This is a genomic window from Brotocaccenecus cirricatena, from assembly GCF_020687045.1.
Lineage (GTDB): Bacteria > Bacillota > Clostridia > Oscillospirales > Oscillospiraceae > Vescimonas > Vescimonas cirricatena.
This window is the reverse complement of the sequence record NZ_JAJEPW010000004.1, coordinates 1-109,462: the sequence shown is the minus strand read 5'-3', so window position 1 is coordinate 109,462 and position 109,462 is coordinate 1. Positions and strand designations below refer to the sequence as shown.

Here is a 109,462-nt window from a genome sequence, read left to right as displayed (position 1 = left end):
GATTAGAGATACGGAAGAGCTTACAGTACGCGATAATGTAGTATTTGAGTTAGGATTGTTCATCGGAATAATTGGCAGCAGGCGGCGGCTGTCCGCCGGGGTATCCATGGCAGTGCTGGCGTTTTATATGCTGGTGGTGGGCCTGTCGCCGTCGGTGGTGCGGGCGTGCATCATGCAGGCCTTCGTGCTGGCGGCGCCCCTGTTCAAGCGGGACAGCGACGGCCTTACCAGCCTGGGAGCGGCGCTGCTGGTGATTTTGCTGGCCAACCCCTTCGCCGCCGGAAGCATCAGCCTGCAGCTGAGTTTTGCGGCCACCCTGGGACTGGTGTGGCTGTCGCCGAAGCTGTACCGGAATCTGTCCCGGTTCTACACCGGGACAAGCCGGGCCGTCCGATGGGCGGTGAACTTCCTGTGCGCCAACGTGTCGGCCTCCGTCTCGGCCTTGGTTTTCACCATCCCACTGACGGCCATCTACTTCAACATCCTGACCCTTACCGCCCCCATCAGCAACCTGCTGGCCGTTCCGGCGGCGGGATGGAACTTCATGGCGGGCTTTGTGACGGTGCTGGTGGGCTTTGTATGGCTGCCGGCGGCCCGGGTGCTGGGCTGGGTGTGCTTCGGCCTGGTGCGGTATGTGCTGTGGGTCGCCGGGGTGCTAGCCTCGGCTCCGGGGCACGCGGTGTATTTTTCCAACGGCTTTCTGAAATACTGGCTGCTGTATGTATACGCCATGTTCGGCGGGTGCCTGCTGACCCGGGACCGGCGGCGGAAGTACGCCGTGGCCGGAGTCCTGGCGGCGGCGACGCTGGCGCTGGCGGTGGGCCTGAACACCGGACTGCACCAATATGGGGACCTGTCCGTGATGGCCCTGGACGTGGGCCAGGGGGAAAGCGTGGCCCTGTATACCCGGGAGAAGGCGGTGCTGGTGGACTGCGGATCCAGCAACAGCTATATCAGCGCCGGGGCCCGGGCGGCGGACCAGCTGGAGAGTATGGGCATCCACCGCCTGTCGGCGGTGGCGGTGACCCACTATCACGCGGACCACACCAACGGACTGGAGGAGCTGCTGGCCCGGATGCCGGTGGAACGTCTGCTGCTGCCGGAGATCCAGGATGAATACGGCGTCCGGGACCGGCTGCTGGCCCTGGCCCGGGAGCTGGACATCCCCGTGACTATGGTGACGGACACCTATCAGTTCCCCATGGGCCAGGCCATGCTGACCATCTATCCCCCGGTGGGAGCCGGGGATCTGAACGAGCAGGGGCTGACCTTCCTGTGCTCGGCGGGAGATTTCGACGCCCTGATCACCGGCGACATGGCCGGAAACACGGAAAAGAAGCTGGTGGAGCGGTTCGACCTGCCGGATATCGAGGTGCTGGTGGTGGGGCACCACGGCTCCCGGTACAGCAGCACCGACGCATTTTTGCAGCAGGTGCGGCCGGAAACGGCTATCATCAGCGTGGGAGACAACAGCTACGGCCACCCCACCCAGGAGGCTATGGACCGGCTGTCCCGGAACGGGGCCACCGTGTATCGCACCGACCGGCAGGGGAACGTCCTGGTCACAGTGAACGGAGGAACGTAAATGGCGGCAAAGGCTATGAAAAAAAGCGGCGCAGCCTTGGAAAAGCTGCGGGCGGATATCAAAAGCGGCAGCCCGGAGAACGTGTACATCTTCTACGGAGAGGAGACGTATCTGCGGGACCGGTATCTGGAGGAGCTGAAGGCCCTGCTGGTGCCGGAGGGCTTTGAGGAGTTCAACTATCACCGGCTTTCCGGAAAGGGACTGACCGTCCAGGACCTGACGGAGGTGGTGGAGGCCATGCCCATGATGGCCCAGCACACCCTGACGGTGGTGACGGATATGGACCTGTTCCGGCTGGACGAGGGGCAGCGGGGGCTGCTGATCAATCTGCTGGGGGATTTCCCGGAATACGGAACGTTGGTGTTTGTATACGACGTGTTGCCCTATAAACGGGACGGCAAAATGAAGAAGCTGTGCGCCGCCATCGGGGACCACGCGCAGGAGGTGGAGTTCTGCCAGCAGGAGCGGGATCAGCTGCTGCGGTGGATGAAGCGGCGGTTCGCGGCGGAGGGCCACGACATCGACACGGCCACGGCGGACCATCTGCTGTTCACCTGCGGCACGCTGATGACGGACCTGGTGCCGGAGATCGGGAAGATCGCTGCCTATGCCAAGGGGGAGCGCATCACCGTGGCGGACATCAACGCCGTGGCAGACCCCATTCTGGACGCCCAGGTGTTCGACATGACCAACAGCATCACCGCCGGAAAATACGACGACGCGGCCCGGGTGCTGGGGGATCTGCTGCGGATGCAGACGGAGCCCATTGTGATCCTGGCGGCGGTGGGCAAGGAGCTGCGGCGGCTGTATACCGCCCGAATGGCCCTGGACGGCGGCAAGGACCGGCTCTGGCTGAAGCAGCTGTGGAACATGAGCAGCGATTACCCGGCCAAGCTGCTGATGCAGGCGGCCAGAAAGGTGGACCACGAGTGGTGCCGGACGGCGGTGCTGCGGTGCCAGCAGCTGGACCGGCGGATGAAGAGCATGAGTATGGCGGATAAGCAGAAGGAGGACGAATTGAAGCTGTTTCTGATGGAATTGGCGGGGCGCAGATGAAGCCCCGGGTAAAAGAGGTCATCGTGGTGGAGGGGCGGTATGACCGCAACGCCCTTTTGCAGGTGGTGGACGCCACGGTGGTGGAGACCGGCGGGTTCTCCGTGTTCAACGACCGGGAGAAGCTGGCGTTTTTGCGGCGGCTGGCGGAAAAGCGGGGGCTGATCCTGCTGACGGACCCGGACGGGGCGGGCTTTGTGATCCGGAACTATCTCAAGGGCGCCATTCCCCGGCAGCAGGTAAAGCAGGCCTATGTCCCGGATATTGCCGGGAAGGAGCGGCGCAAGCGCCATCCCGGCAAGGAGGGCAAGTTAGGGGTGGAGGGTATGCGGCCGGAGGTGCTGCTGGAGGCCCTGCGGCGCTGCGGCGCCACCCTGGAGGGGGAGGACGCCCCGGCCCCCGGCGGGGACCTGACCAAGGCGGACATGATGGACAAGGGCCTGGTGGGACCGAAATCCGCCGCCCGGCGGCAGCAGGTGCTGCGGGACCTGGGTCTGCCGGAGCACCTGACGGCCAACGGCCTGCTGGAGGCCCTGAATCTGCTGCTGACACGAGAGGAGTTTGAGAAGCTGTGACGGAGCCATTGGAGATCGAGCGGAAATTCCTGATCGAAATGCCGGACCAGACCCTGCTGGACCGGTGCCCGGTGCGGTGGGAGATGTGGCAGACCTATCTGCTGTCCCGGCCCGGCGTCAGCGCCCGGGTCCGCCGCCGGGTGGGGGAAACGGAGCAGTTTTTCCACACCGAAAAGCAGCGCCTGACGGACCGCACCTGCGTGGAGCGGGAGCGGGAGATCGACGCCCGGGAATATGAGGCCCTGCTGGCACAGCGGGACCCGGCGCGGGTGACCATCCACAAGGTGCGCTATTGCCTGCCGGAGGGCGGGCTGGTGTTCGAGATCGACGTGTATCCCTTCTGGCGGCGGCTGGCGGTGATGGAGGTGGAGCTGCAGCGGGAGGACCAGAGCTTCACCGCGCCCCGGGGGCTTCGGGTGCTGCGGGAGGTATCCGGCGACCGGCGGCTGAAAAACGCCGCCCTGGCGGGCCATGTGCCGCCGGAGGAAGAATTGTTGGCCGAAGCCGCCGGAAATGGAATAACTCCCTTGCATGGAAGTCCGGAATGTGGTAAAATAATCTGAAAATACCGGCGGGGGAACAACTGCCGGTGCATTTTCGTGGAAATCGTGCTGCGGCACGGATTCGATATCTATACGCATACATAGGAGGAACAAAAAATGTCTTTCATGATCGAAACGTCTGCCCGCCATATCCACCTGACCCAGGAGACGGTGGAGAAGCTGTTCGGCGAGGGCTATCAGCTGACCGTTCGCAAGCCCCTGTCCTATCCCGGCCAGTACGCCTGCAACGAGCGGCTGACCATCGTGGGGCCCAAGAAGGAGATGGCCAACGTGTCCATTCTGGGGCCTGTGCGTAAGGCCGACCAGGTGGAGGTCTCCGCCACCGACGCCCGCACCCTGGGCATCGACGCGCCCGTCCGGGAGAGCGGCCATGTGGAGGGCTCCGGCGCATGTAAGCTCATCGGGCCCAAGGGCGAGGTGGAGCTGAGCCAGGGCGTCATCATCGCCAAGCGGCATCTGCATGTCCGCCAGGAGGACGCCGAGAAGATGGGCGTCAAGGACAAGGAGATCATCAAGGTGGCCTGCGGCGGCGAGGGCCGCAAGCTGATCTTCGACGACGTGGTGGTCCGCGTCAACGTGGGCGGCGCCACCACCATGCACATCGACACCGACGAGGCGCAGGCCGCCGGCAACCCCACCGTGGGCGAGATCTATCGGTAAATCATCCGGAACCAATGGGGGTGCGCACCGCGCACCCCCAGCTTGTCAAAAAGCATTTTTGACAAGCTGGGGGCGGTTTTTCAGAACTTCAAAAAATTCTGAAAAACAAGTGATTGCAAACGAAAGACACCCCTGATGGGTTTCTTTCGTAACTATCTTCCTTTCCGATGGTGAAAGTCCCCCCTCTTTTGACAGTCTTGCAGGGTGCGCGATGCGCACCCTGCGCTTTAACGGGTTTTTACAGAAAAGGAGCGTGACCTATGGCGACCACTCTCATCCGCAATGCCCAGGCCATCGTCACCGTGGACCGGGAGGACCGGGTGCTGCGGGGCGAAAACATCCTGGTGCAGGACAACGTGATCCGATACATCGGGCCGGAGGAGCGTCCGGCGGACCGCGTCATCGACGCCTCCCACTGCTTTGTGTACCCCGGTCTGGTGAACACCCACCACCATCTGTACCAGACCTTCACACGGAACCTGCCGAAGGTGCAGAAAATGGAGCTGTTTCCGTGGCTGCGGACCCTGTACGAAATCTGGCGGGGCCTGGACGAGGACTGCATCTATTACAGCTCCCTGGTGGGGCTGGGCGAGCTGCTGAAATACGGCTGCACCACCTGCATGGACCACCACTATGTGTTCCCCAGGGTGGGATCGGAGCACTTCATCGACCAGCAGTTCCGGGCGGCGGACCTGCTGGGGGTCCGGTTCCACGCCACCCGGGGCAGTATGTCCCGGGGCAAAAGCGACGGCGGTCTGCCGCCGGACGATCTGGTGCAGGATGTGGACACCATCCTGCGGGACAGCCAGAGATTGGTGGAGAAATTCCACGATACATCCCGGTTTTCCATGCACCAGGTGGCCCTGGCCCCGTGCTCGCCCTTCAGCGTGACCACGGACCTGCTGAAGCAGTCGGCGGTCCTGGCCCGGTCCATGGGGGTGCGGCTGCACACCCATCTGTGCGAGACCAAGGACGAGGAGCGGTTCACCCTGGAGGCCGTGGGTATGCGGCCCCTGGCGTATATGGAGAGCTGCGGCTGGCTGGGAGAGGACGTGTGGTACGCCCACGGCATCCACTTCAATGATCAGGAGCTGCGCCTGCTGGCCCAAACGGGGACAGGCGTGGCCCATTGCCCGGTGTCCAACATGAAGCTGGCCTCCGGCGTGTGCCGGGTGCCGGATATACTGGCACTGGGAATGCCGGTGGGACTGGCCGTGGACGGTTCGGCGTCCAACGACTGCTCCAACCTGCTGGCGGAGATCCGGGCGGCGTACCTGCTGCACCGGCTGACCTACAGCGCCAAGGCCCCCACCGGGTATGACCTGCTGAAAATGGCCACCATGGGCAGCGCACGGCTTCTGGGCCGCCAGGACGAGATCGGCAGCCTGGAGGTGGGAAAGGCTGCGGACCTGTTTCTGCTGGACGTGGACCTGCTGGAGCTGGCCGGGGCCAAGCTGGACCCCGCCTGTATGCTGGGAACCGTTGGCTATGCCCGCCCGGCGGAGCTGGTGATGGTCAACGGCCGGGTGGTGGTGGAGCACGGCCGTGTGCTGGGTATGGACGAGGAACAAACCCGCGTCCGGGCCCAGCAGCTGGTGGACGGGATGCTGCAAAAAGCGGAATAAGCATGAAACAACCGGGTACGGCACGCCGTACCCGGTTGTTGGTTATATGTGTTCAATCAGGGCCACGGCGTGGGCGGACATGCCGGAGCCGTCGCCGGTGAAGCCCAGGTGCTCCTCGGTGGTGGCCTTGACGTTGACGCAGCCGGGGCCGATGGCCAGGGCGGCGGCCAGGTTCTCCTGCATCTGCCGGCGGTAGGGGCCGACCTTGGGGGCCTGGGCGATGAGGGTGGCGTCGATGTTCACCACCCGGTATCCGGCGTTTGCCAGAGCGTCCCGGACCCGGGACAGCAGCACCAGGCTGGAGATGTTCAGAAAGGCGTCGTCACTGTCCGGAAACAGGTGGCCGATGTCTCCCAGGGCGGCGGCACCCAGCAGCGCGTCCATCACCGCGTGGGTCAGCACGTCGGCGTCGGAGTGACCGTCCAGCCCCCGGTCATAGGGGACGTGGACGCCGCCCAGGATCAGAGGACGTCCGGCGGTGAGCCGGTGGACATCGTAGCCGTGGCCCATGCGCAGATTCGTCATCTGTCCCGCCCCCGGAGGATGGCCTCGGCGATCAGCAGGTCCAGGGGGGTGGTGATCTTGATATTTTCCCGGCTGCCCGTGGCCAGGTAGACTTCCTTGCCCAGACGCTCCACGGCGGAGCAGTCGTCGGTGATCTCGGCTCCGGCGTCGATGGCGGACTGGAGGGCGGCCTTCAGCAGGCTGGCCTCGATGACCTGGGGGGTGTATACGGCGAAAAGGGTGGAGCGGTCCGGCGTGGAGAGGACGCGGCCGTCGGTGGGGTCCGCGGCCTTGATGGTGTCGGTTACCGGAACGGCGGGGGCCGCGGCGTTGGTGCGGCAGGCCAGGCGGATGATCTCGTCAAACTCCGCCGGGTCCACCAGGGGACGGGCGGCGTCGTGAACGGCCAGAAGCCCCGCCTTGGGGTTGGCCTCCAAGGCGGCGGCCAGGACGGACTGGGCCCGGGTGGAGCCGCCGCGGACCACCTTGACGGGCTTGTGCAGGCCGCAGCGGCCGCACAGGTCCGCCACGGTGAGAAGCAGCTCCTCCCGGGTGGCGACGATGATCTCGTCCACCAGCTCGGTCCGGTCGATGGCGCACAGGGTGCGCATCAGCACCGGTGCGCCGCACAGGTCCGTCAGCAGCTTGTCCTGACCGCCCATGCGGGTGGAGGATCCGGCGGCGGGGATGATGGCCGTGCAGAAGGGGCGGGTCTTATCCTGGATCCGGCGGATTTTATCAAACAATTTTCCCATAGTTACGCTCCCAGCATCATGGCTTCGTTGATCCGCTGCTCCACAGCGGGGTAATCGTCCGTTCCCTCCACCAGCACCACCTCGGAGATGAGGATCTGCTTCGCGCTGTGGAGCATTTTGCGCTCGCCGTTGGACAGGCCCCGGCGGTGGTCCCGCCACATGAGGCCCTTGATGACCCAGGCCACCTCCAGCAGGTCGCCGCTTTTCAGCCGGGCCAGATTGTCCCGGTAGCGCTGGTTCCAGTTGGAGGACATCTGCACCTCCAGCGTGGGGATGGCGGAGAGCACCTGGCAGATGTGCTCCGCCGTGGACAGACACCGCAGGCCGATCTGACAGCAGGCGTCGATGGGGATCTTCAGCACCAGCCCCCCGGCGGGCATGCGGAACACATAGTAGCTGCTGACCCGGCTGCCCAGGCGCTCGTGGGTGATGCGCTCGATGATGCCGGCCCCGTGCATGGGGTGGACCACCTTATCGCCGATCAGAAACATGGCGGCGTCTCCTTTCCGGAATATAATTTTTCACAAATATATTATACCGGAACGGACCGGATTTGGCAAGAGGGAAAAAGACTATACGGAATCTTAGCAGGCGGGCGGATTGCATTCCCTACCGGAGGGGTGTATAATACCGGCGAGAAAAAATACCCGAAGGAAAGGGGTTTGAGGTACTATGCTGGAGTTTTTGGAGAAGGAACAGATCGACAAGGGGATCATTCAGGGGATCCGGGAATACCGGGAGAAGTATCCGGCGGCGCCGGAGCTGGCGGGGCGGGTGCCCCGGCCCCGGTATCACTATTACGGAAAGGACGTGTGGGAGGCGGCGGCTGCGGCCCTGCTGTGCGGCGAGAATCTGCTTTTGGCAGGCAGCAAGGCCACCGGCAAGAACGTGCTGGCGGAGAACCTGGCCATGGCCTTCGGCCGCCCGGCCTGGGACGTGTCGTTCCATGTGAACATGGACGCCGCCAGCCTCATCGGCATGGACACCTTCGTGGGGGGACAGGTTACCTTCCGGCCGGGACCGGTGTATCTGTGCGCAAAAAACGGGGGCGTCGGCATTCTGGACGAGATCAATATGGCCAAAAACGAGGCGCTGGCGGTGCTGCACGCCACGCTGGATTTCCGGCGGGCCATTGATGTGCCCGGGTATGACCGGGTGGAGGTGGATGAGGCGGCGCGGTTCATCGGCACCATGAACTATGGATATGCCGGGACCCGGGAGCTGAACGAGGCCCTGACCAGCCGGTTCGTGGTGATCCAGATGCCCACCATCGGGGAGGAGGGCCTGGAGCGTCTGCTGGAGGAGGAATTTCCCACTTTGGAGAAGAAATACCGCCAGCAGTTTGCCCAGCTGTTTCTGGATTTGCAGAAAAAGTGCGAAAGCGCGGAGATATCCTCCAAGGCCCTGGACCTGCGGGGCCTGCTGGACGCGCTGCGGCTGATCCGCCGGGGCGTCCGGGCGGGGATGGCCCTGGACATGGGCATCACCAACAAAGCCTTTGACAGCTATGAACAGGACCTGATCCGGGACGTGATCGCCGGGCGCATTCCGGCGAAGCTGGACCGGGCCCGGCTGTTTACGGACTGAGCGCCATGGGTGTGCAGACCTACAGCGCCCAGCAGCGGCGGGCGGTGAACCTGATCTGGGCAGCGGCGGGGGAATATGGGTTCGAGCCCAAGTTCCTGGCCATGAAAACCGACGGGACGCCGGATTTTTACATGAATTTTGTCATCGGCCTGGTATACAAGTGGTTTGGCCGGGATATGCTGGAGCGGCTGTTTGACTCGTGGCTGGGGGATGTGCGGCAGGCGGTGATGGACGACCTGGCGTGGCTGGCCCTGGAGAGCGCCGTGTATCAAAAGGAGCTGCCGGGACGTCCGGCACTGGAGGAGCTGCGGCAGGACCACGCCCGGGAGTTCTTTGCCATGGAATATCAGACCTCCCGGCAGGAGTGGATGGCCCGGAATCAGCTGGTATACTCCATGCAGGCGGCCCGGTGGAAAAACGTGCTGGGAAAGCCGGACCGGCTGGTGACCCCCTGGGACAAGGGCCTGTATCGGGCCCTGTGCTGCGGGGACGTCAGCGGGGAGGAACTGGAGCAGGCGCTGCGGGCGTGCTTCCGGAAGTACCTGGGCTTTGACGGAAAGGTGCGGACCAAGGCGGAGCTGCGGCTGCACTTCGACAACCGGCGGTGGATCGCCTTTATGACCAAAATGGCTCCCACGGAGCTGGTGCGCACCGACGATCTGGCCATCGGACGGGCGGCCCATGCCGGGCAGGCGGGGCTTGTCCGGGCGGCGGACGCCCTGCGGTCCATGCTGCGCTCCAACGAGCGGGCGGAGGCGGACCGGGCGTATATCCAGCGGTGCTTCGGGCGGAGTATGTACGCCCCCAAGCAGCTGAGCGCCATCGAGCAGCAGCGGTGCACCGGGAACCACCTGGGGTGCCGGCTGTGGTTCACCCGGGGGGACCCGGCGGCGGACGTGCCGCCCAGCAGTGACAGCCAGCAGCTGTATGAACAAGCGGCGGAGCAGGCCCGGCTGAACCGGGCGGCCTATGCCGAAAACAGTGAGCTGTATGAAAGCGCCCTGCTGCGGCTGACGGAACAAATCCGCAATTGTATGCTGGTGCACCAGCAGCCGGAGGCCGTGACGGCCCGGCAGGGCTGGGTGGACGGGGCCAGGGTATGGCGGGAGCCGGTGCTGGGGGACGACCGGGTGTTTCTGCGGCAGGATCAGGAGCCGAAGCCCGGCTTCAGCGTGGACCTGCTGCTGGACGGCTCGGCCTCCCGGCTGCACTGTCAGGAGACCATCGCGGCCCAGGGGTATATCCTGGCCAAGAGTCTGCTGAACTGCGGCATTCCCGTGCGGGTCACCAGCTTCTGCAGTCTGCGGGGCTATACGGTGCTGCGGGTGCTGAAGGAGTACGGCGACAAGCAGGGGGAGCGGCGGATATTCGACTATTTCGCCGCAGGGTGGAACCGGGACGGCCTGGCCCTGCGGGGGATGGAGGAGCTGATGCAGTCGGCTCCGGCGGAGAAGCATCTGCTGCTGATCCTGACCGATGCCAACCCCGACGACAGCCACCGGATCCCACCCAACGGAAAGAATCCCATCAGCCGGGAATATGACGGCAAGGCCGGGGTGGAGGACACCGCCGACGAGGTGCGGGACCTGCGCCGCCGGGGCATCCGGGTGGCGGCCATCTTCATGGGGGAGCAGGACAGCGTTCCGGCGGCGGACCGGATATACGGAAAGGACCTGGCCCGTATCCGGCGGATGGACCAGCTGGCCCAGGCCGCCGGGCGGCTGATCCAGGATCAGATCCGGGAGCTGGCCAATTAAAAAAGAAAATATTTTTGAAAAATGCGCTCTGTTGCCCTGTATACGGCAACAGGGCGTATATTTTTCCGGGGAAAGAGGGGGGATGCAGAACGACGAAAAAGGAGGGCGGTCAATGGAACAGAAGCAGGAACCCCAGAGGCCGAAAATCGGCACGGAGGAGGTGCGCCGGGCGGCGGATATCCTGAGACGGTACCACGCCGGGAAGCGGCAGCTGGAGCAGCGCATCATCGACAACGAGCAGTTCTGGAAGCTGCGGCACTGGCAGCAGATGGAGAAGGCGGGGCAGGGCGGCAATCCCGCGGACCCGCAGCCCACCAGCGGGTGGCTGGTGAACTGCATCCTGTCCAAGCATGCGGACGCCATGGACTGTTATCCGGAGCCCACGGTGCTGCCCCGGGAGCCCGGGGACCGGGAGGAGGCCCGGAAGCTGACGAGGATCCTGCCGGTGGTGCTGAAGAAGAACGGGTTCAAGCGGACGTATTCCAGCGCGTGGTGGTACAAGCTGAAATCCGGGTGCGCCGTGTACGGCGTGTTCTGGGACGCGGGGAAGCTCAACGGACTGGGAGACATCGCCATCCGGCGGATGGACCTGCTGAACCTGTTCTGGGAGCCGGGGGTGACGGATATTCAGGATTCGCCCCACTTTTTTTCCACGGAGCTGCAGGACCGGGAGGCCCTGGAGGAGCGGTATCCCTGGGCCAAGGGCAAGGCTGACCGGGGCGGCTGGAGCGTGAGCCGGTATCTGTATGACGATGCGGTGGACACCTCCGGAAAGGTGCTGGTGGTGGACTGGTACTATCACACCCGGGAGAACGGGCGGAAGGTGCTGCAGTACTGCAAGTTCGTGGGGGATACGGTGCTGTATGCCACGGAAAACGACCCGGATATGCGGGAGAAGGGCTGGTATGACCACGGAAAGTATCCCTTTGTGTTCGACGTGCTGTTTCCGGAGGAGGGGACCCCGGCGGGGTACGGATATGTGGACCTGTGCAAGTCCCCTCAGAAGCAGATCGACCTGATGAACCAGGCTATCCTCAAGAATACCCTGGCCTCGGCCACGCCCCGGTTCTTCGTACGCAGCGACGGGGCGGTGAACGAGAACGAATATGCCGACTGGACAAGGCCCTTTGTCCACACCAACGGAAATCTGGGCAGCGATTCCATCGCGCCCATCCAGACGGCGGGACTGGACAGCGTGTATGTGGCGATTTTGCAGAGCAAGATCGCGGAGATGAAGGAGATGGCGGGGAACCGTGACGTGGCCAACGGCGGCACCGCAGGCGGCGTTACCGCCGCCACGGCCATCGCCGCCCTGCAGGAGGCGGGGGGCAAGCTGTCACGGAACATGATCGACGACGGATACGAGGCGTTTTCCGACGTGGTGACCCTGTGCATCGAGCTGATCCGGCAGTTTTACAGCCTGCCCAGGCAGTTCCGGCTGCTGGGGGCCATGGGCCGGGAGGAGTTCGTCACCTATGACAGCCGGGGACTTCAGCCCCAGGCGGTGGACGACGGCGTGATCGCCGGGTACCGGGTGCCGGAGTTCGACCTGGAGGTGTCGGCCCAGGACGAGAATCCCTACAAGACCATGGAGTATAACCAGCTGGCCCTGCAGCTGTTCCAGATGGGGTTCTTCCGGGCGGATATGGCGGATCAGGCGCTGCGGTGCCTGGAGCTGATGGACTTCAAGAACAAGGACCAGCTGATGAGCAGCATCCTTCAGGGACAGGCGGCGGCCATGGAGCGGCAGCCGGTTCAGCCGGGCTCCGCCGCCGGGGCGGAGGTGCGGCCGGTCAGCGCCATGGACCAGATGCGCCGGCAGACCCAGGAGGCGGTGAGGCCCCGGTGATCTGCGCGGTGTTCGGGGAGAACCGGGTGACCCTGCGGGGTCATGCGGACTATGCGCCCAGAGGGGAGGACATCGTGTGCGCCGCAGCGTCGGCGCTGGTGTTTGCCCTGATCGGGGCGCTGGAGGAAAAGGAACAGCTGCGGGAGCTGGTGATCAAGCCGGGCCTGGTGATGGTGGCGGCGGAGGGAGACTGCCGGGCAGAGTGGCAACTGATCCGCTGCGGGCTGGGACAGCTGGCGGGAAAATATCCGGCGTGCGTTCGCCTGGAGGCGTGAGCATAGAGGGTCGTGGCCTACCACGGAAAGGAGCAGATATGCAGGAAGCATCGGAGCGGCTGGGGCAGCTGACCCGGCCGGAGGACCCGGCGCAGGCCGGAACACACACGGGCGGTACGGCTCCCGACGCCGGGGAGCGGCAGGAGGACTTTGAGGAGCTGATCCGGGGGCGGTATAAGTCGGACTTTGACGCCAGGGTGAAGAAAATTCTGGATGGGCGGCTGCGGGGCCTGCGGCAGGAGGTCACGGACCTGCGGCAGCGGGAGAAGCTGCGGCAGGTGCAGATCCAGTACTACCTGGACCGACTGCCGGAGCAGGAGAAGCAGGTCCGGATGGTGCACCCGGAGTTCCGGCTGCAGAAGGAGATGGAGAACCCCCGGTTTTTCCGGCTGGTGCAGGCGGGGGTGGAGCCCCGGGAGGCCTATGAGATGGTGCATCGGCGGGAGCTGACCGCCAAGGCCATGCACTTTGCCGCCCAGGCGGCGGCCCGGCAGGCGGTGCGGGTGGTGGAAAGCGGTGGGCGGCGCATCCCGGAAAATGCCGGGCGCAGCGCCAGCGTCAGCCGTCCGGACCCGGGAAAGCTCACAAGCCGGGAGCTGGCGGACATCCGGAGACGGGTGATGGACGGGGAGAAGATCAGCTTCTGAACCTCCGGACAGGAAAAATACGCGGAATGAAGAAAGGGGAAAACATATGATGAACGATCTGTATGACCTGCAGCTGTTTGCAGGCGAGGCCAATACCCAGACCACCGGTCACGGCGGTCTCAGCGCGGAGATGAAAACCTATTACGGCATGGAGCTTCTGGAAAACGCCAAGCCCCAGCTGGTGCACAACCAGTTCGCCGCCACCAAGCCCCTGCCCACCGGCGGCGGCAAGACCGTGGAATGGCGCAAGTTCGGCTCCTTCGAGAAGGCGCTGACGCCTCTGACCGAGGGCGTGACCCCCGACGGCAGCGGCATCTCTGTCAGCTATATCACCAAGGAGCTGGCCCAGTACGGCGACTATACCACCGTGTCCGATCTGCTGGATCTGACCGCCATCGACGACGTGGTGCTGGAGATCACCGACCGCCACGGCAGCAACATGGGCCTGACCCTGGACACCGTGACCCGCAACGAAATTCAGCAGGGCAGCCAGGTGATCTATGCCCCCAAGCTGGGGGCGGACGGCGGCCAGACCGCCGTGCTGCACCGCTATGACCTGACGGAGGGGTGCAAGCTCACCAGCGAGCTGGTGGCCAAGGCCGCCACCCAGCTGAAGAAGATGAACGCCCCCACCTTTGAGGGCAAGTACGTCTGCATTCTCCATCCCAGCGTGGCCTTTGACCTGCGGCAGGACCCCGCCTGGGTGGCGGCTCATCAGTACGCTGCCGCCACGGAGCTGTTTTCCGGCGAGATCGGCGAGCTGCACGGCGTGCGCTTCGTGGAGACCACCGAGGCCAAGATTTTCCGGGGCGATGACCTGGCCAAGAACAGCCGGACGCTGAGCGTCAACGGGAAGGTGGAAAACGCCGCCTCCGTGGGCTTTGACGGCGGCACCGTGGCCGCCAATGCCCTGAAGGGCCGGTATGTGCTGGTGGGCGGCAAGCGCTGCAAGGTGGTGGGCAATACCGCCAGCCAGCTGACCCTGGACACCGCCGTGACGGCGGCGGACAACGACGTGATCTATCCCGGCGAGGGCGGCAGCCAGGGCTGCGCCGTGTACGGCTGTCTGTTCCTGGGCAAGGGCGCTTATGGCGTGGTGGATCTGTCCGAGGGCACCGAGGTCATCGTGAAGCCCAGGGGCTCCTCCGGCACCGCCGATCCCCTGGATCAGCGCTCCAGCGTGGGCTGGAAGGGCATCCATGCCGCCGCCATCCTGTATGACGAGTATATCGTGCGGGTGGAGTGCGGTTCGTCCTATTCCGGCGAGGACAAGGCCAACTGACACAGGCCGGAGGCGGGCCGGGGCCCGCCTCCGGGGGATGAAAGGAGCGATTTGCTGTGAAGAAAACCGTTTTGCTGCATCGGGGCAGAAAGAACGAGGAGAATTTCCAGATCGTGTCCGTTAACGGGCGCAGCTGGAAGATCATGAAGGGCGTGGAGGTCCAGGTGCCGGACTATGTGGCGGAGGTGCTGGAAAACGCACAGATGATGGCCGACACCGCCCGGCGCTATGTGGACCGGATGGCCAACTGAGAGAGGAGGTGCGGCAATGGGGCAGATGACGGCAGGACAGGTGCTGGCCCAGGTGGACGACCTGCTGCCCAACAGCTATCCCGGGGAACAGAAGCGCCGGTGGCTGCGGCAGGCGGAGGGCTTCGTGCTGGAGGAGGTGGTCCGCGCCCACGAGGGCGGGGAGGCGGCAGAGCTTCCCGACGAGCTGGCGGACGCGGCGCCGCTGCTGGCACCGGCACCCTATGACGGCCTGTACCGCCACTATGTGGAGGCGCAGATCCACTATGCCAACGGGGAGCTGGAGCGGTATAACAACGCCATGGCTCTGTGGAACAACGGGCTGATGACCCTGCGGGACTATTGGTGCAGGGAGCATCTGCCCCGGCGGCAGGTCCAGGCCCTGCGCCTGTGCTGAAGGAGGGAGGAGCATGTATTTTCCGCAGCTGAGCATCCCACGGCAGAGCCGGGTGACGGTGAGCCGGTTTCTGGGAGTGGACCGACGGCCCCGGGGGCAGGAGGGCAGCTTCCGGGAGATGGAGAACCTGTGCGCCCAGGGGTATCCCACCCTGACGGTGCGCTGCCCCCGGGGGATAGCGGGAAGCGTCACCGCCCCCGGGGGCCTGACCGCCAAGGACGGGCTTATCTGGGTGGACGGGCACACCCTGTATATAAACGGCAGCGCGGCGGGGCTGGTGCTGTCGGAGGGAAAGAAGCAGCTGGTCAGCATGGGTGCGTGGCTGCTGATCTGGCCGGACAAGTTGTACATCAACACCAAGGACCTGACGGATTTCGGCAGCCTGGAAAATAAGCGCGTCACCGAGGGGGAGGTATCCTTCACCCTGTGTCGGCCCGACGGCACCGCGTACAGCGGGTATCTGGCGGCGGACACCGCCCCGGAGGAGCCGGAGAGCGGCAGCCTGTGGCTGGACACCGGCGGGGAGGAAACGGCCCTGCGGCAGTATGGCCAGGACGGCTGGACGGAGGTGGACGACGTGTGCGTGGGGCTTCACGCCGCCGGGATCGGCGTGGGCTTCCGGGCCGGGGACGGCGTATCCGTCAGCGGATGCCGGGAGGAGGCGCTGAACGGCAGCTTCCAGCTGCGGGCCGCAGAGGAGGACTGCCTGGTGGTGACGGCGCTGCCCGGCGGGCTGTCGTCCCAGACGGAGCCGGTGACGGTGGAGCGGTCCGTGCCGGACATGGACTATGTGGTGGAAAGCGGCAACCGGCTGTGGGGGTGCAAATACGGCATCGTGGACGGCCAGGCGGTGAACGCCGTCTATGCCAGCAAGCTGGGGGACTTCAAAAACTGGAACTGCTTCGCGGGACTGTCCACCGACAGCTACGCGGCCTCCCGGGGCTCCGACGGGGCCTTCACCGGAGCGGCGGATTATCTGGGAAATCCGTTGTTTTTCAAGGAAAACTGCGTGGAGCGGGTGTATCCCAGCGCCAACGGGGCCCATCAGATCGTGACGGTGCAGTGCCCGGGGGTGAAGGACGGCAGCGGCGGCAGTTTGCAGGTAGTGGATGGGAAGCTGTATTACCACAGTCAGGGCGGCGTGTGCGTGTTCGATGGCAGTATGCCGGTGCATGTATCTCAGGCACTGGGAGAGATGCGGTATCACAACGCCGTGGCGGGGGCTCTGGACGGGTCCTATTATCTCTCAGCTGCAGATGAAAACGGCGCGTGGCACCTGCTGGTGCTGGACACCCGGCAGGGCCTTTGGTACCGGGAGGACGGCGTGGAGGCCCTGGGCTTTGCTCCCTGGGGCGGCGACCTGTACTGCCTGACGGCAGAGGGGCAGCTGCTGGCCATGAAGGGCGCAGGGGAGACCCATGAAGGTCCCGTGCAATGGATGGCGGAGACCGGAGAGCTGGGGCTGGACGCGGCGGAAAGCCGGTATCTGGTGCGGCTGTCGCTGCGGCTTCTGCCGGAGGCAGGCAGCACCGTCCGGGCCTGGCTCAGCTATGACGAGGGCGGCAGCTGGCGGCCTGCCGGAAGCCTGGAGGGCGCGGGGCGGGTGCAGGCGTGTACCCTGCATATACGGCCCAGGCGGTGCCGCCAGCTGAGGCTGCGGCTGACCGGCCGGGGCGGGTGCAGGATCTACAGCCTGTCGGCGGTGTATGAGAAGGGAAGTGACGGCCCATGACCCTGACCATGCCTCCCGCCCCCAGCGGCAGTCCCCAGCAGATGGCCATGGCGCAGTATGCGTATCTGTTCCAGATGGCCCAGCAGCTGAACCTGGCCCTGGGGCAGCTGGAAACCGGCGGAGCCGGGACTTCTTCCTCCGGCGGCGGAACGGCCGGCGGAGGAGGGACCGGAAAGGACAGCCGGGGCTATCAGGAGCTGAAGTCCATGATCGTGAAAACCGCGGGGCTTGTGAAACGGCAGATGGACCAGCTGTCCGCCCGGCTGGAGGGCGAATATGTGGCGGTGTCGGATTTCGGGACCTATGTGGAGCGGCTGAGCGCCTATCTGGAGGCAAATCCGGAGGCGCTGACCCAGTATTACAGCTTCTGCTCGGACCTGCAGGCCAATATGGAGGCCGTAAGCGCCGCCTTCGGCCAGTACAGGACGGAGACGGAGGGCTATATCCGCACCGGCATCGTGGGCTATGACGGGGCCGTGCCTGTCTACGGCGTGGCCGTGGGCCAGGGGCTGACGGTGACGGACGTGGACGGAGAGACGGTGGTGGACCAGAACAACTTCCGGGCCACCTTCACCGCCCAGCGGCTGTCCTTCTGGCAGGACGCCAACGAGGTGGCGTATGTGTCCAACAACCGGCTGTACATCACCAACATCACGGTACTGGAGGGCGTGACCCTGGGCCAGTGGCAGATCACCACGGCTTCGGGGCTGGCCTTCCGGTGGATCGGAGGGTAAGATGGCGAGTATTTACGGGGCGGTGTCCGCCACCGGGTGGCGGCTGAGGCTGGATTATACCGTAAGCCAGGACGCGGCGGAAAACCGGTCTACCCTGGCCCTGGCGCTGTATATCTACGACGGGACGGGGGAGTCGTACAACCAGGCGGCCAACAGCTGCCGGTATGTTTTGCAGGGGAAAACCGTGTATCACCCGTACCGGTACGAGAAGAAGGGCTGGTACCAGCTGGGGAGCGGGTCGGTGACGGTGGATCACCGGGCGGACGGCAGCGGCAGCGCGGCCCTGTCCGCAGCGTGGTACAGCGGGTTTACCTCCCAATGGACGCCGGCGTCGCTGTCGGTAGCCCAAACCGTGGCGCTGCCGGTGATCCCACGGGCCTCCGGACTCCAGGCCGGGGACATGACCCTGGGGCAGAGCGGAACCATTACCGTGCAGCGGGCGGATGCGGGCTTTACCCACAAGATCGACTACCAGATAGGCAGTACCCATGGCGCGGTGTGCGGGAAAACCGGGGAGACAAGGGTGACATGGATGCCGCCCCTGTCCTTGGCGGAGGAAATCACCGATGCGGTGGCCGGGGACTGTGTGCTGACGGCCACCACCTATTCCGGCAGCAGCGTGGTGGGGACCAGCTCCTGCACAATAAAGCTGTATGTGCCGGAGGAGGTGAAGCCCACCGCCAGTCTGGCGGCCCAGGTGGTGAATGACAACGCCGTCATTGCCGGGTGGGGTGTGTGCGTCCGGGGATACAGCCGCCTGGGGTTCCAGGTGACGGCGGCAGGCGTCCGGGGCAGCAGCGTCCGGTCCTGCCGGATGCAGTTTGCCGGGCAGACCGTGGAGGGTCTGACCGGTGAGACGGGGATCATCCGGCAGGCGGGGACTTTCACGCCGGAGGTCCGGGTGACGGACTCCCGGGGGCGGTGGACCACGGCGGCGGGGCAGGCCGTGGAGGTGCTGCCGTATGCCAATCCCACGCTGACGGCCCGGCTGCTGGGCCGGTGCGATGCAGACGGAGTGCTGCAGGATGACGGCGACTGCGTGAAGGTGGCGTGCACCGGCGGGTGCGCGTCGGTGGGCGGACATAACGCCGTGACGGTGCGATACCGGCTGCGACCGGTGGGCGGCAGCTACGGCGGGTATACCGTCCTGGAAAACGGACAGGAGCAGGTGATCCAGGGGGTGCTGAAAACGGCGTCCTATGAGCTGGAGCTGTCGGCGGTGGACGCGCTGGGCTCCGTGCGGACCGTGGAATACGCCATCCCCACGGCGGCGGTGGCGGTGCATCTGGCCCAGGGGGGCACGGCAGTGGGCGTGGGCAAATATGCCGAGCACCAGAAGGCCGTGGAGTTGGCGCCGGATTGGGACATCTGGTTCCGGGGAAAGCGGCTGCTGGACGCCGTGTGGCCGGTAGGCAGCATATATCTGTCCGCATCAGAGATTAGTCCGGAGACGCTGTTCGGCGGCACCTGGCAGCGGGTGAAGGACCGGTTTCTGCTGGCGGCGGGAGACGTTTATGCGCCAGGGGAAACCGGAGGCGAGGCCCAACACACCCTGACCAAGGCGGAGATGCCCGCCCATACCCACGGATATGACTTCACGGGGCAGTCCGATGTCACCGGCGTGACGGCCATCCGGCTGTATGACGCGGACGGGCGCAGGAACGAGTATCAGGGCGCGTCCGCCTCGGCAGGCGGGGGAGCCGCCCACAACAATATGCCGCCGTACCTGGCCGTGTATGTCTGGCGCAGGACGGCGTGAGAAGAAAGGACGAACGATATGGCATCAAGCTATCCCATGTTACGGTACGGCTCCTCCGGACAGGAGGTGCGGCGGCTGCAGCAGGCCCTGAACCGGGCGGGCTATTCCCTGGAGGTGGACGGCGGCTTCGGTGAAAAGACCCGGGCCGCCCTGATGGACTATCAGCGCCGGGCGGGCATGACGCCGGACGGCGTGGCGGGCAGCAAGACCTGGGCCAGCCTGGGGCTGCAGTCTGCCCAGGACCGGCTGGCGGGCCTGGAGAAGGGGTATACCCCCTCCCGGGAGACCCAGGAGGCCCGGCGCAGCTGGGAGGAGCTGGCGGCCCGGCAGCCCGGGGACTACACCTCCCCTTACGCGGACCGGATGGAGGATCTGCTGCGGCAGATGGAGAGCCGGGAGGCCTTTTCCTATGACCCCAGCCGGGACGAGATGTTCCGGCGCTATGCCCGGCTGTATCAGCGGCAGGGGCAGACGGCCATGGAGGACACCCTGGGCCAGGCGGCGGGCCTGACCGGCGGCTATGACTCCTCCTATGCCCGGCAGGCGGGCCAGCAGGAGTATAACCGCTATATGCAGGAGCTGGCGGCGCTGGTGCCCCAGCTGCAGCAGGATGCCTGGGACCGGTATGAGACCCAGGGTCAGGCGCTGCTGGATCAGTATAAGCTGCTGCAGGGCCAGGATGAGGACGCCTATGGCCAGTGGCGGGACCGGGTGGAGGACTGGCAGGACGCCTCCCGGCAGGCCCGGGACCGGTACGAGTCCCTGGAAAAGCAGGACTACAGCAACTATCTGGCGCTGATGAAGTACTATGCCAGCCGGGCCAAGCAGGAACAGGACGCGGCCCTGGCCCAGCAGAAGCTGGAGGCCTCCGCCGCCAGGAGCGGCAGCGCCCGCTCCTCCTCCGGCGGCAGTAGGAAGGCGTCTTTGAGCTCCACCGCCAGCGAGAGCCTGGAGCGGACCATGAACACCTATCTCAGCCAGGGGGACACCGGCCGGGTGAAGCAGCTGTTTTTGCAGTACCGGGACCGGATGACGCCCCTGCAGAAGCGGCGATTTGAGAAGCTAATGGGGAAGTATAACATCCCCATGACGGAGTAAAAAAGACAGCGCCGGAAACGCCAGGTTTCCGGTGCTGTCTTTTATGTTGTATATCGCTGCTCCCGGCACAGGGCGTCCACGGCGGCCTGATATTCGGTGAGGCCCTTTGCCTTGCGCATACGCTTGAGATACGGCTCCGGCCGGGCGAATCCGGCGGACAGGTAGGCCCACAGCTCCCACATCCGGTGCATCACCGGCTGGTCGCCGGACAGCCGCTGGCGGTAGGCCTCCAGCAGGCGGTCGTGATAGGTCCGCAGCTCCTGCGCTGAGGCGGCGGGGCCGCCCCGCAGACGCCGCAGCAGGGCGGGGTCCCGCATCAGGCCCCGGCCCAGCATCACCGCGTTCGTTCCGGGGAAATCCCGGCACAGGGCGGCGGCGTCCTCCGGCGTGAAGATGTCTCCGTTATACACCGCCGGCCAGGGGCCGGATACGGCGGCCCAGGCGTCCCGGTGGGGGACGCCCTTGTAAAACTCCTTCTGGATCCGGGGGTGGACGATCAGCTCCGACAGGGGATACTTGCGATAGATCGCCAGCAGGCCCGGCCACTCGGCCGGGTCATTTTTCCCGATGCGGGTCTTGACGGACACGGACATCCCCCGGGGCAGTCCGGCGAAGATCTCCTCCAGGCAGTGGTCCAGCTCCTGGGGATAGGCCAGCAGGCCCGAGCCCTTGCGCTTGGCGGCCACGGTGCCCGCCGGGCAGCCCAGGTTGAAGTTGATCTCCCGATAGCCCCGGGCGTACAGCTCACCGGCGGCCCACAGGAAGTGCTCCGCCCGGTTGGTCAGCAGCTGGGGCACCACATACAGCCCGGCGTTGTGGGCTGGGTCGATCTCGTCCAGCTCCTTGCGCTGGAAGGTGCGGGTAGCGTTGGGGGAAAGAAAGGGCGTGAAGTATTTGTCCGCCGGGCCGAACAGGGCGGCGTGGACCTGCCGCCACAGGTAACCGGTAAGCCCCTCCATGGGGGCGGCGTAGAGCTTATTCATGAAATTCTCCCTCCAGACACATGGCGAGGGTCACGCCCGGCACCGGTTCGGCGGCGACGCCCGGCAGAAGGTCCGCCGCCGTTTCCGGCCGATGCAGAAGCGTCAGCTTCCCCTGCCGGGACAGCCGCTTCACGGCGTATTCCAGACGCAGGGCCTCTCCCCGGCCCTCCGTGCGCCAGACACCGGCCAGCTCCCGGGGCGGATGGGACCGGGTATACCGGGCGCAGGCGGCGCCGCCGTCCCGGTGCTGCCGCATCCGGCGGCACAGGTCCGCCGCCGTGCCGGTATACAGGGTGTCGTCCCGGCACCAGAGCATATAGACATAGTACATCCCCTCACCTCACTGCCCCCAGCATACCACGATCCGCCGCCGGGCGCAACGGTCACGCCGGGGGATCGTCGTGAAATTCAATGAATTTCAGGGCGTACAGGTCGCAGCCGGTGGAGAAATCCCCCTGCCGCAGCACCAGATAGTCCGTGCCCACGGCCTCCAGGATGCCCTCCTGCCGCACCAGGCGGTACGAGCCCACCAGGAAGCTGGCGGACGCGCGGCGGCCGATGTTCCGGCCCAGCAGGTCCCGCAGGGAGCCGCCGCCGGAGTCAGAGGCGTTATGTATGTTCATGGCGCACCTCACACATACAGATTCCCCGCCGTTTCTCCGGCGCGGGTACTCCATCCTATGCCGGGGCGGGTGAATGCGTTTCTGAATGCGCTGAATTACGATTTAAAGAGAATGGCGAATATCTAATAAAGCAGCCTGGTGCACCAGAGCGGCGACGCGGCGGTGAACTTCGGCAACACACCGCCGACGGCGGTGGGCGGCGTTACGTTGGTGGAGGAAAAGGTTGTGGTGACGCCGGTGTCCGGCCGCCACCGCAGCTTTAAGCTGGGAGAGTATTTTTCCGATACGCCGGGTGATACGCTGCATTATGTGATCGTATCGTCTCAGCTGGTCAGCGATACCGCGGCCATCGATGGGGATACCTTAAACGTGGAGACCAGCAAGAGCCGCAGCGGCGATCTGGTTATTGCTGCGGTGGACGCCCAGGGCGCACAGACACAGATCACCTTCCGGTTTAAGGTCACCAACCTGACGTTGGCCATTTTCATCACGCTGGCGGTGGCTGTGGTGGTGGGCATCATTGTGGCGGGTGTCACGATCTGGAGTGTAACGCACCCGCTGTGGAAGGGGGAACTGAAGGTGGTCAACCTAGATCGTTCCTGTGCCGGTATGTCGCGGAGCCATGCCAGCTTTCGGGGCAAGCTCAAGCTGAGCTATTTTATGGTCGGACCCTGCGGCCTGAATGCGGACCAGTGCTGGTTTGCCACCAAGCCCGGCAGACGGCTGAAGTTCTGCTCCAAGACTCCGTTTTACGTCAATGGAATGGCACTGAAGGAGACAGATGTCTATGCGGGAATGACGCTGATCTATGCAGACGAAAAGAATCGCACAGGTATCCGCATTGACGCGGCACCCGGACGCCGATAAGCAATTACTGAAAACCGAACGATATACGACATACAGCGACAATGAAGGAGTATGTTATGGCCTATCTGGCAGAGGTGCAGCTTCCTGCTGCCAGCAAGAACGCAGCGGATGGAAGCAGTACGCCGGCACCGGAATACGGCCTGACCATGCGGGGGCATCTGGCCAATGTGGGCAATGGTGTCGGTGGGCTGTGCCGCAAACATGGCGCCAATCTGTCCTATCATATTTTGGGAGCGGCAAGCGCGGAAATTCCCATGACCCAGATCTCCACCTATCTGGCGGCAGGCTTCATGCGCCGATTCAAGGAAGCGGTGGGAAAGGAACAGCTGCAATTGAAGCTGTCCAAGGCTGTTGTGGATGATTGGGTGGAAGACATTGGCCTGACTGCCCAGCAAGTGTACAACGACGTGACACACGGATGCCCGGACCTGATGCTGCCGGATATCAGCATAGGCGTCATGCCGCCCAAGGGAGGGGGGGCGGCTCCCTGGGACACGGCGGCCCGCAACTGGTGCTCCCGCTGTGAGGGGCAGCGCGGGAGAAACCGCGCTGCGCTGGAGGGAGAACTGCCCAAGAGCCTCCTGGACGAAGATGCAACGGATGACTCCCTGATTGGCAGAACCTTCCGGAAGCTGTGTGATATTGCAAAGAATCCGGAACTGGGCCCCTATTATGCGGCATTCCTGCTTAGCCGCAACGGCGATGACCTGAAGGCGGCTGTAGAAGGCACGATCCAGGAGATCCAGGGACAGAAACGGGACGAACAGTCGTATCTGGACAGTGCGGCGGACCGGATTGTCCAGGCCAGCACCAATTTCTGCGCGAATCGTTTCTTTGGCATCGGCGACAAGAGGGCCTATAACGACTACGTGGACAGCGTCAAAGAGTACTATAGGACCTATAACCATGTGCGGGAATGCACAGACGTGGAGAACACGCTGCGGAGATTCCGGGAGCAGCTGGAGAATCTGAACAGCGGGTACTTTGCCTTGCTGACGGAGGTGCTGGACAATCTGCTGGAGACCTTTGAGGAGGATGAGCAGTGGCTGGATTCCTCTGCGGCCAGTGCATCTTCCGGTTACACCAAGCGTATTTTGCAGCTGTCGGACATTAGACCGAAATTGGACGAGGCGATCGACGAATTGAACGCCACACAGCTGGTGCGGAACTTTACGGAGCATCTGATGAAGGATCCGAAGCAGTGGAAGAGTCGGGATGACGGGAAGATCGGCCTGTATATCAGCGAATTCATGGTGGATCTTTTCCGGGATCAGACGAATCGCTCCCTGGAGGATTACCTGTACGAGAAGTATCCGGAAACCGGGCACAATTCCGCGCAGCTGGCCCAGGCTGTCAGCAATGACATTCTGGACGGCGTCTATAACGATGCAAAGCCCATGTTTTGGTGCAGTCAGACTTTCCCGCTGGGACAAGGGAATAATACTGTGACCTTTGACAGCAGCAGTCTGTCGGTGCCTGCGAATGCTTCGGCTGTCTGCAGCGCTGCCCAGCAATTTGGGTCCTCTCATACGCAGTTTTATATCCGCAAGACCGGCCTGAAGAATCGCATTTTTGCTCTGCGCTTTTGCAGCGGTGTGCCGCTCTATCCAGCTGGACGCCGCAGGAAACATCATCAACGGATAAACCGCCGGGACGCCGCGCGGCAAATGAGGGAGAGAACATGACTTACGCAAGTGCAATCGAAGCATGCAGCCGTATGATTTCCGGCCGCGCGGCCAATTCCGGCGCAGCAAGGCGAATCAGCGCCCCGCTCCTGAACATTGTTTTGGGGGCGGGCGCTGAGGAGTGCCTGGAGACCGTCCGACGGAGCTATCAGGATTGCTGGTCCGCTGCGGCGGACCAGCTGTGCTGGCTGAAAACCGAGGACTGCATGGATGAGGCGGGGTTTGAAAACCGCGTGGGAGATGCCTTCTACACGATGCGCAGCAATCCGGGAGCCTTCGGAAGCAACAGCACGCTGAGAATGGCTTATTTCTGGGACGTGATGGATGACAGGTTCCCGGAGCTTTTCCAGGCGGTGCAGCATCAGCCTGATTTTGGCCAGGCTGTCACCGTGGCGGAATATTATTTTCTGTTTGTGCGGCAGGTATTCAATTCGGACCGGGAGAGGATCGGCCGGCTGCGGGCGGTTGTTGACTGGGCCGAAAGAAACGGGAAGCATCTGATCGTGCAGAGTGACCTGACAAACGGAAATGTCTCCGGCAGCGGCCCCGAGGGATATCAGGCGGCTGCCAACGTGATGGTGATCGTCAACTCGCAGGATGACAACCGGTTGGGCCAGGGGCTGGAGGCAGCTATTTGGGGGGCCGGTTCCTCCGCCGTGTGGAGCCTCAGCGCGGACAGAAAGGTCAAGGAGACGGATGAAATCGCCTGCGCGGCGATGGAACAGATCCTCACGGAGTGCCTGGAGCAGGCCGGTGCGGCCGGGGGACAGTCCAACATCCAGGAGACCCTCTGCGGAGCGCAGCAGGACTACGACAGCCTGTCCCGGGAGTACATAGACGAGAAGGAGCTGCTGCCGGATCTGCCCACATTTTTGCAGTATCTCCCGTACACCAAGGAGATGGAGGCGCTGGAGCAGAGCCTGTCCGACGCGCCGACCCGTGGATTCCTGGGAAGGCTCCGCGGCCGACCGTCGGATACGATCGACGGGGACAAGCTGATAAACGCGGTGGCGTCTGTCGGGGATATCTGGGGTCTCTGCGTGAACCAGTATTATGGACGGTGTGTGCAGGAGCTGAAGGAAAATGCGGAACGGGTGCAGGAGTATTTCAAGCAGCTTCTGTGCAGCCGCCTTTCTTACGGCGCGATGAACGCCACATTGCAGCAGGAGGCCGTCAATCTGGAGACCCGCACGGATTGGCACACGCCCATGAACATGAGAAGGGGAACGCTTGCAGAGCGTCTGCATCGCTATGCATGCAGCCAGGTTCTGCCAGAGGTGTACGGCTTCCTGGCGGGGCAGCTTTGCGCAGCTATGAAGGATGTATGCAGAAATGCGAGGGACTTCGGAAACACACTGACGGAGACCCGGAACGGGCTGCGGCAATCCCAGGGGAACGTTGATGAGACCATCAGAAGGGCCTATACACAGGAGATTGCCAATCTGGCAAATCAGCCGGAGTATCGGGACATGATGCGCCTGACGCCGTGCAGCACAGTGGAGAGCCTCTTGGATCAGTTGGTGAAGCGATTCCGGTTGATCGCGGATAAGGATGATAATTTCCGGCTTTCCTTGTTTGATGAGCTGCAATTCCGGGCGGGAATGGCCGGAGGCGGTGCGGCCTATGGGGTGGCAGTCCAGAGTCTGTTCGATTTGAATATGCAGACTGCGGGCCGGCTGATGGCCACGGTTCCCCCCAGCGGCGGACAGCTGTTCTGCATGCTGAGCCAGCCAACCCAGATCCAGAACGTGAACAATACCGGCGCGGCCTTCCGGATCCCGCAGCAGGACTATGTGGACAGGCTTTATGTCTATCCGGTGAATCCGGAAAATATTCTTTACAACGAAATTGCCGCAGCAAAGAAGGAGGAGTGAGCCGATGCCCATTACAAGGCCGAATGTGAACCTGTACAGCATCAACAATCTGACGTTGGACTATGATCCGGGCAGCGGGCGGTATGGATTAAGCCTGGAATGCCCCAGAGCGGACGCCTTTACCCTGTGCCTGGGAAAAATCTTCCGCTGGCCGATCCGGAGAAGCTGGGTCTGACAGAGGAGGAGCTTCGGCGCCTGCATAATGGCCACTCCATGGATAAAGGGGGCTATCGGCTCATCGGCGTTACGCAGGGGACCTTCTATGCCATGCCTGTGTTCCGGGGATTTGAGGCGGATCCACCCCAGACCATCCAGGTGTGGAGTATGATGGCGGTTCCGGGCGGGATCGTTCATCTTTATTACACACCCGGGCGTGAGGCCGTATGCTTTATTCCGCTGCGCTATTCCGCCGCGCTGCAGCGCAATGGCCTTCAGACTGTGCTGCAGGTGACTCTGAGCGATCAGTTTATCGGAAGCTATACAGATGGGGCATTAATGTATCGGGTGGGGGAGTCTGATCCCATTCCGCTGCCCAGCGGCTGGCTCAACCGGGAGATACCGCTTCGGGTGTCCGATGGTGAGGAGGTCCGGGTCCTGCCGGCACCGGGCTTTGAAAACAGCTTCTTCCGGGAAGGCGTATAGCAGAAAGGATGGATGCGGAATGGGTAAAATTAAATGCCCCTATTGTTTTGAGGAGTTTGAAAGCGACAAGGTTTTGTTTCGGGCCAACACCGGCTTCACCCAGGAGGAACTGGACAGGGAGGAATTCACCAGCGGCGATGTGGACGAACACAAACGGCTGTTTGTGAAATTTTCCCAGAGAAATCCGGACGAAAAGCTGGACCGATACTGGACGAGCCGCGGAGGAACCGCCGGCTATTCCAGTGCAGACCCTCGCTGGAATATGCCGCACATCGACCCCAATGATGCCGACCGGTTTTGGGAGATGCTGGACCCTGACGCCAACGGCGTGGGCGCGGATGGCCTTGTGCGGGATCAGGATGGCTTTGCCATCAGGGTGTATGACCGGTATTCCGATCGCGCCACGCTGGTGACGCGGCTGTGCCCCCACTGCCACAATCCCCTGCCCTTGCCGAATTATGGCAAATATCCCACCATTTTTATCAGTGTTGTGGGCATTACCACCTGCGGCAAAACGGTTTATCTGAACCAGCTGCTGACCCGGCTGGCCATGGCCATGCAGAATACCGGATACTATATCACGGAAAACAATCTGCCAGATTTCAAGGAAAACGTGGAGGCCAATATGCCGCTGCCCGGCAGTACGGATGACAGCGTCATGCGCCGTCCTCTGGCGGTGAACCTGGTTGACCAGAACGACCGCAGCAAGGCATTTACCATTGTTTTTTATGATATTGCCGGTGAGAACTGCGTCAAGTGGAACGATGATTACGCCAAGCTGGGCGACCAGGACAGCCGGAACAGCCGGGCCAAGGAGGGAATCGCCAGCTTTATTGCCCGGGCAGACGGCCTGATGTTCCTGGTGGATCCCAATCAGGTCCCCGGCTTTTCGGCCTATCCCGATGTGAGCGGTGTCAACAAGGTGGTCGGAGTGGTGAATCAGATCCGCGTCGCCCTGAATATGAGCCAGAACACCTGGGCGGATGTTCCAGTGGCGGTGGTTCTCACCAAAACGGATGAAATCCGGAATCAGTATCCCAAAGGAAACCAGAGTCCCATGTTCCGGCCTACGGCAGCTGTGTCCGGCGGCCTGAACCGGGAGGAGTATTTTGCTATCAGCCACGAGCTGGAGGACTATCTGAGCAACAATGCGGCCATGATCCTGGCGCAGCTGGGCCAGTTTGTCAGAAAAACCTTCTGCGGCGTGTCGGCCATCACCTGCGGCGTGGAACGGCGCTTTGTAAAATACAAAAACTGGTACATCCTGGACGATATCTGCGGCAGGAAGTATGACGAGCTTCGCGCGTGGATCAAGGGCTGGAATGAACGTTCACCTGAAGAGCGGAACTTTTATTATGCGTGCCCTGTTCAACGGATTACCTCGCTTGACCCGAAAACCCGTATGCCGGCGGTGGATCCGGTAACCCTGGAGCCGGAGCTGACCTCTATTGACATAGATATTAATGAGGATATCACAAAGGAAATTGCCTCCGGCATATGGACGGAGGTTTATGCCGACTGCGCCAGCGGACGGATCTATCTGAATATGTGGGAAATCTGGGAAGGGATCAATCTGGTTGGCTTCCCCAAGGGCGCACCGAATCCCCGCCGGGTGGAGGACCCGCTGAAATGGATCCTCTGGCGGCTGGGAAGGATCGGCCCCTATTTTCAGGCGGATCCTCAGCCGAAAAAGGCGCTGCTGGAGTCTGCAAGGAAATATCAGGGGCGGCTTGACGACTGGATGAACGAACAAAGGTGCAAACAAGAGCGGTTTTATAACGGGGAGGATCTCCAATGAAAATGGAGCAGGCATGCCGGTTCCGGACGGATGAAGCCGGATATATGGTCTGCGCCAGATCCCAGGGTCTGACGGCGGATAATGAGAACAACCTCGGCTATTTCAACAGTACCATGACGTCCTTGTTTGAAAAGGACGGATCCGGCCCGAGAATGGGTCAGTCTATCCTCAGCTACGCTGTCAGCGAGGAGAACGGCGGCAGGCGGGATTTCCTGATTGCCAAATCTACCATGCGCAGCGATATCAAGGGGCGGGCCTCGATCTTTACCCACGCATACTTTATGGGGTTGGATGAATATGCCCGCTGCATGGAGACCGATCCCTCCGCTATTTACGGGATCGACACCGGCGACATGATGACGGCGCAGAGCGGCAGCCAGCTGCCGCCCAAGGAGACGGTCCTGCGTGGCGGCTTTGAGCTGTCTGTCCTGCGGGAGAAGTACGGCCTGACGGACGAGCGATATGCGCTGCTGCTCTATAACGTGTATCAGGCGGTGGCAGGCGGCGGGTCCCTGGCCCTGCTTACGCAGCTGCCCCTGAGCCAGACCCAGGATATGGTGCGGGAGGTGGCCTATTGCGCGGCCATGGGCATGCTTCCCGGTCTGCGCTGGAGACTGACGTGCAGCAGCGCCGCGGATACCCGGGCGGCCATCTGTGTTTCCAGCAAGGCCGGCGGAGGCGGCATGGGGATCCCGCTGTGTACCTTTGATCTGGACGATGGCGGCAGGCGGCTGGAGGAGGACCCGTTTGTTGCGGAGCTTTTCCGGTATCTGGCATCTGCCGCCCCGGAGGAGCGCCGCCAGATGCTGCTGGATATGCAGTATATTTTGGGGGAGCTGGTGCCGCTGGAGTATGCGTCACTGGAGATGATCGCCACCGCATATCACATGCGGAAGATGAACGATGGAAACCGGCCGGAAAATGACGTGTATGACCGCGTGGTGGGGAATCTGCTGCTTTGCGGCAGGGTTCCGTCGGCAAACCAGGAGACGGTGAACAAGCTCCTGATCTGGATGCTGAAAAGGCAGAACGCTGCGCTGCCCAAGCGGATTATGGAGCTGTCTGTGGACCGCTGCGTCAAACAGGTGCAGGCGGATGCGGCAGGCGGGCGGGAGCTCTGCGACTGTGTTTGCCGTCTTTTGCAGTACAGCAGAAGCGCTGAGCAGCTGGAGCTGCTGCAGAAAACGGTGAAAACCTTCGATGTGCGCTATGCCGGGCTTGTGCATGCCCTGCTGCGCGGCATCTTTTCGGACCGGGCATGCAGCATTGACCCGCAGACGGCGTGCAGTCTGATCCCGGAGATGCTGCGCTCCGGCGATGAAATGCTGACCGGGGATTGCGTGGAGCTGACCACCTGCCTGGATGCAGGGCAGTGCCGGCAGCTGGCAGAGAGCATTCTGCGGCATGTGGGGCTCCGTCAGATGATGCTGATGGAGCAGAACGTTCTGGCCAATATCCTGGACGAGCTGAGCCGGTCCGGCGGTGTGCTGGGAAAAGAGAGCTGCGAGATCCTGGACCGCAATTCCTGCGTTTATAACGGCAGACTGCTGGATGCCTGCGTGGGCTATATGGTGCAGGTGCGGCTGCGGCAGGAGCTTCCCGTGGAAGAGCGCTGCGCGCTGCTGGCCGGGCTGGAACGGGAGTATCCGGCCCTGTATGATGACGTTGCGGCTGCGCTGAAGAGCGGCGGCAGCATCCTGTGGAAGAAATATCAGATTCACAAGCATCTGCAGAATTGCAGATGCTATGAGGACATTGTGGCTGCGCGCCGGAGCTATCAGGGGGCGTCCCCCATGGACGATTTTGAACAGGAGTGTGTTGCTCTTTGGATGCAGCTCCTGCGCAGGGATGTCTATCAGGGGATGCCGCTGAAAAACCTGGTGCCGCAGATGGGACGCGCAGTCGATGCGCTGCCCAGAGGCGTATTCTCGCTGGAGGCCGCTCATGAGCTGCAGCGGCGGCAGCGGGCCTATTTCTGGAGCTGCATGACCTATCGCACAATGATGGACTATGTGTTGGACGGCGCGCCCAGCAGCAATGTGCAGGCGCTGCTTCAGACCCGGGACAGCGGAGCGGATGGCAATAAGCTGCACTTTCTGGATGCCGTGTGGCAGCTGTACCGGGATCCGAGCCGGACTGAGCCGATGACAGAGCTGGTGCTGGACGGACACCTGCCTGCCAGGGACAGGGAGGAGATCTGCAATCAGCTGCTGCCGCTGGCGGCAAAGCTGAAAGCTGCCTCCAACCAGGCAATTTTCGCATGGGATCTGATGCTTCTGTCCTGCAGCCGGGTGGAAGCCGGACGGATCGTTTATGACTGCGGCAGTCTGATTAAGAAAATTGAGGGGATTCCGGCGCTGAAAATGGGAGTTTCCGGCAGCCAGTCTCTCCAACTGGAGCATTCCGTCATACTGCGGGACGAGAAGGTGCGCAGCGACCTGCGCAAGGCCGCCGGCCGCGGCGACAGTCTGCTCAGTGAGCAGCTGGAAAAGACGCTGAAGGCGTGGGGAAAGGCGCGCAGGCCCGACAATGGCCACGGGAAAAGACTGAGCTCTGATCCGCCGGCCGCGGAAAAGAAGGGGATATTCTCTATTTTCGACCGCAGCGACAGAGGCGGGCGGACGGAGAAGTCGGACCGGGGCTTTATTTTTGACGACTACGACGGCGACTCGGGAAAAAGAGGAAGGAATAGGAGAAGATGAGCGACAGCGTGATGTATCCGGAAGCCGGCCGCTGGGTCAACAGCTACCTGGTGGGCGCCAACGCCTACAGAATTATGTCGACCCCCGAGGAGGCACAGCAGCTGCTGCTGGACGATAGCGGGGACTTTCTGCAAACAGGGACGGAGCACCACTATATTCAGGTGCGATGCCGGAACGAGAATAAACCGCTGTGGCTGGTGCCGTTCCGGGTCAAGCGGGAGGAGTTGCTGCGGGTATCCGACGTGCTGGAGCAGATTCAGATGGGACGAATCCTGCGGGAGGGCTTTTTCTGGCCGTTCGATCTGGTCCGGAGCGATGAAATGCAGGGATATGTGCTGCATCCCTTCAGCATGGATGCGTATCCCTCTGTCCGCCGGTTTTTGCCCAGCTCTGACACGCCCAGGTGGACCATTGCCGTCCATCTGTTCCGCAGGATCGGGCAGCTGCACCGTGAGGGCCTGACGCTGAACGGCTTTGGCAGGGATCAGGTGCGCGTGGAGTATGGGACAAACCAGGTGTATCTGGTTCCGGGTGAAACAATTTCTCGGGTTTCGCAGCTCGGCGCGGCCTTTCGCGGCGACTTTCTGTCTGTGCCGCAGGTGGTGGAGCAGCAGCTGGAGAAAAATGGCATCGTGCTGGACGGGTGCGTGCGCGACATATTCTCGGCAGCGGTAATTGCCTTTTATCTGCTGTTCTATACCCATCCTTTCATCGGGGAGGAGTACAGCCACCTGATGCGGGAGCAATATCTGGAATATTTTCAGAGTCACCCGGTGTTTCTGTTTGACGCCGGAGGGCACAATGGAACGGGACATCATCAATTCGGCGCGGAGATAACGGCCCAATGGTGGAGAGCGCAGCCGGAGCTGCGGCAGCTGTTTTCAGATTTCTTTGCGGCGCTGTGTGCAGGACAGATCGATGAAAATGCCCCGTGGAATGACACGGAGAACTGGATCCGCTGCCTTCTGGAGGATGCAGCCGTGAACGATAACGATAAGAGCCGCACAAGCTACGAGCTGGAGCTGGAAAAATTCCATCTGGTCTGAGGGGTAAGGCATGAGAGAGATATTGAAAGAAGTAGTCAACGAGCAGGGATTACAGATTTTACAGACGCCCGCGATGCTGCGGGCAAAATTGGAAGAAAAAGGCGACGACCGCAGCGATGCGCTGCTGTGGGAGCTTATCCTGACGGCCTGCCCCAGCGTGGCGGATGTGGCCGTGCAGCCGGAGCTTTCCCGCGCGGAGGTCAACACGGTGATCGGCGCGGTGACCAAGACCACCATGCTGTCTGCCTCCCTGGTGAGAAGGATGGTCCAGCAGCTGCTGGATGCCGCGCAGGTGAAGCTTTCGCCGGTGCCGCGGTTTCTGATCCTCGCCAACGGCAGGCACGGCGGAGCGTGCTCGGTGGAGGATCAGCGGGAGGGCGAGGTCCTGCAGGCGGCTCTTGCGTCGCTGGAGACGGACACGGAAACGGCCCTCAGCGACCTGCAGACCCTGTCCCAGGCCGGGAACGCCTATGCCAGCTACCAGCTGGGCCTGTACTACAGCAGCCACGAGATGGAGGGGATGGATACCCAGCAGGTGGCGCAGAACTTCTTCAACTGCGCCGCGCAGCAGGGCTATGGCCCGGGTTATGGCGCCCTGGCGGATTATGCGCTGAACGGGCGGCGAAAGAATCTTCGCCGGGCGGCCCAGTATTTTGGGTATCCCACATCCCTGGCGGGCCGGGACGGCAGAAGGTGGAGCAAAAACGCCGCGGACCTGTTGGCCTATCGGGAGCAGAACGTCCGCAGCGGAAGACAGACCCTGCTGCTGGTGGTGGTCACGCTGGTGATAACGCTGCTGGCGGGTATTTGCAGTCCTCGCGAATTTGCGATGGCGGTTCCGGCGCTGGTGCTGGAGCTTGGCTGCGGGGTTCGCTGCGTGCTGGGGCTGGTTATGGACCCCTACGGCTCCTACCGCTTTGTGTATGCCGCCCTGGCTGCCTGCTGGCTGCTGAACATCCTATGCCTGGTTTGAGGGGAGGCACAGTATGAGTACATCTTATTTCATGAACATCGGCGCGTATGTGGCCACGGTGATTTTTGCGGCTGCGCGTCTGGCTGTGGGAGGAGTGCTGACCGAGCCCGGCGCGCTGATCCCGGCACTGCTGGTGCTGGGGATCCTGCTTATCCCCTTGGCGTCTAAGGGTGGATTTCAGAAGAGTACCTATCAGACCGGGCCAGCCTTTGGGCTGGCATGGGGCGTCCTTTATGCCCTGACCCCGGCACAGCTGTCATCCGACCGGATATCCGGCGTGCTGGAGGCCAGCCTGGAAGGCCTTTCTTTCAGCTTCAAGGATAACCTGGCGGTATTCTGCATCGGACTGCTGCTGCTTGTGGGACTGAGCGCCGTGCGCAAGTATTTCCCGAATGCGGCTTTGAACGTCCTGCGGTATGCGATCCTGACTCTGATGCAGCTGCTGGCATTTGAGGGAATGTTCCGATACCTGCTGGATGCGCAGTCGGCAAGACAGCTCTGGCTGTTTGTGCCGCCGGTGCTGTTCTCGGGGCTGTTCCTGGCCCGCGAGCTGCGGGACGGTGAGGAAAAGTCCCGGCTGCGCATCTGCGTGCTGGCTAGCGTCCTTTACGCCTTTCTGACACCTGTTGTCCTGGCTGCGGTATCCTCCGGATGGAGCGACCTTTGCTCCCGCGTGGGAAAGCTTACGCATCTGGGCTGGCCTATGGTGGCCGGGGCGGTGCTGCTGGCTGCGCTGACGCTGGAAAAAGGCGCGCAAAAGCAAAGTATATATCGGGCGGCCCGGCTTCTGGTATGGGCGGCCTACATCCTGCTGCTGAACTGGCGCGCCGGCGCCATGCGGCTGGACGCGGATGATTGCTGGCTGATCAGCGTGCTGGGCGTTCCGGTGGCGGGCGCGGTGTATGAGCTGCTGGAGCAGAAGGGTCAGGTCACTGCCAAATGGTATCATGCGCCGTTGGCGCTGCTGGCGCTGCTGACCGTTTCTATGGCGGCCCTGCAGGATATGCGTTTTATCCTGCTGCTGGTGGGCCTGGGCGTGCTTTGGTGGATCTGTGCGCGATTGGGCACGCTGGCCGGAAAGTACAAGGTGGTGATGCAGGGCTTCTGGGGCGCTGCGGCTATGCTGCTTCTGGCGGCTTCGCGGCAGCTGGGCACCCGGGAAGCGATCCCGGCCAACTGGCTTGTTGCGCTGGCGCTTCTGGGCGTTTCCTGGTGTGTGCTGACGGTATTCCTATCCGTGCGATACAGGGCGGCAAACGCAATGGAGATCTACCCGGAGGAGTACAGCACGGTTTACAGGCTCTGCAATGTGGTGCCGCTGCTGGCTGCGGTGCTTGCTGCGCTGTGCGTGGTATTCTGACATAAGGAGGAGAGAGATTTGAAGCTTGATATCAGGACCTTGAGCGCGTCTCTGGTGGCCGGATTTGTGAGCTGGTACCTGTGCGCGGGGATTTACAATAAGAACGCGGATTCCATGTGGACGCCGCTGCTGATGGCGCTGTTGTTTCTTGTGCTGGCGGCGATAACCTGCCTGGTGGTGCGCCTTACAACGGGGCGGCGCACGAGATTTATGCAATTCAAGGGTATCGGTCAGATCATGACCATGCTGGCTGTGGGCCTGGTGGCGCTGATGGTGCTGGCCGGTCTGTTTGAGCTGCTCTTTGAAATCGGCAGCAGGGGAGATTCTCTTCAGTCCACTGCGGCCTGGGATATGCTTCATTATCGCCCGGCTATGGGCTCCGGATGGTTTCTTGGCGTGGTGCGGGTCCTTTTCCTGACCTTGCTGGGCGCCCTGGTGACGGCGCTGCGGGCGGTTGCCGTGGGCGGTGAGGAAACCGTGCCGATGGTGATCCTGGGATTGGGGCAGTCGCTGGCGGGCGCGCTGGTGATGGAGATCGGCAGCCGGGTGCTGTTTGTGCCGGCAGGCCGGTGCTGGCTGATCCTGTGGGTACTGCTGGCAGCTACCCCGGCCTGGAAGCCTGCACCCCGCACAGGCAACTCTGCGGTTATGCGCGGGCATGAGCAGCCGAAGCAGAGCTCAGGCTCCGGCGGCGGATTCACGTTTCATTGATCATGGCGCTGGAATTCAGAGATCAGACAAGCGGGCAGCGGCCGTCTGGCCGGCGGAGTCCGCACAATGGCACTGGAATCCAACAGGGATACGGCGAAACCTGGCAGCCGGATGTCGGCTATGGATACCCGGGAGGCTCTGCACCGAAAAAAAGACGCGGAGTCGGAGCTGCCTGGATTGCCGTGCCGGTCCTGTGCGTGGCCGCAGTGGTGATACTGCTGCTCAGCGGCGTACTGGGCGGGACATCTGCGCCGTTACCCGAGACAAAACCGACGCCTGTTGAGACACCGGAACCAGGCAACGAGGAGAAACCCGCCGGGGAGCTGAGTGCCATCCGGGAGCAGGCGGAAAAAATCATTCCGGGCTATCGCTGCCGGCATCTGGTGCAGCAGCTGGATGACCGGATGCTGGAAGACTTCCTGGCTATATACCAGGCAGTGGCGAATTTCCAGACGGAGGTCGAGTTTCCAAGCAGCATCAGCGTGGACGAGATGGTGGCGCTGATGACGCTGATTTATGGGAACTGCCCGGAGCTGTTCCAGATAGATGGCAATGCGACCTATTACTACAACAGCGTTGATCGAGACGGAGAAAAGATGGTGACGGGGATCAGCGAACTTTCTTACCATATGGATGAGGATACCTATCGCCGGGCCTATCAGCAGTGCGACCGGATCGTTCAGGAGGTGGTAAGCGGGGCGGCGGGCCTTTCTGAGCGGGAGGCGGAGCTGCATGCCTATCGCTACGTCACCGGCCACTGCGTCTACGACCTGTCCACGCCGTATTGCGGGACGCCCTACGGCGCGCTGGTGGAAGGCCGGGCTAAGTGTGACGGAACCGGAAAAACCATGCAATGGATCCTGGAGCAGATGGGAATCGTTTGCCTGTCGATTTCCGGCGCGCCCTTGGACGGCGGGAACGGGCACCAGTGGAATGTGGCGGAAATTGACGGCATATTCTATGATCTGGATGCCACCGCTGACCTGGGAAACCAGGGGGACAAGCTGCTGTATGGCCGGTTCAATGTGGATAACCACCTGATTCGGGACCTCTATCCCATCGGAGACGGCTATCTGTCCTGCTTCACCATTCCGGGTACCGACAGCATGTCGGGCAGCTATCATGCCCGCAATCATACGCGGGTGGAAAGCGACGCCGACTGCGGGCCGATTTTGGCGCAGCAGTTTTCACAGGTGATACAGAAGAACGGCGGCAGCTTTGCCATCCAGCTTGCGCAGAGTGCACAGGTGGATGAGCTGAGCCGGATCTTCGGAAAATGGGAGGGCACCGAGCGCTTCCTGAAGGAGTATGGCGTATCGCTGCAGGGCTTCGGCTATTACTCGCTGACGCAGCCCGAGACAAACGTCTATCAGTTCACAGTGTACCGGGATTCGTGAGGACAAAAAGGACTCCTGCCAAGGCGGCAGGAGTCCTTTGAGTGTCCCCTAAAAGTGCTTTGACCTTTGGGGCTTTTTGACAAGAAACAGGGGCCCCGCAGTTCTGCGGGACCCCTGTTGGTTCTATTTGGATGATATCCTATCTTTCGGCTTAGAAGCAGCCCTGCTCCATCATAGCCTCAGCGACCTTCTTGAAGCCGGCGATGTTGGCGCCAGCCACCAGGTCATAGCCCAGGCCGTACTCGGCAGCAGCATCGGCGGATTCCTTGTGGATGGTCTTCATCATCTTGTGCAGCTGAGCATCGACTTCCTCGGCAGTCCAGACCAGACGCTCGGAGTTCTGAGCCATCTCCAGAGCGGAGACGCCCACGCCGCCGGCGTTAACAGCCTTGGAGGGAGCCACAATGATGCCCTTCTGCTGACGCAGGAAGTTCAGAGCGTCGTTGGTGGTGGGCATATTGGCCACTTCGATGTAGTACTTCACGCCGGAGGCAGCGATCTTCTCAGCGGACTCCATGCGGACGTCGTTCTGCATAGCGGCGGGCATATACACGTCAACATCCTTGACGCCCCAGCACTTTTCGCCGGCCACGAACTCGCAGCCGAACTTGTCGGCGTAGGGCTTGCAGTGCATGGGATCCTTGGCGCGCATTTCCAGGATGAAGTTCAGCTTCTCGTCGGTGATGACACCGTCGGGATCGTGAACGTAACCGTCGGGACCGGCAAAGTAGGTGACGGCGGCGCCCAGCTGAGCGGCCTTCTTCATGATGCCCCAGCCCACGTTGCCGTAGCCGGAGATGGCGATACGCTTGCCCTCGATGGTGTCGTTCTCGTGCTTGAGCACTTCCTGCAGATAGTAGATGGCGCCGTAGCCGGTGGCCTCGGGACGGATCAGGGAACCGCCGTAGCTCAGGCCCTTGCCGGTGAGCACGCCGTTCTCCCACACGCCCTTCAGGCGGCGGTACTGGCCATACAGGTAGCCGATCTCGCGGCCGCCCACGCCCATATCACCGGCGGGAACGTCGATGTCGGGCCCGATGTAGCGATACAGAGCCGTCATGAAGCTCTGGCAGAAACGCATGACCTCGGCGTCGGACTTGCCGGCGGGATCAAAGTCGGAACCGCCCTTGGCGCCGCCGATGGGGAGGCCGGTCAGGCTGTTCTTGAAGGTCTGCTCGAAGCCCAGGAACTTGATGATGCCCTCATACACGTTCTTCTGGAAGCGCAGGCCGCCCTTGTAGGGGCCGATGGCGCCGTTGAACTGGCAGCGCCAGCCGCGGTTGGTGTGCCACTGGCCGTTGTCGTCGCACCACACAACGCGGAAGGTGAACATACGCTCGGGCTCGACCATGCGGTTCAGCAGGTCGACCTTCTCATACTCGGGGTGCTTCTCGATGACAGGCTCCAGAGAGGACAGGACCTCCTCGACGGTCTGCACGAACTCGGGCTCGTTGCCATGCTTGGTTCTGACGTTCTCCAGAACGCTGGCCAGATAAGCATTCATAATAGTTGCCTCCTCAAAAATTGTTCCAAGATTGTTCAAAATCGAATGGGTAGATGAAATTTGCTCATACCCCCATCCGTTCTGATAATAACACCATTCCGGCAAATACTCAAGGGGGTTATTCCGAAAATCGTCCCTCGCGACCGTAAAATCTTCGCGGTGTTTTTTGTGCATTTTGTAAAAAATGCACATTCCCTCCTTTGCACCCGGCAGCCGCCGCAAATTGTGGATTCCGGCCTATTTGATGATTATTTCACAATTTCGCGATACAGACTCTTTCGCCCGCAAAATTACCGGTATCCCGACTTTGTAGATTTTTTTCATAGGGATTCCGGCCTGGCCCGGCTGGCTTTTTCGGAATCCTGCACATTTTTTGCCGCTGGAGCTAAAATTTCTGTTGCATTTTTATACCAAAGCGTGTAAAATATAGGCAACAATCCAAGATTGGTAGCTGTAAGGAAGTGCCTCGCGCACGGGCTGCAACTATCACTCGGCTGTTGCTTGAGTGTTTCAGATCTCCATCCGGAGGTTTGAAACATTTTTCTTTACCCGGAAGCATTGGAACAATTCAAAAGGAGGAACACACATGAATCTGGTCATCAACGGAAGACTCATCACCCGGGACGAGGGCGGCAAGGGCTATTATGAGCACGGGGCCGTGGCCTATGAGGGAACCATCATCACCGAGGTAGGCGAGGAGAACGTCCTGCGGGCCAAATACCCCCAGGCCAACCTCATCGACGCCAAGGGCGGCGTCATCATGCCCGCCTTCATCAATGCCCACACCCATATCTACTCCGCCCTGGCAAGGGGCCTGTCCATCGTGGGCAACAATCCCACCAATTTCTACGAGGTCCTGGACGGCACCTGGTGGGCCATCGACCGCAAGCTGACCCTGGCCGGCACCCGCGCCAGCGCCGACGCCCTGTATATGGACTGCATCAAGCAGGGCGTTACCACCATCTTCGATCACCACGCCTCCTATGCCGAGATCCCCGGCTCCCTGCACACCATTGCCGAGTCCGCCAAGAAGTTCGGCATCCGCTCCTGCCTGTGCTATGAGGTCTCCGACCGGGACGGCGAGGAGAAGTGCCTGCAGGCCATCCAGGAAAACGCCGACTTCATCACCGAGTGCCAGAAGAACCAGGATCCCATGCTGGCCGCCATGTTCGGCGGACACGCCCTGTTCACCATCAGCGACAAGACCTTCGACCGCATGGTGGCCGCCAACAACGGCCGCACCGGCTATCACATCCATGTGTCCGAGGGCATGAACGACGTGTACGACAGCCTGCAAAACTATGGCCGCCGCCCTGTCCAGCGCCTGCAGGACCACGGCATCCTGGGTCCCAAGACCATTCTGGGCCACTGCATCCATGTGAACACCGCTGAGATGGAGATCATCAAGGAGACCGGCACCATGGTGGTCAACAATCCCGAGAGCAACATGGGCAACGCCATCGGCATCTGCCCGGTGCTCCAGCTGCACAAGCGGGGCATCCTGCTGGGCATGGGCACCGACGCCTATACCAACGACATGCTGGAATCCCTGAAGGTGGCCCTGTGCTCCCAGCGGAGCCAGAACTGCCTGCCCAACGTGGGCTGGTGCGAGGTCACGGACATGCTGTTCCGCAACAACGCCAAAATCGGCGAGAAGTATTTCCCGGTGCAGCTGGGGGTGCTGAAGGCCGGCGCTGCGGCGGACATCATCGTTATGGACTACAAGCCCTTCACCCCCTTCTCCGACGAGAACATCGACGGCCACATGATCTTCGGCATGACCGGCCGCCAGTGCCAGACCACCATCGCGGGCGGCAAGCTCCTGATGCAGGACCGCCAGCTGGTGGGCATCGACGAGGAGGCCGAAAACGCCCACATCCTGGAGGCCGCCAAGAAGCTCTGGGGCAGCCTGAACAACCGGGTGTATTGATGCGCTGATTTTTTACGATTCAAAAAGGAGGAGCCCCCATGTCCGAGAAAATGTATCCCATTCCCTTCAAATCCCTGATGAATTGGGTAATCACCGAGTACGCCGGCTGCGGCGACGTGTTCGGCGTGCATAAGCAGTACCACGCCACCGGCAAGAGCCTGCCCATCTTCGGCGAGCGCATCGAGACCCCCTTCGGCCCCGCCGCCGGTCCCAACAGCCAGCTGGCCCAGAACATCATCGCCGCCTATGCGGCCGGCGCCCGGTTCTTCGAGGTGAAGACCGTCCAGAAGATGGACGGCGCTGATCTGGCCGCCTGTGTGCCCCGCCCCTGCATCCTGGCCAACGACGAGGGCTATAACCAGGAGTGGTCCACGGAGCTGACCGTTCCCCAGGCCATGGACGAGTATATCAAGGCCTGGTGCGCTCTGAAGGTCCTCAGCAAGGTCTACGGCTTCGGCGATCCCGACGGCTTCGTGTTCAACATGTCCGTGGGCTATGACCTGGAGGGCATCAAGGGCGAGAAGGTCAACACCTATATCGACGGTATGATGGACGCCGGCCGCACCGCCGTCTTCGGCGAGTGCAAGGAGGTGCTCAAGGAGCTGTTCCCCCAGGAGACCGCCTTCATCGACGCCATCTCCCCCCGGGTGTCCCGCAGCGTCACCGTGTCCACCCTCCACGGCTGTCCCCCCGATGAGATCGAGCGCATCGCCAGCTACCTGATCTCCGAAAAGCACCTGCACACCTTCGTCAAGTGCAACCCCACCATCCTGGGCTACCAGACCGCCCGCCGCACCCTGGACTCCATGGGCTATGACTACATCGTCTTCGATGAGCACCATTTCAACGAGGATCTGCAGTGGGCCGACGCCGTGCCCATGTTTGAGCGCCTGCAGGCCCTGGCCGACAGCTGCGGCCTGGAGTTTGGCCTGAAGCTGTCCAACACCTTCCCGGTGGACACCACCCGGGGCGAGCTGCCCAACAACGAGATGTACATGTCCGGCCGCAGCCTGTTCCCCCTGACCATCGAGATGTGCCACCGCATTTCCCGCCAGTTCAAGGGTAAGATGCGCATCTCCTTCGCCGGCGGCGCGGAGTATTTCAACTGCGACAAGCTGTTTGCCGCCGGGATCTGGCCCATCACCGTGGCCACCACCATCCTCAAGCCCGGCGGATACAACCGCCTGCACCAGATGGTGGAGAAGGTGGAGCCCATGGCATACCGTCCCTTCTCCGGCACGGACACCCAGGCCATCTGCCAGCTGTCCGCCGCCAGTCACACCGATGTTCACCACGTCAAGCCCATCAAGCCCCTGCCCAGCCGCAAGAGCGACAAGCAGGTGCCCTGGATGGACTGCTTCACCGCTCCCTGCCAGGGCGGCTGCCCTATCCACCAGGATATCCCCGAGTATATGGAGCTGTGCCGCAAGGGCCTGTATGCCCCGGCCCTGAAGCTCATCACCGAGAAGAACCCCCTGCCCTTCCTGACCGGCACCATCTGCGCCCACCGGTGTCAGACCAAGTGCTCCCGGAACTTCTATGACGAGTCCGTCCGCATCCGGGATACCAAGCTGCTGGCCGCCGAAAAGGGCTACAACGCCCTGATGGCCTCCATCCGGCCCACCGAGAAGGTCTCCGGCAAGAAGGCCGCCATCATCGGCGGCGGCCCCACCGGCATCGCCGCGGCCTATTTCCTGGCCCGGGCCGGTATCGAGACCACCATCTTCGAGCGGGAGAGCTGCCTGGGCGGCGTGCCCCGGCACGTGATCCCCTCCTTCCGCATCGCCAACGAGACCATCGAGAAGGACATCGCCCTGATGGAGAAGTACGGCGTGGACGTCCGCTGCGGCGCGCCTGCCCCCTCCGTCACCGAACTGAAGGCCATGGGCTATACTCACATTCTGTTCGCCGTGGGCGCCTGGAAGCCCGGCAAGCTGGAGATCGCCGGTGATGTGGCCGGGGCCATCCAGTGGATGAAGGGCGTCAAGGCCGGCAACATCGCCGTGGGCGGCAGCATTGCCGTCGTCGGCGGCGGCAACACCGCCATGGATGCCGCCCGTCTGGCCAAGCGCAGCGGTGCCAAGCAGGTAACTCTGGTATATCGCCGGACCCGCAAGTACATGCCCGCCGACGAGCATGAGCTGGCCCTGGCCCTTCAGGACGGCGTGACCTTCGCCGAGCTGGCCGCTCCCGTGAAGCAGGCCGACGGCGTGCTGACCTGCGAGAAGATGGTGCTGGGCGAGGCCGACGCCTCCGGCCGCCGCAGCCCCGTGGGCAGCGGCGAGTTCTTCGACATCCCCTGCGACCTGGTGATCTCCGCCGTGGGCGAGCAGGTGGACAGCGCCCTGATGGCCGCCAACGGCATCGAGGTGGACAAGAAGGGCCGCCCCGCCTTTCAGACCAACCTGCCCGGCGTGTATGCCGCCGGTGACGCCACTCGCGGCCCCGCCACCGTGGTGGAGGGCATTGCCGACGCCGCCCGCTTCGCCCAGGAGGTCATCGGCCAGGCCTACACCTATGACATTCCCCAGCAGGCCTATATCACCAAGACCGACGCTCAGGCCAAGAAGGGCATCCTGAACATGAGCGGCTGCGTGTGCCAGGAGGGCAGCCGCTGCCTGCAGTGCTCCACCGTGTGCGAAAACTGCGTGGATTCCTGCCCCAACCGTGCCAACGTGGCCATCGCCATGGCCGACGGCAGCCACCAGATCCTCCACGTGGACAAGATGTGCAACGAGTGCGGCAACTGCACCCAGTTCTGCCCCTATGCCTCCGAGCCCTGCCACGATAAGTTCACCCTGTTCCAGACCGCCGAGGATATGGAGGACTCCCACAACGCCGGCGTCCTGTTCCTGGAGGGCGGCAAGGTCCGGGTGCGGCTGGCCGGTGCGCCCCAGGAGTATAACCTGGACGAGGCCAACGACCTGCCCCGGGAGCTGGAGACCTTCATCCTCACCATCCGGGATCAGTACGGCTATCTGTTCGCCTGATTCGTTCGCCCATAATGACAAAGCCCAGGGGGCGCTGCTATGCAGCGCCCCCTGGGTTATTATAAGGTGATCCAGTGTTTCATGCATCATACCGTGCCAGTACCCGGCGGCAGTAGTCCGCAAAGTCCCGGCGGACGCCGGCAGGGGAGAGAAGCTCCGCCTTGTCCCCGAACTGGAACAGCCAGCCGTAGAAGGTGGGGCCGGCCTCCACCGGGGCGGTGAGGGCCACATGGTCCGGCCCGTCCGGCCGGATGTGGGCGTCGGAGCCGAAGCGGTCCATGGCGGGGTTGATCAGCGACCGGTGCAGCCGCAGCCGGACGGTGACGGAGGCCCCACCGTACATATCGAAGATCTTCCGGACATACCGGCCCAGGTCAAAGTCCCGGGGCAGGGGAGAGCGGGGCGAGTCCAGCACCGTCAAGTCCATCATCCGGTCCACCCGGTAGTGGCGGTAGTCCTGCCGCAGGGCGTCGTAGGCCACCAGGTAATAGTACCGGTCCACGCACAGGGCCACCGGGTCCGTGACGTAGGCAGCCCCATCCCGGCGGAAGGCCCGCTGCCCCTCCGCCGTCCAGTCGAAGTAACGGAAGGACACCTGTCGGTCCCGGCTGATGGCGGTGTGGATGCCATCCACGGCGTAGTACAGGGTCTCGTTGGTGGTCCGGGGACGGCCCAGGACGTACACCTGCCGCCGCAGCTGCCGGGCCATGGGGCGGCTGGTGAGCTGCTCCAGCTTGCCGATGAGCTCCATGCTCTTTTTCTGCGTCAGGAAGGGGGCCGCCTGAACGGCATCCACCAGCAGCTTCACCTCCGGCAGCTGGAAGGTCCGCTCCCCCAGGTAATAGCCGAACTGCCGCCCCTTGACGGTCTCTACGTCCATGCCGAAGGACTCCAGCAGCCGCAGGTCGTCATAGACGCTCTTGCGCTCGGCGGAGATTCCGTTGGCGGTCAGATAGGCCAGAAGCTCCGGCATCCCTGCCGGGTGCTCCTGGTCCGTCTCCTCCTCCAGGTATTTTGCCAGATACAGCAGTTTCAGCTTCTTGTCCCCCATGGTTCCGCCTTCCTTTCCGGTTTTGACAACAGTATACCAGCTGCGCCCGCCGCTGAACAGGTAATTTTCGGAATTTGTGAAAGTTTTTGTTGAAACGGCGGCACGGTTGGGGTATACTATAGGCAGTAAATTCAACAACGGAGGTATTTTACTATGATCGAGATCACCAAGGACACCATCATCGGTGATATCCTGGATGTCGCGCCCCAGACCGCTCCCATCTTCCTGTCCATCGGCATGCACTGCCTGGGCTGCCCCTCCTCCCGCGGCGAGACCGTGGAGGAAGCCTGCGCCGTTCACGGCATCGACGTGGACAAGCTGCTGGCCCTGGTCAACGAGGAGGCCAACAAGAGCGCCCAGTAACCGTCATATGCAAACAGGAACGCATACGGCCCGTCCGTATGCGTTTATCTGTGTTATCAGGAGAGCCTATGAAACACTTACAATTGCAGCCCCGGCTGCGGCTGCTGGCGGATATGGTCCCCCAGGGGGCCAGACTGGCGGATATCGGCACGGACCACGGATATCTTCCGGTGTGGCTGATGCAACAGGGGCGTATTGCCTCCGCCATCGCCGCCGACATCGGGCCGGAGCCTCTGGCCCACGCCCGCCGCACGGCGGAGGAATACGGCGCGGCCCTGGACCTGCGCCTGTGCGACGGTCTGCGGGGCATTGCCCCCCATGAGGCGGACACGGTGGTCATAGCCGGTATGGGCGGCGAGACGATCATACAGATCCTGACGGATAGCCCCTGGCCCCGGACCTCCGGCTGCACCCTGCTGCTGCAGCCCCAGACCAAGGTGGAGCTGCTGCGCCGCTGGATTTCGGAAAACGGCTATGTCTGCCGGGACGAGCGGCTGGTGTGGGACAAGGGCAAGCTCTATGTGGTGCTGCAAATGACGGCAGGGGAGCCCTTTACCCCGGATGAGGTCCGGCTGTACGGCGGCCTGCATCTGGAGGGGGACCCGCTGTACGGCGATTATCTGGAGGCACAGCTGCACCGTCTGCGCCGCCGGCTGGACGGCCTGGGGCACAGCAGGGAAGGGGCGGACTGCGGGACCCTGCCGCAGCTGATCGCCGCCCTGGAAAAGAAGAAGGAGACGCTGAAATGACCACGGTACGGGACATCGAAACCTTTCTGTATGCCTGGGCTCCCCGGGAAACGGCGGAGAGCTGGGACAATGTGGGCCTGCTGGTGGGCCGGGGGGACCGGGAGGTCCGCCGGGTGCTGGCAGCCCTGGACGTAACCCCCGCCGTGGCGGCGGAGGCGGCGGAGCTAGGGGCGGACCTGATCGTGGCACATCACCCGGTGATGAACGTCCGCTGGCATGAGCAGGAGATGCAGACTCTCCGGGATGACACCCGTCTGGGGGGGCTTCTGACGTACCTGGTGCGCCATGACCTGTCCGCCATCTGTATGCACACCAATCTGGACGCGGCGGAGGGCGGCGTCAACGATCAGCTGGCCAAGGCCCTGGGGCTGACGGACACGATTCCGCTGAATGAACAAAAAATTGGCCGCATCGGCACACTTTCTTGCGAAAAACCCCTTGAACAGTTCCTGCATGATGTGGTAAAATCATTAGGTTGCAGGGGCCTGCGATACCGCAGCGGCGGACGGCCCGTGCGCCGGGTGGCCGTGGGCGGCGGAGCCTGCGGCGAATATATCCCCCAGGCACTGGCCCAGGGGTGCGATACCTTTGTCACCAGCGACCTGCGGTATAACGACTTTTTGGACACCCAGGGCCTCAACCTCATCGACGCGGGGCACTTCCCCACGGAGGACGTGGTGTGCGCCGAGGTGGTGCGCCGCCTGCAAAAAGCGTTTCCCGATATCCGCGTCTTAAAATCGGCGGTCCATCACGACGCCGTGCAATACTACATGACCGAAGGAGAGTAATCACATGTCCGGACATTCCAAGTGGCACAATATTCAGAAAACCAAGGGCGCGGCCGATGCCAAGCGCTCCGCCACCTTCACCAAGATCGCCAAGGAGATCATCGTGGCCGTCAAGCAGGGCGGCAGCGGCGACCCCGCCAATAACTCCCGTCTGGCCACCGTGGTGGCCAAGGCCAAGGCGGCCAATATGCCCAACGACAACATCAAGCGCACCATCGACAAGGCGCTGGGCTCCGGCAACACCGATAACTACGAGTCCGTCACCTACGAGGGCTACGGCCCCTGCGGCGTGGCCGTCATCGTGGAGGCCCTGACCGACAACCGCCAGCGCACCGCCCCCGAGATCCGGCACTATTTCGATAAGTACGGCAAGGGCATGGGCGCCCAGGGCTGCGTGTCCTGGTCCTTCGACCGCAAGGGCGTTATCGTCATCGACAACGAGGACGGCGAGCTGGACGAGGACACCGTCATGATGGACGCGCTGGACGCCGGCGCCGAGGATTTCTCCCCCGACGGCCCCGTGTTCGAGATCACCACCGATCCCGACAGCTTCAACGACGTGGTCAAGGCCCTGGAGGACAAGGGCTACACCTTTGAAAGCGCCGAGATCGAGATGGTGCCCCAGAACTACGTCACCATGACCGGCGAGGACGACGTCAAGAGCATGAACAAGCTCATTGATATGCTGGAGGACAACGAGGACGTCCAGAACGTGTGGCACAACTGGCAGCAGGACTGAGCCGAAAAAGAGTAACAAAAGGCAGCCGATCCTGCGATCGGCTGCCTTTTTTGGAAGCAGATGTCTTATTTCACGGAACCGTCCGGATTGAACAGGGGCAGGGGAGCCAGGAACCTGATGTCATGGCGCTTGGCGGCGTCGCCCTCGGCCAGAACAGCGATGCGTGCCACCACGGTGCCGCCGGCCAGGGCCACCAGGTCCTCCATGGCCTTCAGGCTGCCGCCGGTGGAGATCACGTCGTCCATCAGGACGATGCGCTTGCCCCGGATCAGGTCCGCGTCATCCCGGCCCAGATACAGCTTCTGGGTGCCGGCGGTGGTGATGGACTGATCCTCCACATGGATGGGGTCGGGCATATAGGCCTTGGGACCCTTCCGAGCGATGAAGTACTTCTTGGCCCCGGACTGGCGGGCCATTTCGTGGATCAGGGGGATGCTCTTGGCCTCTGCGGTGAACAGGTAGTCATAGCTGCCAGGCTCCAGCAGCTTCAGCAGCTCCCGGCCGCAGGCCTCGGTCAGCTCCGCGTCGCCGAAACAGATGAATGCGCCGATATACAGATCGTCTGTGACCTTGCAGATGGGCAGCTCCCGCTGAAGCCCGGCCACGGTCATTGAATAAGTGGACATAACAAAATCTCCATTCTGCCGCAAGGAAAAAATGAAACGCTGCGGCTGTCGTTTTTCAGCGAACAACCCGCCTTTTCCGGCGAAAAAGACGGGTGTCCTATCGACTCTATTATAAAGGATATATGGCAAAAGTCAATACAAAAAGTGACATATCCCGCCAACAGCGGTTCTTCCTGTATTTCCGGCCCGGGCAGACCGGCCGGATTTATCAGCCCTGAACGAGCCGGGGCTGCGGCGCTCATCACCCATGAGACACTTGCCACTATGTCCTGGGCTGTTTTGCAACCACATTTTTGCAATTTAAGAAGAATCGTAATATGTCACAAAATAAGACGGCATCTCTTGGCTATTGTGCCCAAGCTGTGAGACGCCGCCGAGGGGGCGTATTTCAGCTTTTATTCGCTTGGCTGAGAATGTATTGCGGCCTGACAGATTTTTTTCAGATTTTTGTCAAATAATGCTTGCATTTTGCGCCGCAATCTGCTAAGATATCTATTGCTTGCGATGTAGGCAAGCGAGTTTCTCACAGCAAGGAGGTGCAACGGATGGCAAAGTGCGAGTTCTGCGATAAGGGCGTGACCTTCGGTATCAAGGTTTCCCACTCCCATAGACGCTCCAATCGTCCCTGGAAGCCCAATGTCAAGCGCGTGAAGGCTATGATCAATGGTACGCCTCGCCATGTGTACGTTTGTACCCGGTGTCTGCGTTCCGGTAAAGTTACCCGCGCGATCTAAGCTCGGACAAACAAGATGAGCCCTGTGCCGCAAGGCACAGGGCTTTTTTCTGCCTGTTCCGGCAAAAGCGGGGCCGAAGCCCCGCTTTTCAGCTTGTCAAAAAAGCCTTTTTTGACAAGCTGCGTGCGGTTTTTCAGAACTTTTTAAGTTCTGAAAAACCTGTGATTGCAAACGAAAGACACCCCTGATGGGTTTCTTTCGTAACTATCTTCCTTTTCGATGGCGAAAGATTCCCGAGTTTTTCGACAGTCTCAAAAGCGGGGCCGAAGCCCCGCTTTTGTCAGATTGTTATGGTGCTTATGCCTTCAGGCAGCGGAGGACCGCCAGCAGGATGGAGTAATACTTGCTGTCCGGCGTGTCGGCCCGGCTGGTGATGATCACCGGGCAGGAGGCGCCGCAGATGGTGCTGGCCATGGTCTTTCCGGCGATATAGGTGATGGACTTGTACAGCACGTTGCCGATCTCGATAAAGGGCACCAGCAGAATGTCCGCCTGGCCCGCCACGGGGTCGTGAATGCCCTTGTGCTTGACGGACTCCATGGAGATGGCGCCGTCCAGCGCCAGGGGGCCGGACACCACGCAGCCGGGGATGCCGCGCTTGGCGATCTCGGCGGCGGACACGGTGGAGGGCATCTTCTCGGTGACGTTCTCCACGGCGGACAGCACCGCCACCTTGGGAAGCTCCACCCCCAGGGCGTTGGCCACAGGCAGGGCGTTCTCCACAATGCCGATCTGGGTGTCCACATCGGGAGCGATGTTGATGGCGGCGTCGGTGATCATCATGAAGCGGCCCTCATACTCGAAAATGCCGCACTGGCTCACCAGACGGCGGCCGCTGGCGGGGATCAGACCGGTTTCCCGATTCAGAATGGCCTTGGCAAAGCTGGAGGTCTGGAGAATGCCCTTCATGGGGATGTCGGCCTTGCCCTCCCGCACCAGTTGCACGGCGGCCTTGGCGGCGTCCAGCTCCGGGCCGTCGAAGTCGACGATCTCATACTCGGCGGGGTCCTCGTTCATCTCCCGCAGCAGGGCCAGAATTTCGTCCTTCTTACCCAGCAGGGTGCCGTCCACCACGCCCCGGCGATGGGCGTTGACCACGGCACTGAGGGCGGGCTCGTCATGGGCGTTGGCCAGGACGATGCGCTTTTTGTTTTTATGAGACAGGACATAGGCTTCCAGTTCTTTGAAATTCGTGAACATATCCGTTCCTCCTATTTTACTTTTCCGTTTTGCTCCCATTTTTCGGGAACAGAATTATTATACAACCCTCTTTCGGCAAAAACAACCAAAATCGCAGATTTTTTCTGCGCCTGTCTGGCGAAAAAACTTGCCATCGGCGGCAATTTCCTGTATACTTTACCGTAATAAGGAGGGGCTGCCATGTCATTTGAAAAAATTCTGTTTTACGGCATCATCATCGTGGGGGCGCTGCTGCTGATCGGTCTGACCTATTACCGCATCGACTGGGCCCGCCATCCGGAGAAATACCAGGACCTGGTGGAGCAGGCGGAAAAGGACGAGCAGGAGGCGGCCCAGCGCCGGGCCATGAGCAAGCTCAGCAAGAAAAAGCGGAAATAAAAGCAGGGCAGGGGAGAGACTTCGTTGGAAATCTCTCCCCTGCTTTTTATGTGGTCATTGCCGGGCCGTGCCGCAGGCGCGGCTCAGCCCACAAACACGTATTTTTCCAGCCGGTCCATGGCCTCCCGCACCAGGGAATGGGGCAGGGCGGCGTTGATGCGGATGCAGTCGCCGTCGCCGAAGCCCGCGCCGTTCTGCCAGATGACGCCATGCTCCACGCCCCGGCGGCGGAGATCATCCGGCGTGATGCTGTGGCTGCAGCACCAGGCCCCGCAGTTGACGAACAGCATATACGTCCCCTGGGGCAGCATCATGGTGACGCCGGGATAGCGGCTTTGCAGGAAGTCCCGGATATACCGCAGGTTCCGGTCCAGCACGGCGCACAGCTGGTCCACCCACGCCATGCCCTCGTCGCTGTAGGCCCCGGTGAGGGCGTGCATGGACAGCACGTTGCAGTCGTTGTAGCCGGACAGGTTTCCCTGCCGCTGGACCCGGCAGCGAAGCCGGTCATTATAGATGATGTGGTAAGAGCCGATCAGCCCCGCCAGGCTGAAGGTCTTGGTGGGGGCATAGAAGGCCACGGTGCGCTCCCGGGCATCCCGGGAGACGGACTGGGTGGGGATGTGGGTGTACCCCGGCATGATGAGATCGGACCAGATCTCGTCGGAAATGACGGTGCAGTCGTTGGCAGCGTATACCTCCATGGCCTGCTCCAGCTCCCAGCGCTCCCATACCCGGCCGCAGGGGTTGTGAGGGGAGCACAGGATGGCCACATGGATGTCGTTTTCCTTCAGCTTCCGGTCCATGTCCGCATAGTCCATGCGCCAGATGCCCTCTGCGTCCTGCGTCAGGGGTGTGTGGATGATGGGACGGCCCAGCCGCTCCAGGGTGTGGGTGAAGCCCACATAGGTGGGGCTGTGGACCAGAATCGGCTCGCCGGGGCAGGTCAGGGCCTGGACCACGGAACTGACGCCGCCCAGAACGCCGTTTTCATAGCCGATGTGCTGCCGCTCCAGGCCGGTGACGCCGTGGCGCACCTGCTGCCAGCGGATGATGCTGTCAAAGTAGGCGCCGCTCAGCTGAAAATACCCGAAATTCGGGTGGTCCAGCCGGGCCCGGATGGCCTCCAGCACCGGCGGCGCGGTGGGGAAGCTCATGTCCGCCACCCACATGGGGATCCGGGAAAAGCCCTCCTTGGGCTCCACCCCGTTATAGGGGATCATGTCCAGGGCCAGGGCGTCCCGGCCCCGCCGGTCCAGAATGGTATCGAAATCGTACTGCATGGTTATCCTCCGTTCTCCGTTCCGGACAGGTGGAACACCCGCCGGGTATTTTCCAGTATGGCCGCCTCCGCAGTTTCCGGCGGCAGATGCTTCAGCCAGGCGATCTCCTCCACGATGCGCGGCAGCAGCAGGGAGGAGTTGCGCACCCGGCTCAGGGATTTTTTGCTGCCCGTCCAGGGTACGTCCGGCAGCACATAGGGGCTGTCAGTCTCCACCAGCAGCCGGTCCAGGGGAGCGCGGGCCACTGCGTCCCGCAGGGCCTCCGATTCCCGGCGCAGCAGCGCCCCGCCGATGCCCAGACAGAACCCCAGGTCCAGATAGGCCCGGGCCGTGTCCCAGTCCCCCTGGAAGCAGTGGACCACCCCGCCTGGCAGATGTCGCCGCCTGCGCCGCAGCATGGCCAGGGCGTCCCGGTCCGCCATGCGGATGTGCAGCACCAGGGGCAGTTCCAGCCGCCGGGCCAGGCCCAGCTGATACCGGAACCACAGCAGCTGGGTCAGCCGGTGCTTCCGGGGCAGGTGATAGTCCAGCCCGGTCTCGCCGATGGCCGCCACGCCGGGCTCCCGGGCCCAGACCTCCAGCTGCCTGCGCTGCCGCCAGGGGGCCTGATGGGTCCGGGTGGGGTGCACGCCCACCGCCAGGCGGATGAAGTCCGGATGCTGCCGGTACAGGGCGGCGGTCCGGCGGTTGGACTCAAAGTCGATGGCGGGCTCGATGGAAAGGACAACGCCGCTCTCCCGCAGACGGTCCAGCAGGTCCTCCCGCTGTCCCTCCCGGGCCGTCAGCTCACCGGTGAGATAGCGGAAGGCGCCGTCGAAGCGCTTGTGGCTGTAGTGGGCGTGGCTTTCGATGATCATGCGCGGGTCCTCCTCTCCGGGGTTACGCTTCTTCCGACTCCTCCGGCTGTGCAGGGGCCTCCCAGGGAACCATGATGGCCACGCACCGGTTGATGGTGACGCCCTGCTGGTAGAATTTGGCCTCGTAGTCCGTCATGACCCCCACGGGGCCGTCGGCGTGGAGGTCCCGGGTGACCTGGGACAGCCGGAAGCCGAATTGGGGGATCTCCTCCAGGGACCACTCGAACAGCTTGTCGTTGTCGCTTTTGAAGTGGATCTCGCCGCCCATGGGCAGCACCCGGCGGTACAGCTGCAGGAAATTGCCGTGGGTCAGGCGGCGCTTTTTCTGGTTGCTTTTGGGCCAGGGATCGCAGAAGTTGATATAGATGCGGTCCACCTCGCCGGGGGCGAAGAAGTCCGGCAGGCAGGCGGCGTCGCCGTCCACAAAGAACACATTGTGCAGCCCCGCGTCCCGGGCCCGCTCCATGGCCACCACCATGGCGTCGGGGACTTTCTCCACGGCGATCAGCAGCACGTCCGGCTCGGCGGCGGCGGTTTCCACGGTGAAGCGGCCCTTGCCGCAGCCCAACTCCACCCGCAGCTCCCGGGCATCGGGCAGCAGCTCCCGCCAGCGGCCCCGCAGAGCACGGGGATCCGCCACCAGCAGGGACGAGCAGGCCTCCATCCGGGGCACCAGATTCTTTTTCTTTCTCATGCGCATGGGTCATTTCCTCCTGTGCGGCCATGGCCGCAAATAAAATACCAACTCTATATATACCACAAGATACACGGTTCTGTAAACGAAAAAAATGCTCCATTTGGTGCCGGGGACGGTTTTGTGACCGGATTATGAACATGTCATATTGAAAAATGTGCAAAGAAAATTCATTTCTTTTGTGAAATATCCTGAAAAAGAAAAAGCCGGGAAACAAGGGCTTGATAATTTTTAGACGAGGGACTATAATACAAGCTGTATGAAGAGTACGCATGATGGGACCGCTATGGGCGGCATCCCGTCGCGCGCCCGCCGCTGCGGCGGGTGATCGAAGCAAGGAGGAACGATCATGACGAATGTTCTGTTGGAAAAGAAGGGCCACATTGCCGTTGCCACCATCAACCGGCCCAAGGCCCTCAACGCCCTGAACTCCCAGGTGCTGGAGGATATCGACCAGCTGGTGGAGCAGGTGAAGGCGGACGACGAGATCCGCGCCCTGGTCATCACCGGCAGCGGCGAGAAGGCTTTCGTGGCCGGCGCCGATATCGGCGAGATGAGCACCCTGACTAAGGCCGAGGGCGAGGCCTTCGGCAAGAAGGGCAACGACGTGTTCCGCAAGCTGGAGACGCTGCCCATCCCCACCATCGCCGCAGTCAACGGCTTTGCCCTGGGCGGCGGCTGTGAGCTGTCCATGAGCTGCGACATCCGCCTGTGCGCCGACACCGCCGTGTTCGGCCAGCCGGAAGCGGGTCTGGGCATCACCCCGGGCTTCGGCGGCACCCAGCGTCTGGCCCGTCTGGTGGGCATGGGCATGGCCAAGCAGCTGATCTATACCGCCAAGAACATCAAGGCCGACGAGGCCCTGCGCATCGGCCTGGTGAACGCCGTGTATCCCCTGGAGGAGCTGATGCCCGCCGCCGAGAAGATGGCCGAGACCATCGCCAAGAACGCCCCCATCGCCGTCCGCGCCTGCAAGAAGGCCATCAACGACGGTATGCAGGTGGATATCGACCGGGCCGTGGCCATCGAGGAGGGCCTGTTCGGCAGCTGCTTCGAGACGGCGGACCAGAAGGAAGGCATGGGCGCCTTCCTGGAAAAGCGCAAGCACGAGCCCTATCAGAACAAGTAACCCCATTTGGTTAATTAACAGGCTCCTTACCGGGCCTGATGATTAAAATCGCTACTTAAATAAAAATTTATTTAGGAGGAACAATCATGAAAGTCGCAATCTTTGGTGCAGGTACTATGGGCAGCGGTATCGCTCAGGTTTTCGCAGCGAAGGGCCACACCGCTCTGATGTATGCTTCCAGCGTTCCCAGCGCTCAGCGTCATAAGGACAAGCTGGCCGCCTCTCTGAACAAGAAGGTCGCCCGCGGCAAGATGACCCAGGAAGCCGCTGATGATATCATGAGCCGCGTCCTGGTGGAGGAGTTCGAGGCCGCCGCCGATGCCGACCTGGTCATCGAGTGCGTTGCTGAGAATATGGCCACCAAGAAGGAACTGCTGGGCCGCCTGGATGCCATCTGCAAGGAAGATGCCATCTTCGCTTCCAACACTTCCTCTCTGTCCATCACCGAGATGGGCCAGGGCCTGAAGCATCAGCTCATCGGCATGCACTTCTTCAACCCCGTGCCCGCCATGAAGCTGGTGGAAGTCATTGCCGGCGGCAACACCCCCGCCGAGCTGGTCGAGAAAATCAAGACCCTGTCCACCGAGATCGGCAAGACCCCCGTGGTGGTCAACGAGGCCCCCGGCTTTGTGGTCAACAAGATCCTGATCCCCTATTGCAACGAGGGCGTTTGCGTTCTGCAGGAGGGCGTTGCCTCTGCGGAAGATATCGATATTGCTATGCAGCTGGGCTGCAACCACCCCATGGGCCCCCTGCACCTGGGCGATCTGATCGGCTGGGACATCGTGCTGAACATCATGGACGTGCTGTATAACGAGACCCACGATAGCAAGTATCGCGCAAACGTGCTGATCCGGAAGATGGTTCGTGCCGGCAAGTTGGGCATCAAGTCCGGCGAGGGCTTCTTCAACTACAAAAAGTAAATCTGTAAAGGAGAAAAGAGTATGGATTTCCATCTGACGAAGGAACAGCTGCTCGTTCGCAAGATGTACCGCGAATTCGCAGAGAACGAAGTAAAGCCTCTGGCCGCTGAGATCGACGAAGAAGAGCGTTTCCCCATGGAAACCGTCGAGAAGATGGCAAAGCTGGGCATGATGGGTATTTATTTCCCCAAGGAGTACGGCGGCGCCGGCGGCGACGTCCTGTCCTATGCCATGTGCGTGGAAGAGCTGGCCAAGGTCTGCGGCACCACTGCCGTTATCGTCTCTGCTCATACCTCCCTGTGCGCCGCCCCCATTTTTGAGAACGGCACCGAGGAGCAGAAGATGAAGTATCTGCCTGACCTGTGCTCCGGCCGCAAGATCGGCGCTTTCGGTCTGACCGAGCCCGGCGCCGGCACCGACGCCCAGGGTCAGCAGACCACCGCCGTGCTGGATGAGTCCGGCGAGAACTACATCCTCAACGGTTCCAAGTGCTTCATCACCAACGGCAACGTGGCGGATACCTTCGTCATCATCGCCGTCACCGGCAAGACCACCGATAAGCGCGGCCGCTCCATGAAGGAGATCTCCGCTTTCATCGTGGAGAAAACCGATAAGGGCTTCTCTCAGGGCAAGCACGAGAAGAAGATGGGCATTCGCGGCAGCTCTACCTGCGACCTGATCTTCGAGGACTGCGTGATCCCCAAGGATCGTATGCTGGGCAAGAAGGGCGAGGGCTTCAAGATCGCCATGAAGACCCTGGACGGCGGCCGTATCGGTATCGCTTCTCAGGCTCTGGGCCTGGGCGAGGGCGCCGTTGAGGAAGCCATCAAGTATACCAAGGAGCGCGTCCAGTTCGGCAGACGCATCTCCCAGTTCCAGAACACCCAGTTCCAGCTGGCCGATATGCACACCCGCATGCAGGCCGCTCAGTACGTGGTGTACGCTGCTGCCATGAAGAAGCAGAACCACGAGCCCTATTCCATGGATGCCGCTATGGCCAAGCTGTTTGCTGCCGAGGCCGCTTCCGATGTGACCCGCCGCGCCGTGCAGCTGTTCGGCGGCTATGGCTACACCCGTGAGTATCCCGTGGAGCGCATGATGCGCGACGCCAAGATCACCGAGATCTACGAGGGCACTTCCGAGGTCCAGCGCATGGTCATCTCCAGCCACCTGGGCGTTAAGTAATTGAGGAGGTAAAAGGTAAAATGAAAATTCTTGTTACTGTGAAGCAGGTTCCCGATACCTCCGGTAAGGTGGCAGTGAACCCCGACGGCACCCTGGATCGTGCCTCCATGCAGACCATCATCAACCCCGACGACCTGAACGCCGTGGAAGCCGCCCTGTCCCTGAAGGACCAGCTGGGCTGCAAGGTCATCGCGTTCACCATGGGTCCCCCTCCCGCAGAAGGCATGCTGCGTGAGCTGATGGCCATGGGCGTGGACGAGGGCGTCCTGATCACCGCCCGTGAGTTCGGCGGCTCCGACACCTACGCCACCTCCCAGATCATCGCCGCCGGTATCGACACCTACGGCGTGGAAGAGGACGACATCATCCTGGCCGGCCGTCAGGCCATCGACGGCGATACCGCCCAGGTTGGCCCCCAGATCGCCGAGAAGCTGCACCTGCCCCAGGTGACCTACGCCGGCGAGATCAAGAAGGACGGCAACACCCTGACCGTCAAGCGCATGCTGGAGGACGGCTACATGACCGTGAAGGTCAAGACCCCCTGCATGATCACCTGCATCAAGGAGCTGAATCAGCCCCGTTACCTGTCCGTGGGCGGCGCTTTCGAAGCCTACAGCAAGCCCCTGGTCACCATGACCTATGAGACTCTGAAGGATCATCCCCTGATCGACAAGAGCACCATCGGCCTGGCGGGTTCTCCCACCAACATTCTGACCTCCTTTACGCCTCCCCAGAAGGGCGCCGGCATGATGCTCGAGGGCGCCGGTAAGGAGACTACCGACAAGCTGGCCGGCATCCTGGCCGCCAAGCACATCATCTGAGGAAGGAGATAAGAAAATGGCTTTTAATAGTGCTGATACCGCTGCCTTCAAAAACGTATGGGTTTTCTGCGAGCAGCGTCAGGGCGTGATGATGCCCACCACCTTTGAACTGATCTCCGAGGGCCGGAAGCTGGCCGACGAGCTGGGCGAATACGGCGCGGATAAGGTTTATGTGTACAACTCCCCCCTGCTGAAGGACTTCACCACCGACGCCTATACCAAGGTGATCGTGGAAGCCGTGGAGGAGATCAAGCCCGAGGTGCTGCTGTTCGGCGCCTCCAACATCGGCCGTGATCTGGCTCCCCGCTGCGCCGCCCGTCTGCACACCGGTCTGTGCGCCGACTGCACCCACCTGGACATCGACCTGCCCAACTATAAGAACTTCCTGAAGGAAGCCTCCACTCTGCCCGAGGACCGCATCAACAAACTGGGCACCGTGATGATCAACCGGGAGCCCCATCCCGTGGATCGCGACCTGAAGATGACCCGTCCCGCTTTCGGCGGTCACCTGATGGCCTCCATCATCTGCCCCCGCTTCCGCCCCGCCATGGCCACCGTTCGTCCCGGCGTTATGAAGAAGCGCCTGTGCAAGAAGAACGTGGAGATCCTGCACCCCGCCTTCGCTCTGGAGGCTTCCGACATCCACACCGAGGTGGTGGAGACCGTGAAGGCCGCCAAGAAGCTGGTGGACCTGATCGGTGCGGACTTCATCGTGTCCGTGGGCCGCGGCATTTCCAAGGACGTGGAAGGCGGCATCAAGCTGGCCGAGGAGCTGGCCGAGGTTCTGGGCGGCGTCGTGGGTTCCTCCCGCGCCTGCGTGGACGCCGGCTGGATCAGCGCTGACCACCAGGTCGGCCAGACCGGCAAGACCGTGCATCCCAAGGTCTACATCGCTCTGGGTATCTCCGGTGCCATCCAGCACAAGGCCGGTATGCAGGATTCCGAGTGCATCATCGCCGTGAACAAGAACGAGTCCGCTCCCATCTTCGAGGTGGCGGACTACGGCATCGTGGGCGACCTGTTCAAGGTCGTTCCCGAGCTGATCGAGTCCATCAAGGCTCAGAAGGCCGCCAAGTAAACTTGTTTTACGTCAAATAAAAGAGAGGCTGTCCCGCCCGGGACAGCCTCTTTTTACACGTGGGAAGCACTTGTACAGACTCCGGAATGCCCAAGTAAAAATGTGTGAATACGTTGTTAATTCCATGTAAATGTCGTGCAATTTACAGAAAACTGGCTTCTGCTTGTGACATTTTTGTGAAACTGTATAAGGCGCTGGGGTTGACTTTCCCGAGTGGGGAGGCTACAATACCATACGGTTCAAAGATCATTTCTGAAGAAAGGGGAGGAGCCATCATGGAGAAAATTTTGGCGGTTGCCATTTTTGTTGTGATGTTTGCCCTCATCATCTGGGACCGGTTTCCTCGTCAGTGGGTAACGCTGGGCAGCGGAGCTCTGGTGCTGGTACTGGTGTTCGGCCTGTGCATGCATGACGGAGGGGCCATCTGGGAGACGCTGAACCTCAGCTGCTTTATCCAGAAGGGCTTCTGGGTGGGCTCGTCCGAGTCCAATACCGGTATCAACTGGTCCACCATTGTGTTCATTGCCGGTATGATGGTGATGGTGGAGGGCATGGGCCATGCGGGAATTTTCCAGTGGCTGTGCCTAAAAATCGCGAAGCTGGTGCATTACCGGACGGTGCCGCTGCTGATCTGCTTTATGGTGATGTCGGCGCTTCTGGCCATGTTCATCGACAGCATCACTGTGATCCTGTTCCTGGCCGCCGTGACGGCGGAGCTGGCCAAGACGCTGTATTTTGACCCGGTGCCTATGATCCTGGCGGAGATTTTCTGCGCCAACCTGGGCGGCTCGGCTACTATGTGCGGCGACCCCCCCAACATCATCATCGGCACCTCCCTGGGGCTGAGCTTCTTCGACTTCCTGGGCAACACCGGCGTTATCGCGGCGGTGTGTCTGGTGTTCACGGTGGTGTACTTCTTCCTGTGCTTCCGGAAGCCCCTGGCCCAGAGCGAGAAGAATCGCCCGGCAGACGTGGTGTACCCCGACGCAGCGTCGGCGGTGACCAACCGGGCGGGGTTCTATGGCTGCGGATCGTCCTTCTTAGTGGTGGTGGTCCTGCTGATCACCCACGCCCAGACGGAGCTGACGGTGGCCGCCATCGGGTGCATCGCCGCGGCTCTGATGAGCCTGGTGACGCTGCTGACCAGCGGCCGGAAGGCGGCTGCGGGACTGTTTGCCCGGGTGGACTACAAGACCCTGCTGTTCTTCACGGGCCTGTTCGTGGTGGTGACCGGGCTGGAGCGCACCGGCTGCCTGGCCGTGCTGGCAGACTGCATTGCCAGGCTCAGCGGCGGCAAGGCCGTGGTGATGGTGGCCATCATCCTGTGGGTGTCCGCCGTGGCCAGCGCCTTTGTGGACAACATCCCCTTTGCCGCCACCATGGTGCCGGTGATCCAGGCCATGGCCCAGACCCAGGGCGTGGACCTGCATGTGCTGGCCTGGGCGCTGTCCATGGGCACGGACCTGGGCGGCAGCGCCACGCCCATCGGCGCCTCCGCCAATGTGGTGGGCACGTCCGTGGCCGCCAAGAACGGCCATCCCGTCACCTGGGGCAAGTATTGCCGCTACTGCGCGCCGGCCACCATCATGGTGATGGCGGTGTCCATGGTGTGCATTGTGGTGCGGTACATGTGAATCAAAACCTCCGACTTAGCCGGAGGTTTTGATTATACAGATCAGACCCTGGGCCTGCGCCGCACGCACAGAAGGGGGCAGACTACCAGCAGAGCCAGGGGAATGAAATAGACGAACAAGGAGCAGGTAACAGGCGTCCACAGGCGGGCCAGGGACAGGATGCCTGCCGCGCGCACTCCCACCAGCTCCAGGGCCGCCGGGCCCACCAGGCCGGCGCAGCATACCACCACGGCAGCGTTCACCGTCCGGCACAGGCTCGACAGCAGGCACCCGGTCATGGCGGCAGCCAGCAGCACCAGCAGCCGCAGCAACAGGCATCCGGCCAGCCACTGGCCCACAGTGCAGTCTGCGGCCAGGTCTGCAAAATAGGTCACACTGCGCAGCGGGGCGGACAGGGCCGTCAGGCCGCCGTAATACGACGAAACCTGGTACACCTGCCGCAGGGTCAGAGTCAACCATACCGCCGCCGCCAGCAGGGCAGACAGGGCCAGCTTGCAGCGAGGCTCCCGGCGGCGGCCCCGGGGCGTGGTCTGCAGCAGCGGCAGCATTCGCTGCTGCCGCTCTCCGGCGAAGGTGCCTGCCGTCAGCAGCGCCACTGTCAGCAGTGCCGCCATGGACGGAATGCGCTGACTGCCGCCCACATCGCCGCCGCACAGGGTAAACATGGGCGCAGGATTCAGCACCCACAGGCCGGTATCCTGCTTTTCCAGGGCCTCGGCCTCCACGGCGGACAGGGCCGCCAGCTGGGTGGATCGGATCTCGGACTCCGGCCAGCCTTCCACCTCCGCTATGCGGGCCCGGATGGCCCGGAGGGTGTCCTCCGTGGCAGGGCCCTGGAACTCATTCTGGAAGGCGGCGGTATCTGTGTCGTACAGGGACACGTCCGCCGTAGGAGCTGCGGCTGCCCGGAAGCACCAAAGAGCAAAGACCAGCAGCACCAGCAGTCCCTTATGATACCATAGGATTTTCTTGAACTCGAACCCCGTCAGGGTCAGCCGGCCGGAGGCCCGGGAAAACACGGGACGCAGCCGGGCCGCCAGACGCTGGAACAGGTTAGCTCCGGCTATGGGCCGGTGATGTCCGGCATAGACCACGGCTCCTGCCGCAGCCAGCACCAACAGCGCCGGAAGCAGGGCGGTACACAGCATGGCTCCGTTTACCGCCCGACCCAGCAGGTTGATATTCAGATAGTGCAGAAACGTTTTTTCCATACCGACGAAGGAAAACACGTTGATATACCGAAGGGCCACGATGGCATAGCTGTCCGGCACAAAGGCGAACAGACTGTATTCCACCGCCAGAAATGCGGCGGCGGCCACCATGGCCGTCTGCAAATGGTGAATCAGCTGAAGAATCAGCCACAGCAGCAGTCCCATCAGCCACATACCAAGAGTTTTTAGCAGGTAATACGCCCAAAGCACCTGACGGAGCGTCAGCGGGTACGGGAAATTCTGAAAAATCTCGCTGGACTGGGCGGCGGCGGACAGGTCACCCAGCCCGCCGTACAGCAGACTGTCGGTGACAAGGCCCGTCAGCATCAGAAGGGCTGTGCCCAATGCGGCGGAAAGGCCCAGGATCCCCACCCGGCGCAGGGCCAGCCATGTCCGGCCTCGGGGGCTGCCAAACACTAGGTATCGCAGACTGCTGCGGCGCTCCTCCGTCAGCCGCAGTACCGTTACCAGCATCCACAGCAGAATGCACACGGACACCACACTGTCCTGCAAGAAATTCTCCAGTCCGGCAGTCTCCGTCAGGGTCAGGGACACATCGGCGCTGCGGGGAAAGTCCCGGTCCGTTTTCTTCACGTTTTCCGCATGGAATTTTCCGGCGCTGCTGTCCATGAAAATGGACAGGGTGGGCATATTGGCGGCGTTTTCGTGGATGGTATCCAGATATCCGGGATACGACGCCAGGTAGTCCAGCTGCTGCCGGAGGGTCTGCTGGGCCTGCTGCCGGGCGGTAAATTCCACCTGGGCCTGGTCACTGAGATCATATGCCATGGCCGCTGTCTCATAATCGTCGCCCAGCACTTGCCGGGCCTGGTCCCGGTATAGCTCCAGCAGGTCCGGGTCATCCGTGCTGCGCCAGAGCAGGGCCGTCATATAGCGGCGGCTCTCCGCCTCCATCTGGGACAGGGCGGCGGACGGGTCCGGGCTGGCTGCCAGCTGAGCTGCGGTCTGCCGATAGGCGGCGGCAAAGCCGGGGGCGTTGTGATGGTCCACCCGATGGAAAAACACCACCGCCGCCATCAGCACCAGCAGCCATAGCAGACTCCTGCGGGAGAAAACACGCCTGCACTCACGCATGGGGGTGCAGCCGCCGGATATAGGCGTCCTCCAGGTTGGCCGCGCCGCAGCCGCGGATAAATTCCTCCACCGGGGCGTCTGCCAGCAGGACGCCATGGTGCAGCAGTAAAATTTCACTGGCGATGGATTCCACGTCGCCGGTGATGTGGGTGGTGATAAGGACGATTTTGTCCCGGCCCAGCTGCCGGATATATTCCCGCAGGCGCACCCGCTCCTCCGGGTCCAGCCCGGCGGTGGGTTCATCCAGCAGCAGGACCTTGGGCGCGCCCAGCAGGGCCTGGGCCAGCATCACCCGCTGGCGCATACCGCCGGAAAAGCCGCCGACCCGGCGGTGGGCCGCGTCCCACAGATTCACCACCTGCAGCAGCTCCCGAAGCTGCTCCCGGGCGGCCCGGGGCCTCAGCCCCTTCAACTGGGCCATGTACAGCAGAAATTCCCAGGCGGTCATGTCGTCGTACATCCCCTGGCTCTGGGGCATGAAGCCCAGCACCTGCCGGAACGCCGGTCCCATGGACAGAATATCCGTCCCGTCGAAGGCGATGGTCCCCGTCTGGCGGGGCAGCAGGTCGCAGATCAGGTGGATGAGGGTGCTTTTCCCCGCGCCGTTGGGGCCCAGCAGGGCTGTGATGCCGGGGGCAAAGGTGTGGGTAAAGCCTGTCAGGGCTTTCTTGTCCCCGTAGGAATGGGACAGGGCGTGAATGGTCAGTTCCATATTATCCGTGGCTCCTTGCCGTGGGGTCCACCAGCTGGATCAGCTCCAGACGGTCCAGGTGATGGGGGTCGATGTAGTGGGTGATGGTCCCGCCGTCGGCGGAGAGGTAAATGGCATTGGCGGTGGTATATTCCAGGAAGGGGAAGTATAGCCCTATCCGTTCTTGCTCAACCTTCCCCAGAAGCTGGTAATCCCGGTCCAGGGCCCAAAGGGTGCGCTGCGTGAATTCCTTGGAGTCCGAGGTGCGCATGAAGATATAGTCCTTGGTGTAGCTTACCTCTGCGCAGTAGACATCCATGGGAAATTTTACAGACTCCTGATTGGTGGCTTTGTCGTATTCACAGAGTCCTACACCGGCGCGAAAATAGTGCAGCACTCCATCCAGATTCACGATCTGACTGCTCATCTCATCCCAGTCCTCAAATACCCGCTCGATGCGCCCAGTTTCCAGATTGCCCTCTGCATAGGCGCGCTTTTCGGCGTTTGCCTGGGGCAGGGGAAAGTAGAGGTACCCGTTGCTGACAGACACATCCTCCGATGGCCACTCTGTGTGAAGCGGGATATCCTCCTGAAACAGCCGGGTGGTCGCTCCGGTTTCCAGCTGGATCTTGTAAACCGGCAGCGCATAGTCCGGGTCGGCCTGCGGCGGCATGGCCACGTAGATCAAGAAGCCGTTATCAAAGAAGTAACTGCCGCCTAAATGATTGGTCCCATTGGGCTCAAACTGCTTGGGCAGGTCAACAATCTCCCGGTGATTGGTGGCATCCATGTCCATTTGAATCAGGGTGAACTCCTGATTATTATCCTGTACCCCATACAAGTGACCGTTGTAGTACCCAAGAGCAATGTCCATGTACGCATTGCAATTGGTGTCCTCATGCTTGCATTCAGGCTTATTGCATAGGATGTGGAAATCATGACTGCCCGGCTCAGCAAAGCGGATCAGGTAATCCCGCAGGGGATTCATACAGTAATTCCCTTTTTCAGTCTCTATGAAAAAGACGTCTATGTCCTGATACCGGTATTCCCCTGGTTGGACCTCGAAGTTGTTAACAAGTGTGGACGGTTGTTTCTCGCATGCTGTAAGAGTGAGAATCACTATTGTCAACAACAGAACAAGAAGATGCGTTATCTTTGAAAATTTCACTGATTGTCACCGTGCTTTGAGGAGACAAAAATTGTCTGCAAGACATGTGAACCAACCTTAAATGTTGCATTCAAAGATTCAAAAGACCTAACATTTGTTATATCACTGGTAACAATTCTTTTTGCTCCGTTACAACTGATTTTTCCGGTTACACTATGGCCGTACTTGTTTGTATAGGCAACTATGCCAATAATCGACATTGCCTCACTGCTCTCGGTAGCCATATTGGCTTTGCAAGTGTCAGTACGGCAAACAGCAGTGCAGGTGTAGCTGTAGCCGTTGTAGTAGCCGATGTAGGTCTCGCTTTCGGCAAATGCGGTGAGGATGCAGCAGCACATGAGCATGGCGGCTGCGAGGGTCGCGCTGAGAATTCGTTTGATTTTCATGTTTGACCTCCAGTCTTTTCACGGTGTGTTTGTGGGTACAGGCGGTGAACCATGGCATCCCTCCTTATAGCGTGGGGCGATATCGGATAAACCCATTATAGCAGATGGATTTATCCGGTGTCAACTGTGAGTTAGCTGTGGGCTCTGGCATTGCTGGTGTCCGGCATCGGAAGGAGCTCCAAGTTGGATAGATCGCTGGTGTCGATGTAGTGGGTGATGGTCCCGCCGTCGGCGGAGAGGTAAATGGCGTTGGCGGTGGTGTATTCCAGGAAGGGGAACCGCAAACCGATCTTCTCCAGTTCCAGCTTTCCCAGAAGATTATAGTCTCTGTCGTATGCCAGCAGGACGCACTGATGATTGAAATCGGCAGAATCCCGCGTCCGAAGGAAAATATAATCCTTGGTGTAGGACACATCAGCGTAATATACATCCATGGGAACCTTCACTGTCTCCTTGCCGGTGGCCTTGTCGTATTCACACAGGCCGACTCCGGCGCGGTGATAGTACAGCACATTGTCAAAGTTTACGATAAAACTGTTTTCCCGCTTCCAGTCCTCAAATACCCGCTCGATACGCCCGGTCTCCAGGTTCCCTTCCGCATATGGGCGCTTGCCCTCGGATGTCTGGGGCAGGGGAAAGTAGAGGTACCCATTGCTGATGGATACCCCTTCTGCTGGCCAGTCCGTGTGGAGCGGGATATCCTCCTGAAACAGCTGCGTGGTTTCCCCGGTCTCCAGCTGGATCTTGTAGACCGGCAGCGCATAGTCCGGGTTCGATGTGGAGGGGAATGCCAGGAAGATGAGATAGCCGTTGTCAAAGAAGTAGCTGCCGCCGCCGTTGAAATTACCGCTGAGGTCCTTCTGCTCGGGCAGTTGGGTGATGACCCGGTGATTGGTGCCGTCCATGTCCATCTGGATCAGCTCAAAGTGATCCTGAAGCGTAACGCCGTAAAGATGGCCGTTGTAATATCCGAAGGCAACCTCTAAAAACGCATTGCAGTCTGCGCTGGCGTGGCCGCAGTTGGGCTTATTGCACAGGACGTGGAATTCGTGGCTGCCGGGCTCGGCAAAGTGGATCAATCTGTCTCCCGACGGGTTCATGTAGTAGTTGCCCTTCTCTGTTTCCACGAAGAAAATATCGCTGTCCTGATACCGGTATTCCCCTGGCTGGACCTCAAAGTCTGCGGCGGTGGGGGCGGCGGGCTTGGAGGCGCAGGCGGTGAGGGCGAGAAGCATCAAGGGGAGGAGAAGGCGTCGTTTCATAAGAAGATCTCCTTTCTGCGGTGGGTGATATCGGATAAACCCATTATAGCAGAAGGATTTATCCGGTGTCAACTGTGAGTTAGCCGTGGGCTCTGGCATTGCTGGTGTCCGGCATCGGAAGAAGCTCCAAATTGGACAGATCGCTGGTGTCAATATAGTGGGTAATCTTTCCGTTGAGCCAGAAGTAGATGCTGTTTGCCGTGATGGCATACGGCTGGGGGAACCATCTGCCGATCTTTTCCTGCGGGGCCTTTCCCAGCAGGTTATAGTCCCGGTCCAGCACCCAAAGCGTGCATTGCTCAAAGTCCTCGGTATCCGTAGACCGCACCAGAATATAGTTCCGGGTATAGCAGGGGAATGCTGTGTATGTATCCATAGGGAAGCGGACCGTTTCCACACCTGTGACCCTGTCGTATTCACACAGGCCGGCATCCGCCTTGAAATAATACAGAACGCCGTCCTGCTCCATTGCCCCACTGTTGCGATCGCTCCAGTCGGGAAGGGTTGCTTCCACCCGGCCTGTTTTCAAGCTCCCCAGGGCATAGGAACATTCACCGGTGACCCCGTTGGCTATCTTAAAGAAGAAGTCATCCCCGCAAATATTCACATATGAGCTTCCGTAGGAATAAGTGAACAGCGGGATATCCTCCTGAAACAGCCACCGGCCCTTTCCGGTTTCCAGGTCAAACTGGTAAATGGACATGGACCATTCCGGGTCCGTTTCGATGGCGTCGTACATATAAAACAGAGAGCCGTTGTGGAACAGCAATTCGCCGCTGCCGTGCCGCGCACCATCCACAGCCGTCAGAACCGGCAGCTGCCCCACCTCCCGACGGTTGGCGCCGTCCATATCCATGCGCTGTACTACCGGACCGTTGTCTCCGTAGGTGGTGGTGTAAAGATGCCCGTTCCAGTATCCCAATCCATAGTCGGTGTATGCATTGCAGTTATCGCCGCCATGTCCGCAGTTGGGCTTATTGCACAGGGGGTAGAAGGCTCGGCTGCCCGGCTCGGCGAAGCGGATGATTTGATCCCAGCCCAGGTAATACTGCCCCTGCTCCGTCTCCACAAAAAAATCGCCCATGTCCTGATACCGGTATGCTCCCGGCTGGACCTCAAAGTCTGCGGAAGTGGGTGCGGCGGGTTTGGAGGCGCAGGCGGTGAGGGCGCAGCAGCACAGGAGCATGGCGGCTGCGAGGGTCGCGCTGAGAATTCGTTTGATTTTCATGTTTGACCTCCAGTCTTTTCACGGTGTGTTTGTGGATACAGGCGGTGGACCATGGCATCCCTCCTTATGGCGTGGGGGCGGCTTCTGTCCGCGAGAAATGCCTGTATGCGCACGGCCCGGAATTATCCGTGGCTCCTTGCCGTGGGGTCCATCAGCTGGATCAGCTCCAGACGGTCCAGGTGATGGGGGTCGATGTAGGAAATCAGCTTGCCGCCTGAGGTGAAGTAGATGGCATTTGCAGTAACATACTGAAGTGACGGAAACTTGACTCCGTAGGGCTCCAGCTCCATCTGCCCCAACAGATGATAATTCCGGTCATATGCGTAGATGGTGCGGTGTGTATCCGCGTCATCGTCCGATGTGCGAACGATGATATAATCCTTGGTGTACTGCGGCAGGGCCAGGCTGCAATCTGTGGGGACCTTTACCGTCTCCGTGCCGGTGGCCTTGTCATATTCGCACAGGCCCACACCGACGCGGTGGTAGTGTAGTACATTGTCAAAGTTCACCATCGGACTGTTCGATTGGTTCCAATCTTCAAAAATATGCTCGATGCGCCCGGTTTCCAAATTGCCTTCCGCATGGGTAACACTGCCAGTCTCGCCGTTGAACATCGGGAAATACAGGTATCCGTTGCTGATAGACACCCCGGCAGACGGCCAATCCGTATGCACCGGAATGTCCTCCTGAAATAGCCGGGTGATTTCCCCGGTCTCCAGCTGAATCTTATAAACGGCCATGGCATAATCGGGATCGCCCGAGGAGATGGGCATAGCCAGATAAATGAGATAGCCGTTGTCGAAGAAGTAGCTGCCGCCGCCGCTGGAACCGCCGCTGAGATCATACTGCTTGGGCAGTTGGGTGATGACCCGGTGGTTGGTGCCGTCCATGTCCATCTGGATCAGCTCAAACTGATCCTGAAGCGTGACACCGTAAAGATGGCCGTTGTAATATCCGAAGGCCACCTCCAAAAACGCATTGCAGTCTGCGCTGGCGTGGCCGCAGTTGGGCTTATTGCACAGGACGTGGAATTCGTGGCTGCCGGGCTCGGCAAAGTGGATCAATCCGTCTCCCGATGGGTTCATGTAGTAGTTGCCTTTCTCCGTCTCCACGAAAAATCCGTCTCTGTCCTGATACCGGTATTCCCCTGGCTGGACTTCAAAGTCTGCGGCGGTGGGGGCGGCGGGTTTTGCGGCGCAGGCGGTGAGGGAGAGGGCGAGGGCCAGAAGCATTAAGGGGAGGAGAAGGCGTCGTTTCATAAGAAGATCTCCTTTCTGCGGCGGGCGATATCGGATAAACCCATTATAGCAGATGGATTTATCCGGTGTCAACTGTGAGTTAGCCGTGGACTCTGGCGTTGCTGGTATCCGGCATCGGAAGGAGCTCCAAATTGGACAGATTGCTGGTGTCAATATAGTGGGTGATCTTTCCGTTGAGCCGGAAATAGATGCTGTCTGCCGTGATGGCATACGGTTCGGGGGACCATGTACCGATTTTTTCCTGAGGGGCCTTTCCCAGCAGGTTATAGTCCCGGTCCAGCACCCAGAGCGTGCATTGCCCAAAGTCCGAGGAGTGGCTGCATTACCGCCGCACCGATCAGGAACAGGACGTCCGGGAAGATCAGAAGCGCATGGAGCAGGCCCTTGCCACTCTCGATGTGGTCATGTCCCGGCTCTATGAGGACTACGTCCTCGGTGAAATCAGCAAAGAAAAGTACAAGAAGATGACTGCTGATTATGAAGCGGAGCAGGAACGGTTAAAGCTCGAAATTGAAGCAACGCTCGCAGAATCTACCCTTGAACGCAGAAAAACGGCGTGACCTTTACGGTCACACCGTTCTCTGCCCCAATCGCAGGACAAAATAGCTACTTGTCACTATTAAGCCATGGTATTGCGGGCTTTTTTCAAGCTATGAATTTATTCCCACTCGCCAAGTGGAAACGCACTCTAAACTTTTTTGTATAGACCGTTTGATTCCATTTGGCTTAATTTGATGCCTATTATCCCAATCCTATGGGGTATCCGACTTTCTGCTATCAAAAAGCTATCAGGGGATGCTATCAAAGTGCTTCATTGATATCAGTACAGAGCTTTTCAAATCTATCCAAAGCAGAAGAGATGTCTTTCTCTGTCCAGATATCAGGATTTTGAATCATATACATGCTTGGTCTATAATGATCGAAGCGAATCTCTGAGTTAGATGATAGAACATTTTCGACAGAATGTAAAACATCGCCGTCTTTGATGTTTTTTCCATTTATTTTTGCATCAGCAGACAGTCCATAGCATGCATTTACAAGTTTAATATACGGTTCTTTCCCAATAATATCCTCAATGTCGCTTGTTGGATATTGGGTATAATCGCTGGCTAAAAAGACACGGTTCGCGCTCAAAAGGCCACTCTTTTTCAATCGGTCGATTTTGTTTTTGTCGCCATTGTGATATGATTAGCGCCTATTAGGAAAACACACTGTCAAAGGGGTTTGTAGCGGGGGTTAGCCCGCTACTGCGGTATCTTCCGTAGTGTTGATTTCAATGTACTCGGCAATCTTGCGGAGCTCGTCAGCAAATTTGAATTTCACGCTGATATTGCCGTTTTCATAGACCTTGATATAGTCCACAAGTTCAACCAAGATTTCACGGTTGAGGGCTTCAATGTTCTGATACTTCATAAAGGCTACCAGTGCAGGATGCTCGTTGTCCACACCGTTTGCCAGTTCTGCGCGTTCAGCGTTCAGCCGGGTAAGCACCGCGGAAATATCAGAAGTCTGCCGTTCATAGTCAGCCTTCATATCCCGGTATTCCTGCTGGGTGATTTCACCGTCTTTCCAGTCCTGATAAAGAGATTGCTTGTAGCGTGTTATCTTTGTCAGTTCCCGCTCTTTTGCAGCTATCAGATCGTCCAGTCGGTAAGACTGGCTTTTTTTGATTGGAGCGGAATTGATCTGCGTGACGATTTCCGAGTAGGAAACAGCCAAATGTACCTGATGCTGTACAGCGAACAAAACAGCAGCCTCCAGCCGTTCATGCTTGATTGAGTGCATGGTGCAGGCTGTCCGGGAACGGTTCTTGTAGGTTGAGCAAGAATAATATACATTGTTGTTCTTGCCAACGCATCGGGTAATGGCCCGCCCGCAATCGGCACATTTCAGAAAGCCGCTGAATAAATGTACCTCACGGCCTTTCGGGGAAGTACGGGTATCACGCTGTAAGAGAGCCTGTACCTTGTCGAAAGTTTCATAGTCGATAATGGCCTCATGCGTTCCAGCCACTTCCACCCATTCCTCGCGTGGAACAGCTTCAATCTGGTGTACCTTGTAGCTTTTCACCCGGCTTCGGCCTTGGGCTAAATCCCCGGTGTAGGTCGGATTGGTAAGAATGGAGTGGATCATGCGGACTCCCCACATAGGATCGTCATACCCTCTTGTCGAAACAGGCAAGCCCTTTTGTACCTTGTAAGCCGAGGGGCTCGGTACGCCGTGTTCGTTCAGGTACAGCGCGATAGCACGTTTTGATGACCCTTGAATAAGCATTGTGAAAATGAGTTTGACATTTTCAGCAGCATCGGGATCAACAATCAGCCTGTGCTTGTCCTTTGGGTGCTTTACATAGCCGTAAGGAGCAAATGCTCCGATATACTGGCCGTTGCGCCGCTTGTAGTCAAATACCTGCCGGATCTTTTTGGAAGTCTGATAGCAGTAATTATCGTTCATCACGTTTGTAATGGGAACGATGATATTTGAAACGCTGTCGGGGTTCTTGTAGCTGTCCACATTCTCAGCAAGGCTGATAAAGCGAACACCCATTTGAACAAACAGGTTATCGATCAAACTTCCGGCATCGCTATAATTTCGTGCGAAGCGGGACAGGTCTTTTACTATAACGCAGTTGATTTTACCACTCATGACATCCGCCAAGAGCCGTTGAAAATCTTCACGGTTGGCGTCCGTTCCAGTATGACCATCATCCACATATTCCGTGATGCTTTCAAACTCGTCAATGTTTCGTCGGTAAAAATCGTTCAGTAGGTCACGCTGGTTCTTTACGCTGTTGCTATCGTCTTTTCCTTTTTTCAAATCTTCCTTTGAAAGCCGGATATAGATGCCCAGCCGCCAGCGGCGGATTGTGTAAGAGGGAGAGAAACTCTGCTGATACCCTCTGTTTTTTGCTCGTGCCATTGTTCCTCCTTCCCTATCACATTACACTTATATTATAACTCTGTCCGGGGAGGACAACAAGGATGCCTCCGCTTCGGGACACTTTGTCTCGAAGAAGCAAAACGAGCTGTAACCGAAGTTACAGCCCGCTTCTTTGCCGCAGCAGGAAATCCGTCAGCTTATCTTGGAGAGATGGCCCGCTTTCAGCAAATTCAATTTTCACGCCAACACCACCGATGCAAAAGCAGTATGGATTTTTGACAGTCTGCAAAAATCGAGAGATGCGCTCCTTTCGGGAAAGCGCATTGTCAAAGGTCATACCGCTCACATCAGGCAGGGACTCGGCAGCCACCGCGCCAATGTCAACGCTTCTCATTTGTTCAAGTTCCTGTGTAGTTAATTTCACGGTAAACCTCCTTCGCAGATTGATAGAACGCCCCCCGCTGTTTGGTGGGGAAACGCAACAGGCCAGCACCACCGGGATGCTGGCCTGTTGCCTTACTCCACCTTGGGACACTTTGTCTCGAGGTTTATTATAGTTTTTGAATATTAGAGAGCGCCGTACATATTTACTTGGCCTGTCCAAAGACAATCGTTATTTTCTGTGCGGCGCTCTCAACGCAAGTAAAGCGACAAGCCCGGAGGAACAGGCAGCCAACCTGTTCAGCGCCGGATCATGGACTTGGGATGACCGGGCTCATTTACAGTGTTGGTGTTGTTCGTTCAATCTCTTTTAGGAGATGTCACTGCGCACCCACTGTCTGGCTCCCTGTACTTACTCAGGGCTGCCGTTATTCCCTTGCGTTAGGAAGAAAACCTCCTCTCATAAACCGAGACATTTTTTCATCAATTCCAAGTGAGTTAAGATGAAAAAATCAAAAAGTTTTTTTCATGCGTTCAAGGCCACGCTTGATCGACTGGCGAATAGACTCCTCATGTACGCCCTCGGCCTCGGCAATTTCCTTAATCGACTTGCCAAGAATGATATGTGCGTCAATTCTGCGGCCCTGAATCTCCGGCAGAGAATTGAGAGCGTTCCACAGACGAAGAAAGGTTTCCATTCGTTCAAGGAGCTCCTGCGGGGTCGGCTCATGCAGGCAAGCGGAATACTCAATCCCGTCATCGCAGTTCAGAGAATACTGCGCCTTGTGCCGGGAGAGCCGCCGCTGATAGGCCATCTCATAGCGGGCATCGGCCTTGAATACCTCGGCCACCTCGTCAGAAACTTCGATAAGCTGATCCTGCGTGTACCAATAATAAATATCTTTCAAATTGATAGTAGTCATCGTAAAATCCTCCATTTCAGTTTGTTCGGGGTTGGTCGGAAACGAAATGGAGTAACGGCGGAGAACGGCACCGCACCTCGGGACACTTTGTCTCGAAGTCTGGAAAGCAAAATGCGCCTGCGCGACACAAGGCCGCACAAGCGCACGAAAATATATTATCGGTTATGTACTGTTTAATTTCACGTTCAAAGCCCGACTGCTCCAATGGAGGGGCTACGCTTTTTTTAGCTGGTGCAGATCATGGATGCTGCGAAAAAGAGAAAAGGACACGGCAAAATAACCTCCCATCGGCTACCGTGTCCCTGCAAGTCGTCATTGGTTTGTGTAAACGCAAAGAAACGGCGGCTCTGATTTCTCAAAACCGCCGTTAGGGTAATAACTTAAAATAGGCGCGCAAAATCACCTGCCCCAACCAACGGTTTTTTTCTTTCCCCGTAGTCGGGGCAGGTTCATACGCTATCTAATTATTCTTTCGTGACTAATTCTTTCAGCCGTTCATAGGTTTCTGCGCTAATATCATGTTCAATCCGGCAGGCATCAGCCTCCGCCGTTTCAGGATCAACGCCTATAGATATAAGTTGCTTCGTTAAAAAACAATGGCGCTCGTAGATTTTTTCAGCCACCTCCTGGCCAAGATCGGTCAGGTGTAGATAATGGTTTTCGTCTGTTGTCAAAAAGCCGCCCTCTCGTAAAGTTCCTACTGCGTAACAAACGCTGGGTTTTGAAACCTCCATGTACCGAGCAACATCCACGGAACGCACCATACCGAGCTTCTTTTGAAGTATAAGCACGGCCTCCAAATAATCCTCTCCGGCAGTATGAAGTTTCATAGGCAGCTCCTTTCGTCATTAAGCAAGACTCCAGCCAGCCGCACTCTTTCGGATATTGACAAAATCCTGATAGATACCAGGCTGTTTCAAAAGTTCCTCATGGGTTCCTTGCTGTGCAATCTGGCCGTTGTCTATAACTAAAATCTGATCGGCGTTCTGGATGGTATTTAGGCGGTGAGCGATTACAAGCAGGGTCTTTCCCTTCACCAATTCGGAAATAGCCTCCTGAATATAGCTTTCATTGTCCGTATCTACACTTGCGGTAGCTTCATCCAAAATGACAATAGGCGCGTCTTTCAGAATACAGCGGGCAATCGAAATACGCTGTTTTTCGCCGCCGGAAAGTGTTGCACCGCCCTCACCAACCACCGTTTGGAATCCGTCGGGCAAAGCCATAATGAAATCATAGCAGCGGGCTTTTCTGGCAGCCTCATAGACTTCTTCTTCCGTGGCATCCGGCTTTCCCATGATGATATTGTTGTAAATGGTGTCCTGAAACAGATACACGCGCTGGAATACCATGCTGATCTGATCCATCAATTCCGACAGAGGTACATTGCGAATATCCACGCCCCTTATCGTCACATTGCCGGATTTTACATCCCAAAGTCGCGCCAGCAAGTTTGCAATGGTGGACTTACCGCTACCGGACGGTCCAACCAGCGCTGTCATAGAATTTTTCTTCATGGCAAAACTGATATGATGCAGAACCTCTTTATCCTGATAAGCAAATGTAACATCGTTGAACAGGACTTCCGGCTGTCCCGGCTGTGCCTGAGCCGGAATATGCTGCTTGCCGTTGTCGGAAAGTTCCGGTTCATCCAATACCGCTTCAATACGATCAAGGGCAGCGTTCATAACGGTTAGTCTGGATGCTTCTCCATAGAGAGCCTTCAACGGGCCAAAAAGATCAAATACAAATAGCAGAACACTCAACACATAAGCCAAAGAAAGCGCACCGCTCTGTTCCAACACAATAGACAGGCCGAAAATTGCCGCAATACCAATACCGTAAAGGATATTCAGCCCCATTGTCCACGGGGTCATTTTTCGTTCAAAGTCAAGCGATGTATTTCTGGAACGCTTGAAATTGCCGGACAGTTCTTCGGATTTTTCTCCAAGCAGGCTATAGCTCTTAATAACACCAATGCCCTCCACAAAAGACAGCACCGCATCGGTCAGCCGTTCACTCTGCTCCTGACGGCCTGCTGCTTCTCGTAGGGAAACTTTGTTCATTCCCTTAGATACCAGCCATGCCAAAATAGTAACTATCGCAGCGATCAAGCCAAGCTGCCAATTCAGATAAAACATGAACGCCAGCAAAACCAGCGAGGACAGCAGATAGCTCATCATGTTTCCCAGCGTACTCATAGCGACTTCTTCAATGAACACCATGTCGGTACTGAGGACAGAACTGATCTTGCCAATATTGCCGGAAGTGAAATATCCCATCGGAAGTTTCCGCAGATGGCCGCCCAATTCGATACGCTTGTCAGCGAACATCAAATATCCCGCTGCACTTTGCAGGCTGTCACTAAGATAATGGACGAGCATCTGAACCAGCACAATAGCGGCAAGGCCAAGTCCCACATAAAGGCAAGTCTGCCCGGTAATGGTCTTGTTTGCAAATCCACTCAAAACCACAAAGGCCAGAAAAATCGGCATTTTGGACAGAATGGATTCCAGAAACGCACAAACAAATGCGCCCTGAATACGGCTCTTATAACGGCCGGAAAGTTTCAATATTCTTGAAAACAAAGCAAACATTTATTTCCCCTCCTTTGCAGTGTGTACTTTCCACTCGGCGCTGTCTTGTGCCGCTTTCCACAACTTTTGATATTTAGGGCAGGACTGGATCAGCTCTTGATGTCTGCCCGTTGCAACCAGTTTTCCGTGATCCATAACACAAATCTGATCTGCGTTCATAATGGCTGGTAATTTGTGTGCAATAACCACAAGGGTCTTACCTTTTACAAGCTCTGCAATGGCGGCCTCCATCTTTTCTTCGTTTTCAGGATCGGCATAGGCAGTTGCCTCGTCAAGCACCACAATAGGAGCATCCTTTAAGATTGCCCTTGCCAGAGAAATACGCTGGCGCTGACCGCCGGAGAGCATTTTTCCTGCATCACCAGCCATCGAATGAATACCCTGCGGAAGTTTCTCAAGGAACTCTATACACTGAGCTTTCTTTGCGGCCTCCACCACTTCTTCATCCGTTGCGTTCAGCCGACCAAGCCGAATGTTTTCGAGCAGAGAGGTATTGAACAGGTATTGATCCTGTGCCACATAGGAGATACGGCTGTTGAGTGCTTCAAGACTCATATCGCATAGTTTCTGCCCACCGATGGAAATACTGCCTTTCTGTGGGTCATAATAGTGAATCAGCAGTTTCGCTAATGTACTCTTGCCGGAGCCAGATTCACCAACAAGGGCTGTTTTCTGTCCAGCTTTTGCCGTAAAGGAAATGTCATGGAGAACTTCATCCTCAATTACAACAGGCTTTCCATCCGGGCCGGGCTGTGTGGTCTGATAAGCGAAAGAAACATGGTCATAAGTAATGGTGTCATCTTTCCCGTGGAACGCACCTTCTGTCTGCTGGAGCTCCGGCGCATCCAACACCTGCTCCAATGCAGAAATTTTATAGTTAAGCTGGGGCATGGTAGGCAGGAAACCGAGAGATTTCAGCAGCGGCATACCAATACTTAAAGAAAGACACAGTACCAAGATCAAATTAGGCAGAGTAGACCAGCCAGAGAGAACGAACCATGCGCCAACAGGCAAAGTCAGAATAATGGTGCATGGAAGCAGACTGCTGTAAATTGCCATCCACGGCCACGCCGCCTTGTACCACGCCAGAGCATAGTCCCGATAATCTGATACATCTTTGCGGAACCGCTCGTAGGAATCTGCGTCCTTATTGAATACCTTGACAACTTCCATACCGTTAATGTACTCAATAATGGTATTGTTCATCTTTTGTCCGGCCATGTAGTAAGGCCCCATTTTCTTCATGCCAACGGAATACATCGTCATCATGGCAATCAGACTGATCGGAATGGATGCCAGCGACAGAAGCGCCAGTTTCCAATCCACAAAGAACATTGCCACATAAACCGCAATAGGGATCATCAGGTTTGCAATTCCCTCCGGCATGGAGTGAGCCAGCAAAACTTCCAGACTGTCTACATCATCCACGAACAGCTTTTTGACTGTGCCGGTGCCTTTATCCTGAATGACACCAAGGGGCAGCTTTTCAAACCGTTTTTGAAGTGCCGTCCGCAGACGGAGCAGCGTGTCGTAAGCGGCTTTGTGAGAAAGATTCAGCCCCCAGCCATAGAAAAGGGCTTGCAGCACCAGACACACCAAGACAAGAACCACGCGCAAAATGATAAAGGATGCTTCAATAGATTCACCCATGACCAGCGGCGCGATCACCTGATAGGCCAGCACAAAAGGCAGGATGCCCATAAGAACGCTGACCAGTACGACAACCGTGGCCACATACATATTTTTCTTATATGGCCCTGCGTACTCAAAGATTTTTTTGAACATAAGCCCTCCTTATATTGAGCCGTACTGTCTGTGCTTCAAAAACAAGAGGCCGCCAAAGTAAAGCGGCCTCTTATCATTATCTTTCTGTCCAGTCAAGGCGGCCCTGACATTCATAATTTCTAAAATTCACTGGCGGATTCGGAAAAAATCCAAGACCTTTTTACTGCCGGATTCGTCCAATGGATAGCTTTCTTTTATTTGCCCTTTTTCCATATGGACTACATACGAACATCCCGCCATCACCAACTCCGGATCATGCGTAATAACAAGAAGCGTTTTGCCCTGATCCGCGAGTGACTTCAAACTCCGCGCAACTTCCCGCATATGTTTGAGATCAAGCCCGCTGGTTGGTTCGTCAAACACAATGATCTCCCGGTTACTCACAATGGCAGACGCAATCGCTACCCGCTGTTTTTGCCCGCCGGAAAGAGAAAGCGGGTGCCTGTCTTTATATTCCAGCAGATCAAACTGTTTAAGGATTTTATCCACAACAGTTTCATCCTCGTTGTCAATGCTCAGAAGCACTTCATCCGTCACGCTTTCGGTAAATAGCTGATGGCTGGTATCCTGCATTACCATGTAGCAATGTTTGAGCCGGGCTTTCCAATCAAGGGTTTTCCCGTCAACCTGCAAAAGGCCACACTTCTTTTCCAGTCCGCAAATACAGCGGGCCAGAGTAGATTTTCCAGCGCCATTCAGACCGATAATGGCAATCGTTTCTCCAACAGGCAGTTCTGCACTCGGAATATGGAGGCTTTCCGGTTCCCGCTTTTTATACGCAAAGCAGAAATTTTGAAATTCCATCTGTTTAGCTGTATGCGCCTGATACTGATTCGCAGGCTTCAACTTCGAGAGAGAAAACGGCCGCAGCCCCATTTCTTTTCGAGTGCCATCCGATAAGCTGTCAAATTCAGCAGGCGTGTATTCCCGTTCAATCTCCCCATCTTTTACATACAGCACACGATCTGCAAGATCGTGAAGGTAGTAAAGGCGGTGTTCTGCGATCAGAATTGTTTTGCCCTGCTTTTTCCAGAGGCTCAGGACCTGCCGCAGGTCATCAATAGCAGCCATATCCAAATTAGAAGATGGTTCGTCCAGGACCATAATTCCCGGCAGCAATACACTTGATGAAGCACAGGCTATTTTTTGCTTTTCGCCCCCGGACAGAGCAAACACGCTTCGCCCCATCAAATCTTCAATATGATAATCGGAAACTGTCCGGTCAATTCTTTTCAGGATATCCTCCTGAGGATAGCCTAAATTTTCACAGGCAAAGGCTAATTCACTATCCGTATCCACGTTGAAAAACTGACTTTTGGGATTCTGGAATACAGATCCCACCATAGCAGCCAAGTCATAAAGCGGCGTATCTGATACGCTTTTTCCGTCCAGAAGGACATCACCCTCTAAATTGCCCTCGTAATAATGAGGCACCAGCCCGTTTACCAAACGGGTAATCGTTGTTTTCCCACAGCCGGATTCTCCCGTGAGTAAAACAAATTCCCCTGTGTTTATGGTGAGATTGACATTTCTAATCCCTCCGCCGCTGGATTCTTCACCATAAGAAAAAGAAACATTTTGAAAATCTATCATGGCAAAATCCCTCCTGCGGAAATTATCGGGGAAGCAATCGCCCAAAACACTACAAAGCAACAAAACAAGATCAGCACCACATCGGCAAAATTGAATTTAAGCTGGCAAATGTTTGTGCGTTTGACAGGAGCGCCGAGGCCACGGGTAATTGCCGCAGCGGAAAGTTCCTCACCGATTTTCACGGAGCAGGTAATCATCGGGATCAGCTTATACTCCAATATTTTTGAAGATTTTTTCCCTCCAAGTTTAATCCCACGCATTTTCATAGCGTCACTGATTGCTTCTGACTCCTGAAAGACAGTTGGAAAGAAGCGGAACATGACCGTTAAGGGGATCGTCACTTCTTTAGGCATATGGATTCTTTCCATGCCGGAAATCAATTCACTGACCGTTGTTGTTTTCACTGCATAGGCAGCAATCGCAACACTGGGAAGGATTCGGCAGAAGAATCCTGTTGTAAACAGAACGAGGAAATTCAATATTCCCGTAAGGTGCGGCAAAACATAAATTTGAACAGCATAAAAAGCAGAAAACACAGCAATATAGCCCACAGCTTTTGCACATTGTTTCGAGGTAAGCAGCAATATAGCCGGAACCGTACAAAGAACAAGGCGGATCAGCCCCATAGCTTCTCCGCCTGTTCCACCCATGACAAAAATGCTTATGATGAAGATGAGCAACAGTTTTGTACGCGGATCGAGCCGTAACCCTTGTTCTGTTTTTTTGCTGAGCAGAATTTCCCGCGCCATTATGCAATACCGGCACGCTGGAAGTGCTTTTTGCAAATAGCTTTCCCAATCACACCTCCGACAAGGCCAAACACAAAGCAGGCAACCAGCAGAATAGGCGCAATCCACATAGGCATATATGTATTAAGGGTAGCTGCATATTCAGCGCCGTATCCTTCAGTCAACATTACCATATAGCTTTCACGGTTCAGGAAAATGGGAGCAAAGTTGCCAAACACCCAGATGCTGAACACGCCGCAGGAAAGAACTGTACTCTTTGCACTTTTGTAGTCCGCCTTTTTCAGGATCACGTCGGCCAACAGGCCGCCAACGAGACCAGTTACCATAGTAAGATAGCCGTTGCCGAAGAACACCATGATTAGGCCAATCAGGAAACCCATGATTGCAGTCATCCCGAATTTTTTAGCCTTTGTAACATACAGCATATAGGGGATGCCGCCAATCAAAGGGCACAGTACCGCCATCAGCGGAATAAAAATGGGGATAAAGCCAAGCATCGCCACCAGCATAACAATCACGACATAGATGACGGTGTAGATGCCGATAGTAATTAAATCTTTTCCCTCAAGCCGGGAACTTTTTTTCTGGGAACTCATACCAGTATCCTCCTCTGAGAAAATGAAAATGTGGTGTGGTTAGAGTGTTCTAACCACACCACGCATTTTAGCAATTTCATGCCCAATATCCAACCCAAAAGCAATTTCATTCTACCCAAAATCGGTATTTATTTTGGGTATGCAAAGCACCTATTTGATTCGGCTGGCCTCTCGATAATCTTTTGGCATAACTCCATACTTTTTCTTAAATGCAGCAGAAAAGTTGCTGGGCTTTGTATAACCCACAAGAACCGCTATCTGCCCAATGTTCATATTGCTCTCCAATAACAATCCTGCGGCTCGCTCTAACCGCTGCTCAATAACATACGCATGAACCGAAATGCCGTACATCATGGAGAATCCCCTTGATAATTTAGAGACGCTGATTTGAACCTGCCTTGCCAGTCCTTCACAGCTTGGCGCAAAGGCAAGCTCGCTGTCAATGATTCTCTTTGCCTCGATGATGCAATCACGTTCACTTTTTGATATGCAGCAGTATTCCGGCGAGAGGATTCGCAGCTCCAACACTTCGCTCAAATATACTGACAGCAATTCGTGGATTTTGCTTTCCAGAAACAGATACCCAAGCCCACCCCGATAATGTGTAAAGTCTTGTAACTCTGCGAAAATATGCTCCATATAGGGCGTTATGCTCACCTTTGAAATTCCGGTCAGCAGTTTCTTTTCATAGACGGTAATCTCGCCATCCTCGAAGTAGTCCTGTAATAAACGTTTGAAATATGGAACGGGAATTTTGATGTTCTTAAAATAGAAGTCGCTGTTTTGCGCATAACAGAGAGACTCCATTTTCCCGTGTCCACGGTAAATGCAGGATTCTCCCTTTGCAAGACAAGCGCCCTCTCTGCTGCCTGCAATATTCCACGACACGCCGTCGTTCAGGCAGAACAGCATTTGAATATAGTCCTCGCTGTTAATCCCGCGCACATTCATGTCAGAAAAATAATTCATCTTCCAGTCTGAAACAACGGCACCCTGTTTTGTCACCACCTGCGCAATTTGTCCGGTTCCCATATCAGAAGGAATCGGGATCGTTACGGTCTGCGGTGAATTGGAGAGCAGATCCCGATAGAGGTTGTTCATGTATTCGCTTGTCATTGGATGCCCTCCTTTCTGGGTTAGCCAAGGCTAAGCATATAATACTTTATATTTTGATGGCAGTCAAGGTAGGGTCGCCAATTGCTAAAGTGAAATTAAATAGTCAGTAGTATGAAATAGATAGTCGTTCAAATAATATCACATGAAATGTAAAATCATATCAGGTGATGTTATGAAGATAGAACGAGATGAAAGACGCTTTGATTTTCACGATATAGGGCTCGCCATCAAGCGTGCAAGAGAAGCCAGCGGCATGACACAGGAGCAACTGGCCTATATTGTCGACCGCGCTCCGCGTACCATTATGTATAACGAAAATGACGGCCAGCATCCAAGCCTCAACACCTTTTATCAGATGGTCACAATGTTTGATATATCGGTGGATCAATACTTTTACCCGTCCCAAAATAGCGGGAGCGAGTGCAGAAAGCGGATTGATGCCATGTTGAACGCCTTGGACGAAAGAGAATTGAAAATCGTTGAAGCTACAATCCAAGCGATGAAAGCATCGAAAGAAACGGAGGAAACGTAAAAGAAAGCGTAACCTCCGTTTTTTTGCGCCATGTTGCGGGTTGCGCGTTTTGGCAAGCAATTCGGGTGTGGCCACACTCCGAAATTTTTGCAGGGCGCAGGACCCGCAAAAATGCTTGTTGGGGAGCTCCCCAAACCCGCTATACTTCGGGACAAATTGTCCCAAAGTCCCGGTGCGCTGCACCGTAGTCTGCGGCCCGTCACTATCGTTCCTGTGCCTTATTCTCACGCTCGTCCGTTATGCCGAGCAGATGATCAATGTTCGCTTTTATTGCCACGGCCTCCCGCATTTGCCGCTGGGCCTCCCGGTATTCTGCATAAAGCTCTTTCTTTTGTCCCGCCAGCTCACGGCGGGATTTTTTTAGTGCTTCAATCTTAGGGAGCTTTGCGCCGTTCAGTATGGTGTTCATGGTATCCTTTGCCGCCCGGTAAGTGGCAAGCTCTGCTTCATGCTGGGCCAGATACTTTTTGCTATACCGCGCAGCCTTGTACCCATCAAACACCGGGCGGGTCTTGGCATAGTCCACCGTGGCAGCCATCAGCTCCGAGGTTTTGGAAAGAGCCTCCTCCGTTGTGCGGAGCTCGTCAGACAGCTTGTGAAAGTGATCCACCGCAGCCTCGGTGCGGGCCGTCAGCGCCGCATAGTCTGTCAGATGATGCTCCTGCAAATACTGGAGCGCGGCAGCCATCTGTTTTAGGTTGTAGACCTTGGCCCATCGTTCATAGGCCGGGCCCTTGCCCTGGGCCATACGCTCTTGAATGTCGATGATGAGATCAACTCGCCGTGGCGGAACCGTGAGCTCCTCTGGCAGCTCAGGGAGCGGACGTTCCCCGGCAATTACCGCCTTGATGTCCTCCGGGTCAAATCCGACTCCAAGTGTGGAAGCCCGGAGCCGGGTCGGTTTTTCCTGCCCGGGCGCAAGGAATGAGATAACACCACCGCGCCCCTGTTTCACCACAAAGCCGGACTCCTCCATGAGCCGAAGAAAGTCGGCGAAGTCTGTGGGCTTTTTCTCCAAAGCGGCGAGAATAGCCAGCCGTACCCTCTGCTTGGCAGAGGGCGGCTTTTCCCCGATCCACTGGCCATAGTGAAGAAAGCAGCCCTTGCTGTGCTGGCGCGGATTTTGGATAACAGACAGTTCATGTTCGATGCACACGCGGTCAGAGAGCCGCCGCAGGGCAAAGGCCGAACCAATGAAATTATGAAATTTCCGGGAGCGGTCAAAGGCCGTCGCATTGAAATAAATGTGATTGTGGATATGGGCCTTGTCGGTATGCGTACAGACGAAGAACTGATACTTTCCCTTTGTCCAGCGCATCGCCGTTTCATAGCCGATACGGTTTGCTTCTTCCGCCGTAACCTCCCCGGGCAGGAACGCCTGCCGGATCTGAAAGAACAGGGCCCCGCGAGACACGGCCCGGCCTGTCTCTGCGAGGTATTGACTTTTTACCAGAAGAAACTCGGCGGGAGCCGTGTTCGGATCGCAGAGATAGGAAGATACGGCTCCCAGCTTTTCCGGGTTCAGGCCATAGGTGAAACGATCCTCCATCGTTTGAATTGCACTTTTTCCCGCCGCTGTTTTATAAGGGCGGATGTAGGTGGTCGCCGTAAAAATCCCTCCTTCCGGCAAACAGTATTTTTACTTTGGGACACTTTGTCCCGAAGTAGAAAAAGCCGGGGAGCGGTATCAACCACTCCCCGGATGGGTCAGAGCTCTACCAGCGCGGAGAGCTGTTTCAAGAGATCAGACAGCGGCCCCCATAAGGCGGCATAGTCTCGCTGCAAGGTCGCAAGTTCTTCGGGATAAATTGCGCCGTAAGTGTTGGCTTGAATTGCCACTTGGTTCAGATTGTTGGAGCATCGCCGCTGGAGCGAAACCAGCTCACGAACAGGCGAAAGGTCAACATGAAGCACATACCCACTCAGGGCCATTTTCCGCATATAGGCTCCCATGTTACGGATGCCAGCCTCCGCCATACGTTCTTGAATCAGGGCCTGCTCCGCCTCCGACACCATCACATGAAGATGGATCGGACGGCGGCGCTTCTTTGTCATCGTTCCTCACGCTCCCGGCTGCGGCAGGCACGGGGCGGCTCCTTTACCTTATCCAGCGGCTTTTCCTGTTCGTCTGCCGAAATGGGGTGCGGCAAATGAAATTCACGGTGCAGGCGCAGCGCCTCCAGTACAGACAATTTCTGTTCATGTTTCTTTTCCATATACGCTCCTCCTATCTATCGCCACGGTCGGGCTGCCTGCGCTGGGGAGCCGGAGCCTCCGAGCCGCGATCTGCCTCCGCCAACTTTGCCGCATTTTTCATCTGCTCGGCAATCGGACGGGGCCTGTCGGGATTATCAGGCGCAGGACGCAGCTCATAGTCGGATGCCTGCTTTTCCGTCAGCGGACGGGTATAGGTAAGATAACCCCAAGCCAAGAACGAGCCATTTTCCACCGGGATGCGCTGATCGTAATTGAAGATTTCATCCGGCTTGTTATAGGGCGGCTTCGGGAATGTGCCGATGTCCACAGGCCGCTGGGTAGAATAATACTTGTAAAGACCGGGAGCCTCGGTCTGCCTGATCCCCACGTTATAAATACGCTGATAGTCCTGCACCCGGTCTGTAAAATCCTGTTCCATCGCGGTGCGGTCATTTCCATAGTGACCCCATTCGTACTGCCGCTGGCCGTCCTTGTCATCATAGCAGGCCCATGTGACATAGCGGGATGGCGCGGTGGGATGTTCGCCCAATGCAAATCCACGTCCATTTTCCAGCATAACAGCCTTCAGAATCGAATAGCCTTGATTTTTGTCCATAGTACACCTCCCATCATCGAGACATTTCTTTGTTTTCTCTTTTCACAAACGGCTGGAGCTGATAGGGGCTTGTACCGTCCTCGGGCCGCAGAAAGTCTATCCGGGCCGCAGCACGGATAGCGTTCTGGTTAAGCTGCCGCTGCCATGCCCCTTGGCTGGGAGCCCACTTAAAGCCGTTGCTTTTCAGTTCCTGCCGCTGATCGGCATCGGGCTTTTCCTCGAAAATAAGCTGCAAACGGTTTTCAGCCTCGTTGATTTTTGCCTCGCCTCCGGGGAATGTCCAGCCAGCAAACTCGGAGCGGCTGCTCAGTTCCTCAATGCGCTGGCGTACACGGCGGATGTTGGCGTTGTTGTTGGAAAGCAGATAGGCGGGGTACGGCTTGCTTTTATCCAAGTGCCATGACTGCGTCATATCTGCTTTGAGCTTTTCTGCCTGCTCCGGCGTAAGCTCCGGGCAGCCGTCCAGCGTTTTGTGTTTCCGAAAATACGCATTGACCGCCTTCATGGTGGCCTGCTGGAACTCCAGCCCCTCCAGCTTTTTTGTCAGCTTTTCCACGGCCAGATCGTCATCCGCGCTGATCCCACCCATTCCAACAGAGCGGATTTTATCAAGCAGCTTTGAAATCTCCGCATACTCTCCATAGTTGCGATCCCGGGCGGCGTTCTGCTTGTGCTTTTTTGCCACAGGGAAATTACCGCCCCCGGAGATCAGAATAGAGGGCACCCGGGCATCAATCACATTGCGTTCATTCAGATTTTCCGCAAGTTTCCGGGCATAGCGATCCACCAGCGCGTCAATCTTATCATGGTACATTGGATCGACACGGGTTTTCTGGCGTTCCGCCGCTGCATACGCTTCATCGACCATTGCCCGGTAGCCCGCCGTAGCGGAGCCCAGCTGATAGTCGGAAAAGCTGTTCATATCTTTTGCCCGCTTTGCGGCTTCTTCGTTGATCGGATAATATTTCGGCATAGTACCTCCTTCCACAAAAGCCGGAACTTTGGGACAAATTGTCCCAAAGCCCCGGCAGCTAAAATGTTGACAGCATCTCACGGAAACAGGGGCGGACGTAGAAACATACGCCTCCCGCAGAAAAGGGCCTTAAAAAGCCTTGTCACAGGCGGGTTTGGGGTGTCCTAATTGTCAACACATCAGCCCCGCTTTTTTCGCATATATTCCCGCTGCTGTCTGCGGTGTGCCGCCTTTGCACAGGCCGCCGAACAATAGGTTTGCCGTCCATCAGGAGCCACGGCTCTGCCACATACCGGGCAAGTCTTGAAATCCGGCCTTGGCCCCTCTGTCAGCAACGCAGCCTCCAGCGCCGGATCAAGGGGCAGAACTGCCTCGCGGAAGTAGCGGCAATAAGCCCCCGTCCAGCATTTCCCAAACATATAGCACTCGCAATCCAGCGGCAGGCAGCCGCAGTCCCGGTCATAGTTGGCACACCATTTTGACACCAGCCTGCGGATTGCCGCTTTTTCTGTCCGGGTCAGTTCTCGGCCCACAGCATCACCTCCCGTTGCCCGGTGGTTTGAGCTGCTCCCGGTAGCAGAACACGCAGCCAATCCCGCGCCAGTAAGGGCAGCCGTCACAACGGGAGCCCTTCGGCGGCAGGCTTGGCGGCACACCCTTAAAGTAGCTTTTTTCTTTCATAAATCCCTCATAGGGGTTGTTGGTAAATCTCATTCATTATCCTCGCTTTCGGTATCGTCCTCGTCCCAAGGCGGCCCATCGTCCTCGGGATCGTCATAATCAGCCAGTTCCTCACTGTAATCCTCTTCGGGTACAGCAGCTTTTTCATGCTTCGGGCGGTAGATTTTGAAGTACCAGCCTGCACCGCCACCCAGAACAGCCACTGCCAAGATCAGCAGAAGCGTCCCGGTATTACTTTTCTGCTGGGGCTCGGGTTCCGGCTCCTCCGCAGGTTCCGTCACCGGAGCGGGTTCTGGAGCTGTGCCAGCACACTCGGTCATGTTGACCGCGCAGACCTCGCAATCCGTATGGATGGCTCCGGGCGCACATTTTTCTGTGCAGGAGCAGGCCGGAAGTTCTCCGCCAGCGGCCTCCAGTGCCGCCAGCAGATCGGCTTCATCCACCATGTTCAAAAAGTAGGTGTGATACTGTTCGCCGTCCTCGTCCACAGGCTTGTCATAGTCAATGACAATGTAAAAGGTGTTGCCGCCGCTGGTTTCCACCGTGATGAACTGTTTGTTGGTTGCGGCATCGTAGAGCAGATCGCGGGTCACAAGGTTTCCATCCTCCGAAAAGCCCTCGCCCGGGGTAATGGTAGGCGCTGGCTCCGGGGCCGGAGTTTCTTCCACAACAGGCGGTTCCTCATTCCCGCCGTCCGAATAGGCATAGGCCGGGATTGCAAAGCCGCATAAAAGAACGGCGGAGCAAAGCCCCGCCGCCAACATACGAAAGTGTTTCATATTCAGTTTTCCTCCTTTTCTTCTTCGGACTTCGGGACACCTTGTCCCAAAGTACCTCCGTCCTTCAGCTTTTCAAACAGCAGCGGGAGCTCCGTAAGGGAAATGCTCATACCGCGCACAATGTCCACGATCTCGCTGTTTTCCGCCTCCAGCTTTTTCTGCTCCAGCTCCTTGAGCCGGGCCTGCTGTTCACTGATTTTGGCCTTGACCTTATCAATCTCGGCCTGAATTTTCATGCTTTTGGTAGTTGCCATTTCAAAACCTCCTGTCACGGTAAACGCCCGTAGGCGTAAAAATGAGATTGCCAGTAGCTTGTATTCAAATTTGCGTAGCCGATGGGATCTCCGCAATGCAGCATTTTTCCATCACCGACATAAATCCCGCAATGGCTCACGCCCGGCGTGTCATAGGTGCCTTTGAAGAACACCAGATCACCGGGTTTGGGAGAACTGGTCGGCGTACAGATGTTATAGAGCCCCTGGGCTCCCAGCCTGCCCACATTCCAGCCGGAGTGATTGATAACCCACGAAACGTACCCCGAGCAATCAAAGGAAGTGGCGGGAGAACTGCCGCCCCACACATAGGGATAGCCGATGTATTTCTGCGCTTCGGCAAGCATCGCGGCAAAGGTTTCATCGTCCAGATATTCTCCGGGCACTTCGTAATCACCGGGCTTCCCGGTAATGTACTTGTTCACATATGGAGAATCCGGGAACAGATCGGGGCGGTTTCCCAGCGTTGCCATATAGATGGCATACCGTGAAAGCTGCTCCTCGCCCATGACATATACGGGCACATGGGATAAATCAAAGTTCTCCAGCGTGACCGTACAGATGTAATAATCGTAAGGCACCTGATAGGTGTCCGTATGGGAGTTGCCATCCTCGTCCGTCCATGTGTCGGTTTCCGTGCGATACCGGGTTTCCACCACTACATCCTCCGTGAGAATGTACTGGCGGTCAAACAGCATTTGCAGCGTCCCCTGTACTTCGTCTATTGTCCATTGCCCCTCATGGAGCGCACATAAAAGAGAAAGCAGCACATAGGGGTCATGTTCGATTTCGTCCAGATCGAAGTGATATTCGTCATAGTCATGGGTGCTTTCATAGGTGTCCAGATAATGCTGCAAATCATCTTCCAGCGCACAGTAGGCAGCTTCGGCGGCCAGCATATCCCGCTCCTCGCAAGGATAGGTGCTGGCTCCTAATGCACCGGCCCCGGCGTTCCCCAGCATAAGCATGGTAGAGGAACAGGACTGCATAGCAAACAGGAGTAACACACAGAGCACCGCAACCATGGCACCTGCGGGATGACTTTTGACAAATTCCACTGCCCGGGCGGTCAGGCGTTCTGTGGCTGTGGCAGTTTTCCCAGCCGCAGCCGCGCCCTGCTTTGCAGCCTCCTTTGCCTGCTTGCGGTATTGCCTGCGAAGCCGTTGCTTTTGCCAGTAGCGGGTAAGGGCATTTTTCGTCAGCTCCGGGTGCTCCTGTGCGGCGGTGTGAAAATGGTAGTCCGCCGTGTATTTGGTATAGCGGGCCTCGGCCTTGCGTACCACTTTTGCCGGATGTTCCCGGACTTTACGGCGCACAAAGCAGGAGCCGTGCCGCAGCGCGGTTTCTCCCACAAGCTCAGAACGGTGTGCGCCTTCTGTGCCGACATTTTCCTGTTCCACTTCAAAAATCTTGCCATGCACGAAGCTGTGAATGGAACCACTGGCAACACGGCCTATGCGTTTTACCGGGCCGGGCTTTTTCGGCGGCTTTTGTTTTGCCAGCTTCTCCCGGGCCTGTTCCAGCTTTTCGCCTTGGGACTCCATACGGAGCTTTGCCGCCGCAGCCTGTTCCTGCTGGCTCTTTTTGCGGAACTTGGACTTCGGGACACTTTGTCCCGAAGTGTCGGAAGCCTCCGGCCCGGGCTGTTCCCCGTCAGGGGCGTGGGCGGTCTGCGACCAAGCCTCCTCCTTGGTCTTATTCGTTTTTCGTTTCATTCTTCATATCCTCCGGGCGGGTAGTCAGCAGGTCATAGATTTCTCCGCGAGGGAACCGATCCACAAACGGAATGGTTACATTTCCATAGAACAACAGCCCCTCACCGGAATTGCTGTGTGTGATATAGGAAAGCTGATGCTCGGAAATACCAAGCTGTTTTGCCAGAATGGTACGGTCACTCTGCGCCTGCGAAAGCAGAATCATAAAATCCGTGTTGTCCAGAATGTTCTCGATTTCCCGGCTGGCCAAAAGGTCTTTGACGTTCTGCGTTAAAGCAGACGGCACACATCCTTTTTTACGCAGCATTTTCCAGACCGCCACAAAGTAGCTGGCTGTCAGCGGATCACGGAGCAGGATATGAAACTCGTCAAAGTAGCACCAAGTCGCCGCGCCCTCGTGGAAGTTCTGATCCACCGCCTGCGAAACAAACTCATTTGTGATGTGCATTGCAATCTTTCTAAGGTTTTCGCCCATGTTTTTCAGAACGATGCACACCACACGGCTGTCCGTCTTGACGTTGGTAGGATGGTTAAAGAGATTGAGGGAGCCTGTGCAATAAAGCTCTAAGGCAGTTGCCACGCGCCGGGCTTCGGGCTCCGGCTGGCGTAAGAGTTCTTCGTACAAATCCTGTAACAGCGGTGTTTTTGCAGTTTCCAGTCCGAGCGCCTGTTCCCGGTACACCAAACGCACACAGCGGTCAATGACCGTCTTTTCAATGGGCTGCAAGCCTTCCTTGCCGCCGACCACCAGCTCGCATAGGGACAAAAGAAAATCCGCCTTCATGGAAAGCGGGCTTTCTCCGGCGGCCATATTGAGCTCCACATCCATCGGATTGAGGTGGTGCGGGCTGTCCGGGGCAATCTCGATCACCTGACCGCCCAGCCTTCGCACCAGTGGCGCATATTCGCCCATCGGGTCAACCACGATGATCCGATCCTGCGGGATGGTGAGAAACACATTCAAGAGCTCGCGCTTTGCGGCAAAGCTCTTGCCGGAGCCCGTAGAGCCCAAATACATCCCGTTTGCCGATTTCAGCTTTTTGCGGTCAGCCATGATGACATTGTGAGAAAGTGCGTTCATGCCATAGTAGAGGGCCTGCCCAGCCATGCGGAGCTCCCTTGTCATAAAAGGAATAAAGATGGCTGTTGAGCTGGTGGTCATACCGCGCTGGATTTCTACCTCGTTGTAACCAAGGGCTAACGAGGAAACAAAGCCCTGTTCCTGTTGCCAGTCCAGACGGCGCAGAGCGCAGTTGTATTTCTGCGCGATACCGCCCACGGTAAACACATCGTTTTCCAGCCGCTGGCGGTTAGGGGCAAGGTTTACTACCGTAAAGGTCAGCAGAAACATTCGCTCATTGCGGGACTGCAGATCGGCCAGAAGCTCCGCTGCGTCCTTGCTGAATGTAATCAGATCAGGGGGAAGAATATCCGGGTCATAGCCGGAGCGCACAGCCTTTCTCTGTTCCTCCACTTTCATTTTTCCGATGTCCGAGATTTTCCCCTTGATGGTCTTAATTGCCTTGAGCTGATCCACGGTCTGAATGTGCATGGTCACGGTCATTTCTGCATCCAGCTCCAAGATTTCCGCCAGCAGCTTATCCGAAAGCTCCGATGCCATAATCTGCAAGTAGGACGCCGCGCCCCAATACTGGCCGATGCGGAATGTGCGGGACTGGCGGAAGTCGAGACTGTCCGGGGCAATAAAGTCTTTTGTGCCGAGCCCGGTCTGCGGGATGTCTTTCCACGAAAAGCGGAACGCCTCGCGGCTCCCCGGATGCATCTGGCTATGAAGCAGCGCAAGGCGGGCCCGCCCGTCCATCGGCTCCGAGGGAACGCCCAACCGCTTAAAGTTTCCCATGACATCAGCCTCCACACGCTCCAGACGGGGCCGTGCCTCCGCAATCCCCTCGGCGGGTATGCCAAAGGTGATGTATTTTGAGCGCTCAATGCCGTTGTTGCTTTTGGCAATCTGATTTTTCAGCATCCCGGTAAACTCGTCCCGGACGCTGTTATAGTTGTCATCCGCTTTCGGGATATTGACCTGATAGCGGCTGCGGAAATGAGAACGGCGGTTGATAAAGGAAAGCTGGAACGGCAGCGAACTGTCAAAGTAGTTGAGGAATGAGCTCCATCCGCTGAATATGGCGGTCTGATCCTCGGTGGATGCCACGGAGTAATTGATGTCCTCATATTCCACGGTTTTTGTATAGAGCCCACCCGGGAGCTTGCACACACCGTCCGGGTGCATGGACAGATACGGGATTGTCTGTTGGGCAGACAGGGTCGCCCGGCCTTTACCCTTGGCGGCGGCTCCGTTTTTCTTCTTTGTGTTTTTCAATCACATCCTCCTTTCCAGCGCCCGGCCCGGCAAAGGGCGCATAAATGTTTTCGGTTCGGTAGGCCCTGATCCCCGGCCTTAGAAACTTGGCCCGGATGATGTTTCGCACAACCTTTTCAAAGGGCAAGCCGTCCTTTTCATACATCGCCAGCAGGAACGCCGGGAGCATAATTCCCAGCATGAGAAACATCGCCCCGGTATTGCCGAGGGTGCCACGGGTCAGCAGATAGGCCGGAATCCCCACCGCGCCCGCGCTGCCGAAGCAGACAAGCTGGCGTTTGGTGAGGTTGAAAGCCATCTTTGTTTTGATTTTGGATAAATCGTTTGGTACGTTTACATAGGGCATAGATCACACTCCTTTCTGTACTTCGGGACAATGTGTCCCAAAGTCCGGGATGGTTGGTGTTACTTCATTTCCCCATACAGCCCAGCCGGGCGGGGTCTGCCTGGCAAAGAGCTCCACGCGGGGCAGATCGCCCATCAGGGAAATGATTTTGGCGCGGGCTTCGTCCGGCTTTTTGCTATGGGCTTCAATCGGGGAAATGATGAATTGATGAATGTTGGCAGTCTGCCGCTTTGGATGTCCCTTGGTTGCCAGCAGGCAGATTTCTGCATTGCCCCTTGTCCAGAAGCCAAGGCCGTAAAACCAGCTATCCGCCTTCTTGTTCTTTTTCAGCCAGACGAAAGCAACGCTTTTGTAGGTGAAGCCCCAAGCCTCGATCAGCCGGAGCGCCTCCGGGAGCTGCGGGAAAGTAGCCCATAAAAAGAGTGCGCTGTCCGGGGCTGCAAGATCAGCCACAGGCAACGCACATAACTCCTCAATGCTCATAGTGGGATAATGGTTTTCCGCCGCGCCCTGTACTTTCTTAGCCGAGTAGCGCCAAGGGGGATCGGCGTAAATGATAGAATACTGCTGGATAATTACACTCCTTTCTCGCCAGAACTTTTTACTGCCTGCGCCGCACGAATACGCTCACTGGCTGCGGCATAAAAGGCCGGGGCCGTTTCAAAGCATACAAAGCGACGTTCTGTGTTGATAGCTGCAATCGCGGTTGTGCCGGAGCCCGCGCAAATGTCCGCGACCAATTCGCCGGGGCGGGTATAGGTGCGGATCAGATACTCACAAAGCTCCACGGGCTTCTGTGTGGGATGGATGCCGCCGGACACCGTAGGCACAAAAAGCACATTTCCGGGATAGCGGCGGCCATCGTTGGACTCTGAGCCCTGCCGTTCAAATTTCCCATAGTTGGAGCTTGTACCGCTTCGGGAATGAACACGGGTATATGGCTTGCCGTAAGTAAACTGTGGATTGTAGACCGGGGACTTTTGGTAAAACACCAAGATGTTCTCGGACTTTTTCAGCGGAGCCCGATTTGCATTGAGAAAGCCCGTTCCGCGCTCTTTGTACCAAATCCACTCATAGCGGAGCATGGCGAGGTTGGATGCGCCCAGCACCTTGTCAAAGGGGCACTGTGCGAAAAACAGCACTGCGCCATTCGGCTTGACCGCCCATTTCACCGCCTCCCACAACTCCGGGAGCGGCAGGGGCACATCCCAATAATTCCGGGTTGTGCCGTAGGGCGGATCAGTCAACAGCATATCCACGCTATGTTTGGGCAGGGAGCGCAGGCCCTCAATGCCATCCATGAGAAACAAGCCCTCCTTCGGGACACTTTGTCCCAAAGTGCGGCTATCGGTCATTACGGGCCTCCTTTGCCTTGGCAGGCGCAGGCCGGGCAGCGTTTTCTTTTCCCGCTTGCTTTGCAGCCTCGGCCATCTGCTCCTTGATCGGGGCAGGCCGTACCGCCTGGGCCCGTGCAACAAGCTGTTCCACCGCCGCATGATACGCCTCCACACCAGCCGCATTGATCCGTTCCTGTGTGGCTCGGTCAGGAATCCGAACCGTAGCCCGGTATCCCGTCCGGCTGGCAGGATCAGGTTTAGAGGGAGCGCCGAGGAAAATCCCGTTTTTCCCGTCCACAACCTTAAAATCGTCGATGACCACACCGCCAAAATTGACGCTGGCGAAGCCGATCAGTTTTCCCTGCGGCTCAATCGGGCGGACAGATACCGTGATCGGAACAACCGCCTCCTGCAAGACGGCATCCGTCCGCATTTTTACCGCCTCGTCAATACTAACGCCCTTGACTTCTGCAAGCTCCGCGATGGGAGCATCAAATAGCCAGCGCCGCTCCTCCGTAGCAATCTGCTCCGGGGTCAGCAATACATCGTCGTTCTTACTCAGATAAAATTCCTCCTTTCCGCTTGCCGGAGCAAGCTGGGCGGGGTCGTCCATCAGCTCTTTTCTTTGCAGGACGGCCTCCGTTTCCGCCATAAAGCGGTAAGCGTCCGCTTCAGTAAACTCCTCCGGCGTTTTTCCATTCCATAAGCGCGTTCCATCCGCCCCGTATCTTCTCGGCATAAGCACCTCCTCCTGTTAATGAGCGCCAAAGACACGCTGGGCAATGCTCCCGGTCTTAAAGAGCATGAAGCAAAGCAAAACCGTGTAGCCCACAGTTCCCCAAATCGCCCCGATGGGATCGCCGCTTGTTGCGATGCCTTGAATGAGCACCGCGTAAATTGCAACACATACAAGAATCAGCAGCCCTTGAAAGCCCACGGCAAACAGGGACTTGATGTAGTTTTGCCCGGTGCTGCCAAGCTCCCGGTTGGAAAGCGTAGCAACGGGGATGGGGGCCAGACTGGTCAGCAGATAGATTTCCAGCATCCTGCCATACACCAAAACGAAAATGATAATCCCCATCGCCTTCATCGTAAATCCAATGAGCGCAGACTGCAGCCAAAGCCCCAAAAGCGGCCCCAAGTCCATCGCCTCCAGCGAGGTTTCCAGTTCGGCAAGCATATCCGCCGAAACATCGGTAGAGCCTTGAATGAGCCCGCCTGCCTGCGCGATGACGCTCTGTGACACATCGAACACAGCCATGACGATATTGAATGTATTTGACAGGATTAAGATTGCACAGGCTGTTTTGAACATCCATTTATAGAGGTTCGCAACGTCAACCTCGTGCATATTGTTCTTTTCCAAAAGCATCTGTATGAGCTCATAAGTGGCAACAAAGGTCAGCACCATTCCGGCAATCGGCAGGATCACCGTTTCGGAAAGCTGTCGGATCAGGGAGAAAACCCCGGCGTGCCACGCCGCCGGGGTAGTCCCTACCTGTGCCGCAATCTCTCCGACTTGGGTATTGACGGTATCAAAAAGCCCTTCGAGGTTTCCCATAATCCCGCCAATCAGAAGCTCTTTGAGCCAGTTTGTGAGCCAGTCGGTGAGAAAATCCATAAGCGCCTACCTTAAAACAGGCCAGACAACAGAGGGATCAGTGTGGTGCCAATGACGATGATGCCGCCGCCCGCCATGAGCTGTTTTATCCCCAATTAGGTGTAAAAACTCTGCTCGATGGCGGGCGGCGGCGTACAAAAAATCTATATGGTGTTTTTAAGAGAACCGTCCCGGCGGGACAGGTCAGGCAGTGACCTGTTCCACCTCCGGGATGGGTTTGAGATTAAAATGAATTTCGATAGAAATGTGTCTTGTTTTATCTTCGTCAATGCGTTCATGCACGACGATTTCTTTAATTAAGCGGTTAAGGGTGGCTGCGTCCAGCTCTGTGATGTTGGCGTATTCCTGAATGGCTTCCACCCATTGTTTTGCGTCATTGGCAAGCTGGACTTCATCGGACAGCCGCTTTCTGCCCTCGGACACTTTTGCTTTAAGCTCCGTCTGCTCGGTCTGTGTCTTTTCCAGCATGGTGTTGAAATTCTGCTCACTGATACGCCCTGCAATCATATCCTCATAAAGCCGCATGACCATTTTGTCCAGAACCTCAATCCGTTCCTCGTCCCTTGTAAGGGAGCGTTCCATTGCTTCCCGCTGTTCCCGCTGCTCTGCTTCACAGGTATTGGTCAGGCGGTCGGCAACCGCTTCCCCGTCCATCAGGGCAGCTCTGGCACATTCCCGGATTTTCCGCAGCACATGGCTGTAAAGGGTGTCATAATCAATCCGGTGCTGGGTGCAGTGGTTCTTTCCAAAGGCATTGTAGGTCTTGCAGGAATAAATTTGCTGGGGATGTTTTGCGTTTGTGTAGCGTATCGTCAGCGACTTCCCACACTCGCCGCATTTTATCAGTCCGGCAAACAGGCTGATTTCATTGGTCTGCCCCGGACGCTGGCGGGATTTCAGCTTGTTCTGCACAATATCAAAGCTCATGCGGTCAATCAGCGGTTCATGCTGTTCCTCCACTACAATCCAGTCCTCCGGCTTCTTTTCCCCAATCGTGCCGATTTTGAAACGGTAGTCCTTTTTCTGGGAAGCAATCGCCCCGGTGTAGACGGGATTCATCAAAAGGTCTTTGATAACTGAGAAGTCCCACATATACCGCCCGTTTTCCGGGTCTTTCTTTTCCCATTTGGTGCGGGTATTGCGAAGCCCCCGTTCCCGGTTCCACCATGTGGGGCAGGGGATTTTTTCTTCCTCCAGCCGTCTGCGGATATAGTTCGGACCATGACCGTTTAGGGCATATCCGAAAATCAGCCGCACAATCGGGGCGGTTTCCTCGTCAATGAGCAGATGGTTTTTGTCCTCCGGGTCTTTCCGATACCCAAACGGGGCAAGACACCCGGTAAACTGTCCTTTCTGCGCTTTCAGAAGATAAGAGGAATGGACTTTCTTGGAAATATCCTTGCTGTACATCTCGTTCAGGATATTCTTGAACGGGGCAATATCGTTGTTATCCCGCAGGGTGTCGATACCGTCATTCATGGCGATATAGCGGACACCGTTTCTTGGGAAAAAGTCCTCAATCAAATGCCCGGTTTGCAGATAGTTACGCCCCAGACGGCTGAGGTCTTTCGTGATGACAAGGTTGATCTGCCTGCGCTCAATGGCTCTCAACATTCTCTGTAAATCAGGACGCTCCATATTAAGACCTGTGAAACCATCGTCCTGATAGACTGCCACAACCTCCCATCCCTGCTTTTCGCAGTATTTTTCCAGCATATCACGCTGGTTTGCGATACTGGCACTTTCGCCTTGCAGGTCATCGTCCTTTGACAGCCTGCAATAGACCGCTGCACGATAGCCCCCGGCAAGTGCCTTTCCGATTGTTCTATATTCCATTTCGTTCATCATAGCCATTTACCCACACAATCCAGACGGTATCTGGCTCTTTTGAACCTCATCTTCATTATACTTCAAATCTTTCTTTTTAGCAAGATATTCTTTTGTATTTGTCTTTCTATATTTCTGGGAAATCAGGCTGACGAACACATCGGTTGCGTCCAGTTCCCCGTCAAACACCGTTGTAACATGAATCTCTGTTTTGTTTTTTGCCATAGGCAGTTATCCTCCATACATGAAAATAGCCAGACAGAGGGTGTCGGCAACGAAGTCCGGCAACGGGCTTCAAAAGACCTTGCAAACAATCTCAATCTGGCGATGGTTACTATTTATACTTTTCTTTTATTTTTCTGTTGTTTTGGTTGTCATAGGGGAGAAAAGCCGATAGTTTCGGGATTTTCCCCGGCAACCGGCTCGGCAACGGGATAGCAACAGGGGGTGCAACGGGCTGTCATTTTCAGAATGGAAGCTCCATCTGTTCTGTGACCTCCACAAAACCATCCATCGTTTTTTCAGACGGGTTGCCGGAGTCCGTTGCTGGGTTTTCACGCTCCCAGCCCTTTTGTCTGCCATATTCGGAAAACAGTCTTGGGTTCGGGAAGTACCGCCAGCCGGTAATGCACTGGTTCATAATCTCGTTGATTTCCCGGATTTCCCATTGCTTCGGCTCGTCAAAGGTATGGTTCAAGGCTTCCTTGTAAAGCTGCTTGGAACAGACCATGCTCCCGGTGTACTTATCAAGATACGCCTGTATCATTCCGGCTTTGGTGTCCTCCGGCATAAAATCCCGCTGGTGTTCTTTGAGATACCGTTGCATGGTGGGGCTGAAAGCCAGCTTGAACCTGCCGCTTCGGTAAATCTCCATAGCTTCTGCCCACATCTGCTCGATATAGGCTCTGGAAGCAGCTTCGTCCTCCAAAATGTGAACCTCGGCTTGCTCCGGGTACACCATGACGGGGATAAAGCGGCGGTTGCCGGAACGGTCAAGGGGCAGGAAGTCAAGGGCATTGGAAGTGCCGCCAAACACGCACTGACGGGGGCGGTCTGCCGGGTGGGTTTCATAGGGTATCTTGTAAACTTCTTTCTGCCGGCTTAAAAATGACTTGATTTCCTCAATGCTCTTGGCGTTGGCGGTTGCCATCATTTCCGACATTTCGATAATCCAGTGACCTTGCAGCTTGCGGTACACATTGTCATCGTCCAGCTTCCGCAAATCATCGGAGAACCACTCGTCCCGGACTGCCAGCAGACGGAAGAAGGTGGACTTGCCAGCCCCCTGACCGCCTACCAGACAGAGCATGATTTCAAACTTACACCCCGGCTGAAAGGCTCGTGAGATTGCACCCAGCAGGAACAGCTTCAACGCTTCATAGGTGTAATCGTCTGCGTCAGCCCCCAGAAAGTGCCGCAGACAGAAACGGATTCGTTCTGTCCCGTCCCACACAAGGGCACTTAGGTAGTCCCGGATGGGATGGTACTTGTTTTCATTCGCCACAATCCCGATGGCGTTATCAATCTTTTTCTCATTGGTAAGCCCGTAGGTTTCTTCCAGATAGAGAAGCAGATACTTCATGTCCGTATCGTTCAGGGCGGTGCTTTCTCTGTGGAAGCCGATGGGCTTTATGATGTCCTTGCGGTCAGTTAGGATGTTGTATGCGATAGCCCCGGAAAGCAGAGGGTCACGCTGGAATACGGTCAGGCAGTTCCGGATGCTCTGACGGACACCGCCTTTCTCGGTGGTTTCCAGCCCCGCCTTGATTTCCTCAATGCTCTGGGGCGGCTGCATGGCGTTCATGGTGTTTTTTAGTTCTTGCTGCGTCTGCGGCTGCAAGCTCTGCCATTCGCTGTTCAAGCTGTATCACATCCTTTCCGTAGTCCGTAATCAAAGCCGCTTTTTCCTCTGTCTCCCCGAACAGCAGCACATCCAGCAGATATTCCACTTGTGCTTGCTTCTGTAAGGCTTCCACAAACCGGGGATGAAAGGCTTCCTCCAGGGAGTGCGGGGCGTAGTCCGTTCTCCATGCCATAAGCAAGTGGAGATAATCGGCAAGAATACGGAAACAGCGGTTCTTTGCTTCTTGAAACTGTTCCTCCGGGGATTTCTGCCGGGGCTTGGGCTTTTTTGCCTTTCCCGGCGGTTTCCAGTCCTCATAGGAAAGCCCGAAGTCCTGTGCCAGTTGTACGGCGGCTTCTTTCTTTCCCAGCCCATACAGGGCGGCGGCAAAATCAATCACATCCCCATCCGCACCGCAGCCGAAGCAGTGGTAACGCCGATCCAGCTTCATGCTTGGGGTTTTATCGTGATGAAACGGGCAGCAAGCCATCCCGTTCCGACCTACATGGATTCCATAATGCTCCGCAGCCTGTCTTGTTGTGACGGACTGCTTCACAGCTTCAAATACATTCAAATCTATCCCTCCTTGAAAATAAGAAAAGCACCTGACATTCTCTGATTGAAAATGGCAAGTGCCTGTTAAAGTTCCATATCCTGTTGTCTGTGTTTCGCCTGTGCCGGGGCGGTTCTTTGAGCCTTTTTCTCGTCTGCCTTATCCTGCAAGACTTCCTTGATGGGCTGCTTCTTAGGCGGCTCTTTACTTTCCTCTGTGCCGGGTGTGGCTTTCCGTACCCAGTAGCGGATGTCCCGCAGCTTCTTCAAATCCTCCTGTACCTCGGTCAGTGGTACTTTCAACTCTGCGATTTCTTCCAGAAGCGTTTCCTGCTCCTCTTGCAGCTCCTTTTGGGTACTGTCCTTATCATCTGGGTGCTTGGCAAGGTGGGTGGCGGCTTTTTCATACCGGGCAACCTCCGAGTGTTCCTGTTTGAATTTCTCCTTTGTTTTCTTAAAAAATATCTTCTGGTACTTCTCATAGACAGGCTTACATTCCTTGCAGTCTGTCCGGCTGGCAAGAATCCCGTCAATCACTTTGCTTCGGGCTTCCTTTGGCTTCATCTGACTGCGGTAATCTGCGGCTGATTTCCCGGAAGATTCCAGAAATGCTTCTAAGTCCTCCACAGTGGAAAGCCCCTTTTGCTGGAGATAGGACAGGGCTTCGCTGACTGCCTTTAAGTCCTGTGAAGTCCCCCGATTTTGTCCAGACCTCGTCCAGTCCTTCCGTTCTTCCTTTCGTATCTCCATATATTTCATCAGTAGATTGGGAAGAAGTGTCGCTTCCTCCGCCGCCTTTTGTGCAAGCAGTTCTTTCCGTTTTTCTCCCAGCTCGGTAATCCAGCCTTTGAGGTTTTGGATAAGCTGCCGGATGGACTTCATCAGGCGGTTGGCGGCTCTGATTTCCCGGTTCAGGTTGCCGATGTTCGTCTGGATACCCCGCTTTTCCATCTGCCGGACAGCAGCTCCCTCATGGACAGTAGGGATAATATCAAGCCCCTGTCTGGCATAAGAACGCAAGTCCACACGCTCTGGGCGGTCATTGGCTTCCAGATAGCGGTTCTGGATGACCTCCCATTCATGCCGCCAGATTTCGCAATACTTCTGGTCGTTCCAATCCACCGTATCCTCCTTGTGGCTTTTCCATCTGCCGGACGGAAGTTTTATCCGTTCCCCGTTTTCGTCAAGGTCATAAACCTTGCGGCTCTTGGGAAGCCATTTTCCATGTTCGTCCATTGCCCTCATAGTGAGCATGACATGGGCGTGGGGATTGTGTCCCGGCGGATGGGGGTCATGGATTGCAAAATCAGCAATCATGCCTTTGGAAACAAACTGCTGCTCACAAAACTCCCGGACAAGGACAGCATACTGGTCGGGCGGTATCTCTCTGGGGATGGTCAGCACCCACCGCCTTGCAAGCTGGGAGTTCCATTGTTTTTCCACCGCTTCGGCGGCGTTCCACAAAGTATTGCGGTCTGCATATTCCTGTGGGGCATTTGCCGGGAGCAGGATTTCATTGTGGACGATACCACGCTTTTCCGGGTAGTGCTTCACTTGCTGGTCGTATTCACAGAACAGCTTTTCGCCGCTCTGGTAAGCAGCGGCGGCAACAGCAGACTGCCGCTGGCTGCGCTGCACAATCGTGATTTCGTTGTGTGGACAGGGCATTTCGTGTTCCTCCTTTCGCTAATTGGTGGATGGGGTGGCGTTTTACCACCTCATTTTGGGCAGAAAAAAAGCAGGAGACCTTTTTTCAGATTTCCTGCTCGATGTGCCGCTGTGTGGGCGGCGGGTATTTAGTTGTAAAAGTTCGGGACAAGTTGACCCGATGAGTGAATGATAAATAGAAAATTTGCAAAGACTATTGACATTTTTCCAAAATATCTTTCAGTTGAGCAGTCAACACATCTTCTTGACCGAGAAGCACATCTTTTTCATATACAATGGTATTCCACAGATTGCTGAGTTCTGCGGAAATTTCAGGGCTATCACAAAATTCGTGTGCCACCCAAATATTGCTGGCTATCGCTTCTGGGGCGCCATCAATGGACAGACCTTTATCTTTGATTGTATCAATCGCACGAGAAATATATTTATCAAATTGTGCTGCTCGACTTTCTGTATGTGACTTGTCGCTCACATAGTGTCCAATAAAAAAGGAAATTGCAAATCCAGCGATGATGAACACGATAGTCAATGCTGTACCTATTCTTTTCATACTTCCAACTCCTTTGTCAAATTCAAGAACTATTTTTTATTGCTTCCTATCCAGTAACATCCTGCTCCGATTACCGCTGATAAAAATTCAATTCCTTTCAAATACATATCGTAGTTTGTATATCCGATAATTGGACCAGATAAAACATAAATTATAACAAACACAATAACTGTAACTATTGCTCTCTTAGCAGTGTCCTTCACTTTTATTCCCTCCATAACTTCGACATTGTTGCTATGAAATTTTCTTTTCATCATCTCTCGGTGGTCGGACATAACATAACATTTCTTTTTCACAAGCACCAAATTTTGAGAAATTGGATTTCGCTTCTTTTAGTGTTATTCCATGATTAGAGTCGCTTGGTTCGTTATCAGAAGCAATGAACGGGTCATTCTCCCAAAAACAAACGGGACAGATATACCCACAATCTTCATTTGCCGGAACATTATAGGTAAAATATCCGCAGCAAGGACATTGGTATTTTTTCATATAAACCTCCCGTTTAAGCCTTGACCTCAAATTCCTGATTTATTGCTGACTTCATTATACTTCATTGCCTATCGAAAAGATAGCATATTTTATGAAACTTGTCGGCTGGGAACAGCTTGCAACGCAAGGTGTCCCCAGATGGCAAGTCCACAAAAGGGTAGCTGGCGGCAGCCAGCGCAGGGGAAGCGTAGCGTCCCCTGTATGATTTGGAGCAGACCTTGACTGCGGAAAATCACAGCCCTCCGGCGAGGAGCCTTCGGAGAACGCAATGCACCAACCTTTGGGTGGTGTATAATTGCGCCCTTAGTAAACTAAGGGGTTTCCGGCTTCTCCCGTTCCAGCAGTTTTTTCAATAGTTCCTGCGTGTCCTGCCTGTGAAAAATGAGTTTCAACAACAGCATGACATCATCATCTGTCAGGCGTTCCGGCTCTTGCAGAAAACTTTCCAGCATACCGCCACGAGTACAGAGCCGGTGCGTCCGTTCCTTTCGGGTAAGCTGCTTTAACTGGTGCTGCAATGCCTTTTCATCATTGATGGCTTTCCGCAGTTTCTTTTCGCTTTTCTCCAACTCCCGGTTGAGCTTTTCCAGCTTTGAGGTATCAGGCAAGGGCAGCGTCCTCCTTTCCCGGTATCAGCACATAAATTCTATTCGGTTCTCCCACGCCCTGACGCACCCGCATGATAAGTCCGGCGGTTTCCAGTTCATTCAGAGAACGCTTGACCGTCATGGGACTGCGGGACAGGACTGCGGCAATGGCTGTGACAGGGAAGCAGACAAACAGGATTCCGTTCTCGTCCTCCTGCCCTTTGGATAGCATAGCGTCCAGCATCCGGCAGTACATGACCTTTGCGGTGCTGCTGACTGGAAATCCTGTCAACGCTCTGGGAAAGGGCATACAGGGCGGCAATGATGTGTCTATCGTCATAAATTCAAAATTCATTCTGTGTGTTCCTCCTTTTTCTTTGCTCGTTTGGATAAATAACGGGGGCAGTCAACCACAACCGCCCGGAAGCTCTGCTTGCACCCATGCTGGCATTTCCGGCATAATTCGTTGTAAGTGACACGCCCCCGGTCATTGAGGTAAAAGGAAAGCTCATGCTTCCTCTTTTTGCTCATTCTCGGCATATTGCGCTTCCTCCCGTTTTAGTGTATGGTTTCGGGGCGATTTTCGGCAAAAACATAGCCATAGAGCCGCTTAAAATCTCCCGAAGTATCAGCGATAGGGTAGACTGTCCCCCTATCAGATTGTCGTGTTTCGGTATCATCTCGGTGTCAGTTCGCCAGTTCTCCCCGGTGTCGTTCCTCCCCTGAATCTCACAGCGGCGTATCGCTCCCTTTGGTACGCTCGTTTCGGTCAGGGTTCCTCCACATCCCTGCCAAAAGTCATGGCGCTACATCGCTGGGGAAGCATATCCCACACAGGCTGGTCATTCGATTGGAATAATCCATCGATGAACTACCTGTATCATAGAACATTTTTGTGCCCTGTGCCGTATGTCCACAAAGTAGGAATTAAGGGTAAAAATCAGAAATTTCCACGATTACGGAAAGTGTGATATAATCCAGATAAGCGGCAGCAATGAAACCGTTGGAAAGGAGCGTGCGCCCATGAAAGGAGCAACAAGCATACAGGAACGCCTTTGGGAACTCCGCAAGGACAAAGGCTTAAATCTGGAAGAACTATCAAAGCTGACGGGCATTTCCAAATCAGCTCTTGGAAGTTATGAAAAAGAGGATTTTAAGGAAATCAATCATGGCAACCTTATCACGCTGGCAGACTTCTATGGGGTTTCCGTTGATTATCTGCTGTGCCGGACAGAGAACAGGGAGCAGATCAACACACCATTGACGGAGCTGCATTTGAATGATGAGATGGTTGCACTTCTGAAAAGCGGTCGGATTAACAACCGTCTGCTCTGCGAACTTGCCACCCATAAGGACTTTATCAAGTTTCTTGCGGATATTGAGATTTATGTGGACGGGATTGCTACCATGCAAATCCAAAACCTCAATGCCCTTGTTGATACCGTCCGGCATGAAATCATTGAACGGTATCGCCCCGGCGAAGATGACCCGCATTTGAAGGTGCTGCAAGCTGCCCATATCAGCGATGATGAGTATTTCAGCCACATGGTTCTGGATGACCTCAACCTGATTATCCGGGATATTCGGGAAACCCACAAAAAGGACAGTGAGAGTGCGCCCCAGACCACCGTTGCCGATGAACTGAAAGAAAATCTGGAAGCGGTCGAAAATTTCAAGGGCAGCCGTTTGGAAAAACTGGCAATGCTTTACTGCAAGCAGCTCGGTATCAACTACAAAAATTTATCGGAAGAAGAATTTCGCTGGCTGATTCGGATTCTCCAAAAATCAAAGAAAATGGGAACGCCTATCAGCCAGAGGAAAAAACGGTAAAGAAAAACCGCTGTTGCATGGTTGTGTTGGCTTCCATGTAGCAGCGGTTTGTGCTGTGGTTATTCAGTTGAAAGTTTAGTTCGGTAAACTGTAGCTTTCGGTTATAGATTTACAATCATAATATATTCCTCATTATTTTCATCAGCAACAGTAAATCCCACTTTCTCGTACATCTTGACTGCATAATTACTTTTCTGAACGGATAAGGATATTTTTGAATATCCAGCCAATCTTTCTACCTGTAATAGTTGTTTCAATAATGAAGTCCCAATGCCTAATCCTCTGTATTTTTTGTAGACAGACATAGCAAGCGATGGAGTATCATTATCAATGTGTCCATAATCATTCATAATTCTTACCCAAATAGCTCCTATCACATTTCCCTGCATTTCTGCAACTAAGGCTTTATCGTGTTTTCGATTTCCAAACTCAACGATATATTCTTGTAATTCTGGACATTCTATTACTGATTTAGGTGGCGGTTCAATTCCTTCTGGAATATAAATCGCTTCGTACAAAAAATCACTTAATAAACAGTATTCTTCACTTCTCATTTCTCGTATTATATAGTCCATAATTTCACTCCAAAGTCCGATTTTACTTAACAATATGTGCTGTGATAATTGTATAACTATATGAATTGATAGTAATTTTGATATTTTCAACTTCGCAATACCAATTTTTACCCTGTTTGTATATATTGCAATTTTTATCTAACACCTTATTTTTGCAATACTCAACAACATCTGCTGTATCTATTTTTAGGTTTCTTTTAATTCTATCAATTCCCATTTCGGTTGTATGAACTTTATCAATATTATCAAGCAATATCTTTTTATCTTCCATTCTTTCTTTTCCTCAACTTCTAATTTACTTATTTCTTCTTTTTCGGTTTTGGAGCTGGTAATTCCTCATACATAGCATTAAACAAGCCTGCTAAAAAATTCTTATTATCAACTTCATCTACCAACAACATCTGTTTTGCTCCCTCATAGGGTAATTCATACGGAGCTGTCGGTATATAACTAATTGCTGCTTTCACTGGTTTAACAAGCAATCTATCATCATAAATACCGCCTACAATCTTGCCACGATAATAAATGATAAACTCTCCCATCATAGCTCGATAAGTAATTTCTTCTAAATCGGATAACTGTCCTAAAATAAATTCTAAAAATTCTTTACTGGACGCCATGACTTCACCTCAATTCTGATTTATTAAACTTCTCTTATCGGGAAGTACAGATAGCCCTTTCCTGTTGCCGGGTCGGTATAATCATGAACTGCTCCGACCAGAGAAATACCATCCTCATTCATTTGTCCAATGGTTTCTTCAAACACTCCCTTATGGTTTTCAACAACTATATACTCATAATCTGGTATTATCCATTTTGTCCATCCATCAGGTGCTTCTGCATTATCAACACATTCCACTCCTGCCAGATACAAGCCTTTGCTAAAGCCATCTTCCCACGGTTTAAATGAGCGAGAAATATCAGACATAGCCCCCCATATTCCCACAATGCCACCGTTTGCGTCTTTCTTTGCCAGATGTGCAACTTCACCAAAATGACTATTCGCATCATCCCACAATTTCTGAATAAATCCTTCGCCGTCTAATGTTGAACCTTCTTTTCCAATGACGACAAAACTTTTCTTTATCACTTTAACCATTCCATACCACCTCAAATAAACTATTCATTCCTAATATTAAAACCAACTTGGTCTTTCTTCCCTAAATTCGGGTTGGTCGCTATGCTCATAAGGATTATAATTATTCAAATTACAACCAAACTCTTTCAATGACTTTATTTTATCATCCTTTGTCCATTCAACCAGAGAAATCCCATCAAATTCCTCTATATTCCCATTGTTCATTTCATTTTTGAAATACCATTCTACAATCGTAGTATTTTCCTTGTGGAAGAATTGTTTAATTTCCCAAACAACGACTTTGCCACGGGTATTCCATTCCTGAAACCAGTGTTTTACGATTTGACGATTATTATATTGAGGACTCCAACTTTCAGTATAAATTACATCTTCCGTAAAAATATTATCAATACCTAAATCCTGTTTTGTAAGCCACATTTCAAACCACAATTGAATAATTTTTTCTCTTTCATTCATGATTCAACACCTCACTAACTTTCGATTGAATAAAAAATCACTCTATCCATACCGTTATGAATAAATCATCTCATGCAAAACAATTTCTTCTGCCCGGTTGTGAATGTTATTGCAACGCTGCACCCATTCCATTTGACAGGTACGCTTCAATTCCTCGGTCACGCCCTCGGCAGCTTTCATCTGCTCTATGATGGTGTCTAATCGTTCCTGTGCCTGTTCGTTCAGGTCTGCAAGATATGTCCATAACTCCCCGGTCAGTGTCAATGTGTTCAATCGGGCTGGGTGGACTTCTCTTAAATATTCCCGGTGCATCCGTCCATACTTTCCGATGGGGCGGTGTTCCTCCGGCAGCTTCAAGTCTGGGATGTAGTAATCTCCAACAAGGATACAATCAATTCCGTTTTCCGTTATTCTTGGTTTTAATTCGCTCATGTTCCTTACCTCCTGTGGAAGCAGGCTCGTCTGGTACTAACTCAATTACATCAGTAATCTCACAATTCAGCGTTTCGCAGATACGGGCTAATGTGTCCATGCTGATGTGCTTTCCCTCTTTACTCATGTTGGCAATCATATTCGTTGTCATACCAGCGGCAAGCCTTAAATCCTCTTTCCTCATATCACGCTCTAACAGTGTGTGCCAGAGTGGTTTATAGCTGATGTGCATATTTTTCCTGCCTTTCTATCCATACCACCGGGGCGGCTGCCCCGGCAGGAACTTTTCTCTTATTATAACACCAATCTTGTGTAATCACAATTTATTCTTGTAGCCTGCCGCTAATACCGTCTGGATTGTGCTTTTCCTTTCTTTTTGTTCCCTTTAATTAGCCATGAACTGCTTCATGCCCTGGGACTTTGCTGATATGCGATAAAGAAGTAATAGAAGTGTAAAAAATTTTGCCGTTCCTATCCGGCACTTGCGCATTGTGTCGGATAGGTCGGGCATTATTCGTCGGGAAGTTCTACCTTGCCGACAAAGCTGTAATAAATATCAATGTCCTGTCTGCGTGTGCCGTTCTCGTCATAGCTGCACTCATGGACAACGATTTTTTCAATAAACTCCCGCAGCAGGGTATGGGTCAATTCCTCAAAGCTGGTGTACTTGCGGACAACTTTCATAAACTTTTCCGCATTAACCGTGGCTTCCTGTGCCTTTGCCAGTTCCGCTTGCAGTTCGGCGGCACGGCACTTGACCTGTTTCTGTTCGGCTTCATAGTCTGCGGAAAGTTCCGCAAAGCGTTCATCAGAAATACGCCCGGTCACACTGTCCTCATAAAGCCGCTTGAAGATAGCGGACAGCTCCGCAATCCGCTTTTCGGCTGCGTCCAGTTCCTTTCGCTTGGCAGCGTTGCGGCGTTTGCCGCCGTCCTCGTTCTGCTCGATCAGCAGCTTCATAAACTGCTTTTCATGCTTGGCTGCATAGCTTGTCACTTTCCGCAGATTGGCGGTCACACCCGCAGTCAAAAGGTCGGTGCGGATAAAATGTGCGGTGCAATCGTGGGTACGCTTCTTGTAGTTGCCGCAGATGTAGCAATCCTGTTTTCGGGTTTTGTTCTCGTATCTCTGCTGATAGAGGACGCTCCCACAATCGGCGCAGAACAGCAAGCCGGAGAACAGACCGACTTCATCATAGCGGTTTGGACGCTTGCGCTGCTTGCGTAATTCCTGCACACGCTCCCATGTGGCAAGGTCAATGATTGGCTCATGGGTATTCTCGAAAATGACCTGTTTTTCTTCGGGATTTTCCACGCTTGATTTGACCTTGTAGGACACTTTCTCGGTCTTGAAGTTTACCGTATGCCCCAGATATTCCTTGCGTTCAAGGATATGGACAATCGTGTTGGTCGCCCACTTGTAGGGATAATCGGGGTAGTAACGGCGTGTGCTGCCTGTCCTGCGGTATTCCAATGTACCCGGTGTTGGGATTTGCTGCTCGGTCAATACACGGGCGATTTTGGTCGGACCGTTCCCGGCAAGGCACAAGCTGAAAATCTGCTTGACGACCGGGGCAGCTTCTTCGTCCACGATAAAGCGTCCGTCCTCGCCTTTGAGATAGCCATAGACCGGCTGACTTGTGATAGGCTTGCCACTCATGCCTTTGCTGCGGAAAACTGCCTTGATTTTCTTGCTCGTATCTCTCACCATCCATTCGTTGAAGATATTACGCAGAGGGGCAAAATCATTGTCGCCCTGTGCGCTGTCCACTCCATCGTTGATAGCGATAAAGCGAACGCCCCTTTGTGGGAAAATCATGTCCGTATACATTCCCACTTGGAGATAGTTTCGCCCTAATCTCGACATATCCTTGACAATGACCGTTCCGACTTTCCCGGCTTCAATATCCGCAAGCATGGCTTGAAAACCGGGTCTTTGGAAGTTCGCACCGGAGTACCCATCGTCCGTGTACCATTGGAGATTGGTAAAGCCGTTCTGTTTTGCATAGCTTTCCAAAATACGCTTCTGATTTTGGATGCTGTTGGACTCGCTGTCCATATTATCGTCACGGCTCAGTCGGCAGTAGAGAGCGGCTGTGCCGAGTTCGTGTTTTTTGCTCGACTGTTTCATATAAACCTCCTCTCTGGCAGTCAAGCAAGAGGTTTCTTATTCTATCTATATTATACCTCGCCCGACCGCCCATGTTAAGGATGTCGATGGGAATCGCTATGCCAGCATAGCAATCCGTAATGTGCCATTTTCTCGCCCCGTTGGGGCAACCGAAAATGATGCACAAAAAACTTCATGCACGAACACAAATCAAAAATGGATGTGCCGCCGACGCATGAAGTTTTATACCGGCTCCAAATCAGCCAGCATCAGCTTCAAAAGGATGTCACGCATCAGTTCTCCCGTTTCCTTGTAAACAGGCGTGACGATAAAGCGGATCTTTCCAATGTAGTACACATATTCTTCCGTGGCGGGCTTCTCAGTCATGGCGTCCTCCTTTCCCAGATGCAAAACACAATGCGCGTTCCCCGTTGTCTGCTGGGGAAAGCGAACAGGCCAGCGCTCCGAGCGCTGGCCTGCGGCTTATGACCTTGGGACGAAATGTCCCAAGGTGTTTTTGAAAGGCGGGAGCGCCGCACCCGCTCCTGTTGGCCTGTCATAAGACAGCTCATATACAATGCGGCGCTCCCTCACAGTGGACAGCGACGATCCGTGACGAAGCATCAACTACCTTGCTGCGGAGAGGTTGAAACTACCTCTCATATACCAATGACAAAAATCGGGCAAATGGAGCCTCACTTACAGAACTTTTTTCAAATATTTTTCATAGCAGCCATGCCGCGCTTTACCGAACGCCGGACAACGCTTTTGTCGACGCCCTGCTCCCGGGCAATTTGGCGGTAGCTCTTACCGAGGATCAGATGCGCCTCCACCCGGACGCCCTGCACCTCCGGCAGAGAGTTGAGGGCGTTCCAGAGGTGGACAAACAGCTCCAGGCGATCCAGAAGTTCCTGCGGCGTCGGCTCATGCAGACAGGCCGAGTATTCGATCCCATCGTCACAGTCGAGGGAATACTGCGCCTTGTTGCGGGTCGTGCGCCGCTGATGGGCTGCCTCATACAGCTTGTCCGCCTTCAACTCGGCGGCCACTTCGTCGGAAACTTCGATGTATTCATCATGGGTGTACCAAGCGTAAAAGTCCTTCAGATTGATGG

Annotated in this window: 116 protein-coding genes and 2 pseudogenes; 47 read left to right on the top strand and 71 right to left on the bottom strand. The window is 57.1% G+C overall.

Going from position 1 to position 109,462, the window contains the following annotated elements:
• The 6 genes from LKD37_RS02860 to LKD37_RS02835 all read left to right on the top strand — a co-directional run.
• Positions 1-1,585 (top strand): ComEC/Rec2 family competence protein (locus tag LKD37_RS02860; protein ID WP_302927838.1); only part of this gene is annotated, 1,585 nt, incomplete at its 5' end.
• Between the two features lie 15 nt (positions 1,586-1,600).
• Positions 1,601-2,641 (top strand): DNA polymerase III subunit delta, encoded by a 1,041-nt coding sequence (gene holA / locus LKD37_RS02855; RefSeq protein WP_302927837.1) that lies wholly within the window; start codon positions 1,601-1,603, stop codon positions 2,639-2,641.
• Entirely contained in the window at positions 2,638-3,213 is a 576-nt protein-coding gene (locus LKD37_RS02850; protein WP_302927836.1) for a ribonuclease M5, read from the top strand. The genes holA and LKD37_RS02850 overlap by 4 nt, the downstream gene beginning before the upstream one ends.
• Complete coding sequence (locus LKD37_RS02845) at positions 3,210-3,776, top strand: CYTH domain-containing protein (RefSeq protein WP_302927835.1); 567 nt, start codon at positions 3,210-3,212, stop codon at positions 3,774-3,776. Before LKD37_RS02850 ends, LKD37_RS02845 begins: the two co-directional genes overlap by 4 nt.
• Positions 3,777-3,872: 96 nt before the next feature.
• Positions 3,873-4,436 (top strand): PduL/EutD family phosphate acyltransferase, encoded by a 564-nt coding sequence (locus LKD37_RS02840; protein ID WP_302927834.1) that lies wholly within the window; start codon positions 3,873-3,875, stop codon positions 4,434-4,436.
• 260 nt (positions 4,437-4,696) lie between these two features.
• Positions 4,697-6,061 (top strand): 8-oxoguanine deaminase, encoded by a 1,365-nt coding sequence (locus LKD37_RS02835; RefSeq protein WP_302927833.1) that lies wholly within the window; start codon positions 4,697-4,699, stop codon positions 6,059-6,061.
• A 42-nt stretch (positions 6,062-6,103) separates the two neighbouring features.
• On the opposite strand, the gene ispF is transcribed toward LKD37_RS02835, so the two are convergent.
• Genes ispF through LKD37_RS02820 form a run of 3 tightly spaced genes read right to left on the bottom strand, consistent with a single transcriptional unit; the run spans position 6,104 to position 7,811 of the window.
• A complete protein-coding gene (gene ispF / locus LKD37_RS02830) occupies positions 6,104-6,586 on the bottom strand; it encodes a 2-C-methyl-D-erythritol 2,4-cyclodiphosphate synthase (RefSeq protein WP_370686850.1) in 483 nt (160 codons plus the stop codon).
• Positions 6,583-7,320, bottom strand: a complete 738-nt coding sequence (gene ispD / locus LKD37_RS02825; protein WP_302927832.1) for a 2-C-methyl-D-erythritol 4-phosphate cytidylyltransferase — start codon at positions 7,318-7,320, stop codon at positions 6,583-6,585. The genes ispF and ispD overlap by 4 nt, the downstream gene beginning before the upstream one ends.
• A 2-nt stretch (positions 7,321-7,322) precedes the next feature.
• Positions 7,323-7,811 carry a CarD family transcriptional regulator gene (locus LKD37_RS02820; RefSeq protein WP_302927831.1) on the bottom strand — a complete coding sequence of 163 codons (489 nt, stop codon included), beginning with the start codon at positions 7,809-7,811 and terminating at the stop codon, positions 7,323-7,325.
• Between the two features lie 181 nt (positions 7,812-7,992).
• On the opposite strand from LKD37_RS02820, the gene LKD37_RS02815 reads away from it, so the two are divergent.
• The 12 genes from LKD37_RS02815 (at position 7,993) to LKD37_RS02760 (ending at position 20,685) form a co-directional block, all read left to right on the top strand.
• The gene (locus LKD37_RS02815) at positions 7,993-8,907 is read left to right on the top strand and encodes an AAA family ATPase (protein WP_302927830.1); all 915 of its coding nucleotides are present in this window, start codon (positions 7,993-7,995) and stop codon (positions 8,905-8,907) included.
• A gap of 5 nt (positions 8,908-8,912) precedes the next feature.
• On the top strand, positions 8,913-10,664 hold the full coding sequence (locus tag LKD37_RS02810) for a vWA domain-containing protein (protein ID WP_302927829.1): 1,752 nt from the start codon (positions 8,913-8,915) through the stop codon (positions 10,662-10,664).
• A gap of 112 nt (positions 10,665-10,776) precedes the next feature.
• The gene (locus LKD37_RS02805; RefSeq protein WP_302927828.1) at positions 10,777-12,513 is read left to right on the top strand and encodes a portal protein; all 1,737 of its coding nucleotides are present in this window, start codon (positions 10,777-10,779) and stop codon (positions 12,511-12,513) included.
• On the top strand, positions 12,510-12,788 hold the full coding sequence (locus LKD37_RS02800) for a ribosomal-processing cysteine protease Prp (RefSeq protein WP_302927827.1): 279 nt from the start codon (positions 12,510-12,512) through the stop codon (positions 12,786-12,788). The genes LKD37_RS02805 and LKD37_RS02800 overlap by 4 nt, the downstream gene beginning before the upstream one ends.
• A 38-nt stretch (positions 12,789-12,826) precedes the next feature.
• Positions 12,827-13,435, top strand: a complete 609-nt coding sequence (locus tag LKD37_RS02795; protein ID WP_302927826.1) for a hypothetical protein — start codon at positions 12,827-12,829, stop codon at positions 13,433-13,435.
• A 46-nt stretch (positions 13,436-13,481) separates the two neighbouring features.
• On the top strand, positions 13,482-14,717 hold the full coding sequence (locus LKD37_RS02790) for a N4-gp56 family major capsid protein (RefSeq protein WP_302927825.1): 1,236 nt from the start codon (positions 13,482-13,484) through the stop codon (positions 14,715-14,717).
• 56 nt (positions 14,718-14,773) lie between these two features.
• Positions 14,774-14,968, top strand: coding sequence for a PH domain-containing protein (locus LKD37_RS02785; protein WP_302927824.1), 195 nt, complete (start codon positions 14,774-14,776; stop codon positions 14,966-14,968).
• 16 nt (positions 14,969-14,984) lie between these two features.
• Positions 14,985-15,362 carry a hypothetical protein gene (locus LKD37_RS02780; RefSeq protein ID WP_302927823.1) on the top strand — a complete coding sequence of 126 codons (378 nt, stop codon included), beginning with the start codon at positions 14,985-14,987 and terminating at the stop codon, positions 15,360-15,362.
• Positions 15,363-15,375: 13 nt separating this feature from the next.
• Positions 15,376-17,094, top strand: a complete 1,719-nt coding sequence (locus LKD37_RS02775; RefSeq protein WP_302927822.1) for a hypothetical protein — start codon at positions 15,376-15,378, stop codon at positions 17,092-17,094.
• Entirely contained in the window at positions 17,091-17,828 is a 738-nt protein-coding gene (locus tag LKD37_RS02770) for a hypothetical protein (RefSeq protein ID WP_302927821.1), read from the top strand. The genes LKD37_RS02775 and LKD37_RS02770 overlap by 4 nt, the downstream gene beginning before the upstream one ends.
• A 1-nt stretch (position 17,829) precedes the next feature.
• Positions 17,830-19,587, top strand: a complete 1,758-nt coding sequence (locus LKD37_RS02765; protein WP_302927820.1) for a DUF859 family phage minor structural protein — start codon at positions 17,830-17,832, stop codon at positions 19,585-19,587.
• Between the two features lie 18 nt (positions 19,588-19,605).
• A complete protein-coding gene (locus LKD37_RS02760; RefSeq protein WP_302927819.1) occupies positions 19,606-20,685 on the top strand; it encodes a peptidoglycan-binding domain-containing protein in 1,080 nt (359 codons plus the stop codon).
• A 41-nt stretch (positions 20,686-20,726) separates the two neighbouring features.
• Here LKD37_RS02760 and LKD37_RS02755 read toward each other — a convergent pair whose 3' ends face one another.
• Genes LKD37_RS02755 through LKD37_RS02745 form a run of 3 tightly spaced genes read right to left on the bottom strand, consistent with a single transcriptional unit; the run spans position 20,727 to position 22,291 of the window.
• Entirely contained in the window at positions 20,727-21,668 is a 942-nt protein-coding gene (locus tag LKD37_RS02755; RefSeq protein WP_302927818.1) for a tRNA dihydrouridine synthase, read from the bottom strand.
• Positions 21,661-21,999: a GIY-YIG nuclease family protein gene (locus LKD37_RS02750; protein ID WP_302927817.1), complete on the bottom strand. Its 339-nt coding sequence runs from the start codon at positions 21,997-21,999 to the stop codon at positions 21,661-21,663. Before LKD37_RS02750 ends, LKD37_RS02755 begins: the two co-directional genes overlap by 8 nt.
• A 52-nt stretch (positions 22,000-22,051) precedes the next feature.
• The gene (locus LKD37_RS02745; RefSeq protein ID WP_302927816.1) at positions 22,052-22,291 is read right to left on the bottom strand and encodes a hypothetical protein; all 240 of its coding nucleotides are present in this window, start codon (positions 22,289-22,291) and stop codon (positions 22,052-22,054) included.
• A 138-nt stretch (positions 22,292-22,429) separates the two neighbouring features.
• Here LKD37_RS02745 and LKD37_RS02740 point away from each other — a divergent pair, with 138 nt between their 5' ends.
• From LKD37_RS02740 to LKD37_RS02685, 12 genes are all read left to right on the top strand, one after another.
• Positions 22,430-23,158: a hypothetical protein gene (locus tag LKD37_RS02740; protein WP_302927815.1), complete on the top strand. Its 729-nt coding sequence runs from the start codon at positions 22,430-22,432 to the stop codon at positions 23,156-23,158.
• Between the two features lie 56 nt (positions 23,159-23,214).
• On the top strand, positions 23,215-24,843 hold the full coding sequence (locus LKD37_RS02735) for a hypothetical protein (RefSeq protein ID WP_302927814.1): 1,629 nt from the start codon (positions 23,215-23,217) through the stop codon (positions 24,841-24,843).
• Positions 24,840-26,717, top strand: a complete 1,878-nt coding sequence (locus LKD37_RS02730; RefSeq protein ID WP_302927813.1) for a hypothetical protein — start codon at positions 24,840-24,842, stop codon at positions 26,715-26,717. The genes LKD37_RS02735 and LKD37_RS02730 overlap by 4 nt, the downstream gene beginning before the upstream one ends.
• 4 nt (positions 26,718-26,721) lie before the next feature.
• Positions 26,722-26,892 carry a hypothetical protein gene (locus LKD37_RS02725; RefSeq protein ID WP_302927812.1) on the top strand — a complete coding sequence of 57 codons (171 nt, stop codon included), beginning with the start codon at positions 26,722-26,724 and terminating at the stop codon, positions 26,890-26,892.
• Positions 26,844-27,359 (top strand): hypothetical protein, encoded by a 516-nt coding sequence (locus LKD37_RS02720; protein WP_302927811.1) that lies wholly within the window; start codon positions 26,844-26,846, stop codon positions 27,357-27,359. Before LKD37_RS02725 ends, LKD37_RS02720 begins: the two co-directional genes overlap by 49 nt.
• Positions 27,360-27,378: 19 nt before the next feature.
• Complete coding sequence (locus LKD37_RS02715) at positions 27,379-29,157, top strand: TRAFAC clade GTPase domain-containing protein (RefSeq protein WP_302927810.1); 1,779 nt, start codon at positions 27,379-27,381, stop codon at positions 29,155-29,157.
• Positions 29,154-31,859: a hypothetical protein gene (locus LKD37_RS02710; RefSeq protein WP_302927809.1), complete on the top strand. Its 2,706-nt coding sequence runs from the start codon at positions 29,154-29,156 to the stop codon at positions 31,857-31,859. Before LKD37_RS02715 ends, LKD37_RS02710 begins: the two co-directional genes overlap by 4 nt.
• Complete coding sequence (locus tag LKD37_RS02705; protein ID WP_302927808.1) at positions 31,856-32,905, top strand: hypothetical protein; 1,050 nt, start codon at positions 31,856-31,858, stop codon at positions 32,903-32,905. Before LKD37_RS02710 ends, LKD37_RS02705 begins: the two co-directional genes overlap by 4 nt.
• A gap of 10 nt (positions 32,906-32,915) precedes the next feature.
• Positions 32,916-33,878, top strand: a complete 963-nt coding sequence (locus tag LKD37_RS02700; protein WP_302927807.1) for an SEL1-like repeat protein — start codon at positions 32,916-32,918, stop codon at positions 33,876-33,878.
• Between the two features lie 13 nt (positions 33,879-33,891).
• The gene (locus LKD37_RS02695) at positions 33,892-35,238 is read left to right on the top strand and encodes a hypothetical protein (RefSeq protein WP_302927806.1); all 1,347 of its coding nucleotides are present in this window, start codon (positions 33,892-33,894) and stop codon (positions 35,236-35,238) included.
• Between the two features lie 18 nt (positions 35,239-35,256).
• Positions 35,257-35,949, top strand: a complete 693-nt coding sequence (locus LKD37_RS02690) for a hypothetical protein (protein ID WP_302927805.1) — start codon at positions 35,257-35,259, stop codon at positions 35,947-35,949.
• Between the two features lie 182 nt (positions 35,950-36,131).
• Entirely contained in the window at positions 36,132-37,346 is a 1,215-nt protein-coding gene (locus LKD37_RS02685) for a M24 family metallopeptidase (RefSeq protein ID WP_302927804.1), read from the top strand.
• A 151-nt stretch (positions 37,347-37,497) separates the two neighbouring features.
• Here the strand turns inward: LKD37_RS02685 and gdhA are convergent, their stop codons facing one another.
• Positions 37,498-38,850 (bottom strand): NADP-specific glutamate dehydrogenase, encoded by a 1,353-nt coding sequence (gene gdhA, locus LKD37_RS02680; RefSeq protein WP_302927803.1) that lies wholly within the window; start codon positions 38,848-38,850, stop codon positions 37,498-37,500.
• 586 nt (positions 38,851-39,436) lie between these two features.
• On the opposite strand from gdhA, the gene ssnA reads away from it, so the two are divergent.
• Positions 39,437-40,780: a putative aminohydrolase SsnA gene (gene ssnA / locus LKD37_RS02675; protein ID WP_302927802.1), complete on the top strand. Its 1,344-nt coding sequence runs from the start codon at positions 39,437-39,439 to the stop codon at positions 40,778-40,780.
• A 38-nt stretch (positions 40,781-40,818) separates the two neighbouring features.
• Entirely contained in the window at positions 40,819-43,770 is a 2,952-nt protein-coding gene (ygfK, locus tag LKD37_RS02670) for a putative selenate reductase subunit YgfK (RefSeq protein ID WP_302927801.1), read from the top strand.
• 79 nt (positions 43,771-43,849) lie between these two features.
• Here the strand turns inward: ygfK and LKD37_RS02665 are convergent, their stop codons facing one another.
• On the bottom strand, positions 43,850-44,821 hold the full coding sequence (locus LKD37_RS02665) for a helix-turn-helix transcriptional regulator (RefSeq protein ID WP_302927800.1): 972 nt from the start codon (positions 44,819-44,821) through the stop codon (positions 43,850-43,852).
• Between the two features lie 153 nt (positions 44,822-44,974).
• Between LKD37_RS02665 and LKD37_RS02660 the strand changes: the two genes are divergently transcribed.
• From LKD37_RS02660 to LKD37_RS02645, 4 genes are all read left to right on the top strand, one after another.
• A complete protein-coding gene (locus LKD37_RS02660) occupies positions 44,975-45,184 on the top strand; it encodes a DUF1858 domain-containing protein (RefSeq protein ID WP_022176530.1) in 210 nt (69 codons plus the stop codon).
• Between the two features lie 68 nt (positions 45,185-45,252).
• Positions 45,253-45,933, top strand: a complete 681-nt coding sequence (locus LKD37_RS02655; RefSeq protein ID WP_302927799.1) for a class I SAM-dependent methyltransferase — start codon at positions 45,253-45,255, stop codon at positions 45,931-45,933.
• A complete protein-coding gene (locus LKD37_RS02650; protein ID WP_302927798.1) occupies positions 45,930-46,721 on the top strand; it encodes a Nif3-like dinuclear metal center hexameric protein in 792 nt (263 codons plus the stop codon). The genes LKD37_RS02655 and LKD37_RS02650 overlap by 4 nt, the downstream gene beginning before the upstream one ends.
• A gap of 4 nt (positions 46,722-46,725) precedes the next feature.
• Complete coding sequence (locus tag LKD37_RS02645) at positions 46,726-47,460, top strand: YebC/PmpR family DNA-binding transcriptional regulator (RefSeq protein WP_302927797.1); 735 nt, start codon at positions 46,726-46,728, stop codon at positions 47,458-47,460.
• Positions 47,461-47,525: 65 nt separating this feature from the next.
• Here LKD37_RS02645 and LKD37_RS02640 read toward each other — a convergent pair whose 3' ends face one another.
• Positions 47,526-48,086, bottom strand: coding sequence for a phosphoribosyltransferase family protein (locus tag LKD37_RS02640; RefSeq protein ID WP_302927796.1), 561 nt, complete (start codon positions 48,084-48,086; stop codon positions 47,526-47,528).
• 545 nt (positions 48,087-48,631) lie between these two features.
• Between LKD37_RS02640 and rpmB the strand changes: the two genes are divergently transcribed.
• Positions 48,632-48,820 (top strand): 50S ribosomal protein L28, encoded by a 189-nt coding sequence (rpmB, locus tag LKD37_RS02635; protein WP_022177551.1) that lies wholly within the window; start codon positions 48,632-48,634, stop codon positions 48,818-48,820.
• Between the two features lie 297 nt (positions 48,821-49,117).
• Here the strand turns inward: rpmB and LKD37_RS02630 are convergent, their stop codons facing one another.
• Positions 49,118-50,020, bottom strand: coding sequence for a phosphate acyltransferase (locus LKD37_RS02630; protein WP_302927795.1), 903 nt, complete (start codon positions 50,018-50,020; stop codon positions 49,118-49,120).
• Positions 50,021-50,031: 11 nt separating this feature from the next.
• Positions 50,032-50,154 (bottom strand): hypothetical protein, encoded by a 123-nt coding sequence (locus tag LKD37_RS02625; RefSeq protein WP_302927794.1) that lies wholly within the window; start codon positions 50,152-50,154, stop codon positions 50,032-50,034.
• A gap of 46 nt (positions 50,155-50,200) precedes the next feature.
• Between LKD37_RS02625 and LKD37_RS02620 the strand changes: the two genes are divergently transcribed.
• Positions 50,201-50,398, top strand: coding sequence for a hypothetical protein (locus LKD37_RS02620; RefSeq protein ID WP_302927793.1), 198 nt, complete (start codon positions 50,201-50,203; stop codon positions 50,396-50,398).
• Between the two features lie 83 nt (positions 50,399-50,481).
• On the opposite strand, the gene LKD37_RS02615 is transcribed toward LKD37_RS02620, so the two are convergent.
• From LKD37_RS02615 to trmB, 3 genes are read right to left on the bottom strand one after another with little or no spacing between them, the layout of a single operon-like run.
• Positions 50,482-51,681, bottom strand: a complete 1,200-nt coding sequence (locus tag LKD37_RS02615) for a MalY/PatB family protein (protein WP_302927792.1) — start codon at positions 51,679-51,681, stop codon at positions 50,482-50,484.
• Between the two features lie 2 nt (positions 51,682-51,683).
• A complete protein-coding gene (locus LKD37_RS02610; RefSeq protein WP_302927791.1) occupies positions 51,684-52,538 on the bottom strand; it encodes a TatD family hydrolase in 855 nt (284 codons plus the stop codon).
• Between the two features lie 22 nt (positions 52,539-52,560).
• Entirely contained in the window at positions 52,561-53,238 is a 678-nt protein-coding gene (trmB, locus tag LKD37_RS02605) for a tRNA (guanosine(46)-N7)-methyltransferase TrmB (RefSeq protein ID WP_302927790.1), read from the bottom strand.
• A gap of 343 nt (positions 53,239-53,581) precedes the next feature.
• Between trmB and LKD37_RS02600 the strand changes: the two genes are divergently transcribed.
• From LKD37_RS02600 to LKD37_RS02575, 6 genes are all read left to right on the top strand, one after another.
• Positions 53,582-54,361 (top strand): short-chain-enoyl-CoA hydratase, encoded by a 780-nt coding sequence (locus LKD37_RS02600; protein WP_302927789.1) that lies wholly within the window; start codon positions 53,582-53,584, stop codon positions 54,359-54,361.
• A gap of 86 nt (positions 54,362-54,447) precedes the next feature.
• The gene (locus LKD37_RS02595) at positions 54,448-55,284 is read left to right on the top strand and encodes a 3-hydroxyacyl-CoA dehydrogenase family protein (RefSeq protein ID WP_302927788.1); all 837 of its coding nucleotides are present in this window, start codon (positions 54,448-54,450) and stop codon (positions 55,282-55,284) included.
• A gap of 21 nt (positions 55,285-55,305) precedes the next feature.
• Positions 55,306-56,469, top strand: coding sequence for an acyl-CoA dehydrogenase (locus LKD37_RS02590; RefSeq protein WP_302927787.1), 1,164 nt, complete (start codon positions 55,306-55,308; stop codon positions 56,467-56,469).
• 20 nt (positions 56,470-56,489) lie between these two features.
• Positions 56,490-57,290: an acryloyl-CoA reductase electron transfer subunit gamma gene (acrB, locus tag LKD37_RS02585; protein WP_302927786.1), complete on the top strand. Its 801-nt coding sequence runs from the start codon at positions 56,490-56,492 to the stop codon at positions 57,288-57,290.
• A 16-nt stretch (positions 57,291-57,306) separates the two neighbouring features.
• Positions 57,307-58,368 (top strand): electron transfer flavoprotein subunit alpha/FixB family protein, encoded by a 1,062-nt coding sequence (locus LKD37_RS02580; protein ID WP_302927785.1) that lies wholly within the window; start codon positions 57,307-57,309, stop codon positions 58,366-58,368.
• Positions 58,369-58,643: 275 nt separating this feature from the next.
• Positions 58,644-60,002, top strand: a complete 1,359-nt coding sequence (locus LKD37_RS02575) for an ArsB/NhaD family transporter (RefSeq protein ID WP_302927784.1) — start codon at positions 58,644-58,646, stop codon at positions 60,000-60,002.
• 41 nt (positions 60,003-60,043) lie between these two features.
• Here LKD37_RS02575 and LKD37_RS02570 read toward each other — a convergent pair whose 3' ends face one another.
• From LKD37_RS02570 to LKD37_RS02535, 8 genes are all read right to left on the bottom strand, one after another.
• On the bottom strand, positions 60,044-62,308 hold the full coding sequence (locus LKD37_RS02570) for a hypothetical protein (RefSeq protein ID WP_302927783.1): 2,265 nt from the start codon (positions 62,306-62,308) through the stop codon (positions 60,044-60,046).
• Entirely contained in the window at positions 62,301-63,020 is a 720-nt protein-coding gene (locus tag LKD37_RS02565) for an ABC transporter ATP-binding protein (RefSeq protein WP_302927782.1), read from the bottom strand. The genes LKD37_RS02570 and LKD37_RS02565 overlap by 8 nt, the downstream gene beginning before the upstream one ends.
• 1 nt (position 63,021) lies before the next feature.
• Complete coding sequence (locus LKD37_RS02560) at positions 63,022-63,987, bottom strand: hypothetical protein (protein ID WP_302927781.1); 966 nt, start codon at positions 63,985-63,987, stop codon at positions 63,022-63,024.
• A gap of 176 nt (positions 63,988-64,163) precedes the next feature.
• Positions 64,164-64,553, bottom strand: coding sequence for a hypothetical protein (locus tag LKD37_RS02555; RefSeq protein ID WP_302927780.1), 390 nt, complete (start codon positions 64,551-64,553; stop codon positions 64,164-64,166).
• Between the two features lie 131 nt (positions 64,554-64,684).
• On the bottom strand, positions 64,685-65,815 hold the full coding sequence (locus LKD37_RS02550) for a hypothetical protein (protein WP_302927779.1): 1,131 nt from the start codon (positions 65,813-65,815) through the stop codon (positions 64,685-64,687).
• A 79-nt stretch (positions 65,816-65,894) separates the two neighbouring features.
• Positions 65,895-67,043 carry a hypothetical protein gene (locus LKD37_RS02545; protein WP_302927778.1) on the bottom strand — a complete coding sequence of 383 codons (1,149 nt, stop codon included), beginning with the start codon at positions 67,041-67,043 and terminating at the stop codon, positions 65,895-65,897.
• 122 nt (positions 67,044-67,165) lie between these two features.
• Positions 67,166-68,302, bottom strand: a complete 1,137-nt coding sequence (locus tag LKD37_RS02540; RefSeq protein WP_302927777.1) for a hypothetical protein — start codon at positions 68,300-68,302, stop codon at positions 67,166-67,168.
• A 79-nt stretch (positions 68,303-68,381) separates the two neighbouring features.
• Complete coding sequence (locus LKD37_RS02535; RefSeq protein ID WP_302927776.1) at positions 68,382-68,585, bottom strand: hypothetical protein; 204 nt, start codon at positions 68,583-68,585, stop codon at positions 68,382-68,384.
• 7 nt (positions 68,586-68,592) lie between these two features.
• On the opposite strand from LKD37_RS02535, the gene LKD37_RS02530 reads away from it, so the two are divergent.
• Positions 68,593-68,862, top strand: a complete 270-nt coding sequence (locus tag LKD37_RS02530) for a hypothetical protein (RefSeq protein ID WP_302927775.1) — start codon at positions 68,593-68,595, stop codon at positions 68,860-68,862.
• A 241-nt stretch (positions 68,863-69,103) separates the two neighbouring features.
• Here the strand turns inward: LKD37_RS02530 and LKD37_RS02525 are convergent, their stop codons facing one another.
• From LKD37_RS02525 to LKD37_RS02475, 11 genes are all read right to left on the bottom strand, one after another.
• Positions 69,104-69,454, bottom strand: a complete 351-nt coding sequence (locus LKD37_RS02525) for a hypothetical protein (RefSeq protein WP_302927774.1) — start codon at positions 69,452-69,454, stop codon at positions 69,104-69,106.
• Positions 69,455-69,538: 84 nt separating this feature from the next.
• A complete protein-coding gene (locus tag LKD37_RS02520) occupies positions 69,539-71,221 on the bottom strand; it encodes a recombinase family protein (RefSeq protein ID WP_014080196.1) in 1,683 nt (560 codons plus the stop codon).
• 118 nt (positions 71,222-71,339) lie between these two features.
• The gene (locus tag LKD37_RS02515) at positions 71,340-71,606 is read right to left on the bottom strand and encodes a DUF6870 family protein (protein WP_007884026.1); all 267 of its coding nucleotides are present in this window, start codon (positions 71,604-71,606) and stop codon (positions 71,340-71,342) included.
• Between the two features lie 469 nt (positions 71,607-72,075).
• Complete coding sequence (locus tag LKD37_RS02510; protein WP_195254572.1) at positions 72,076-72,486, bottom strand: sigma-70 family RNA polymerase sigma factor; 411 nt, start codon at positions 72,484-72,486, stop codon at positions 72,076-72,078.
• Between the two features lie 464 nt (positions 72,487-72,950).
• Positions 72,951-73,316, bottom strand: a complete 366-nt coding sequence (locus tag LKD37_RS02505) for a metal-dependent transcriptional regulator (RefSeq protein ID WP_156703868.1) — start codon at positions 73,314-73,316, stop codon at positions 72,951-72,953.
• A gap of 18 nt (positions 73,317-73,334) precedes the next feature.
• Positions 73,335-75,083: an ABC transporter ATP-binding protein gene (locus tag LKD37_RS02500; RefSeq protein ID WP_156703867.1), complete on the bottom strand. Its 1,749-nt coding sequence runs from the start codon at positions 75,081-75,083 to the stop codon at positions 73,335-73,337.
• Positions 75,084-76,868: an ABC transporter ATP-binding protein gene (locus LKD37_RS02495; RefSeq protein ID WP_302927773.1), complete on the bottom strand. Its 1,785-nt coding sequence runs from the start codon at positions 76,866-76,868 to the stop codon at positions 75,084-75,086.
• 126 nt (positions 76,869-76,994) lie between these two features.
• A complete protein-coding gene (locus tag LKD37_RS02490; RefSeq protein ID WP_055270719.1) occupies positions 76,995-78,461 on the bottom strand; it encodes an ABC transporter ATP-binding protein in 1,467 nt (488 codons plus the stop codon).
• Positions 78,458-79,210 (bottom strand): energy-coupling factor transporter transmembrane component T, encoded by a 753-nt coding sequence (locus LKD37_RS02485; protein ID WP_006428309.1) that lies wholly within the window; start codon positions 79,208-79,210, stop codon positions 78,458-78,460. Before LKD37_RS02485 ends, LKD37_RS02490 begins: the two co-directional genes overlap by 4 nt.
• Entirely contained in the window at positions 79,210-79,806 is a 597-nt protein-coding gene (locus LKD37_RS02480; protein ID WP_005601664.1) for an MptD family putative ECF transporter S component, read from the bottom strand. The genes LKD37_RS02485 and LKD37_RS02480 overlap by 1 nt, the downstream gene beginning before the upstream one ends.
• A gap of 150 nt (positions 79,807-79,956) precedes the next feature.
• A complete protein-coding gene (locus tag LKD37_RS02475; protein WP_055270723.1) occupies positions 79,957-80,922 on the bottom strand; it encodes a helix-turn-helix domain-containing protein in 966 nt (321 codons plus the stop codon).
• A gap of 172 nt (positions 80,923-81,094) precedes the next feature.
• Here LKD37_RS02475 and LKD37_RS02470 point away from each other — a divergent pair, with 172 nt between their 5' ends.
• On the top strand, positions 81,095-81,454 hold the full coding sequence (locus LKD37_RS02470; RefSeq protein WP_014080204.1) for a helix-turn-helix domain-containing protein: 360 nt from the start codon (positions 81,095-81,097) through the stop codon (positions 81,452-81,454).
• Positions 81,455-81,656: 202 nt separating this feature from the next.
• On the opposite strand, the gene LKD37_RS02465 is transcribed toward LKD37_RS02470, so the two are convergent.
• From LKD37_RS02465 to LKD37_RS02330, 28 genes and pseudogenes are all read right to left on the bottom strand, one after another.
• On the bottom strand, positions 81,657-83,003 hold the full coding sequence (locus LKD37_RS02465) for a relaxase/mobilization nuclease domain-containing protein (protein ID WP_182437658.1): 1,347 nt from the start codon (positions 83,001-83,003) through the stop codon (positions 81,657-81,659).
• A gap of 158 nt (positions 83,004-83,161) precedes the next feature.
• Positions 83,162-83,509, bottom strand: coding sequence for a plasmid mobilization protein (locus LKD37_RS02460; protein ID WP_119246116.1), 348 nt, complete (start codon positions 83,507-83,509; stop codon positions 83,162-83,164).
• Positions 83,506-83,670, bottom strand: a complete 165-nt coding sequence (locus tag LKD37_RS02455; protein WP_182437657.1) for a hypothetical protein — start codon at positions 83,668-83,670, stop codon at positions 83,506-83,508. The genes LKD37_RS02460 and LKD37_RS02455 overlap by 4 nt, the downstream gene beginning before the upstream one ends.
• Before the next feature lie 11 nt (positions 83,671-83,681).
• The gene (locus tag LKD37_RS02450; protein WP_119246115.1) at positions 83,682-84,266 is read right to left on the bottom strand and encodes a defense against restriction DarA-related protein; all 585 of its coding nucleotides are present in this window, start codon (positions 84,264-84,266) and stop codon (positions 83,682-83,684) included.
• Positions 84,267-84,279: 13 nt separating this feature from the next.
• Complete coding sequence (locus LKD37_RS02445) at positions 84,280-85,239, bottom strand: DUF8626 domain-containing protein (RefSeq protein WP_119246114.1); 960 nt, start codon at positions 85,237-85,239, stop codon at positions 84,280-84,282.
• Between the two features lie 179 nt (positions 85,240-85,418).
• The gene (locus LKD37_RS02440; protein WP_119246113.1) at positions 85,419-85,772 is read right to left on the bottom strand and encodes a cysteine-rich VLP domain-containing protein; all 354 of its coding nucleotides are present in this window, start codon (positions 85,770-85,772) and stop codon (positions 85,419-85,421) included.
• Between the two features lie 4 nt (positions 85,773-85,776).
• A complete protein-coding gene (locus LKD37_RS02435) occupies positions 85,777-85,953 on the bottom strand; it encodes a hypothetical protein (RefSeq protein WP_014080211.1) in 177 nt (58 codons plus the stop codon).
• On the bottom strand, positions 85,950-86,699 hold the full coding sequence (locus LKD37_RS02430; protein WP_118727990.1) for a DUF4366 domain-containing protein: 750 nt from the start codon (positions 86,697-86,699) through the stop codon (positions 85,950-85,952). Before LKD37_RS02430 ends, LKD37_RS02435 begins: the two co-directional genes overlap by 4 nt.
• Positions 86,700-86,701: 2 nt before the next feature.
• A complete protein-coding gene (locus LKD37_RS02425) occupies positions 86,702-86,953 on the bottom strand; it encodes a DUF4315 family protein (RefSeq protein ID WP_119246112.1) in 252 nt (83 codons plus the stop codon).
• Between the two features lie 14 nt (positions 86,954-86,967).
• Positions 86,968-88,686, bottom strand: coding sequence for a C40 family peptidase (locus tag LKD37_RS02420; RefSeq protein WP_302927772.1), 1,719 nt, complete (start codon positions 88,684-88,686; stop codon positions 86,968-86,970).
• Positions 88,667-91,027, bottom strand: coding sequence for a VirB4-like conjugal transfer ATPase, CD1110 family (locus LKD37_RS02415; RefSeq protein ID WP_349048751.1), 2,361 nt, complete (start codon positions 91,025-91,027; stop codon positions 88,667-88,669). Before LKD37_RS02415 ends, LKD37_RS02420 begins: the two co-directional genes overlap by 20 nt.
• Positions 90,984-91,373: a PrgI family protein gene (locus LKD37_RS02410; protein WP_015563852.1), complete on the bottom strand. Its 390-nt coding sequence runs from the start codon at positions 91,371-91,373 to the stop codon at positions 90,984-90,986. Before LKD37_RS02410 ends, LKD37_RS02415 begins: the two co-directional genes overlap by 44 nt.
• A gap of 3 nt (positions 91,374-91,376) precedes the next feature.
• On the bottom strand, positions 91,377-91,931 hold the full coding sequence (locus tag LKD37_RS02405; protein WP_119246111.1) for an MT-A70 family methyltransferase: 555 nt from the start codon (positions 91,929-91,931) through the stop codon (positions 91,377-91,379).
• 17 nt (positions 91,932-91,948) lie between these two features.
• Positions 91,949-92,728, bottom strand: coding sequence for a DNA-methyltransferase (locus LKD37_RS02400; RefSeq protein WP_021738873.1), 780 nt, complete (start codon positions 92,726-92,728; stop codon positions 91,949-91,951).
• Positions 92,718-93,449 (bottom strand): septation protein SpoVG family protein, encoded by a 732-nt coding sequence (locus tag LKD37_RS02395; protein WP_302927771.1) that lies wholly within the window; start codon positions 93,447-93,449, stop codon positions 92,718-92,720. The genes LKD37_RS02400 and LKD37_RS02395 overlap by 11 nt, the downstream gene beginning before the upstream one ends.
• A gap of 15 nt (positions 93,450-93,464) precedes the next feature.
• The gene (locus LKD37_RS02390; RefSeq protein ID WP_119246109.1) at positions 93,465-94,331 is read right to left on the bottom strand and encodes a VirB6/TrbL-like conjugal transfer protein, CD1112 family; all 867 of its coding nucleotides are present in this window, start codon (positions 94,329-94,331) and stop codon (positions 93,465-93,467) included.
• An 11-nt stretch (positions 94,332-94,342) separates the two neighbouring features.
• Positions 94,343-94,423: pseudogene (locus tag LKD37_RS02385) on the bottom strand (Maff2 family mobile element protein); the annotation flags it as partial.
• 91 nt (positions 94,424-94,514) lie between these two features.
• Complete coding sequence (locus tag LKD37_RS02380; protein WP_302927770.1) at positions 94,515-96,185, bottom strand: recombinase family protein; 1,671 nt, start codon at positions 96,183-96,185, stop codon at positions 94,515-94,517.
• Positions 96,186-96,383 (bottom strand): hypothetical protein, encoded by a 198-nt coding sequence (locus LKD37_RS02375; RefSeq protein ID WP_118529251.1) that lies wholly within the window; start codon positions 96,381-96,383, stop codon positions 96,186-96,188.
• A 241-nt stretch (positions 96,384-96,624) separates the two neighbouring features.
• Complete coding sequence (locus LKD37_RS02370; protein ID WP_302927769.1) at positions 96,625-97,962, bottom strand: virulence-associated E family protein; 1,338 nt, start codon at positions 97,960-97,962, stop codon at positions 96,625-96,627.
• Positions 97,931-98,575, bottom strand: coding sequence for a CHC2 zinc finger domain-containing protein (locus tag LKD37_RS02365; RefSeq protein WP_302927768.1), 645 nt, complete (start codon positions 98,573-98,575; stop codon positions 97,931-97,933). Before LKD37_RS02365 ends, LKD37_RS02370 begins: the two co-directional genes overlap by 32 nt.
• 65 nt (positions 98,576-98,640) lie before the next feature.
• A complete protein-coding gene (gene mobQ / locus LKD37_RS02360) occupies positions 98,641-100,221 on the bottom strand; it encodes a MobQ family relaxase (protein WP_302927767.1) in 1,581 nt (526 codons plus the stop codon).
• A gap of 193 nt (positions 100,222-100,414) precedes the next feature.
• Positions 100,415-100,771, bottom strand: a complete 357-nt coding sequence (locus tag LKD37_RS02355; protein WP_117541235.1) for a hypothetical protein — start codon at positions 100,769-100,771, stop codon at positions 100,415-100,417.
• Positions 100,772-100,800: 29 nt separating this feature from the next.
• The gene (locus LKD37_RS02350) at positions 100,801-100,974 is read right to left on the bottom strand and encodes a hypothetical protein (RefSeq protein WP_227093999.1); all 174 of its coding nucleotides are present in this window, start codon (positions 100,972-100,974) and stop codon (positions 100,801-100,803) included.
• Positions 100,975-101,005: 31 nt separating this feature from the next.
• Positions 101,006-101,260, bottom strand: a complete 255-nt coding sequence (locus LKD37_RS02345; protein WP_117541237.1) for a CPCC family cysteine-rich protein — start codon at positions 101,258-101,260, stop codon at positions 101,006-101,008.
• Between the two features lie 311 nt (positions 101,261-101,571).
• Positions 101,572-101,868 carry a DUF3847 domain-containing protein gene (locus LKD37_RS02340; RefSeq protein ID WP_002594808.1) on the bottom strand — a complete coding sequence of 99 codons (297 nt, stop codon included), beginning with the start codon at positions 101,866-101,868 and terminating at the stop codon, positions 101,572-101,574.
• Positions 101,861-102,202, bottom strand: a complete 342-nt coding sequence (locus tag LKD37_RS02335; RefSeq protein ID WP_073929947.1) for a replication initiator protein A — start codon at positions 102,200-102,202, stop codon at positions 101,861-101,863. Before LKD37_RS02335 ends, LKD37_RS02340 begins: the two co-directional genes overlap by 8 nt.
• The gene (locus LKD37_RS02330) at positions 102,199-102,387 is read right to left on the bottom strand and encodes a hypothetical protein (protein ID WP_025544156.1); all 189 of its coding nucleotides are present in this window, start codon (positions 102,385-102,387) and stop codon (positions 102,199-102,201) included. Before LKD37_RS02330 ends, LKD37_RS02335 begins: the two co-directional genes overlap by 4 nt.
• Positions 102,388-102,870: 483 nt before the next feature.
• Here LKD37_RS02330 and LKD37_RS02325 point away from each other — a divergent pair, with 483 nt between their 5' ends.
• Complete coding sequence (locus LKD37_RS02325) at positions 102,871-103,677, top strand: helix-turn-helix domain-containing protein (protein WP_069432587.1); 807 nt, start codon at positions 102,871-102,873, stop codon at positions 103,675-103,677.
• 101 nt (positions 103,678-103,778) lie between these two features.
• Here LKD37_RS02325 and LKD37_RS02320 read toward each other — a convergent pair whose 3' ends face one another.
• The 10 genes and pseudogenes from LKD37_RS02320 to LKD37_RS02275 form a co-directional block, all read right to left on the bottom strand.
• Positions 103,779-104,252 (bottom strand): GNAT family N-acetyltransferase, encoded by a 474-nt coding sequence (locus LKD37_RS02320; RefSeq protein WP_002596487.1) that lies wholly within the window; start codon positions 104,250-104,252, stop codon positions 103,779-103,781.
• Between the two features lie 22 nt (positions 104,253-104,274).
• Positions 104,275-104,523 carry a DUF3781 domain-containing protein gene (locus tag LKD37_RS02315; protein WP_173748508.1) on the bottom strand — a complete coding sequence of 83 codons (249 nt, stop codon included), beginning with the start codon at positions 104,521-104,523 and terminating at the stop codon, positions 104,275-104,277.
• Between the two features lie 28 nt (positions 104,524-104,551).
• Positions 104,552-104,872, bottom strand: coding sequence for a TfoX/Sxy family protein (locus tag LKD37_RS02310; protein WP_302927766.1), 321 nt, complete (start codon positions 104,870-104,872; stop codon positions 104,552-104,554).
• Between the two features lie 23 nt (positions 104,873-104,895).
• Positions 104,896-105,351 (bottom strand): GyrI-like domain-containing protein, encoded by a 456-nt coding sequence (locus LKD37_RS02305; RefSeq protein WP_002595209.1) that lies wholly within the window; start codon positions 105,349-105,351, stop codon positions 104,896-104,898.
• A 36-nt stretch (positions 105,352-105,387) separates the two neighbouring features.
• Complete coding sequence (locus tag LKD37_RS02300) at positions 105,388-105,807, bottom strand: nuclear transport factor 2 family protein (protein WP_173785159.1); 420 nt, start codon at positions 105,805-105,807, stop codon at positions 105,388-105,390.
• A 54-nt stretch (positions 105,808-105,861) separates the two neighbouring features.
• On the bottom strand, positions 105,862-106,239 hold the full coding sequence (locus tag LKD37_RS02295; RefSeq protein WP_302927765.1) for a TnpV protein: 378 nt from the start codon (positions 106,237-106,239) through the stop codon (positions 105,862-105,864).
• A pseudogene (locus LKD37_RS02290) lies at positions 106,199-106,559 on the bottom strand (helix-turn-helix domain-containing protein). The gene LKD37_RS02295 and the pseudogene LKD37_RS02290 overlap by 41 nt, the downstream one beginning before the upstream one ends.
• Positions 106,560-106,749: 190 nt before the next feature.
• Positions 106,750-108,369 carry a recombinase family protein gene (locus LKD37_RS02285; protein ID WP_302927764.1) on the bottom strand — a complete coding sequence of 540 codons (1,620 nt, stop codon included), beginning with the start codon at positions 108,367-108,369 and terminating at the stop codon, positions 106,750-106,752.
• A 222-nt stretch (positions 108,370-108,591) separates the two neighbouring features.
• A complete protein-coding gene (locus LKD37_RS02280; protein ID WP_212818823.1) occupies positions 108,592-108,735 on the bottom strand; it encodes a hypothetical protein in 144 nt (47 codons plus the stop codon).
• A 326-nt stretch (positions 108,736-109,061) separates the two neighbouring features.
• Entirely contained in the window at positions 109,062-109,460 is a 399-nt protein-coding gene (locus tag LKD37_RS02275; protein ID WP_302927763.1) for an RNA polymerase sigma factor, read from the bottom strand.
• Positions 109,461-109,462 lie beyond the last annotated feature (2 nt).

Coding starts and splice junctions, on each gene's coding strand:
- LKD37_RS02520 (WP_014080196.1), bottom strand. CDS start 71,221: ATGGCACGAGCAAAAAACAGAGGGTATCAGCAGAGTTTCTCTCCCTCT.
- LKD37_RS02470 (WP_014080204.1), top strand. CDS start 81,095: ATGAAGATAGAACGAGATGAAAGACGCTTTGATTTTCACGATATAGGG.
- LKD37_RS02590 (WP_302927787.1), top strand. CDS start 55,306: ATGGATTTCCATCTGACGAAGGAACAGCTGCTCGTTCGCAAGATGTAC.
- LKD37_RS02750 (WP_302927817.1), bottom strand. CDS start 21,999: ATGTACTATGTCTATATGCTCTGGTGCCGGGACGACACCCTGTATACC.
- LKD37_RS02595 (WP_302927788.1), top strand. CDS start 54,448: ATGAAAGTCGCAATCTTTGGTGCAGGTACTATGGGCAGCGGTATCGCT.
- LKD37_RS02625 (WP_302927794.1), bottom strand. CDS start 50,154: ATGGCAAGTTTTTTCGCCAGACAGGCGCAGAAAAAATCTGCGATTTTG.
- LKD37_RS02565 (WP_302927782.1), bottom strand. CDS start 63,020: ATGGAACTGACCATTCACGCCCTGTCCCATTCCTACGGGGACAAGAAA.
- LKD37_RS02460 (WP_119246116.1), bottom strand. CDS start 83,509: ATGACAAAGAAGCGCCGCCGTCCGATCCATCTTCATGTGATGGTGTCG.
- ygfK (WP_302927801.1), top strand. CDS start 40,819: ATGTCCGAGAAAATGTATCCCATTCCCTTCAAATCCCTGATGAATTGG.
- LKD37_RS02700 (WP_302927807.1), top strand. CDS start 32,916: ATGAGAGAGATATTGAAAGAAGTAGTCAACGAGCAGGGATTACAGATT.
- LKD37_RS02780 (WP_302927823.1), top strand. CDS start 14,985: ATGGGGCAGATGACGGCAGGACAGGTGCTGGCCCAGGTGGACGACCTG.
- LKD37_RS02555 (WP_302927780.1), bottom strand. CDS start 64,553: ATGAAAATCAAACGAATTCTCAGCGCGACCCTCGCAGCCGCCATGCTC.
- LKD37_RS02375 (WP_118529251.1), bottom strand. CDS start 96,383: ATGGCAAAAAACAAAACAGAGATTCATGTTACAACGGTGTTTGACGGG.
- LKD37_RS02820 (WP_302927831.1), bottom strand. CDS start 7,811: ATGTTTCTGATCGGCGATAAGGTGGTCCACCCCATGCACGGGGCCGGC.
- mobQ (WP_302927767.1), bottom strand. CDS start 100,221: ATGCCCTGTCCACACAACGAAATCACGATTGTGCAGCGCAGCCAGCGG.
- LKD37_RS02295 (WP_302927765.1), bottom strand. CDS start 106,239: ATGAGCGAATTAAAACCAAGAATAACGGAAAACGGAATTGATTGTATC.
- LKD37_RS02640 (WP_302927796.1), bottom strand. CDS start 48,086: ATGTCCACTTATTCAATGACCGTGGCCGGGCTTCAGCGGGAGCTGCCC.
- LKD37_RS02315 (WP_173748508.1), bottom strand. CDS start 104,523: ATGGAAGATAAAAAGATATTGCTTGATAATATTGATAAAGTTCATACA.
- LKD37_RS02770 (WP_302927821.1), top strand. CDS start 17,091: ATGACCCTGACCATGCCTCCCGCCCCCAGCGGCAGTCCCCAGCAGATG.
- LKD37_RS02335 (WP_073929947.1), bottom strand. CDS start 102,202: ATGAATTTTGAATTTATGACGATAGACACATCATTGCCGCCCTGTATG.
- LKD37_RS02330 (WP_025544156.1), bottom strand. CDS start 102,387: ATGCCGAGAATGAGCAAAAAGAGGAAGCATGAGCTTTCCTTTTACCTC.
- ispD (WP_302927832.1), bottom strand. CDS start 7,320: ATGGGAAAATTGTTTGATAAAATCCGCCGGATCCAGGATAAGACCCGC.
- LKD37_RS02380 (WP_302927770.1), bottom strand. CDS start 96,185: ATGGCTATGATGAACGAAATGGAATATAGAACAATCGGAAAGGCACTT.
- LKD37_RS02840 (WP_302927834.1), top strand. CDS start 3,873: ATGTCTTTCATGATCGAAACGTCTGCCCGCCATATCCACCTGACCCAG.
- LKD37_RS02325 (WP_069432587.1), top strand. CDS start 102,871: ATGAAAGGAGCAACAAGCATACAGGAACGCCTTTGGGAACTCCGCAAG.
- LKD37_RS02665 (WP_302927800.1), bottom strand. CDS start 44,821: ATGGGGGACAAGAAGCTGAAACTGCTGTATCTGGCAAAATACCTGGAG.
- LKD37_RS02545 (WP_302927778.1), bottom strand. CDS start 67,043: ATGAAAATCAAACGAATTCTCAGCGCGACCCTCGCAGCCGCCATGCTC.
- LKD37_RS02450 (WP_119246115.1), bottom strand. CDS start 84,266: ATGGACAAAAATCAAGGCTATTCGATTCTGAAGGCTGTTATGCTGGAA.
- LKD37_RS02620 (WP_302927793.1), top strand. CDS start 50,201: ATGTCATTTGAAAAAATTCTGTTTTACGGCATCATCATCGTGGGGGCG.
- LKD37_RS02445 (WP_119246114.1), bottom strand. CDS start 85,239: ATGCCGAAATATTATCCGATCAACGAAGAAGCCGCAAAGCGGGCAAAA.
- LKD37_RS02550 (WP_302927779.1), bottom strand. CDS start 65,815: ATGAAACGACGCCTTCTCCTCCCCTTGATGCTTCTCGCCCTCACCGCC.
- ssnA (WP_302927802.1), top strand. CDS start 39,437: ATGAATCTGGTCATCAACGGAAGACTCATCACCCGGGACGAGGGCGGC.
- LKD37_RS02400 (WP_021738873.1), bottom strand. CDS start 92,728: ATGACCGATAGCCGCACTTTGGGACAAAGTGTCCCGAAGGAGGGCTTG.
- LKD37_RS02285 (WP_302927764.1), bottom strand. CDS start 108,369: ATGAAACAGTCGAGCAAAAAACACGAACTCGGCACAGCCGCTCTCTAC.
- LKD37_RS02610 (WP_302927791.1), bottom strand. CDS start 52,538: ATGATCATCGAAAGCCACGCCCACTACAGCCACAAGCGCTTCGACGGC.
- LKD37_RS02305 (WP_002595209.1), bottom strand. CDS start 105,351: ATGGTTAAAGTGATAAAGAAAAGTTTTGTCGTCATTGGAAAAGAAGGT.
- LKD37_RS02430 (WP_118727990.1), bottom strand. CDS start 86,699: ATGAAACACTTTCGTATGTTGGCGGCGGGGCTTTGCTCCGCCGTTCTT.
- LKD37_RS02300 (WP_173785159.1), bottom strand. CDS start 105,807: ATGAATGAAAGAGAAAAAATTATTCAATTGTGGTTTGAAATGTGGCTT.
- LKD37_RS02615 (WP_302927792.1), bottom strand. CDS start 51,681: ATGCAGTACGATTTCGATACCATTCTGGACCGGCGGGGCCGGGACGCC.
- LKD37_RS02560 (WP_302927781.1), bottom strand. CDS start 63,987: ATGAATCCCCTGCGGGATTACCTGATCCGCTTTGCTGAGCCGGGCAGT.
- LKD37_RS02660 (WP_022176530.1), top strand. CDS start 44,975: ATGATCGAGATCACCAAGGACACCATCATCGGTGATATCCTGGATGTC.
- LKD37_RS02630 (WP_302927795.1), bottom strand. CDS start 50,020: ATGTTCACGAATTTCAAAGAACTGGAAGCCTATGTCCTGTCTCATAAA.
- gdhA (WP_302927803.1), bottom strand. CDS start 38,850: ATGAATGCTTATCTGGCCAGCGTTCTGGAGAACGTCAGAACCAAGCAT.
- LKD37_RS02500 (WP_156703867.1), bottom strand. CDS start 75,083: ATGTTTGCTTTGTTTTCAAGAATATTGAAACTTTCCGGCCGTTATAAG.
- LKD37_RS02790 (WP_302927825.1), top strand. CDS start 13,482: ATGATGAACGATCTGTATGACCTGCAGCTGTTTGCAGGCGAGGCCAAT.
- LKD37_RS02425 (WP_119246112.1), bottom strand. CDS start 86,953: ATGGCAACTACCAAAAGCATGAAAATTCAGGCCGAGATTGATAAGGTC.
- LKD37_RS02850 (WP_302927836.1), top strand. CDS start 2,638: ATGAAGCCCCGGGTAAAAGAGGTCATCGTGGTGGAGGGGCGGTATGAC.
- LKD37_RS02455 (WP_182437657.1), bottom strand. CDS start 83,670: ATGGAAAAGAAACATGAACAGAAATTGTCTGTACTGGAGGCGCTGCGC.
- LKD37_RS02370 (WP_302927769.1), bottom strand. CDS start 97,962: ATGAACGCCATGCAGCCGCCCCAGAGCATTGAGGAAATCAAGGCGGGG.
- holA (WP_302927837.1), top strand. CDS start 1,601: ATGAAAAAAAGCGGCGCAGCCTTGGAAAAGCTGCGGGCGGATATCAAA.
- LKD37_RS02480 (WP_005601664.1), bottom strand. CDS start 79,806: ATGAGTTCCCAGAAAAAAAGTTCCCGGCTTGAGGGAAAAGATTTAATT.
- LKD37_RS02715 (WP_302927810.1), top strand. CDS start 27,379: ATGGGTAAAATTAAATGCCCCTATTGTTTTGAGGAGTTTGAAAGCGAC.
- LKD37_RS02795 (WP_302927826.1), top strand. CDS start 12,827: ATGCAGGAAGCATCGGAGCGGCTGGGGCAGCTGACCCGGCCGGAGGAC.
- LKD37_RS02650 (WP_302927798.1), top strand. CDS start 45,930: ATGACCACGGTACGGGACATCGAAACCTTTCTGTATGCCTGGGCTCCC.
- LKD37_RS02420 (WP_302927772.1), bottom strand. CDS start 88,686: ATGAAACGAAAAACGAATAAGACCAAGGAGGAGGCTTGGTCGCAGACC.
- LKD37_RS02505 (WP_156703868.1), bottom strand. CDS start 73,316: ATGAAACTTCATACTGCCGGAGAGGATTATTTGGAGGCCGTGCTTATA.
- LKD37_RS02475 (WP_055270723.1), bottom strand. CDS start 80,922: ATGACAAGCGAATACATGAACAACCTCTATCGGGATCTGCTCTCCAAT.
- LKD37_RS02320 (WP_002596487.1), bottom strand. CDS start 104,252: ATGGACTATATAATACGAGAAATGAGAAGTGAAGAATACTGTTTATTA.
- LKD37_RS02760 (WP_302927819.1), top strand. CDS start 19,606: ATGGCATCAAGCTATCCCATGTTACGGTACGGCTCCTCCGGACAGGAG.
- LKD37_RS02410 (WP_015563852.1), bottom strand. CDS start 91,373: ATGCCCTATGTAAACGTACCAAACGATTTATCCAAAATCAAAACAAAG.
- LKD37_RS02745 (WP_302927816.1), bottom strand. CDS start 22,291: ATGAACATACATAACGCCTCTGACTCCGGCGGCGGCTCCCTGCGGGAC.
- LKD37_RS02805 (WP_302927828.1), top strand. CDS start 10,777: ATGGAACAGAAGCAGGAACCCCAGAGGCCGAAAATCGGCACGGAGGAG.
- LKD37_RS02725 (WP_302927812.1), top strand. CDS start 26,722: ATGCCCATTACAAGGCCGAATGTGAACCTGTACAGCATCAACAATCTG.
- LKD37_RS02645 (WP_302927797.1), top strand. CDS start 46,726: ATGTCCGGACATTCCAAGTGGCACAATATTCAGAAAACCAAGGGCGCG.
- LKD37_RS02310 (WP_302927766.1), bottom strand. CDS start 104,872: ATGGCGTCCAGTAAAGAATTTTTAGAATTTATTTTAGGACAGTTATCC.
- LKD37_RS02730 (WP_302927813.1), top strand. CDS start 24,840: ATGACTTACGCAAGTGCAATCGAAGCATGCAGCCGTATGATTTCCGGC.
- LKD37_RS02695 (WP_302927806.1), top strand. CDS start 33,892: ATGAGTACATCTTATTTCATGAACATCGGCGCGTATGTGGCCACGGTG.
- LKD37_RS02495 (WP_302927773.1), bottom strand. CDS start 76,868: ATGTTCAAAAAAATCTTTGAGTACGCAGGGCCATATAAGAAAAATATG.
- LKD37_RS02815 (WP_302927830.1), top strand. CDS start 7,993: ATGCTGGAGTTTTTGGAGAAGGAACAGATCGACAAGGGGATCATTCAG.
- LKD37_RS02490 (WP_055270719.1), bottom strand. CDS start 78,461: ATGATAGATTTTCAAAATGTTTCTTTTTCTTATGGTGAAGAATCCAGC.
- LKD37_RS02390 (WP_119246109.1), bottom strand. CDS start 94,331: ATGGATTTTCTCACCGACTGGCTCACAAACTGGCTCAAAGAGCTTCTG.
- LKD37_RS02575 (WP_302927784.1), top strand. CDS start 58,644: ATGGAGAAAATTTTGGCGGTTGCCATTTTTGTTGTGATGTTTGCCCTC.
- rpmB (WP_022177551.1), top strand. CDS start 48,632: ATGGCAAAGTGCGAGTTCTGCGATAAGGGCGTGACCTTCGGTATCAAG.
- LKD37_RS02765 (WP_302927820.1), top strand. CDS start 17,830: ATGGCGAGTATTTACGGGGCGGTGTCCGCCACCGGGTGGCGGCTGAGG.
- LKD37_RS02510 (WP_195254572.1), bottom strand. CDS start 72,486: ATGACTACTATCAATTTGAAAGATATTTATTATTGGTACACGCAGGAT.
- LKD37_RS02395 (WP_302927771.1), bottom strand. CDS start 93,449: ATGCCGAGAAGATACGGGGCGGATGGAACGCGCTTATGGAATGGAAAA.
- LKD37_RS02280 (WP_212818823.1), bottom strand. CDS start 108,735: ATGACTGAGAAGCCCGCCACGGAAGAATATGTGTACTACATTGGAAAG.
- LKD37_RS02755 (WP_302927818.1), bottom strand. CDS start 21,668: ATGAATAAGCTCTACGCCGCCCCCATGGAGGGGCTTACCGGTTACCTG.
- LKD37_RS02705 (WP_302927808.1), top strand. CDS start 31,856: ATGAGCGACAGCGTGATGTATCCGGAAGCCGGCCGCTGGGTCAACAGC.
- LKD37_RS02465 (WP_182437658.1), bottom strand. CDS start 83,003: ATGGAGGATCGTTTCACCTATGGCCTGAACCCGGAAAAGCTGGGAGCC.
- acrB (WP_302927786.1), top strand. CDS start 56,490: ATGAAAATTCTTGTTACTGTGAAGCAGGTTCCCGATACCTCCGGTAAG.
- LKD37_RS02710 (WP_302927809.1), top strand. CDS start 29,154: ATGAAAATGGAGCAGGCATGCCGGTTCCGGACGGATGAAGCCGGATAT.
- LKD37_RS02485 (WP_006428309.1), bottom strand. CDS start 79,210: ATGGCGCGGGAAATTCTGCTCAGCAAAAAAACAGAACAAGGGTTACGG.
- LKD37_RS02355 (WP_117541235.1), bottom strand. CDS start 100,771: ATGAAAAGAATAGGTACAGCATTGACTATCGTGTTCATCATCGCTGGA.
- LKD37_RS02580 (WP_302927785.1), top strand. CDS start 57,307: ATGGCTTTTAATAGTGCTGATACCGCTGCCTTCAAAAACGTATGGGTT.
- LKD37_RS02835 (WP_302927833.1), top strand. CDS start 4,697: ATGGCGACCACTCTCATCCGCAATGCCCAGGCCATCGTCACCGTGGAC.
- trmB (WP_302927790.1), bottom strand. CDS start 53,238: ATGCGCATGAGAAAGAAAAAGAATCTGGTGCCCCGGATGGAGGCCTGC.
- ispF (WP_370686850.1), bottom strand. CDS start 6,586: ATGACGAATCTGCGCATGGGCCACGGCTACGATGTCCACCGGCTCACC.
- LKD37_RS02655 (WP_302927799.1), top strand. CDS start 45,253: ATGAAACACTTACAATTGCAGCCCCGGCTGCGGCTGCTGGCGGATATG.
- LKD37_RS02570 (WP_302927783.1), bottom strand. CDS start 62,308: ATGCGTGAGTGCAGGCGTGTTTTCTCCCGCAGGAGTCTGCTATGGCTG.
- LKD37_RS02435 (WP_014080211.1), bottom strand. CDS start 85,953: ATGAGATTTACCAACAACCCCTATGAGGGATTTATGAAAGAAAAAAGC.
- LKD37_RS02600 (WP_302927789.1), top strand. CDS start 53,582: ATGACGAATGTTCTGTTGGAAAAGAAGGGCCACATTGCCGTTGCCACC.
- LKD37_RS02345 (WP_117541237.1), bottom strand. CDS start 101,260: ATGAAAAAATACCAATGTCCTTGCTGCGGATATTTTACCTATAATGTT.
- LKD37_RS02735 (WP_302927814.1), top strand. CDS start 23,215: ATGGCCTATCTGGCAGAGGTGCAGCTTCCTGCTGCCAGCAAGAACGCA.
- LKD37_RS02810 (WP_302927829.1), top strand. CDS start 8,913: ATGGGTGTGCAGACCTACAGCGCCCAGCAGCGGCGGGCGGTGAACCTG.
- LKD37_RS02775 (WP_302927822.1), top strand. CDS start 15,376: ATGTATTTTCCGCAGCTGAGCATCCCACGGCAGAGCCGGGTGACGGTG.
- LKD37_RS02540 (WP_302927777.1), bottom strand. CDS start 68,302: ATGAAACGACGCCTTCTCCTCCCCTTAATGCTTCTGGCCCTCGCCCTC.